The sequence below is a fragment of the Parasphingomonas zepuensis genome, assembly GCF_036663735.1.
Taxonomy (GTDB): Bacteria; Pseudomonadota; Alphaproteobacteria; order Sphingomonadales; family Sphingomonadaceae; genus Sphingomonas.
Map to the genome: position 1 here is coordinate 1 of NZ_JAXOJO010000004.1, position 115,343 is coordinate 115,343.

Consider the following 115,343-nt stretch of genomic DNA (forward strand, 5'->3'; position numbering starts at 1 on the left):
TAGCTAGACCCGTTCGTTTCGAGCGAAGTCGAGAAACATTGGTGGAGGGCTGCTTGGCGGTTTCTCGACTTCGCTCGAAACGAACGGAGAGGGAAGCCGATTCCACGCGATGTCATCTCTAAGCGACGGGGACCGCTTCACGCTCCAGCAATTCACGCACCTTTGCCGCCAGCGACAGATAGGTGAAAGGTTTTGCCAGCAAGTCGACACCAGGCTCAAGGCGGCCGTCGCGCATGATGGCGTCGCGCGGATAGCCAGATGTGAAGAGCACTTTCAGGTCGGGCAGGCTGGCGCGCGCCGCGCTCGCCAGTTCGCGGCCCGACATTGTCGGCATGACGACATCAGTCATGAGCAGATGGATCGACCGTTTCTGCTGCTCGAGCAATTGCAGCGCCACATTGCCGTTCGATGCCTCGATGACGCGGTAGCCGACCTCGCGCAGGATCTCGACGGTATAGGCGCGGACATCGTCATCGTCCTCGACCACCAGGATCGTTTCCGTATGGGAGCCGCGCACCAGTGCCCCGTCGGTCGCGACCGGATCGTCTGCGGCTTCGCCCGCCGAGCGTGGCAGATAGAGGCAGACCCTGGTGCCCTTTTCCGGGGCGGAATCGACATGGACATGACCGCCCGACTGCTTGGTGAAGCCGTACACCATCGACAGGCCAAGGCCGGTTCCCTTGCCGACCTCCTTGGTGGTGAAGAACGGATCGAACACCTGGGCGAGCGTTTCCGCAGTCATACCGCAACCGGTGTCGGTAATCGCGATCACGACATAATGGCCGGCACTGATTCCGGCAGGCACGTCCTGGTCTTCGGCACCGACGCGAATGTTGCTGGCGTCGATCGTCAGCGCGCCGCCGGCCGGCATCGCGTCGCGCGCATTGACCGCCAGATTGACGATCGCGTTCTCGAGCTGGTGCGGATCGACCTCGATGCGCCAGAGATCGCCCGGTGCGACGATCTGGATCGCGATCGCTTCCGTTATCGACCGGGTCAGCAGATCGGACATGCCGGCCAGCAGCCGCGCGACGTCGGTCGGTTTCGGATCGAGCGGCTGGCGGCGCGAAAAAGCGAGCAAGCGGGCAGTGAGCGCTGCCGCGCGCTCCGCGCCCTTCAATGCATTGTCGAGCGACCGCTTCGCGCGGGGATCGGCGCTTGAATCGAGGCGTCGCGAAACCGTGTCGATATTGCCGATGATGATCGTCAGCAGATTGTTGAAGTCATGCGCGATGCCGCCGGTGAGCTGACCGACGGCTTCCATCTTCTGGGCCTGGCGCAGGGCGTCCTCTGCCTGGAGGCGCTCCGTAATCTCTTCCTGGACGCGCGTCTCGAGCGTCTCGTTGAGCAGGCGCAGCCGGTCTTCCACCTGCCGCGCCTCGGTCACGTCGTAGATGACGCCGACGAAGCGGTAGCCGCTGCTCTCGCTGTCGCGCACGATCTCGCCCCGGCGCGCGATCCAGCGTTCGGTACCGTCATCGTTGCGCGCGATGCGGAACTCCCCGGCGAGAGGCTGGATAGCGGAGACGCCTTCATGGTCTCCCTCCGGAATAATCGGCGCGCCGCCGGCGCAGACGACGCTGTTGATCGTCCGGACGGGGAGGACGCTCGCCGGGTGCAGACCCAGCAGCTTGCAGAACTCGGTCGAGACGGAGGCCGTGGCGAAACCGTCGATATATTCGAAGGTACCGACGCCGCCGGCGCTCTGCACGACGCGCAGGCGCTCCTCGGTGCGCTTGCGCTCCGTGACGTCGACCAGCAGGCCGGTGAACCGTGCCGGCCGTTCGTCCGCGTCGAGATGACTCCGGCCGCGGCCATGCATCCACAGCACCGCACCGTCAGGGGCGATGACCCGGAATTCCTTGGAGAAGAGTTCGGCCCCGCCGAGAATGCCGGCAACCGCGATCTGCATGCGGGGGCGATCGTCGGGATGCATTGCCGAGAAGAAAGTCGCGGTCGGAAATCCTTCGGCCGCCGCCTCGCGGTCCAGGCCATAAAGTTCGGCAAAGCGCTCGTCGATGAACAGCCTGCCGCGACCGACATCCCAGTCCCAGGTGCCGCTCGCACCGGCAGCTGCCAGGGCCGCACGGAGCCGGTCGTCAGAGTTCGGATCGAACCCCTCAGCCATGGTCCCCGACCACCCGCGTGATGAATTCATCGAGCAGGATCTTGAGCGCTTCAAGTGACGGAAGATCCATCAGCATGGCGATATAGCCGCGAATGTCGCGTTTCCTGACGGCGAAATCGATATAGAGGAAAAGAACGAGGCCTTCGGCTTCGCCGCCTTCCCAGACTTCGAACAGGGACGCCCCGTCGCCGCGTACGACTTCCGGAATGGTCATGGTCAGCGACCGCTGCAGCATGTTCGCCATGGTCGCGAGGCAGCTGTTGAGGATGATGTTGCCGGTTTCGGCGAGGGCCTCATCCTCGATGTCGAGCACTTCCTGGACCGACAGTTCATCACGGGTGACGGCGCGAACAAGCTCTAGGCTGTTCTCTTCAGGAAAGATCAGCAGGGCCCGTCCGGAAAATGGCCCGGAGAAGCCCTGGCGGACAGCGACCAGAGGCGGGATCTCGCGTTCGCTGATTAGGCGCGCCGCGCGGCGCTGACTGACCACCTCGATTGCCGGGACGGACAGCGAGACATGATCGCCGATCATCTTCCTCAGGCTCGAGGCAGCGCGACTGACGCCGATATTGACGATCTCGGTGAGAGCATCGCCCTCGAGTTCGGTCAGGTTGACCGCCTCGATGGTCATGCCGGTTGCGACTTCACGCGCAAGGCTGCGCCGGAGACGAAGCCCTGCAGGCCATCGGTGGTTACGGGCTTGGCGACGAACGCGGCGCCGATCTGGCGGGCGCGCGCGATGATCTCGTCCTGGATGTTCGCGGTGATGATCGCGAGCGGCATCTCGGGCCGGAGCACCCGCAGCTCGGTCGCGAGCTCAAGCCCGTCCTTCTCCGTCATGTTGAAATCGATCAGCGCCACATCGACTGGCTGCGCCGCGACGATTTCGAGCGCCTGGGCGGCGCTGGACGCCTCGACACGGTGCCAATCCGGCTGAAGTTCGGTCAAGGCCTTGCCTGCCACGATCCTGGCAAGCTTGCTGTCATCGACGATCAGAACGGTAATGGGCATTGGCGACTCCGATGGTCGATCATGTCTTTGAGGTGCGCTCGTCATAGGGAGTCGCATAGGGGACGGATAGCATTGTCTTAATTCGTTCAGGTGGCCAGCAACGGCACCAGCCAGTCCTTCATAAACACATCCTTCGGGGGCCTGCGGACGGCCGGCCTGGCAGCCAGCAATATCTGTGCTACGGCCATATGGACCCGCACGCATTCATCGAGATCAACCGGCAGGCCCGGATGCGCCAGCATCAGATCGAGCAACGGGGCCGCATCCTCGATCAGGCAGGCGCCCTCGAGAAGGATCGCGCCATCGCCAAGCCGCACCGTCATGTGACGAGCTCGGCAAGGTCCAGGACGATCAGGACGCCGCCGTCCCCCAGCATCGTGGTGCCCGCAATCCCGGGGACGCCAGCGAGCAGGCCGGCACGTGGCCGGACCAGCCCGTCAATTCTTTCGCCGAAGCTATCGACCATCACACCGACGGGCTCGCCCGCGGCGTCGGTCACCAGCAGCTTCGCCGATCGCGCGGGGTTCTCCGCGCCGCCGAGCATGGTCGCAAGGCTGAGCACCGGCAGTGTACGATCGCGCAGCACACAGGCGCGGCCGGCGCCGATCGCCATGATCGAGTCAGCGGTGACGCTGACCGTCTCCGAAATGCGATCGAGCGCGACACCATAGCGGTCATCTCCGACCCGGACGACGAGCAGCCTGGTCATGATCGCGTTGAGCGGGAGGCGGAGGCGGACCGTCGTGCCGTCTCCGACCACGCTTGCGAGCTCGATCCGGCCGCCGAGCTGTTCCACGGCGATCCTGACCGCATCCATGCCGACGCCGCGACCCGACACGGCCGTGATCTCCGACGCAGTCGAAAAGCCGGGGGCGAAAATCAGCCGAAGCGCCTGGCTGTCCTCAAGCGCGTCCGCCGCAGTGCGATCGAGCAGGCCCTTCGAAACTGCCCTCTCGCGCAGCCGCGCCGCGTCGATACCCGCGCCGTCGTCCGTCAATTCGATGAGCACCTGGTCCCCATCGGGCCTGATCCTCAGCCGGATCGTGCCGGCCGGGGGCTTGCCGGCCCCCCGACGAATACGCTCGGGCTCGATGCCGTGGTCGACTGCGTTTCGGACCAGATGGAGCAGCGGCTCGAACATGGCATCGGCAATGCCCTTGTCCACTTCAGTCGCTTCACCCGACATCTCGAACACCACCGATTTGCCGAGCGTCGCGCCGACCTCGCGTACCATCCGCGGCAGGCGGCGCAGGCTTGGCCCCAGCGATACCGACCTGACCGCCATCACGCCGCGCCGCAGCGCCGCCACGGCCCGGTCCAGATCTGCGTGGGCCGCCCTGATGCTGGCGGCGATCTGCGGATCGACCTTGTCCGCGGCGAGCGCGACATGCGTGAAGGCGTTGGCGGCCACGACCAGTTCCCCCACGCCGCTCGCCAGTGTGTCGATCCGGGTGACGTCGATGCGAAGCGACTGCTGCGACGCCGCGGTCGTCTCGACCATGGCATCGGCCTGCCGGCCGGGCACCGCCAGCACCTCCGTTTCGTCCGGGACAAACCGGAAAGCGGCCTGGACCTCCGCGACGCCGGCCGAACTCAATCCTTCGATCGTGACCGCGCAGTGATAGGGCTCGATGTCGGCGAGCGCCGGCCATGGACTCACGGGCACGATGTCGAGGGCGACGAGATCGGGCAGGCCCGCGACAATCGCGAGCGGATCGTCGCCGCGAAAGAAGCATTCGGCGTCCGGCCGGTAGCGGAAGGCGACGAGATCGGTGCCGGGATCGACCGTTCCGGCATGCCGCTCAAGCAATGGGCCGAGCCAGGCCGGTGCCTCGCCTGGTGTCGGGAGGCCACCGTCGCCGGCGCGGAGCAGGTCGATCAGGCGTTCGGCGATAGCGCCAGCATCGGGGCCGATCGTGCCGGGCGCTTCCATGGCGTCAATCCAGCGATCGACTTGATCCAGTACGGCCGTCAGCGACGAACCGGCAGCCGGGTCCAGCGGCCGACCCTCGGCCCGGGCGGTGTCGAGCAGATCCTCGGCAACGTGGAGGACGCGGCCGGCGGGGGCCATGTCAAACAGGGCGACCGAGCCCTTGAGCGTGTGGAATGCGCGAAAGGCGCCGTCGAGCCGGGAACGGTCGTTCGGATTGGTGGCGAGCGCAGCGAGATCGTCCTCGGCCTGCGCGACGAGTTCGCGTCCTTCGATCAGGAACTGGGCCAGCATCTCGTCCATCAGGGACGACGATAGACGATTGCGTCGTTTAGGCGAGCCAGGGTGAACTTGTCGCTGATCCGCGCCATGGATTCGCTGTGGCCAAGGCACAGATACCCGCCAGGATTGAGCGCGTCATACATGTTCGCGGCAGCCACCAGGCGCGACTCATCGTCGAAATAGATCAGCAGATTGCGGCACAGTATGACGTCGAACCGGCCCTGGGCGGCGACGCTGGCTGGATCGACAAGGTTCGTGAAGGTGAACTTCACCGACTCGCGCAGATCGTCGATGATCTTGCGGCGGTGGCGGTGCTCGGGCTCGAAATAGCGCTCGATCACCGCCGGCGGCAGGCGCGCCAGCGACCGCGCGTTGAAAAGGCCCGCGCGCGCCGCGTCCAGCGCAGCCGTATCGATGTCGGAGCCGACGATCTCGATATTATAGGCGTCCACCATAGGCCAGTTCTCGAGCAGCCAGATCGCGATCGAATAGCCCTCTTCGCCCGTCGAGCAGGGCATCGACCAGATCCGAACCAGATCGCCCGGCCGCCGATCCCGCACGATATCGGGCAGGATGGTGTTGCCGAGGGCCGCCAACTGGTGGTCCTCGCGGTAGAAATAGGTTTCGTTGACGGTAAAGGCGTTGATGAGATGCTGGATCTCGCCCGCCTGCGCGGCGAAATCGAGATAGGCAGCGACGTCGCGCATGCCCGATTTGGCCATGCGGTCGGCGATACGGCGCTCGATATAATAGCGCTTATTCTCCCCGAACGTCATGCCCGTATGGCGATAGATCAGCGCCGTCACCCGGTTGAGTTGGTCACCGGTCAGGACAAGCGGGCCATCCGCCGTTTCAACGCGATTGCTCACCGCGGCTGAAGCGCAGCGATCAGGGCGTCGGGAATATCGTCGAGCGCAGCGATCCGACCGGCGCCGCCGAGGCGCACGAGCGAGCCCGGCATCCCCCAGACGACGGCCGATTCTTCGGATTCGGCGATCGTCCGGCCACCGGCGTCGTGCAATTTCTTCATTGTCGTCGCCCCATCCGAACCCATTCCGGTCATCAACACCCCGACGAGCTGTTCGGGCCCGAGCAAGGCGAGGGCGCTTTCGACCATGCGGTCGACGCTTGGATGCCAGTGGAACTCGGGGCTGCTCGGGGCAGCCATGGCCGACAGGCCGCCAGTGCGCCGAGTCAGGACAAGGTCGGCATCCCCGCGCCCGATATAGGCATGGCCCGGTTCGAGCAGGACCGGGCGGCTGACTTCGACGACGTGCAGCGCGCAAATGCCGTCGAGCCGGCGGGCGAGAGGGCCAGTGAAGGTGGCCGGCATATGCTGCGCGATGACAATCGGCCATGGGAAGTCAGCCGGAAGGGGCGTGAGCAGCGCCTCGAGCGCGGGTGGCCCGCCGGTCGATGTCCCGACCAGGACCACGCCCGGTTCTGCCGGCGCTTTGCGGATCTTGCGGGGACGCGGTGGCGCCGGCCGCTGACGCGATTGCGCAGCCGGCGCTGACGCGAGCGACGCGCCGTGACGAAGACGCACGCGTTCGGCCAGCCGGCTCGCTCGTGACAGGCGGGCCGTCGATGCGTCGCGGACCTTGCTCACGAGGATCGGCGCCAGTGCGTCGATGGCGAGCGACATCGCGCCGCCGGGTTTCGCGATGAAGTCTATGGCACCCAGTGCCAGCGCTTCGAGCGTTTCATTGGCGCCCTTCTCGGTCAGCGCCGACACCATGACGACCGGCGTCGGGCGCTCGACCATGATGCGGTCGAGACAGGCCAGCCCGTCCATCATGGGCATGGTCACATCGAGCGTGATGACGTCGGGGCGAAAGGCATTGAGCTGTGCGATCGCCTCCGCACCGTCGCGCGCGACGGCAACCTCAAAGTCTCCCGCCTCGGTGAAGACGGTCGTGAGCAACCGGCGCATGAGGGGAGAATCGTCGACGACGAGCAGCTTGATCACGGCGGTCAGGCGCGGGCCGTGGCCATCGCACCGAGCATGTCCCGCTCGGCCCGATCGAGCAGTTCCTGCGGCTCGACGATCAGGATCATGCGCCCGTCAGCTGCCAGGTTGGCGACCCGGTCGAACACGCGCGTGCCCTCCGTGCCGAGCTCGGGCGCGGCGCGCAGGGATGCGGTCGGGACGCTGAGGACTTCGGCCACGGCATCGACCGCGAAACCGGCCTTGATGTCGCCAAGCGACACCACGATCACCCGGCGGCGCTTGCCGGCCGTCGCGCTGGCCTGGAAGCGAAGGCCCTGGTCGATGACCGGGATGACGGCCCCGCGCAGGTTCATCACGCCCTGGACGAATTTCGGCGCGCGCGGGAGGCGGGCAAGCTTGTCGGGATAAGGCGTCACCTCATCCACGACGCCGATCGGCAGGCCGAAATCCTGTTCCCCGATCCTGAAGACGAGGAACTGCTCGCTGGCACCATCGATCGTCGCGGTCATGTCGTCCTCTTGTCCGGCAGTCGCCTGGAGATGGCGCGTGAGATCACCCCGCAGCAAATGCTCCGCCGCGAGCACCGAGACGAGCCGGCTGCCCCCTTCAAGACGCGCGATGGCCTGGATTTTCGCCTCGCCGGCGCCACGCGTGAGAATTGCAGGGACGGCATCTATGTCACTTTCCGGGACACGAAGCAGAGACCTGATGCTGTCGACGACGAAGCCGATCCGGCTCTTGCCGATCCGCGCCACCACGACGCGCGAGCGCTCATGGTGTCCGGAGGCGGCCAGGCCAAGCAGGTGCCGCAGCGAGAGCAACGGCAACAGGCGCGCGCGCCGGCTGATCGTGCCGACCACGACTTCGTCCGCCTCCGGGAAGATCATGATATCGTCGGGTAGGGCGATTACCTCGTCGATTTGCGCAAGCGGAAGCGCGAACTCCTGTCCGCCGACCGCAAAGGCAAGCAGGCCGATTTCATCGACGGCGGCGGCAGGGCGCGCAGTGGCGCTGACGGCCCCGAGGCGCATCCGCTTCGGTATGGTGCCGGCCGCGCCGAAGGAGGCCGCGACGATTTCCGCGAGATCGATCGCACGCGCATCCAGCGCCCGAAGACCAGCCTCCTCGCCGTGCATGACCGCCGATACTTCATCGACCATGACTCCGACGGGATCAGCCTGTTCAAGGACGATGACGCGGCCCGTCCCGGTTCCGGATTTGCCGAGAAGCGCGCCGAGCGAGACTACTGGGAGCACCGCACCGCGCAGGTTGCCGAGACCGAGCAATCCGGCCGGTGCGTGGGGGACGCGGGTGAGGCGCGGTGGCCTGATGACTTCGCGGACGAGCGTCGCCTCGATCGCGTAACGGTCGCCGGCAACGCTGAACGTCACCAGCTGCCCCGTGGCTGGGAGAGGCTGCGTGGCCATGGTCCTCAGGCCGTTGCGGCGGTGAGCGTGCCGGCCAGGGCAGCGATGTCCTCGATCGCGGCGGCGAGTTCCTCGGCCGCCTGGGCCTGCTGGCGTGCCGCGCTGCCTGCCTGTAGTGCCGCAGCAGACGCCTGTTCGGCCGCTGCGGCAACCTGCTCGGTGCCGCTCTGGACCTCTCGCGCGGAGCGGAAGATATCGTCGGCGCCCTTCAGGATCGCTTCGCTGGCGTCGCGTGCGCTTTCGAGGTCCTGCACGATCTGGCCGAACCGTTCGACCACGGCGCGGTTGCGCGCAATCTCCGCTTCGGCTGCACCAACGATCTGGTCGAGATCGCGGCGCACCCGGGCGATGCCGTCCTGTACGGTGCGGGTGACATCCTGCGCCCGCTCTGCATTGGCCGCCGAATCGTGTGCGAGCTTGCGGATGTCCGCCGAAACAGTCGCGAATCCCTGGCCGGCCTCACCCGCGCGGGTCGCCTCGACCGAGCCGCTGACGGCAAGCATGCTTGTCTGGACGGCGACCAGCGCGAGGACATTGGTGATCTTCTCGATGCGGCGCGCACTGTCAGCGAGCGTCGCAATCAGGCCCAGCACGTCGCGCGTCTCCGACAGCGCCCCTTCGACGCCGCCCGCGAGCCTGCCGATGATGTCGCGACCCTCTGTCACCGAAGCAGTGACCGCGCTGATCCGGTCGAGCGCGGCCTGGGACTCATCGCGTGCCGAGGTTGCCGAACGCTCGATCTGAGTCATCGCGCTGTTGGCTTCCTGCGTCGCGGCAGCCTGGATCTGCGCGCCCCGCCCGATCTGCTCGACGGCGACGAGGATCTGGCCGGCCGCGCCGGAGAGTTCCTGGACGGCGGACGACAATTCCTCGGCGGCGGCGGCGACCTGTTCGGCCGCTTCGCCGTTCCTGTCCGTGTCGATTCTGGCGGTCTGCTCCGACAGGGCCTCGGCGGTCTGCTGGCTCTGGTCCAGCGACGTGCTTTGCTGCTGGACGGCCTGTTGCGCTTCCGCCGCCGCTGCCGATTGTTCCTCGGCCGCGCTGGCGACCTGTTCCGCGCCACGCTGCGCTTCGCGAATGGCGCTATCCGCTTCGATCGAGGACAGCAGGATAGCCTGTGCGCTGTCCGCAACCTTGACCAGTTCTGCCCGGGCCTCGTCGAGGCGCACCACCACCTGCCGGCCGGCCTGCGCATCGGCCACTGCCTGCTCGGCGGCCACGCGGATGCGCGCGGCGATCACGGTGACTTCGCTCGACACACTGGCGGCCAGCGTCTGGATTTCGATGGCGCTGCCTTCGGATGCCTCGGCAAGCGCGCGCACTTCGTCAGCGACGACGGCAAACCCCCGGCCTCCTTCGCCGGCGCGTGCAGCTTCGATCGTGGCGTTGAGCGCGAGCAAGCTGGTCTGGTCGGAAATGTCTGCGACGGTAAGGCCGATATCGCCAATGCTCACCGCCGATAGCTCGAGGGATGCGATCACCTCTACCGAACCGGTCTGCCGTCTGGCGTTCAGTTCGATCGCTGCGACCGAGCCGTCGATCTGCGCATTGGTCTCGACGAATGCGCTCTGGACGAGTTCGGCCTGACGCCGGGAAGCCTCTGCGCGATCCCGGGCCGCGCTGAATCCTGCGGCGAGCGCGGTGATCAGTCCGGACGATTCCTGCGCGGCGCCGGCCGCTTCCTCGGCGCCGCTCGAAATCTGATCGATGGCGCGCTGCAGTTCGGCCGCTGCCGAAGCTGACTCCGCGAGGCCGCTCGCCAGTTCCTGGGTTGCTGCGTCGATCCGGTCGCTCACGCTCGTGCTGGCCTTGGCGGCGCGGCGCGGCTTCGGTGCGGGCCGCGCTGGTTCGACCACGGTTGGCGCGGCCGGGGTCTTCGGGCGCGAGCCAAGACTCGATTTCTTTACCAGGGCCATCTCGGGTCTCGACTGCAGGAAGGGATGGGCGGGCATAGGATAAGCGCGGGGCCAGCGCCAGCATACTGACATTGCAGTCGTTCATCGAACATCGGCGTCACGGTTGCGGCTGGTCTCAGGGGCCCGCGAGCGCGAGCGATCGTCTCGGGCGAGCCCTTCAATCCGTGGTCAGGACGGGGTGATCGAGCCTGACGGTGTCGAGCAGTCGTTCGATCGCCGCGACTTCATTTGGTTCTCCACTCGGCCGGACCGACCAGTTGAACGGCGCGTGCGTGGCGAGGTCGTGCAGATGGATCGGCCCGATAGCGATGCGCCAGCGGCGGGCGCTGCCGCCCATCTGGCGCGTCAGCCTGGCGATGAGCAGATCCTGGAGCTGATTGGCGGTCATGGCGCCCTTTCGTCGGCGCGGCCGCGTAACGCAAGATGCTCCTGCGCCGCGACAAAAATCATCACCACCGCGCCCGCCTCACGGTTGAACCTATTTCTAACAATCGTTACTATTGTCCCGAAAAGATAAAGGGAGAGAAGCGAATGACCGAGATCGAGGAACTCCGCGCCGCCAACGCGGCGCTTGCCGACAGGGTGGGCAAGCTCGAGGACATCACCGACATCCGGCGGCTGCAATTCTCCTACGGCTATTATATCGATTATTGCCATTATGAGGATGTGGTGAAGCTGTTCGCCGAGGACGGCGAGGTCGTCTTCCTCTCCGGGCTCTACAAGGGCCATAAGGGCATCCGTCGCGTTTATATCGACTGGATCCTGAACCTGTTCAATCAGGGCCGCGAGGGCGCGGATGACGGTTTCCTGTTCGATCACATCCAGATGCAGGACGTGATCACGGTTGCCGACGATCGCCGGACGGCCAAAGGCCGCTTCCGCGGCGTACTGCTCGGCGGCAGCCACGACATTCGCACCTACAAGCCCGAAGGCGTGCCCCAGCAGTTCATGGAATCGGGCATGTACGAAAATGATTATGTCCGCGAAGACGGCGTGTGGAAGATCAAGCGGCTCGATTACCGCCTGCAATGGCAGGCCGAATATGAGACCGGCTGGGCGCATACCGATGCGCATCTCCACCAGGCGCAGATACTGTTTCCCGAAGACCCGCTGGGCCCGGACGAATTGCTTGACGTCGTCCGCCCGACCTGGCCGTACCGGCAGGATTTCCCGGTCCACTGGGTGCATCCAGCCGTCGCCCGCCACATGATCAAGCCTAGGGAATAGGACGTCGGCGATGGAGAGCGATGATCTGCTGCCCGATGGGACGCCGTTCGGCCTGCGCGGCTATGGCTATGAGCGCGGCACCCATGCCCGTGTGGGGCTGGCGCCGCCCGCTGCGAGGATCGACCGGAACGCGCCGTACCGGCGGATCGCGACCGAAGAGGCCTGGACGATCCCGGAGCTGACCGAAGCGCATGTCCGCCTGATCGCGAGCGGCAAATATCCCGACGATCCGGGGCTGCGGATGGGCGGCATGTTCGCGAACATGCCCCAGATCCAGCATCTGCTGCAGGATATCGGCGAGCAGCGTATTGCCCATATGGATGCGTTCGGCATCGCCCGGCAACTCCTGCTACTTACCGCGCCCGGCGTGCAATGCCTTGAGCCCGAAGAGGGGAGCGCGCTCGCGCGGCTCGCCAATGACCGGCTGGCGGCGGCCTGCGCGCGATATCCCGATCGCTTCTCGGGCTGCCTCGCGTTCCAGCCGCAGGATGTGGATGGCGCGGTGGCCGAGATCGAGCGCGGCATGAAGGAGCTGAAGCTCGCCGGCGCCGTGCTCAACTCGCATTTTCGCGGCCATTATCTCGACGAGCCGCGCTACGAGCCGATCATCGCCGCGCTCGCGGCGAACGATGCGGCGCTCTACATCCACCCGACCGCGCCCTATTACGGCAAGCCCTATACGGATCGCGGCTTCCTCGGTGCGTTGGGCGGTTTTCCGCATGATGTGTGGATCCACACGATGGGACTGATCTTCTCGGGCGCGTTCGACCGATACCCCGACTTCCGCCTCGTGATCGGGCATCTCGGTGAATGCCTGCCGTTGCACCTCTATCGGTTCGACTGGATGCAGAACAATGCCGATGGCGTCCCCGGGCTGCGCGGCGGCCAGCCGGCGGTGAAGCTGAAGCACCCGGTATCCCATTATTTCCGCAAGAATATCTGGGTGACGACGAGCGGGGTCGGCTGGGAGCCGGCCATCAAATTCTGCATGGACGTGCTCGGCCCGGATCGAGTCCTCTACGCGATGGACTATCCCTATCAGCAGGCGCCCGACGAGGTGGCGGTCTATGATCGGCTCGATATCTCGGACGAGCACAAGATGATGCTGATGCAGACCAACGCCGAAAGGGTGTTCCGGCTGTAGCGCGGCGCTACTCGATAATTGCCTCTCTTGTCAGTGAACAACTGACGGCATAGAAAATGCCCAATCGAACAGCCGAAGGAGAGCGGCGATGGCGTTGGCGGATCGTGTGACGACTGTGGGGAAGTCGGGGCATGCGCGCCGGCTCGATGCTGCTCGGGCCATCGTGACGGCGCAATGAGCGATCTGAAACTGGGGCGGCGCGAGCTGATCGCCGCCGCTGCCTTCGGCGCCGCCGGCCTTCCCGCAGCGGCGCAGGCGACCCGGCGCGGGCGCCCCGCACCACCGGGATTCCTGTGGGGGACGGCGATCTCGGCCTATCAGAGCGAAGGCAACAACACGAACAGCGACGCGTGGCTGATGGAGAATTTGCAGCCAAGCATGTTCAAGGAACGATCGGGCGACGCCTGCGACAGTTATCATCGTTATGCCGAGGATTTCGCGATCGCCGCGAAGCTCGGGTTCAACTGCTATCGGCTCGGCATCGAATGGGCGCGGATCGAGCCGAGCGAGGGGCATTTCTCGAACGCCGAGCTCGACCATTATGCACGCATGCTCGAATCATGCCGGGCGCATGGCCTCAGGCCGATCGTCACCCTCAGCCATTTCACCACGCCCCTGTGGTTCGCGATGCGTGGCGGTTTCGAGGTGGCGGACGCGCCGCAGCTGTTCGAACGCTATTGCCGCAAGGTTGCCGAGCGGCTCGGGCCGCTGATGCACATGGTCACCACGTTCAACGAAGCCAATATCCGACTGCTCGTCGATCTGATGCCGCAGTATAGTTCGGCGGTGCAGAAGGTGAAATCCGCGATCGCGGCGGCGGCGCGGGCCACGGACGCGCCGCGCTTTTCGCGGCTGGCCTATGCCGATCCGGCGATCGTCACGCCGATCATGCAGGAGGCGCACCGGCGGGCCTATGACGCGATCAAGGCAGTGCGGCCGAGCCTTCCCGTCGGCATTACCCTGACCACACAGGACATCCAGTCGGCGAACCCGGCGCTGGTCGAGCATTATCTCGACAAGCTCTATGGTGAATGGGTCGGGGTGGCACGGAGCCATGCGGATTTCTTCGGCATCCAGACCTATACACGCTTCGTCTTCGACGATTCCGGCGTGGTGCCGCCGCCAGCCGGTGTCGAGCTGACGCTTGCCGGCTACGAATATTATCCCCAGGCGCTCGCCAACACCATTCGCTGGGCGCATCGCGCAGTCGGCAAGCCGCTCTATGTGACGGAGAGCGGCATCGCCACGAATGACGACAATCGCCGCATCGCCTTCATCGACGCGGCGCTCGATGGCGTCCGGCAGTGCCTCGACGAGGGCATTCCGGTGCACAGCTATCTCTACTGGTCGCTGCTCGACAATTTCGAATGGACGTCGGGATACGGCGTACCATTCGGCCTTGTCGAGGTGGACCGGGAAACCTTCGCACGCCGCCTTCGCCCGAGCGCAACGCATCTCGGATCGATCGCCCGCGCGAACCGGATCTAACGCCGCCACGGCGCCGGGCGCGTGAGAATGCCCGATACTCGACGCGGCGCGCATCGCCGCCTATCCTGAAGCATGCAGCCTGGACGAGCCGGGTTGGGATCGAAGCACCGGCGCGCTCGCGGCGGGGTTGATTTCGAGCGCTGACATCGAGAGAACGCGCCGCGACAAGGTCTTATGAGCGACATCGTGAGCCGATTTCACCGGGATATTCCCGAAACGACCATGAATCTGCCTGATCCGGGCTGTGTTGGAGTATTTGATGGGTAGACCCAAGGCTGGCGAACCGGAACTGGCACGGGACGTGATCATCGATGCCGCCATCGAGACTCTCAAGGCGGACGGTATCGCGGCACTCAGCCTGGCGCGGATCGCCGCATCGCTGAACGTCCAGACCCCGGCACTTTATTGGTATTTTCGCAGCAAGGCCGACGTCTATACGTATATGTCGGAGAAGATATTCAGAGACGTCCTGGATTCTCTAGATCCGGAGCTGGTCGGTCGCGATCTGTTATGGGCATTCGGTTGCGCGATGCGCCACAAACAAAGCTCGATCAGGGATGCCGCGAAGCTTATCTCGATGGCCGGGGTCAGCGATGAAGTCCGCACAATCCTCGTGCCTGGCTTGCTGGCGCGGGTTGCGGATCGGGATATCACAGCCAGCCAGGCGAGAAATTACCTTACCGCCATCCAATCGCTGAGTCTTGGGTGGGCGATCTTCGAATCGAACCCAGCGACCAGTGAGGTCATGCGCAGGAGCGGGGATGGCGATATCGCCTATCGCGACGCGCTGGCGCGCCTGGTCTTTGGAGTCGTCCTGAGTGAATCGCCGGCCTTATCCGGAACCGATCGTCAGGACCCATCGTCCTAGAAATACCCATGCGGGCGAGAACGTCGCCGCCCGGGAGAGACATGCCGCCGACTGTCGGTCGATCGGCGGCACGTCGTCCGGTCTAGAAGCTCAGGTCCAGCGAGACCCCTCCGGTACGCATTGCCGCAAAGGGAATGGTCTGCACGACGCCGGGATTGGCGAGGGCGATACGGCTGACGAAGCTCTTGTCGAACAGGTTCTTCACGTACCCGCGCACTGTCCAGCGGCGGTCCTCCGACCCGAAGCCGAGCGTGAGATCGACCAGGTCATACGCCTTTTCGCTCGTCACCGGGTTGGTCCCCACCGCGAACTGGGTCCGGCCGGTGTAATTATATCGTACCTGGCCGAAGGTGCGGAAGCGATCGCCGATGGAATGCTCGTACGCCGTTATCACATTGGCCTGCCACGCCGGCGCGCCGACGGTACGATCTCCGGATACATTCTGCTGCAACACCGTACTGCCGGTTGCAATGGGCGCGCATATGTTGGGCTGCGACGTCGGCACCGCTGACGAGGATTGGCCACTATAGCAGGGCGCGTTCTTGAAATCGCTATAATGGGTGTCGTTGTAGACGATATTGCCGTCCAGGCTGAACCCCGGCATCGCATGGGGCTTGAGTGCGAATTCGAGCTCGATGCCCTGGGCGGTCAGCTCGTTCGCGTTGATCGTCGTATAGGTCGCCGGAACGGTCGGCAGCAGCGCCGTCACCTGGAAGTTCGAATAGGGCGAGTGGAAGCCGGTGAGGTTGAGCGTCAGCTGCTTTTCGAAAAATTGCGATCGCACGCCGATTTCGTAGCTCCGTGCGACCTCGGCCTCGACTACGCCGCCGTTCAGGGCGAACTGGGCCGGCGTCAGCGTGAAGGTGTAATTGAACCCCGGCCCCTTATAGGCGCGGCTCGCGGTCGCGTAGAACATGATCTCCTCCACCGGCCGCAGCTGAGCGCCGAAGCGCCAGGAGAAATCACGGTAACGGACGGTGTTGGCGACGCTCAGCGGCCCATTCAGGATCGCGGGTTTCGGGAACTCGGTCGATGCGCCGCGATCATAGCGGCCGACCGATCGCTCGTTGGAAACCCGTCCGCCGGCCAGCAACCGCAAGGCGCCGATATCGTAACTGGCATCCGCAAAGCCCGCATAGTTGCGGGTGGTCTCGCGAATTATCTGGCCGAATGAGGTGAAGGGCGCGACGAAGCGCAGATTCTGACCCTGCTGGTCCGACAGGACTTTCAGGTGATAGTAAAACGCACCGATCGTGTACTGGAAGCGACCTGGCGAAGAATTGGCGAGCCGCACTTCCCCTGTCCATTGATCGAACGTCGTCTGGTAATGGGAAATACTGGGCTGAGCGATCGTGGTGCTATCCGTATAGTCGAAGTCGAACAGATTGCTGCTGTGCGTGTGACCATATCCACCGACCGCCGTCAGCGTGACGGGCCCCAGATCGGTGACGGACTTAGCGACGAGGCGTTGTTGCGTGATCACCCCGGATTCCGGAAAATCCTTGGCCGATCGCCGATTGTCCGGGCCGGCGATGACGCCGTTCCTGATATCGTTCGGCTGGATCGTGTCCGTCGGCAGATAGCTGCGGGTGGTGACGATCGATCCGTCATTCGTGTTGCGGCTCGCTTCAGCGCTCAGATCGATCCGCCATGCGTCGCTCAGGCGAATGGCCGCCTTGATCCGCCCGCCGCGATTGTTGAAGCCGCCGATCGCGCCGGACGGCTGGAGTGGCGCGTCGATATAGCCGTCGCGACGAAAGCTCCAGCCGGTGACCCTGAGGGCAACGCGATCGCTGACGAGCGGCACGTTGACCGTGCCCTCGATACGCCGCTCGTCATAGCTGCCGAGGAATCCGCGCCCCCTTACCGAGGTTTCGTCGAGTTGGGCTTCAGTGAAGGCGATGTCGATGACGCCGGCGGTCGCGTTCTTCCCGAAGATCGTCCCCTGGGGACCACGCAACAACTGGATCTGCTGCACATCGACCGTATCGGACAGCGATCCGATCAGGCGCGCCTGGGGAACGCCGTCAAGCACCACCCCGACCGATGCTTCCAGCGTGTCGTTGAAGGCGAAGGTGCCAACGCCGCGGATGGTGAACTGGGTGGATTGGGGCGAAGGCGACTGGATGTAATTCAAACTCGGCGTGACGGCTCCAAGATCGGCGACGGATTGCAGGTTCAGGCTTTTCAGGCGCTCCTGGGACACCGCGGTGACCGCGACGGGCGTGTCCTGCAGGCTCTGCGCGCGCTTGTTGGCCGTCACGATGATATCGGCCGCCGGGTTCTGAGCGGCATCGGAACCGGGCGTAGCGCCTGATTGTGCGGCGTCAGTATCGCTCCGCTGATTTGCCTGTGCCGAGCCGTATGCAGGATACATCGCCGCGACCAGCGCCGCCAGGCTGCTGCCGAACACCTTATGTCTCATCATTGCCCTCTCCATCTCGATTATCGTTATGACTTTACTCGCGGCGGCAGAGGCTCGAGTTCCGGCGGCAGGAGCTGATCGACACTGGTGCGGCGTGCAGAGTGACTTGCGACGCGACGTGAACGTCGACGCCCCGCGTGCGAGTCGCACTGGCTCCTGAAACGCGAATCCTTCGCATCCTCCTCCGTTAGGCGCCTCTTTGCGGGCGCTGCCCTCGAGCCTGGAGCTCGGGTGACATCCCCTCGCTACAAAAAAAGGGCTTGTGCGCCAACTTAAATTTAATGCAGTTAAGTATCAGCGTGCCGAACGGTGGTTTTGCGCCGCAGAAGAACCCCGCGTCGCGTCAGCGGCGGCGGACGACGCATGGCAACAGACGTGCGGCGCCGTCGGCGGGCAGGATCATAATCCCGGCAAAGACCGGTCTTTAGGAGAGAGAGAATGCTGGATTTGACCGGTCGTATCCTGACCACCCATGTCGGCAGCCTGGTGCGTCCGACGGCGCTGCTCGAAATGATCATCGATCGAGTCGCCGGTGCGGAGGTCGACGACGATGCGTTCAACGCTCTCGTCGCCCAAAGCGTCAAGGAGGTGGTCCGCAAGCAGGCCGAGGTCGGGATCGATATTCCAAGCGACGGCGAATTCTCGAAGTCCGACTTTCACAGCTATGTGGTCAAGCGCCTCGGCGGCATAGATATCCAGCCGTCGACCACGGGCGGTTTCCATTATCCGAAGCTGGCCGAGGAATTCCCGGGCTTCATGCGGCAGTACAACGACATGTACCGCACGATGTGGCTGCCGCCGGAGATATCGCGGGAGAAGGCGAACGCAGCGATGCAGGCGCAGGTCGGCGTCAGCGTGGTCACGCGGCCGATCACTTATGAAGGGCAGGACGAACTGAAGCGCGACCTCGACAATTTCGCGGTCGCGCTCGACGGCCACGACTTCGCGGACGCCTTCGTGCCCTCGGCAACACCATCGCGCGACGACGCCTTTTCCGGTGACGTCTACGCGTCGGGCCGAGACTATCTCTACGCGCTCGCGGACGCGATGCATGAGGAATACAAGGCGATCGTCGACGCCGGGTACATGGTCCAGCTCGACCTCGGGTTGCCGGCGCGCAACCAGGTGCTGCCGGGCAATCCCAACCCCACGACCGAGGATCTCCGCCGCGCCTCCGAGTTGCAGGTGGAGGCATATAACCACGCGCTGCGCGGCATCCCGCCCGAGCGGGTGCGCTATCACATGTGCTGGGGGAGCATGAACACGCCCCACACCACCGACATACCGTTGAAGGACGTCGTGGACCTCATCCTGAAGATCAACGCGAAATATTACGCGATCGAAGGCGCCAATCCGCGGCACGAGCATGAATGGATGGTGTGGAAGGACATCAAGCTGCCGGACGACAAGGTGCTGATCCCGGGCATGGTCAGCCACCAGACCAACGTGGTCGAGCATCCCGAACTCGTTTCCTGGCGGATCCAGAACTATGCCAGCGTCGTAGGGCGTGAACGCGTCATCGCGGGGACGGACTGCGGCTTTTCGCAAGGGTGGAACATGATGCGTGTCCACGAGGAAGTGCAATGGGCCAAGCTCAAGGCACTTTCCGAAGGCGCAGCGCTCGCTTCCAAGGCGCTGTGGTCGTGAAGGCGCCGATGGCGGGAGGAAGCCGATGACGGTCGAGGTTCTCCACGACAGCATGCGCCGGATCGCTCCCGAGGATCGGGAACCGGAACAGCTCGGCACGGGATTTGGCGGGCCGACCGGGCCCGCCGAGGGGCCCGTCTGGATCCGCGAAAAGGGCCATCTCCTGTTCAGCGACATTCACGGCAATCGCCGAATGCGCTGGGCGCCGGGGGAGGGCGTGTCGATCGACAAGGAAGGCACGGCGAACGGCAACGGCCAGACCCGCGACCCGCTCGGTCGCCTGGTCGTCTGTCATCATTTCAGCCGCTGCGTCGATCGCGAGGAAGCCGATGGCAGCGTCACCGTGATCGCCGATCGATATCGCGGCCTGAAGCTCAACCGCCCCAATGACGTCGTCGTCAAGTCCGATGGCAGCATCTACTTTACCGATCCTCCACCCAAGCTGCCCTTCACGCCACCCGCGCATACGCCGGAGCTCGATGTCGCGGGCGTCTATCGGGTCTCGCCCGATCTTCGGGAGATCAATCGCGTCACCGACCGCCTGATCAACCCGAACGGACTGTGCTTCTCGCCCGACGAGAAGATTCTCTATGTGAATGACAGCAACGCCCACCGCAAAATGATCCTGGCTTATGACGTCGAGGCGAACGGCATGCTAGATCTGGGGAGCGAGCGACTTTTCTGCGACATGAAGGACGATGCGCGAAGGGGCCATCCCGACGGGATGAAGACCGACATCGAAGGCAATCTTTACTGCACCGGCCCGGGCGGGATCTGGGTGCTCGACAAGGCCGGGGCGCATATCGGCACCATCCTGAGCGATGTCCTGCCGATCAACATGGCGTGGGGCGACGACGACTGGTGCACGCTCTATTTTACCGGTCTCACCACGCTCAACCGCATCAGATTGGGCATTCCGGGCGTGCCGGTGCCGCGCGGAGCCGTGTCGTGAGGCGCAGCGGCGGCGGAGCAACGCGGCGATGAGCGCTTCCGTGCCGGTCGGCCAGACCACCGAAAGCGCGTCGTCCGCGCGACCCACCGACCAGCCCGACAGTCCTTATGCCTGGTATGTGCTGTTCGTCCTGATCCTCGTCTATATCCTCAGTTCGATGGATCGGACGATCGTCTCCATCCTTGCCGAGGACATCAAGAAGAGCTTCGCGGTCTCGGACCAGCAACTCGGATTCCTGCACGGAACCGCCTTCTCGGTATTCTATGCCCTGTTCGGATATCCGATGGGGCGGCTGATCGATCGCTGGCATCGGACCCGGCTCCTGGCCATCTCCGTCGCCTGCTGGTCGGCGATGACCATGCTTTGCGGCATGTCGGCATCCCTCATGCAGATGACGTTTGCCCGGATCGGGGTGGGCATCGGGGAGGCAACCGCCAGTCCCGCCGGATTCTCGCTGGTGTCGGACTGGTTCACGAAAAAGAAGCGCGCCACCGCGCTGGGCATCTTCATCGGTGGCCTCAGCCTGGGCAGCGGGCTCGCCTTCCTGCTTGGCGGCATGATCGTGACGCAGTGGGAAACCGCCTTTCCCGTCGATCCTCCTTTGGGACTGCTCGGCTGGCAAGCAACCTTCATCGCCGTCGGCATGCCCGGGATTCTGCTGGCGATCCTGGTCGCCACGTTGCGGGAGCCACGGCGCGGCCTTTCCGACAATGTCGAGAAACGCGAAGAAACCAATATATGGCCGCGCTTCTTCAGCGATCTCGCCAGCGTGGTGCCGCCGCTTACCCTGTTGCAGGCGGCGCGGATCGGCACCGGACCGCTGATCGCCAATCTGGCCGGGGCGGCGCTGACGGCGGCCGTGGCATGGACCGCCATTTATCTTACCGGCGACACGATGCAGTGGACCATTCTCGGCATCGGCTATTATGCCGCCTTTTCCTCGGCCCAGTCGATGAAGCATCGCGACCCGCCGACGTTCGCCCTGACGTGGAAAACGCCCGCCTTCCTGCTCGCCATGATCGGGTTCGGCCTGGTTTCGGTGATCAGCATCATCATGGGCTTCTGGGTTGCGCCGCTCGCACTGCGCACGTTCGCGATCGACAAGGGCACCGTCGGCTCGATCCTCGGCCTCCTGACCTTGTGCAACGTGATGGGCATCATATGCGGCGGCAAGCTTGCCGATGTCGCGCTACGCTTCAGCCCATCCGGACGGATATGGATCGGGCTGGCTTCCGCGGTGGTCCCAGCGCCGTTCATCGTCATCATGTGCAATACGGCCGATCCATGGGTGTTCTTCCCCTGTTACGTGCCTGTAGCTTTCTTCGGCAGCGCCTGGCTTGCGGCCGGCGGAGCGACGATCCAGGAACTGGTTTTGCCGCGTATGCGGGGAACTGCGACGACGACCTATTTCTTCGCGAGCACGCTGGTCGGATCGGGCCTGGGACCGTATTTCGTGGGCAAGATGTCCGCCATCACGAACGATCTTGCGACCGGGATACTCTGCGGGCTTTTCGCCGCACCGGCGGCAGTGTTCGCGCTGTGGGCCTGCATGCGCCGGGTCGAGCAGGCGGAGAGCAGCAAATGGGAGCGGGCGCGCCGTGCGGGAGAAGAGTAGTTCGAGTGATGATGATCGTGCGGGCGGGCAGGTGAGGGAGGCGCGGCCCCGCATCGCCACGAGTATCAAAGGCGCGGTTCAGCGGCTACAGCCCTGCTTTCGCCGTAGACGTCGAACCACAAGAGCCGTTCAAATTGACCACATCCTCTTCCGCGGCCGGCAAGCCGATTATCGTACGAAAACGCGGTCGCCATCTTGCGATCGACATCCATTGCCATCTTGGCGTCGCCGCGGCCGACGCCTTTGTCCAGCAGCGCTATCCGGGTCCGCCGCCGGGCATCAATGATTTCACCAGCCCCAAGACGGCGGAAGTCAATCGCGCGCAGTTCGCGGCGATCGGATGCAGGCTGAATGGCATAGACGAACGTCTCGGCGATATGGATAGGCTCGGCATCGACGTTCAGGCGATGTCGCCCAGTCCCGGACAATATTTCTATTTCACCGATCCGGAGACCGGCCGATCGGCTGCGCGTATCGTCAATGACGGTATCGCCGAAGCGGTCGCGCAGCATCCGGACCGGCTGGTCGGCATGGGCACCGTGCCGTTGCAGGATCCCGAGATGGCGGTCGCCGAGATGCGGCGCTGCGTGCGCGAGCTCGACTTGCGCGGCATCGAAATCAGTTCGAACGTTAACGGGACGGACCTGCACGACCCATCGTTCCGGCCATTTTTCGCGGCGGCCGAGGAACTGGGCGTGCTGTTGTTCCTGCATCCGCTCGGCTTCACCGATGCCGGGCGCATGCGGGACTATTATTTCAACAACCTGATCGGCAACCCGCTGGAATCGACCCTGGCGGTCAGCCACCTGATCTTCGGTGGCGTGCTCGACCGTCACCCAGGGTTGCGGATCTGCGTGGCCCATGGCGGTGGGTTCCTGCCCGGCTATTGGGGCCGCATGGATCATGGCTGGCGCGCCCGCGCCGACTGCAGCGAGCATTGCCGCCACGAACCGTCGAGCTATCTGCGGCGCCTGTGGCTGGACACATTGGTGTTCGATCCCGAGCAACTCGAAAACCTGGTGAGGAGCCATGGGGCAGATCGGCTGTGCCTCGGCAGCGACTACCCATTCGATATGGCGGAGCCCGACCCGATCGATTTTCACGCAAGGTTGAGCGACGCCGAGCAGGAGCGGATCCTTGGCGCAAATGCGGCCCTGCTGCTTGGCATAAGCGCTGCACTCTGAAAGTTGAGATTCATCAATAGGATTGATGATATCCCATCATTAATATCGATTTTTCTTTATAATTGCGGCTTGCTAGATCGCCACCCGAAAAGAACATTTGGGAGGATCTATGCGTAAGCAGTATCTCTGCGGCGTCGCGGCAGCGACCCTGGTTTGGGCCACCGGCGCACAGGCGCAATCGCACGCGGCCGATGCCGAGCCGGCGCAGTCAACCGCTCCTGCCCCTGGGACGGACGAATCCGCGCAGGAGCAGGCCAATGAGGGGCTTCAGGACATCGTCGTGACGGCGCAGCGCCGCACGGAGTCGCTGCAGCGCGCCGCGATCGCCGCGAGCGCGGTGACGGGCGACACCCTCATCAACGCGGGCGTCACCGATCCGTCGCAGCTGACCAAGCTGATCCCGGCGCTGACCGTTCAGCCGGTCGGCATTTCCTCCAGCTTCTTCATTCGCGGCGTGGGCGCGACAGCCATCAATTCGTTCCAGGAAAATGCCGTGGCCTTCTCCGTCGGCGGCGTGTTCTACGCGCGGCCGACCGCGCCCGCGGGCACTTTCTTCGACCTGGACCGGATCGAGGTCCTCAAGGGCCCGCAGGGAACGCTCTACGGCCGTAATGCCACCGGCGGCGCCATCAACCTCATTCCCCGCCGGCCTAAGCTTGGCGAATATGGGGCCGATCTGGTCGCCGAATATGGAAATTACAACGCGTTCAAGGTGCAGGCCGGCGTCAATATCCCGATCGGCACCAACGCGGCGCTCCGCGTTGCCGGTCAGGTCGTCGACCGCAAAGGTTATCTGTCGGATGGGTATGACGACGAAAAGGTCCAGGCCGTCCGCGCGACTTTGCTCATCGAGCCGAGCGACCGCTTCTCCATGCTGTTCTCGGGCGACTATACCCATCAGGGCGGCAAAGGGATCGGTGCGGTTCTGGTCCCGACGCCAGTTACGCCGAACGCGCCGAATCCGAGCGAGCGCATCGGCGCGGCCGATCCGCGCATCACCTCTATCCTGCAGCAGCTGACCTATAATCAGTTCCGCTTCATTCCGCCCTTCTCCAGCCTGCCGGCGGATACGATCCGCAATATCGTCACCGTGCCGCGGCAGGATGGTTTCCAGGACAGCACATTCTGGGGCGCATCGGTCACCGCCAACGGCGACATGGGCTTCGCCGATCTCACGACGATCCTGGCGTATCGCAAGAGCGAGCCGGATATCCTGACCTATGCGCCGGGCTTTCCGGGGCGTTTCACCGAGACCAACGACCAAATGTCCGCTGAGGTGCGCCTCACATCGAAGAACCAGGGCCCGTTGAGCTATGTGCTGGGTGCCTTCTATTTCTACGAGCAGCAGGACGGCTACAACAATTACAATCAGGGGCTTTTGGCCAACACCGAATATCTTCCGCGCCTGAAGACGGAGAGCAAGGCAGCGTTCGGCCAGCTAACCTACGCGATCGCAGACAGCTTCCGGGTCGTGGCTGGGGGACGTTACACCCAGGAGGATAAGAAGCTCACCGGATCGACGCGCAACACAAGCTTCTTCGTGCCCAATCCCCCATTCGTGCCGATCAGCGGCGATTTGAGCTTCGGCAAGTTCACCTGGAAAGCCGGGATCGAATGGGATGTCGCGCCGCGCTCGCTCGTGTACGCCAACGTCTCGACTGGCTTCAAGGCAGGCGGCTTCTACCCTTCGGTGGGGCGCAACACCTATGATCCCGAGACGCTCACCGCCTATACGGTTGGCGCCAAGAACCGCTTCTTCAACAACACGGTTCAGCTGAACCTGGAGGCGTTCTACTGGGAGTATCGCGATCAGCAGATCAGCTATGTCGGGCCGATCGAAGCGACACCCGGCAACTTTGCCCAGGCCGGCGTGACCGTGAATGCCGGGCGTGCGCGGATGTATGGCGGCGAAGCGGAATTGTTGTTCCAGCCGACCCGGGAAGACACATTCGGCGCCACCGTCCAGTATCTGAACTCGAGATATCAGAGCCTGGTCTACAACGCGATCTCGACCAGCGGCGCGCCGCTGGTCACCTCCTGCGCGGTGAGCAACGATACGCGGACCGCCACCCCGCCGATCCGGCTGTTCGTGGTCGATTGTTCGGGCAAGCCGGGCGTCAATTCGCCCGAGTTCACGATCAATCTCAGCTACGAGCATCGCTTCACGCTGGGCGGCGGTTATAACCTGACGGCGGGTGCGCGCAGCCGGATCGAGACGTCGAGCTGGCTCAACCTCGATTATCTCGATTACCAGCGCCGCGACGGGTCGATGACGTCCGATCTGTATCTGACGCTGAACGCTCCCGATAACCGCTGGTCGCTCACTGGCTTCGTCAACAATGTCGAGGATAGCACGGTGTATGCGGGCGGCCTGACCCGGCCGATCGTCAACAGCACGCTCCTGACGTTGCGGCCGCCGCGCACCTATGGCGCCCGTGTCGGGTTCCACTTTTGACGGACAAGCCCAATGAGTTCCGTCGCGGCTGGCCAACGGTGCTGGCGGCGGCGGCGGGTGTCGGGCTCGGCATCGCAGGCTTGCTGACCTACACGGCCGGCATCTTTGCGAAGGACCTGAACGGCGCGATCGGGCTTAGCCGGACCGCGCTCGGCGGCGCGTTCTTCCTGTCGACCGTCACCCTCGCGCTCGCCCTGCCGCTGGTCGGCTGGATGGTGGACCGCTTCGGGCCGCGCTGGCCGGCGCTGTTCGGGTCGCTTTCCCTGTCCGCCGGTTTTTTCGCGCTCGGCACGATCGTATTGTCAGTGCCGGCCTATATGGCGGCGATGGCGGCGATCGGTTTCTTCGCCGCCTGCTCGACGCCGGTCGCCTATACGCGCGCGGTGAATGCGAGGTTCGAGCGTTCGCGCGGCCTCGCGCTCGGCTTCACGCAATTGGGCATCGGGGTCGCCGCGATGATCGTGCCGCCCGTGCTCGCCGGCGTCGTGGCGGCGAGCGGGTGGCAGACAGGCTATCTCGTGCTCTCGGCGATCGCGCTGGTCGGGATCGTGCCGGCGCTCTCCCTTCCCACCGGCCGAACTGCGGCGCCCAGCGCCGGGACGACGACTGCCGGCACGGAAATGCGTTCTCCGACCTTTATCCTGCTGCTGCTTTCGTTCGGTACCATGGCGCTCGCCTTTGCCGGACTGCTCCCGCATTTCGTTCCGATGCTGCGGGAGGCCGGGATGGACGCGCGGACCGCGGGCGCGCTCGCGGGGGTTATCGGGGCATCGGTGATCGTCAGCCGGGTCGTCGTCGGCTGGCTGGCCGATCGGGTAGATGCGCCCCGCATCGCCGCCGTGTGCTGCGCATTATGCGCGCTCGGCTGTGTCGCCCTTGCCTGGCAGGGGGCGGCTCTCGCGTGGCTCGGCGCCATCGCGCTAGGCACCGCAATGGGGTCGGAGGCGGATCTGATCGGGTTTCTCACCGCGCGCTATTTCGGCATGGCGAATTATGGGCGGCTCTATGCGGTGCAATATGCCAGCTTCATGCTGATGGCCGGCCTCAGCCCGTTATGGGTCGGCGCTCTGGCTGATCGGACTGGTGGCTACGGCGCGCCGCTGCTGGTGACGGCGGGCGGGCTGATGGTGGCGATCGTCCTGTTCCTGCGGCTGCCCCGCACTCAGTCCCGCCCGGCGTGAACTTCCGGCAGCGGCTGTCCGTCGACCAGCCGGGGCAGGGCCTCGGTCAGGACGAACAGAAGACGCGTGGTTCGATCGGCTGACGGGTTGCGCCATGCGTGGATCGTGCCGCGCTGGACGATGATGTCGCCCGGCCCCAACCGCGTTACGAGGCCGTCATCGAGCTCCAACTCCACCTCACCTGACAGCACCAGACCATAATCGAGGCTGTTCGAGCGGTGCATCGGCGAGACGCCGCCCGGGAGCATGTCGACGATCCGGAGCACCGAGCCGCCATGAAGCGTCAGGCCGGTGGGCCGGGTTCGCCCGTCGACATCGTCGTTGTTGTCGGCGGGCAGCACGTCGCTGGTCCATATCAGGGCGAACGCAGCGTCGCCGGATGGAATCCGTTCAGGGGTCAAGCTGTCGTCGCTGATCACGACCGCCCGACCAGTTGAATCATGTCCGGTGACCACGCGTCGAAACGACTGGCTCATATCAGGCCCTCCATTGCGGCGCCGACGAGCCGGTCGAGGTCGCCGTCATGCGCGAAGCCAAGCATCGACGAATCGGGTGTCCGAAGCGGCGGGTAAGCGCCGAAGTCACGTTCGATCAATGGATCCGGGGCGTAGTCCACCTGCGGCGCATGGCCGGTATGGCGGGCGATGGCAGCGACCAGCTCCGACATCCGCACCCGCAGCGCCGGGAGGGTGAGCGCGCCGTTGCAGGGCATGCCCGTCGCCGGAAGCAGCAGCGCGCGCGCCAGATTATCGGCTGCGCATTGCCCGGACATCAGCCACATGGTCGCCGCATCCGAAACCGGCAATCGTATCGGCCGCTGGGCGAGCCCCGCATGGAACACATCGCTGAGGAAAGCCGACTTCAGACCGAGACCCTGCCCCGGCCGGGCCACCAGGCCCGGCAAACGAAGGGCCAGCGGCTGCAGGGCGCCGCGCCGGCCCAGCGTCGCGAGCCACACCTCCATCATCGCCTTGTGCGCGCCGTACTGTAGGGTCGGCTGGACCGGCGTCTGGTCATCGACATCAGTCCAGCGGCCGACATCGCCGAACACGGCGATGCTGCTGGCGTAGATGAAGCGGTGCACGCCGTGCTGGATGGCGGCGGCCGCCAGAGACCGCGTCGCCTCGATGTTGACCTGCCACCCCTTGGCGGGATCGGTTTCGCAAGCACCGCCGGGCAGGCTTGCCAGGTGAATGACAGCGTGGCAGCTTTTTGCGAACAGCCGTTCGAGCAGGTCCGGATCGCACAGATCGCCGGTGATCGCAGAGTGGTCCGGGCCCGGCGTGATGTCGGTCGCGACGATATCATGGTCGCGCGACAGCAGCGCGACCACATGGCGGCCTAGAAAGCCGCCAGCGCCAGTGACGATCACCCGCACCGCGAATTCCTATCCCTGCACGACTCGCTGATCGAGCGCGCCGAACAACGGTTCCCCGTCCGCGCCGCGCGCCTCCATGCGGACGCGGTCGCCGAAGTGCAGGAAGCTGGTCCGCGGGGCGCCGTGCTCGATCGTCTCGATGCCGCGACGCTCCGCCACGCAGGTGGAACCGACGGCGCCGTGATCTTCGTTCGACACAGTACCGGATCCGATGATCGTTCCGGCAGGCAGCGACCGGCTGCGCGCGGCATGCGCAATCAGATCATGAAAACCGAACGCCATTTCGCGACCGTCCGGACGGCCGAACGCTTCGCCGTTCCATGTCACTTCGAGCGGCACGCACACACGCCCGTCCTGCCAGGCTGCGCCGAGAGTCTCCGGCGTAACCGCGATCGGGGCGACGCTGCACGCCGGCTTGGCCTGGATCCAGCCGAACCCGGTCTTCATCTCCATCGGCGCGAGCGTGCGCAGCGACCAATCGTTGATCTGAACCACCAGCCGGATATGCGCCAGCGCATCGGCGGCCGAGATGCCCATCGGCACTGCATCGGTGATGATGCCGAACTCGCCTTCGAAATCGATGCCGTCGGCTTCGGTGGGGAACGGCACATCCTCGTACGGGCCGAAGAACTGATGCGACATTCCCTGATACATTAGCGGCAGATCGGTCTCGATCGGCGGCATACGGAATGCGCGCTGCATCAGTGCACCGTGGCTCGGAAAAGCCGACCCGTCGAGCCACTGCCAGGCGCGCGGCAGCGGGGCGAGCAGGTGTTCGACGTCGAGCACCTCGCCGTTCCCGGCGGCAAGATCCCGGGAGGCCGCATCGATGGCGACGCGGTGCTCGTCCCATTGCTCGAGCAGTTGCTGGAGCGTTGAGGTCGGGCCCGGTACGAAGCGCGCGTGATCGGTTGAAACGATAACCAGCCGGCCGTCAGCGCTTCCATCGCGCATCGTAGCGAACATCATCTCGGGTCTCCTGGGGTCGGCGTTCAGTCGTCGAAAATGGCAACGGCGCGGGTCCAGCCGGCCGACGCGCCCTTGATCTTATGCGGGAAGCAACTGATCGTGAACCCGTTGGATGGGAGCGCCTCCAGATTGTGCAGCTTCTCGAGATGACAGTACCCCACGTCCCGCCCGGCCTTGTGGCCTTCCCAGATCAGGGAGGTATCGCCCGTTTCCGCCACCCGCCTGGCGGTGTAGCTGAACGGCGCGTCCCAGCTCCAGGCATCGGTTCCGGTTACGCGAACACCGAGCGAGGTGAGGTACATCGTCGCCTCATACCCCATGCCGCAACCGATATTCACGAAATCGGGATTGCCGAGCGCGGCGCCGGCACGGGTGTTCACCAGCACGATGTCCAGCGGCTGAAGATCGTGGCCGATGCGCTTGAGCTCGGCCTCGACGTCGGCGGCGGTCGCCACATATCCGTCGTCGAACCCCCGGAAATCCAGCTTCACGCCCGGGCGAAAGCACCAGTCGAGCGGCACTTCGTCGATCGTGATCGCGCGCGCGCCACCATCCATCGTCGGATGATAATGCCAGGGTGCATCGAGATGCGTCCCATTGTGCGTGGTCAGCGTAACCGTCTCGGCCGCGCCGAAACCCAGGCCGCCCGGCAATTGCTCGGCGGTTAGGCCGGGGAAGAAGGGGTGCATCTCGGCGACGGTCTCGAGATGCGTCTGATAGGTGATCTTCGGCCGCATGAACGGCGGATCGGTGATGGTCTCGTTGTCGAGCGTAATCGACAGGTCGACGAAGCGGCGGCTCATTGGGCCCTCCGGACGGGCGCGACGAGCGTCTGGTGAATCGCGATGGGGGTGACGATCGCAGACAAGACCGCTGCGAAAATGATCTTCATGGCAAGGCCTGCATATGGTTCGATGGCTTCGCTGCCGGAGAAAAACAGCCACGCGCCGCCGCCGGCGAGCGCCAAGGACGCCACAGCGAGAAGGAGCGATCGCAGCACTACGGGCGTGATCGCGGTGCCGCTGCCCCGCCTGACCAGAAGGCTCGGGATCAAGGTGCCCATCAACGCCACCATGAACGCCTGGGGCAGGAAATCGCGGCCGAAACTGGCGCCATCGATCGGCGTAGCCAGCCCGAAGACGGCGAAGAAGAAAGCGATGCTGATCGCGACGTTGATTACGGCGCTGACCAGTGTCTCGCGCAGCACGATTGCATTGCGGCTCATGCGGTATGCCCGCCGAGCTTCTCCGCAAACCAGTCAGCGATATAGTCCCGGCCATAGCTCATATTGTCGGCCCCGACATGCTCGACGCCGCCTTCACGAGCGGTGAAGATCTTCAGCTCGCGGTCGGAGCTGGCGGTCAGCTGATCATAGGCCTGGTGCGCATAATCGGGCGCGATCTGCCGGTCTTTCTCGCCATGCGTGACGAGGAACGGGACGCGAATACGCTGCATCACCCCGTCCAGCGTCATGCCGCGCGACTTTTCCAGGAAGTCGTCCATTCCATCGGCGCCGAACACCCAGTGCACGTGCCCCCAATAGTGGGGAACCGGGTTTTCGCCCTCGCGCTTCAGCCTTTTGTGCTGCACCTCGGCCCAATTGTGATTGGCGCCCCATACCGCGCCAGCGGCGAAGCGCGGTTCGAACGCCACCGCGCGTGGCGCGAAATATCCGCCGAGCGAGATGCCGGTCATGCCGAGCCGTGCGGGATCGACGAACGGCTGGACCTCGGCCCAGTCCACCCATTTCGACGCCCAACGTTCGGCTTCGTGCGTAACGGGAAGGTCGTGCAGCCGGATCGCCTCACCGGTGCCGGGCTGATCGACGCTCAGCGTGGAAATGCCGCGCTTGGCCAGCGCGGTCGGCAGCCAGGAGAAATATAGCAGCTCCTTGGTGCTATCCAGCCCGTTGCAGTAGATTACCAGCGGGGCAGGGCCGTCGACGCCCTCGGCGCGGGTAAGCAGCGCCGACAGTTCGGCGCCTTCATAGGGGATCGTCACCCGTTCGACATTGTCCTTCGCCATCCTTGTGCCGGTGGCAAAGGCATCGAGCGCCTTGGCATAGGTTTCGGTACGGCCGGGCGAGCCATGGGCCTGCATGCGTTCGGCAACGCCGAAATACAGGGCGGCGCGCTTCAGTTTGTCGCCGGCCGAGAACAGGCGTCCCCTGGCTTCGTCTTCGCCCGCCAGTTCGACGAGCTTGTCCGCCATCTTCGCCCATTCGCGCATGAATGCCGGCGTGCCGACATCGTCGCCATTGGCGGCCGCATCACGGATCGGCTGGCACATATCGACGATCTCGCCGATGCGTCCCCCGCTCTCGAGCGCGATCGCGACGCTGAGATTCCAGATATAGTTCGGGAAATATTCGAACAGCGCCATGGATCAGGCAACCGCCGGAACGAACAGGCCGGCATCGGCATGCGGATGCGGCATCGTCTGCGGGCCGCCCACGCCGATACCCCATTGATCCATGATCTTCGGACCGGGATCATGCACTTTCGCCTCGTGCGCGTCGAAATCGACTTCTTCGACCTCGGACGTGTACTCAACGGCGAAGCCACCGGGCGTCGTGAAATAGCTGAACGTGTTGTTGCCGGCCGTATGCCGGCCAGGGCCCCAGCGGATGTCCGTCCCATGCTGTTTGAGCCGGCTGATGCCGCGCATCATGTCATCGACCGAGAGCATGTCGTACGCAACGTGGTTGAGGCAGGGCGGCCCGGGCAGGACGGCCAGCCGGTGGTGGACCGAATTGCACCGCAGGAAGCACATGAACTCGCCCAGCCAGTCCGATACGCGGAAGCCCAGGACATCGACGAAGAACTGGACCATCGCCTTGTGATCGGGCGAATGCAGCACGATGTGGCTGATCTTCTGCGGCACGCCTTCCCAGCGCATCAGGTCGCGGGAGGGGCCGCGGGCGACATCGCTCGACACCTCGAACGGCAGACCGTCCGGCGAGAAGAAGCGAAAACCATAGCCACCGCCCGGTCCGTCAAGCTCTCGCGGCGCGAAGATGATGCGGCAGCCGGCGCCGGTGACCTTTTCGTGGAGGGCGTTCACGTCGTCGCGGTCAGCCGCCGCCAGCGCGATCACGTCGATCCGCTGCTGCTCGGCGGCGCGCAGGCGAACGACATGATGCTCGTCATGTCCTTCGCAGGCGAAATAGACCATGTCGTCATGGGTGCCCACTTCGCGCAGGCGCCATACGTCGCGATAGAATTCCCGCTCCGCCGCCAGATCGGAAACGCCGTATCCGACGTAGCGGATTTCGTTAACTCGAGCCATCATCGTCTCTCCAGGGCCGTCAGATCGGCCGCGCTACTATTTCGAACATGCCCGCGGTCGCGGCCGCCTGGTCGACGTGCCGTCCCTCGACCTGCGCCGCGCAAATCGCCGCGGAGGATTCCACGATGTACCGGCAACGATCGATGCGGCGTTCCCGGAAGGCGACGAGCGCCTCTTCCGGATCGCTGTTGCGCTCGAGCTCCTCGGCCAGCACCAGGCTATCCTCGATCGCCATCCCGGCCCCTTGCCCCAGATGCGGGGTCGAGGCGTGCACCGCGTCGCCGAGCAGCGTGATGCGGCCGCGATGCCAGGCACCTTCGAGAAACAGCGTTTCCAGCGGCTTGTAGACGACGCCGTCGTCATCGGTGATCTGATCGGCCAGCGCCTGGATCTGTGGGGCAGGGACGCCGCGCAACTTGCCGCGCATCACCGCTGCTATGCCTTCACGCGGATAGCGTGGATTTCCGGGCTCAGGGGTGGTCACGTACATGTACATCTGGGTCGGCGAGGTCGGCACCAGGCCGACGCCGGTCGGCCCTTCGAACACCGCGATGCTGCTGTCCTGATCGATGCGCGGGAAATTGTAGCGCCAGACGCCCTGGCCAGCGAAACGCGGCTGTGGCGCATCGGGGAAAAGCTGTGCCCGCGTTTCGGAATATAAACCGTCGGCCGCAACCACGACGTCGTACCGATCCTGCACCTCGTCGGAAAAAACGACGTTCACGCCGCTGCCGTCATCGTCCAGAGACGTGGCGGTGACCCCCAGCCTGACCGTTGCTCCCAGCGAACGGGTACGATCGCCCAGTACGCGGTGCAGTGCGGGACGGCCGATGCCGATGTTCGCGGGATAATCGTCGACCAGTTTGGGCGTCGGAACGCTCGCGACCTTCTGCCCGGTAGGGATATAGATATCGACCCGGTCGAAGGCGCAGCCGGCGTCGAGATAATCGTCGAGAATTCCCAGTTGCGCGACCGCGCGGATCACGTTCGCCTGCTGGATGATGCCGACGCCGTACACCGACCAGTCGGGATCGCGCTCGATCACATCGACGGCGAACCCGCGCTGGCGCAGCGCGATCGCCGCGGTGAGGCCGCCGATTCCGCCGCCAATCACGAGGACCCGTGTCAACTGCAGCACTCCGCGCGACTTCGAGGCATTCTCTCCACTCCATCTCTGTGTCCGGACGGTGTCTAGGGGAAAGGAAGTGGGCTCAGAAGTTTATTGTTCTGATCGTTTAGCATCACTTTTATTGATAGATGTGGCAGCCGTTCCAGCCACTTCCCGCAGCATGCCGATCAACCAGCGGATACCAGCGTCCCCACCCCGGGTAGGGTGGAACTGCACGAGCTCCTTCAGCAGCGGGAGCTCGAACGGCAGCGACTGGACATGGAGTGGCAAGGATCCGACGAAAGTCATTGCCAGTCGTTCCTGCAGCACGGCGATCCGGCTCGTGCCGACAAGCAAGCGAGGGGTCGAGGAAAAGGCCGTCGTCGTTACCTCGATGCGTCGGCGGCTCGAAAACGCTTCGAGATGACGTTCGGCGAACGACAGTTCACGATCCAGTCCGATCCGCACCGCGACATGCCCCAGTTCGAAAAAACGCTCCACGGTGAGCGGCGCGTGCATCGCCGGATTTCCGCTCCAGCCAACCACGACGTGGCGTTCCTCGAACAGCAATTCACTGGGCGAACCAGGCGACAGGAACGGTTCGGGACCGATCACCAGATCGATATCCCCACGATCGAGCCGTTCGTGGATTTCCGGACCCGTGGGAAACACATCGAGCTGCACCTGGGGCGCGACGGTTTCCAGTCGTGCAAGCAAAGGGGCCAGAAGAACGGTGATGATGTAATCCGAGGTGCCGATCCCGAAGCGGCGCTTGGAGGTGGCGGGATCGAAGCTGCTCGACGTGTTTATGAACAGCGAGGCATCGTGCATCAACTGCTTGGTGAGCGGGCGCAGTTCCTCGGCAAGCGGGGTCGGGATCATGCGGCGGCCGACGGAAATCAGCAGCTCGTCACCGAAGAAGCGCCTGAGCCGGGACAGGGCCGCGCTGAGCGCCGGTTGCGTGAGATTCATACGATCGGCGGCAGCCGAGACGCTTCGCTCGTCGAGCAGCACATCAAGCGCGATGATCAGGTTCAGGTCCAGTCCCTTGAAGCGCATCCACCGTCCTACCGTTCCGTAACGGGGCTATGGAGCACATCCGGGCGGCATGCGCACCTCCCGCCGTCGACGTCCTTGGCTACAGGGGTGGCGAGGCGCCTCATGTCCGCTCTGGCGGTACACCTCGAGACCGGCGAACGATCGTGACGTATTAGGCTGATCTCGTCATATTTTTTGCAGGCCGTGCTCCACGATCTTTCTGATCAGGTCGCGATGTCCCGGCAGGCGTTCGAGCAGCCGCTCAATATGCACTTTGTTTTCGCGCGTCGCCCGCTCGGCGGTCCTCCGGTCGTCAAACACCGCGTCCGGCTGAATCTCCGTCCTGAAACCCATCCCATACAGGACATATTGATAGCTGGCCGCCGGAAAGACTTCTTCGATGCGGTCGAATTCGTCGTGCAGCCAGGGGGGCTGATACCGCCAGAGCATCAGCAGTTCCTGCAGCCTTTCCGGGATGGTCTCGGGCAGCACGTTATCGCGCCAGAAAGCCGAATCCGTGCGCTTGGTCAGCACGTAATGCAGCTTCAGGAACTCGATGATCCGGCCCCAGCGATACGAGGTGGTGGCGTTGAACCGGGACGCGACAATGTCCATCACCTCGCGGCATACGGGCATCTGTTCGGCAATCAGCTTGGCCGAAAGCTCGACGAGTACGATCGCGGATGCCTCAAGCGGCTCGAGGAATCCCGCAGCGAGGCCGACCGCGACGCAATTGCGTTTCCAGAAGATTTCGCGGTGCCCCGACCGGATCGAAATCTTGCGCACGGAAAGGCCGTCCGCCGCCGGCCCAAGATAGGCGCGCAGCTCCCGTTCCGCCTGTTCGTCGCTGATGTGGCGGCTCGAAAATACATGGCCGGTGCCGCGACGCGTCGGCAGGCCGATATCCCAAATCCATCCGGCGGACTGAGCAGTCGAAATCGTATGCGACGCGATCGGGCTGGTTTCACTTTCATAAGGAACCTGCACGGCAAGCGCCGTGTCGCAAAAAAGCACATCGCTACAGTCCCGAAAGGGCACGCCGAGGGTTTCCCCGAGTAACAGCGATCTGAAGCCGGTGCAGTCGACGAACAGATCCCCTTCGATCTCGCCGGCCTGCGCCGTCACGATGCTCTCGATATCGCCGTTTTCTGCAAGCTTCACCGATTGTACGTCGGCGAGCACATGACGGACGCCGAGTTTTTCGCAACAATGGCGTTGAAGGAAGGGCGCGAACTTTCCTGCATCCAGATGATAGGCGTAGTTGGCCGAGCCATCATATTCCGGGGTAGTGATCGTCTTGGGCGCCAGGCCGTCGTCGCAGATCTTTCCTTGCGGGCAGACGGTGTCGCAAAAGCTCGATCCATCGTCCGCGGTCAGCCAGTGCGGGACGAGATTAAGCTGGACAAAGCCCTGCGGCAGCATGAGCGGGTGATAATAGGCGTCGTCGTCGGCGCCCGTAGTCCAGCGCGCAAACTTTGCACCCTGCTTGAAGGAAGCATCGCATTCGCGAAAGAAATCGGTTTCCGACACGCCGATCTTTTTCAGGGTGGAGCGCAGCGTGGGCCAGGTGCCCTCGCCAACGCCGATGATCGGTATGTTGGGGGATTCCACCAGGGTGACGGTAAAATTTTGCGGCATGCGACCGCGATGACGCGCCGCGATGATGCCGGCAGTAAGCCATCCGGCGGTGCCACCGCCGACGATCACCACATTACGGATACGGTGAACCATGGGGTCCTTCCCAAAAAAAGCCGGGGGCGCCGTTATAGCAGGCGCCCCCTGCAGGTCAGGCCCTAAAAGTGGAAACGCGCGCCAGCCACGAAGCGCCGCCCGTAGGAGAACGCATCGAGCAACTGATTATCGTATCGACCGTGCGTGCTGAAGGTGGAGTTATTCAAATTGGTGGCTTCCCCGAAGATCGTGATCTGTTTGGTGATGTCGTAGCTGGTGCTGACATCGATCTGCAGCTGCTCGTTCACGAAAGTCGGCTCCGATCCGAAGGCGCCGGTGTTCTGATTTTGGCCAAACTGACGCAGATATTTGTCGCGCCAGTTGAGCGCCCCGCGAATCTGGAAGCCGTTCTTGTCGTAGAAACCGACAAAATTCGCCGAGTTTGCCAGACCCGTCACGGCAAAGCCGCTCGTCGTTCGGCCCGATGGATCGTACGGCTTGTTCGTATCGACGAAGGTGGCGTTGGCATTGAAGCCGAAACCTGAATCGCCGAACACATGCTGGAGGGCTATTTCCACGCCTCGAACCGTCGCTTCAGGACCGTTTACTGACTGCGACACCGAGAACTGAGCCAAGGCGTTCGTCGTCGGATCGATGACCCCGTTGATCGATTGTCGATTAACGCCGTTGACGATGAAATTTGTCACGTGCTTCAGGAAGAAATCGACCGCGAAGTAAGAGTTCCGCTGATAATACCATTCAGCAGCGATATCGAAGTTTTCCGACAGATATGGCTTCAGATTGGGATTGCCGCCTGTTGCGGTCAACGCGCCGACGCGCTGACCGGAGCCGACATTCAACACCGGGGTGAGTGAGCCGAGAGCCGGCCGAGTCAACGTGCGCGAGGCGTCGAACCGCAGATGAAGCTTGGGCGTCAGCTCAAGCTTCATGTCGACGCTCGGCAGAAGGAAATTGTAGCTGCTCTTGGCAACGATCGACTGCGAGGGCCCATAAACCGTCGAAAGCAACGTAGGGTCGGCGGCGCTAGTCGTCAGGCTAACCGGATTCCGACCGATGGCGATAGATGTTATGCTAGTATTCTCGTCGCGAATACCTGCATTGAAGCGAAAAGGCATTCCCGCAATGTCTAGCTCGAAATTCGCGCGAATATATAGCGCCCAGCGCTTTTCCCGAATGGTCCGAACACTTGCGGGGTCAAGAGCAAGGTCGAGTGAGCCAGTGTAGGCGGTTCCACAACAGGGATAATTATAGCCTGGGATATTCTTTGTCTGCGGATTACCAAGGCCCTGAACATAGTCGTAGACCGCATATGGATCGTACAGCAGGATTCCCGGGGCCAGCGCGCCGGAATAGCCCGGGATGAAATCATTGGTATTCAGGGTTCCTTGGTAGACATTCGCCGGCAGGAGAACGCCGGTCGTGCGACCGGACGGGGTGCCATAACCTGCATAGGCCTGCCAGAAGTTGTTGGTGAAAGTGTTGCTGGAAGAAAGTTTATATTCGTCGTCCATGTATTGGCCGCCGAACTTGATGTCGAAGCCATCCTGTTTCCAGGTGCCGCCAAGACGGAACTGCTTGACGACGTCAGTATTTTTGTTCGCGGTGCGGACCATGACATGCGACCCCATCAGCGAAGTGTCGAGGAAGCGCGTGACGTTGCCGGACGGGCCAATGTCGTGGAAAACCGGTAAGAATTTGTCGCTCGGCCCGTTGATTGTGATCCCGGTGTTGGCGCCGAGCGTGCCGCCATATCCGATGTCCGCACCGTCGCTCGATTCACCGTTCGGGTTCAGCCAACTCTTTGCATAAGCCGCATCGGCGTCGAAGCTGAGATTCTCTGTTGCCTCCCATTGAAGGTTCACGCCAACCTGATTGGTTTGCAAGATGGAATGGGCGACACCGGCGTTCATGTCCATCGGCGTACCGGGCTGATTGAAATCCACCGTCGTGCCGTTCGAATCCAGTTTCACGTTGCGCAGGTCCGTCTGATTGAACCAGGCGGCATAGCCGTAGGTCGCCGTCTCGACGGTCTGGCGGCTGAAATTATCGTCGAGCGTCAGCAAAAGGCCGTCAGTGGGGCGCCACTGGATGGCAATTCGCGCATCGACTCGTTCGTCGCGGACCCGGCTTTGCTCGGCACCCGCCTGCTGCTCGAAAAAGCCGACGATTTCCCGCCGGTTAGTAGGCGTCTGCCACTCTTGCGAGGTTCGGTTCTCGGTCGGTGCGCACGTTGCCGCAGTGCTGCCCGCCAACTGGCACGGTGCGTAGAGCCCGCCCGGCCAGCCGGACACAAACACGCGGTTGGTATCGGTGTCCTGCCGATGGTAGACAACCGAGCCTAGAACACCCAACGTATCATTCGCGAACGTGTTGCTGACGAGCAGGCCGCCGGTCGGGGCAACACTACTCGAACGCGGCTGATAGGATCCCGAGGCGGTCGCCGCCATATGGAAGCCGGGCCGGTCAAACGGCTTGGGAAAAGAGACGTCGATGGTGGCACCGATCGCTGACGCGGAGACTGACACGTCAGGCGTCTTGTACACGCTCAGCCGGCCGACAAAGTCGGCGCCGACGGTCGAAAAATCGACGCTGCGCTGGCCGGTGGCGGTTGAGATTCGACGGCCGTCATAAAGGGTTTCGTTAAAGTCCCCGCCGAAACCGCGAACGGTGACCCCGGTGGGCTCCCCACGGAGTCCGTCGCGCTGAATCGAGACACCCGGCAGGCGCTGGAGCGAGGCAGCAACGTTCGAATCGGGGAATTTGCCGATATCCTCGGCCGAGATCGCATCGACCACGCCGGGCGCGTCCCGCTTGATATCCAGGTTGCGCTGAAGCGAGCCCCGGATGCCGGTGACGATGATGTCCTCTTCGTCCTTGCTCGGACCGCCCGGCACTGTCCCGCTGGGTGCGGTATCCTGCGCCAGGGCGGGGGAAATGGTGGCAAGCGCGATCGCGCCGGAAGCTGCCGTCAGCAGGAGATTCCTGGCGCTGACCCGGCGCCGCATCAGCAAATACTCAGTCATATATTGGCACCCCCTCTAGATTGTTCTCCGGCGCCAGCGAGGATCACCTCGATGAACGCCTTGGCGGCTGGACCGCGCTTACGGATCTAGGGACACGCCTGAACCCCTTCGCGGGGTGCGCAAACATCCTCCCTGATCCGAAAGTCTGTCGCTTCCGTCACGTTGCACGTTAACGCTCTACGTTAGCGCTATCAAGCTTATTTTGTCTGTGTAGTTAAATCCGGGTGCCGGCTATGTGGGGGATGCGCAGTAGGCTGGGTCGGCGTGGCTGTTCTCCACGCGGGACTTGTCGGAGAGCGAGCGTAAGGGCAGACCCCCGCTTGAGGGAGAGTGAAGTGGCGGTTCAACAGCTCGAGGTTCTAAACAACACGATGCACAAGGATCTGCGCATGCGCATCGATCCGGGCGTGCCACATCCGCATTTCGTGATGATCGTCCTCAGTGAATTTCCCACAGCATCAACTGTTTGTCCGATTTTCCTGGCGAAGGATGCTGCCACCGGGGCGTTCTATGCGGCGGCGCTGTTCGGTTTTCGACCGGGCGAGATTCTTGTCGAACTGATGGGAAGCGGGACGGCGGCATTCCAGCCGCTCGATCTTCAACGGCAGGGTTTCTACACTGCTGACGAAAATATCGCGGTGGATCCGGCGCATCCGCGTTTTGGCGCCGGGGCCGAAATCACCTTGTTCGAGGGTGATGGTACTCCGAGTAATGCACTTCGCAAGGTTCAGCGCACGATCGGCCAGCTTGCCGCCGGGGTTAAGGCGACGGAGAGCTTCATCCAGGAGCTTCTCAAGCTCGATCTGATCGAGCCGGTCGATATATCGCTTGAATTCGACGACGGGGAGCGCCTGTCGCTCGAGGGGCTGTATACGGTCAGCCGCGACAATATGAATGAGCTGGAAGATGACCAGATCGTCGCGCTTTTCCGTGGCGGATATCTGCAGGCGGCGCTGACGATGGCAAGTTCGCTCCAGCAGGTCAGTGTGCTTGCGCGCCGCCGGAACGACCGGCTGACGGCTACACCGTGACCGCGGCGGCGCGCGAGTCCATGGCTTATGTCGCTGAAGTCGATGTCGGCGTTCTGGGCGACGCGCGGCAGTTCCGCCGCGAGGTCATGGAACCCTGTCGTCCCGTCGTCCTGCGTGGTGCATATACGCACTGGCCGGTCGTGGAAGCGGCAGGCGCGTCGCCTGAAACGCTCCGAACCTATCTCGCCCGCTTTGCCAATGATCTGAAGGCACAGGCTTTTGTCGGCGATCCTGGAATCCGGGGCCGCTATGCCTATGATGACAGTCCTGAGGGTTTCAATTTCGAGCGTGTCGAGATGGGCATTCTCGAAGCACTGGACCACATATTGGCGAATGCAGCCGGACCAGGCTCGCCGACTGTCTATCTCGGTTCGCTGGAAACGGATCTGTTCCTGCCCGGATTTGCCGCGGATAATCGCACGACAGCCGTTCCACCCGGGGTCAGCCCCAGGATCTGGATCGGAAACGCGTCTAACGTGGCTTGCCATAACGACAATTTCGACAACATCGCATGCGTCGTTGCAGGCCGACGAGACTTCATCCTGTACCCGCCAGAGGCGGTGACCGACCTGTATATCGGCCCGATCGACCATACCATGTCAGGCCGCGCGACCAGCCTGGCGGCCGGAGCCATGCCTCGCGACAAGCGCTTTCCGCGACTCGGCGCCGCTGCGGAAAAGGCCTTGATGGCGAGGCTTCTGCCCGGCGACGCGCTCTATATCCCCAAGCTCTGGTGGCATCAGGTCGAAGCGACTGAATCGTTCAATGTTCTGGTCAACTATTGGTGGGATGGATTCCGTATCGGGCCGGACGCGCCTGATACCGCCATGATGCTGGCGATGATCGCGATCGCGGAACGCCCACCGGCCGAGCGCCTGGCATGGCGAGCGATTTTCGATCATTATGTCTTTCGTCCTCACGGCCACCCGCTTGCCCATCTTCCCGAAGCGCAACACGGCATCCTGGGATCGCTCCAGGATGGAAATTACGGTCGCATCAGGGCGTTTGTGATGCAGTTGCTGCGTGGCAGATGATCCGTGTGGTAGCGCTACCTCGCGAGGCGTGCGAACCGGTCGCGCGGGCAAATTTGGCGAGAGCACGGGCATGATCCGCCGCTCCCAAGGAATATCCCTCGCCTGAGCCGGGCGCGTCAAAGCTCGACGCCGGCCATCGACTATGGTGGCCTGTCAGCGATCTGATCCGGCATTGACTCGCGAACTAAATACACAGACAAATCCCGCGAATGGATAACGCTCGACCGTGGACGAGCGTGCCATTGCATCAGTGGGTGGGGGAGAGTTCGCTAATGAGACGTTGGTTGGCATTGGGCGTCGGCCTGCTGTCGCTCGCTGCCGCGGATCCGTTACTCGCCCAGGTGACGACGAACGCGCCGGCGCCCATGGCGGGCGCGCTTCCGGTCACTATCGAGCGGATCAAGGTCCATTCGGCGGCGATCGAGGGCAATCTCGAAGGCGAGTCAGCGGATCGCGATGTGATCGTGATCCTGCCGCCGGGTTATGCAAAGAGCCCGCGCCGGCGTTATCCGGTCGTCTACGCGCTGCATGGCTATTCGATCGGTGCCGACCAGTGGACCCGGGAAATCCATGTCCCGCAGACCATCGAGGGCGGCTTCGCGAGCGGCGCGAAGGAGATGATCTTCGTCTTCCCCGACAGCAAGACGATCCACAATGGATCGATGTATTCGAGTTCGGTGACGACGGGCGACTTCGAGAAGTTCATCGCTCGGGATCTCGTCTCCTATATCGATGCGCACTACCGGACGCTGGCACAGCGGGCGAGCCGCGGCCTCGCCGGTCACTCGATGGGCGGTTACGGCACCAGCCGCATCGGCATGAAATATCCGGACGTTTTTGGCGCCCTATACATGATGAGTCCGTGCTGCCTGTCGGCCCGTCAGGGCGGGCAATTGCCGGCCGAAGCAATGGCGGCGCTCGCAGCGATCAAGACCCCCGGAGATTCGGCGAAGCTACCGTTCGGATTGAGGGCGCAACTCGCCAGCGCAGCGGCGTGGTCGCCGAACCCGAAAAACCCGCCGCTCTATCTCGATCTGCCGGTAAAGGACGGCGTCCTGCAGCCGGAGGTGCTCGCAAGATGGGCGGCCAATGCGCCGCTCGCCTTTGTGGACCAGTATATCGCCAACCTTCGCCAATATCGTGGCATCTCGATCGACGTCGGGGACAAGGATGGCCTCAAGGGCGACGCGCAGAAGCTTCACGACGTGCTCGACAGCTACGGAATCACGAACGGCTTCGAGATCTACGCCGGGGACCATACCAACAACGTGGCCTTGCGCTTCCAGAGACAGGTCATCCCGTTCTTCAGCGCGAAATTGCTGTTCGCGAAGCAGAACTGAAGCCGCGAAGTCCGACAGGATCAGCGTTGGGCCAAAGGCAGTCATCAACGCTGATCCATATCTGTCGAACCATAGAGAATTGGCCCGCCCTCGATCCGTCGAGGAGACAGGGATGCAGGGAGAGAATTGATGGTGGAGCAACGACGTAATTCCGTTCTGATCAGCAGGCGAGCCGCGCTCGTTGGATCGGCGTCTGCCGGGTTCGCCCTCGCCGTACCCGGCGGGGCGGGCGCGTCGGACAGCGTGAAGACAGCCGCGCATACGGGGCCGGGCCGCTGCTCGACGCCGCGCTCGGCGATCGCCAGGACTCAATATGGCAGGGTGCGGGGTTACCTTGCCGGCGATGTCTTCACCTTCAAGGGAATTCCCTATGGGCAGGATACCGGTGGCGAGAACCGGTGGCTTCCAGCCAAGGCGCCCAAGCCCTGGGCCGACGACTATCCGGCGTTGATCTACGGCGCCAATTGTCCGCAGAGCCTCCATAATTTTCGCGCGATCGAGCAGACGTTCCTGCAGGACTGGGATGACGGCTTCATGGGCGAGGATATGCTCAAGCTGAATATCTGGACGCCGGCATTGAGCGGCAGCCGGGCGGTCATGGTGTATTTCCACGGCGGCGGATTCAGCTTTGGATCGTCATACGAATTGCCCTCGCATGAGGGCGCGCAGATGGCGCGCAACCACGACGTGGTGCAGGTTTCGGTCAATCATCGGCTGAACGCCCTTGGCTTCTTCGATTTGGCGGGAGTCGGCGGCGGCGCCTACGAGGATTCCGTCAATGTCGGGATGACCGATCTGGTCGCTGCGTTGCGCTGGGTACGGGAAAATATCGCCAATTTCGGCGGAGATCCGGACAAGGTGATGATTTACGGCCAGTCGGGCGGCGGATCCAAGGTGACGACCTTGCTCGGCATGCCGGCGGCGGCTGGCCTGATCAATCGTGCGGCCGTGCAGTCCGGAGGAGGCGGCAATATCCCGAGCGCCGAGCAGTCGCGCGACTTCTCTCGCCAGGTCATCAAGGAACTGGGAATCGCGCCGAAGGATATCGGCGCGTTGCAGAAGATGGACTGGGCGAAGCTGGTCGAGGCGGGCAATGCGGTCGCGGCAAGGATCAACGGACCGGCCAGGGGCCTTCCTGGGCCGGCCGCATCGCCGCCGCCGGTTCCTCGCGTCGGCTGGGGGCCGACGATGGACGGCCGCATCATCAATTTGCGGTCCTTCTTCGACGCAGCACCCGAGATTTCGAAGAATGTGCCGATGCTGATCGGCGCGGTCAGCGAGGAGGGCATGCGCTACAGCTCGAACCCCACCGAGGCCCAGTGGCGGCAGCAGCTTTCGGAGCAGATCGGCGCGCCGAAGGCGAATGCCCTGATCGATGCGATGAAAAAGGCCCATCCCGAAAAGGCAATCCGCACGCTTTCCTACGGCGTACAGGGCATCACGGGGCGCAACAACGTCCAGCGCATGGCGAAGCTTAAATATGATCAGCGTGCCGCCCCGGTCTATCAATATCACTTCCAGTGGCAGTCGCCGCAACTCGATGGGGTGGCGGGCGCCTGGCACACGGCAGAGCTCGCCTTTTGTTTCGACAATACGAAGCGATGTGAGCAGGGCACCGGAGACACGGCAGAGGCGCGCACGCTGGCGACCAAGATGGCCCGGGCCTGGGCGAATTTCGCGCGGACCGGCAATCCGAGCCAGCCGGGGCTCGCCTGGCAGGCGACGGATCCGGTGCGCTGCCAGACGATGGTGTTCGATAACCGCTGCCGGATGGAGGACGATCCGGAAGGGGCCGTGCGCCGTATCCTGTTGAGTTGAGGCCGGGCCTCGCCTGTGCCGGGAACAGGTCTGCCGGGCGGGCAAAATTTCACTTCCGCTGCCGCGGCGACGCATAATCTGACGGAGGGGACTATCATGAAACGCGCTTTTTCTATTGTCGCAACGCTGATCCTGGCGGGCGCGACCCCGCTCGCACAGGCCCAGGATTTCGATCCGATGGCGATGGCGGACACCAATACCGACGGTAAGGTCGATCTCGCCGAAGCCACCAGCTTCTCGGCGCAAGGCTGGACGTTCGTCGATCAGTCCGGAGCGGGCAAGGTCAAGACCTCGACCATCCCCGATTTCATGCAGCCTTCCTTTGCCACAGCGAAGGTGGATACCGAAGGTTTCGTCACCAAGGAAGCGTTTCTGGCCGCCGTGCCCGGCCGTTTCAAAGCGGCGGATGCAAACGCGGACGGCACGTTGAACGATGGCGAGATCCGGGCGTTTCTCGGGATGCAGTGACTGCGCAGGGGGACTCAGGTCCGGCCCAGGCCCTGCAGCGCTAGGCTCGCCGCCCGATCAACTCTCTCACTGCGCCGGCTTGAGAAAGCCGTTTGCATCGAGCCAGCTGACAAAGGCGCCGAACCAGCCGGGGCTGGTGGTCCCCTTCTTCCCCAGGCCAAAGCCGTGGCCGCCCTTTTCGTAGAGATGGAATTCGACGGGCCGTCCCGCCGTCTGCCACGCATCGATCAGGCCGAAGCCCTTATGCGAGAACAGGGGATCGTCCGCTGCAAGAACGGCGAACATCGGTGGCGCGTTCGCCGGCACCTTGACGGCTTCCATCGAGCCGTAAATCGGTGCGATGAAGGCCGGCCGGGCATCGGGCGCGGCGAGTGTCGTCACCATCGTCGTCATCGCCCCGGCTGAAAAACCGATCATGCCGACACGGGCGGGATCGACTTTCCATTCGGTTGCGCGCGAACGGATGAGGGCGAACGCCGCGCGTGCGTCGGCGATCGGATTGGCGAGACCGGCGACTGCGTCATCCGGCCGCATTCGCGAATCCGAACGACCCGCGCCGGCGAACATCGCGCTCACTGCCTGTTCGAAATCCGTCATGCCCGCTGGCGTCGGCTTCACCCGGTATTTGAGGACGAAGGCGGCAATGCCGCGCGCCGCCAGGGCACGAGCGACGGCCCAACCCTCGGCCTCCATCGAAAGCATCAGAAAACCGCCGCCGGGCGACACGATCACTGCCGCGCCGGTCGCCTTGGCGGGGTCCGGCAGGAAAGGGGTGAGTGTCGCCGTGCTCACGTTGCGCGTGAACGGGACACCATATTGGCGGAACCATGCCTCCGGTGCGGAGGAACCAGCCACGCCGCCGGTTCGCAGCGGGATCGCAGCGGGCTCGGCTGGCGCGCTGATAGGCGTCATGCCAGCGTCCTGCGCCGAAGCCGGCGCCGTTGTGACGGAAGCCGCTGCCAGGCAAGCCAGCCCGAGCATCAGCGCGCTGCGCCGGCGAATGGGGTGAGAGGGGGACGACGATCGGTGGTTATGGACCTTCATGGCATGTCATAGCCGGTGGTGGCCTGCAGCGTCGGCTTCGCACCCCAAAGGGCGTAGAATAGCACGTAAAGCTCGCACGCCGCCGTCAGCAGGAACGACATTTGCAGCCCATAGGCGTCGGCCAGCCAGCCCTGCACGATGACGAGCGCGCCTCCCGCGATCGCCATGATCAGCAGGCCGGATCCCTCTTCGGTCAGCGGACCGAGCCCTCGGATGCCGAGCGTGAAGATCGTCGGGAACATGATCGAATGGAACAGGCCGACCGAGATCAGCGCCCACATCGCGACGGGGCCGGTGGTGAAGGTGGCGATCAGCATCACGATCAGCGCGCCGACGCTGAACGCCGCCAGAACTGTCTCTGCGGCGATCCGCTGCATCAGGTAGCTGCCGAGGAAACGGCCGACCATCATCCCGCCCCAGAGCAGGAAGAGATAGTGCGAGGCCTGCTCGTGAGTGAGGTTGCCGATCTCCGGCGCCGAGACGAAGTTGATGAAGAGGTTTCCGACGCCGATCTCGGCGATCAGATAGATGAAGATCGCCGGTACGCCGAATACGAGGTTGCGATGCCGCCACAGTGAATGACCACGGCGTTCCTCCCGGGCGCGGCCACGGGTGGAAGCATTCATGTCCGGCAGGCGAAAACGCGCGATGACAACTGCGAGTGCGACCAGGACCGCCGCCACGATCAGATAGGGGAGTTGCACCGACTGTGCGTCGGCGAGCCGCTCGGCCGGTGTCAGCACCGCGCCCGCCGCAGCGGTACCCGATGTGCTCCGACCGAGGATGAGATAGCCGCCGAACAGCGGGGCGAGCGTCGTCCCCATCGAGTTGAAGGCCTGGACGAGGTTCAGGCGCGAGGAGGCGGTCTCGGGCGAGCCAATCACCGCGACATAGGGGTTGGCGGCGACCTGCAGCAGCGTGATACCGGAGGCGATGATGAACAGGGCCGCGAGCACGACCCCATAGGATGGGATCATCGAGGCCGGCACCATCATCACCGCGCCGACCGCCATGATGATCAAGCCAAGGACGATCGAGCGCTTGTAGCCGATCCGTTCTATCAGCATCGCCGAGGGTATGGAGGCGAAAAAATAAGCGATGAACCATACCGATTCGATCAGCGTCGTCTGGGTGTAGTTCAGGTCGAACACGCTGCGCAGATGGGGCAGGAGCGTGCCGTTGATGACCGTGATGAAGCCCCACATGAAGAACAATGTGGCGAGCAGACTCAACGTCGCGCGGTAGCCCGGAGCCTTTGTCCCGACGGCGTTGGCCGGCATGTTGAGTGTTGGGCCGGCCATATTCTATCCTCACCGCATCGCTTGTTTTTTGTATGAGTATATGCGAGCAAAGCCCGGGTCAACGCTGTCATGCGAGCAGCCGTGCCGAGGAGTATTCATGCACAGGATGGTGATCGGTCTTATGGCTACGGGCCTGTTTGTCAGCGCCACGCCGGCCAATGCGGCGTCCGTCGCGCGTGCCCCCGCGGGTGAAGTGAAGGGCGCGAAGGTCGAGACGATCACCCTGTCCAATGCGAAGGGCGTGACGGCACACATCCTCAGCTACGGCGCCACCCTGCAATCGCTGATCGGCCCCGATCGCAACGGCAAGCCAGCCGATGTACTGCTCGGTTACGACGATCTGGCGGGGTATGTCGAAAAGCCCAATTATTTCGGCGTGACGGTTGGTCGCTACGCGAACCGCATCGCGAAGGGCCGGTTCTCGCTCGACGGCAAGGAGTATCAACTCCCGCTGAACAACGCCCCCAATTCGCTACACGGCGGCGCCCGCGGATTCGACAAGGTCGTTTGGCGGGTCATCTCCGTCGAGAACGGGCCGGTGGCGCGTGTCACCTTCGGTTATACCAGCCCGGACGGCGACCAGGGTTATCCCGGCAGGCTCGAAGTGACGGTTACCTACGGACTCGACGAGGACGGCGCGCTGTCGATCGAATATAAGGCGGCTACCGACAAGCCGACGATCGTCAACATGACCAACCATGCGATCTTCGATCTCGGCGGGGAGGGATCGCCGCTTGGCGCGCTTGGCCACAAGCTGACGATTCCGGCGCGCGCCTATACGCCGGTGGATGCAGCGCTGATCCCGACAGGCGAACTCCGCCCGGTTCAGGGCAGTGTGTTCGATTTCCGGGCAGCGCGCGTGCTGGGTGCTGGTGCGCGCGACGGCCGCGACGATCAGATCGTGAAGGGGCGCGGCTATGATCATAATTTCGCGCTCGATGCCGGCCTGACGGCAGTGCCCAAGCTGGCGGCGCGGCTGGAGGACCCGGTATCGGGGCGGGTGCTGGAAGTGCTGACGACCGAGCCCGGAGTGCAGCTCTATACCGGCAACTTCCTTGACGGCACGCTCGTCGGCAAGCATCGTCATGTCTATCGCATGGGAGACGGCGTCGCGCTCGAGCCCCAGAAATTCCCGGACACGCCCAACCAGCCTGCCTTTGGCTCGGCGCGGGTCGATCCCGGCAAACCCTATCACCACCTGATGATCTACCGACTGTCGGTGGCACGTTGAACGGACCTTATTGCCAATGACCGATACCCCTGCCGGCCTGCGGTCGCGCGCCTGGTTCGATAATCCCGCGAACATCGACATGACCGCGCTCTACATCGAGCGGTACATGAATTTCGGCCTCTCGCAGGAGGAACTGCAATCGGGCAAGCCGATCATCGGGATCGCGCAGACCGGGTCCGATCTGTCGCCCTGCAACCGTCATCACCTCGTGCTGGCCGAGCGGCTGCGCGAAGGCATTCGTGAAGCGGGCGGGATCGCGCTGGAATTCCCGGTCCACCCGATCCAGGAAACCGGCAAGCGCCCAACCGCCGGGCTCGACCGCAATCTGGCCTATCTGGCGCTGGTCGAGGTGCTGTACGGCTATCCGCTCGACGGCGTGGTGCTGACGATCGGCTGCGACAAGACGACGCCGGCCTGCCTGATGGCGGCCGCGACGGTAAACATTCCGGCGATCGCCTTGTCCGTCGGCCCGATGCTCAATGGCTGGCACAAGGGCGAGCGCACCGGATCCGGCACGATCGTGTGGAAGGCACGCGAACTGCTCGCTGCGGGGGCGATCGACCATGCCGGTTTCGTCCGGCTCGTCGCGTCCTCCGCGCCGTCGACCGGTTATTGCAACACGATGGGCACGGCGACGACGATGAACAGCCTGGCCGAGGCGCTGGGCATGCAGTTGCCGGGTTCGGCCGCAATCCCCGCGCCATATCGTGACCGCCAGGAAATCGCCTATCTGAGCGGCAAGCGCATCGTCGAGATGGTCGCGGAAGACCTGAAGCCGTCCGACATCATGACGCGGGATGCCTTCCTGAACGCGATCGTGGTCAATTCGGCGATTGGCGGTTCGACCAATGCGCCGATCCACCTTTCCGCGATCGCCCGTCATCTCGGCGTCGACTTGCCGCTCGACGACTGGCAGACCCACGGCCATCATGTGCCGCTGATGGTCAACCTCCAGCCGGCCGGCGAATATCTCGGCGAGGATTTCTACCATGCCGGCGGCGTCCCCGCGGTGGTCGCCGAACTGATGAAGCAGGGGCTGATCCGCGAGGACGCGATCACCGCCAACGGGCGCAGCATCGGCGACAATTGCCGCACAGCGACGATCGAGGATTCGGATGTGATCCGTCCCTTCGCGACGCCCCTGCTGAAGGATGCCGGCTTCATCGTGCTGAAGGGCAATCTATTCGACGCCGCCATCATGAAGACCAGCGTCATCAGCCCGGAATTCCGCGAGCGCTATCTGTCGAATCCCGACGACCTCGAGGCATTCGAGGGGCCGGCGGTGGTGTTCGACGGGCCTGAGGAATATCATGCCCGGATCGACGATCCGGCGACCGGCATCACGCCCGAAACGCTGTTGTTCATGCGCGGGGCCGGGCCGATCGGTTACCCCGGCGCGGCCGAGGTCGTGAACATGCGGCCGCCTTCATACCTGATCCGCGAGGGCGTGCATGCCCTGCCGTGCATCGGCGACGGCCGGCAATCGGGTACGTCCGGATCGCCTTCGATCCTCAACGCCTCGCCCGAAGCCGCGGCGATGGGCGGCCTCGCGCTGATCCGTACCGGCGACAGGGTGCGGATCGATCTGCGCGCCGGAACGGCGAACGTGCTGATCGGGGACGACGAACTGGCGGAGCGGCGGCGGGTGCTGGTGGAGGCGGGGGGCTATGCCTATCCGGCCTCGCAGACCCCCTGGCAGGAAATCCAGCGCGCGCTCGTCGGGCAGCTCAATGAAGGCGCGATCCTGGAAGGGGCAGAGCGCTATCAGCGGATCGCGCAGACCATGGGGGTACCGCGGGACAACCACTAATGCCCGCGTCTGTCGGCTTCTAAGGTTCCATCGCCAATTCGGTATCCGCCAGCGCCCGGCTGATCAGATCCCCCATCGCGGCGCGGGCCGCGACGGGATTTGCATCCACGATTGCGTCGTAAAGCAGTTGGTGGTCGGGCAACGGATCCCTGGGCAGCTTCCGGTTACGCTGCTTGAAAATTGTCGTCCATCCGACTGCGGCGGAGATCGTACTCGACAGGCTCGTCAGCGGCTCGTTGCGGCTTGCCGCCAGGATAAGGTGATGAAAGGCCTGATCGGCCGCCCGACCCTTGGGCGTGGCGAGGCTGTGTTTGCCCATTTCCTCGAGCGCATGCCCCATCTGCGCCAGCTCTCGGCCCGAACGGCGCTCCGCGGCGAGCGCTGCGGCGGCCGGTTCGACGATCATGCGCAGTTCGAACAGACTGCGGATAAATGCCTCGCTCGGCGCGCCCTCGAACATCCAGGCAAGCACGTCGGGATCGAGCAGATTCCAGCGGCTGCGCGGGCTGACGCTGGTTCCGGCCTTGGGCCGGCTTTCCACTAGCCCCTTGGCCATCAGCATGCGCACCGCCTCGCGATAGGCGCTGCGCGAGATGCTGAGCGTTTCGGCAAAGGCGATCTCGCCGGGCAGCACGTCACCCGGCTGATAGACGCCGGTGACGATCTTGACGCCCAGATCGTGCGCGATCGATGCGTGTATGCGAAGCGCTCTAGGTGGCCTTTCCTGCGTCACTTTCCCTCCGGGCATCAATGCCGGCATCCACGCTAGAGCATTCGGACGCAAACATCACGTGCCGGATCGATGGCGATCGGGTTCCGCGCGGGAAGGCGGAACGGCGCGGCCTCGATCTCGAAGACATCGCCCGGCTCGGTGCGGATTCCTTCCGAAAAGGACAGGGTGGCGGTACCGAAGAAATGGACATGCACGTCGCCTGGCTGGCGGAACAGCGCATATTTGAAATGATGCTGCTCGAGATTGGCGATCGTGTGCGACATGTTCGCTTCCCCCGTGATGAACGGCCGTTCCCACAAGGTCTCGCCATCCCGCACGATCCGGCTGGTGCCGCGGATATCCTCAGGTAACTCGCCGAGCAGCAACTCCGGTCCGAGTGCCGCCGCGCGCAGCTTGGAGTGGGCGAGCCAGAGATAATTGCCGCGCTCCGTCACGTGATCGGAGAATTCATTGCCGATGGCGAAACCGAGCCGCACCGGGTTGCCCGCGCCATCGATCAGATAGATGCCGGCGATCTCCGGCTCTTCCCCGGCATCGAGCGCGAAGGCGGGCGAGCGGAGCGGGGCACCGGGCGCCGCCAGCATCGTGCCGTTACCCTTGTAGAACCATTCTGGCTGCGCGCCGGTTTCGCCGGCACCGGGCTTGCCGCCTTCGACACCCATCAGGAACATGCGCATCGAATCGGTCTGTTGCGCGGCTTCGGTCATTGAACGGTGCATCTGGTCGCGCCCTTCGGCCGAGCCGAGATGGGTCAGGCCAGTGCCTGTCATCAGCAGATGCGCCGGATCGGCGTGATCGATCGGCGGCAACAGCGTGACGGTAGCGAGATCGACCGCCCCGGCGTCGCCAGTTTTCCCGATCTGCTCGATCAGCGAGACGTTCGCGGCCAGGGCTGCTTCGGCGAGCGCGCGCACGGTCTCGATGCCTGCGAGGCGCTGCGGTGTTTCCTCGCCACGCAGCACGGCCACGCCGCGCGCATTTTCACTGTCGATGAACTGCACCAGTGACGTCCGCATCCCATTCTCCGTTATTTGCTTGTGCAATCATATACTCAGACAATAGGATAGCGCCAGCCGCCTTTGAGCGGATCCTGGAGGGGTATTATCGTGGCGACACTGACTCACATCAAATCCTTTGCGCGGATCGCGCTCCTTGGGGCAGCCGCGCTGGCGGCTAGCGCGGCGCCGGCACAGACCCGAGAGGCCAGCGTCACCGTCCATGCCGACAAGCCGGGACCCAAGGTCAATCGCCAGATCTTCGGCCAGTTTGCCGAGCATCTCGGCACCGGCATCTATGGCGGACTATGGGTGGGCAAGAACTCGCGCATCCCCAACACCGACGGATTCCGCAACGACGTGATCGCTGCGCTGCGCGCCATCAAGGTGCCGTTGATCCGCTGGCCGGGCGGTTGCTTCGCCGACGAATATCATTGGCGGGAAGGCGTGGGGAACAAGCGTCCGGTCAAGGTGAATACCCATTGGGGCGGCGTGACCGAGCCCAACACGGTCGGCACGCATGAGTTCATGAATTTCACCGAGGCCGTGGGGGCAGAGGCCTATGTCTCCGGCAATGTCGGCAGCGGCAGCGAGCAGGAAATGGCCGACTGGGTCGAGTACATGACCTCGCCGACCAGTTCGACCCTGGCCAATGAGCGGCGGGCCAATGGCCGCAAGGAGCCATGGAAACTGCCCTATTTCGGGCTCGGCAACGAATTGTGGGGCTGTGGCGGCAACATGCGGCCGGAATATGCCGCCGATGAGACGCGCCGTTATGCGACCTTCGTCAAATCGCCCGCGGGCACCCGGATCCTGAAGATCGCCAGCGGCGCCAGCGACGAAAACTACAACTGGACCGAAGTGATGATGCGCGACGCCGGCAAGCAGATCGACGGGCTTGGCGTGCATTATTACACCGTGCCGGACAATTGGCAGAAAAAGGGCTCCGCCATCGGGTTCGACGAAGCGAGCTGGGCGCGGACATTGTCCAAGACGCTGCTGATGGACGAGTACATCACCAAGCACAGCGCAATCATGGACAAATATGATCCCGCGCGGCGCGTGTGGCTGGCTGTCGACGAATGGGGAACCTGGTACGATTCGACGCCGGGCTCGAACCCCGGATTCCTGCAGCAACAAAACTCATTGCGCGATGCGCTCGTCGCGGCGGTCAACATCAACATCTTCACGCGCCACGCAGGCCGGGTGAAAATGGCCAATATCGCGCAGATGATCAACGTGCTCCAGGCGATGATCCTGACCGATGGCGACAAGATGGTGGTGACGCCGACCTATCAGGTGTTCGGCATGTACATGCCGTGGCAGGACGCAACCCAGTTGCCGATCGATCTTACCGGCCCGTGGTACAACAAGGACGCAGCGACGATGCCGGCGCTCAATGCCTCGGCCGTGCGTGGTACCGATGGCGCGGTGCATGTCGCGCTGGCCAATCTCGATCCGCTCAACCCGCTGACCGTTACGCTGAATGTCGATGGCGCGACAGGCTCCACCCTGTCCGGCAGCGTGCTCACCGCCGATCGGATGGACGCGCACAACAGCATCGGCGATCCGCTGACGGTCGCCCCGCGCGCCATGGCACCGGTGGCGGTGACCGGCGGCAAGGCCGTGCTGACCTTGCCGGCGAAATCGGTGACGGTCGTGGCGCTGCGGTGACATCGAGCGTGATCCCGATCGGCCTGATCGGATATGGCAAGATTGCCCGGGACCAGCACGTCCCGGCGATCCGAGGCGACGACCGGTTCCGGCTGGCGGGGGCGGTCGATCCGCATCCCGTCCCGGGCGATCTACCCTGTTATCCCGATCTCCCGGCGCTGATCGCGGCGCAGGCCGTGGCGGCCGTCGCGATCTGCACGCCGCCGGGTGCGCGCGTCGCGGCAGCCCGGGAAGCGGTCGCGGCCGGGCTGCACGTGCTGCTCGAAAAGCCACCCGGCGTCACCGTGAGCGAGGTCGAGGCACTGGCGGCGATGGCTGCGGACGCCGGTGTGACTCTGTTCACGGCCTGGCATTCGCAGGAAGCGGCCGGAATCGATGACGCACGTGCCTGGCTGGCGCATCGGCCGATCGGGTCGGTACGCGTATGCTGGAAGGAGGATATCCGCGTCTGGCATCCTGGGCAGGAGTGGATTCTCGACGCAGGCGGCTTCGGCGTGTTCGATCCGGGCATCAACGCGCTGTCGATCCTTACGGATATCCTTCCGCTGCCGCTCAAGGCGTTGGCGGCTGAGCTGTCGGTGCCGCGCGGGCGCGCCCAGCCGATCGCCGCGTCACTAATGTTGCAGGCCGGAGCGGTGCCCGTTTCCGCTGAGTTCGATTTCCTGCACGAGGGGGAGCAACGCTGGGATATCGAGATCGATACGGCGGACGGTGTGCTGAAGCTCGCCCTCGGCGGAGCGGCGCTGTCGATCGCGGGCAAAACGATCGCTGTCGGGGCAAATGCGGAATATCCGCGGCTCTATGCACGGTTTGCCGATTTGATCGCAGCGGGGACAAGCGACGTCGATCTGGCGCCGTTTTCCCTCGTCGCGGATCTCATCGGCATTGCCACGCGTCGAGAGACCGGAGCCTTCACCTTCGAGCGGTAACGATCAAAGCCTCAGGACGAGCCGTGTCGGACATCGGATAGGTTCATGTCTTTCACCTGTTTGGCGATCAGGTCGTGGAGTTGCAGCACCGCTGGCGCCAGTCGCTCCCGGCGACGCAGAACGTAGGAGACCGAGGGCAGCACCGGTAATTTCAGTCCGGTAATTTCGGGCAGCCCTGCGAACAGGTCGGTGCGGCAGGTAATGCCCACGCCGCTGAGCACGGTTGCGCGCAATACCGACAGGCTGGGTGTCTCGACCACCAGCTGATACGGCCTGCCTGCGGCCTCGAGCGCGGCGATTGCCTCGTCCCGGAAGCGGCATGGCCGTTCGAGCACCGCAAGCGGGATCGCGTCGCGTCCGGCCAGTTCCGCGTTGCCGAACCAGCGCATCGGTCCTTCGCGAATCGCGGCGGCGTCGCCGGCCGCGCCCATTCCCAGGATCACGTCCAGCCGATCGCTTTCGAGCAGGTCGAGCAATTGCGGCGTGCCACCGACCCGCACTTCGAGCCGCGCATCCGGATGCAGGGCGACGAATTGCGCGAGGACGCCCTGCAGGAGCGTTTCGGCAAAATCCTGAATGAAACCGATCCGCACCGGCCCCGACAAGGCATCGCCGGTCAGTGTTGCCACGATCCTGTCGTTGAGCGCCACGATCTCGCGTGCGTGGACCAATACGCCTTCGCCCTGCGAGGTGAGTACCAGCCGGCGTCCTTCGCGCAGGAACAGCGGGACCTGCAGCAATTCCTCGAGGCGCTTGATCTGGAGGCTGATCGCCGGCTGGCTGAGAAACACGCGTTCGGAGGCGCGCAGCATCGAGCCGCCATCTACTACGGCGATGAAACTGCGCAACACGTCGATCGGGAGATTGAGAGCCATGAGCGACCTATAACCAGGGCCAATCAGCCATGTTAGCAAAACTATATTGAATTGGTAGGAATTAAACTGTCCTTAGCGTCATACCCGCTGGCATCCCGCCGGCGCAGGAGGCGAGATGGCAATTACCGGGGTGTTGGAGGGGCGGGAGACGCTGCTCGCCAGACTCGGCAGCGCGCGATGGGTATCGCCGCTGGCGCTGCTGCTGTTGTGGGAAGCGTGCTCCCGCACCGGGCTGATCCCACCGCGGACGCTGGCCGCGCCTTCCGCGGTATTGGCGACGATGTGGGGCATGATCGCGTCGGGCGAACTCGGCCATAATGTGCTCGTGTCGCTCGGGCGCGCTGGCCTCGGCCTAGCGATCGGCGTGTTGGTGGGCGGCAGCCTCGCCATCGTCGCCGGCCTGTCGAAGCCCGGAGAAGTCGCGATTGATTCGCCGGTGCAGATGCTGCGCACCCTGCCGACGCTGGCGCTCACGCCGTTGTTCATCGTCTGGTTCGGAATCGGCGAAACGCCCAAGATCGTCCTGATCGCGGTTGCGACGACGTTTCCGGTCTATCTCAATCTCTATAACGGCATTCGCGGTGTGGACGCACGGCTGATCGAGGCGGCGCGCGCGTTCGGCCTTTCGCGCATGGCGATCATCCGCCACGTCGTTCTCCCGGGTGCGCTGCCCGCATTGCTGGTCGGCCTCCGCTACGCCCTGTCGATCTCGGTGCTGATCCTGGTTGTCGCCGAACAGATCAACGCGTCCTCCGGCCTGGGTTATCTCATCAACAATGCCCGGGATTTCATGCGGACCGACATCATCGTCGTTTGCCTGATGGTCTACGCCGCGCTTGGGCTCGGCGCTGACGCAGCAGTGCGGCTGATCGAGCGCCGCTCGCTGGCCTGGCGTCCGACGATCCTGGAGGCCTGATCATGAACGCACCCATTCCTTTCCCGGCGCGGCCGCAACCGCTTGTCTCGCTGCGCGGCTTCACGCGACGCTTCGGCGCTAACACCGTGATCAACGGGCTCGACCTGGAGATCGCCGATGGCGAGTTCGTCGCGCTGCTCGGCCGCAGCGGCTCGGGCAAGACGACCTTGCTGCGCACGCTCGCCGGGCTCGACGGCCCGAGCGGCGGCGAGGTTCGCGTGCCCGAGTCCCGCGCGGTCGTATTCCAGGACGCGCGGCTGATGCCGTGGAAGCCGGTGTGGGAGAATGTGATGCTGGGCCTCGGCGGCCGCGACGCCCGCAAACGCGCGGAGGTGGCACTGGCCGAAGTCGCCCTCGATCACCGCGCCGATGCCTGGCCGCTGACACTCTCCGGCGGCGAGGCGCAGCGTGCCGCGCTTGCCCGCGCGCTCGTGCGCGAGCCGAGCGTGTTGCTGCTCGACGAGCCGTTCGCCGCGCTCGACGCGCTCACCCGCATCCAGATGCACGAATTGGTGCTCGGCCTGTGGCGCCGGCACCGACCCGCGGTGCTGCTGATCACGCATGACATCGACGAAGCAATCGCGCTCGCCGATCGCGTGCTGGTGCTCGAGGGCGGCCGGATCGTCGCCGAGGAGCGGATCGCCGCCGCACGGCCCCGCAGCCCCGACGCGGACCTGCGCCGCCGCCTGCTCGCCTGCCTTGGTGTCGTCACGCCGGAGCCCGCGGCGCCCCACCAATGGGCCGAAGCCGCCGAATAATCAGGTCTTAAAAAAGGGAGTTTTTCGATGAGCCAGCACCCCGACGAGCTTGAAATCCTCGGCATGATCTCGACCAGCTATGCGTCGGAGACGCACGTCCCGAAGGGCGCGCCGATCGACCTGAGCTACACCGCTGCCTTCGCCCTCGCGCACGAACAGGCCGGCTTCGACCGCATCCTGATCGGCTATCACAGCGCCGCACCGGACGGTTTCCAGGTGGCGGCCTATGTCGCGCAGCACACCACGCGCCTGAAGATTCTGCTCGCGCATCGCCCCGGCGTGATTCAGCCGACGGTCGCCGCACGGCAGATCGCCACGCTCGACCATTTCAGCGGTGGCCGGCTCGCGGTGCACATCATCTCGGGCGGTTCGGACGCCGAGCAGCAGCGCGACGGCGACTTCCTGACCAAGGACGAGCGCTATGCGCGCACCGACGACTATCTGGACGTGGTCAAGAAGACCTGGACCTCGGCCGCGCCGTTCGACCATGACGGGCCCTATTACAAGGTTCGCGACAGCTTCGCCGCGATCAAGCCGGTGCAGCAGCCGCATGTGCCGATCTTCTTCGGCGGTGCCTCCGACGCGGCGGTGCGCGTGTCGGGACGCCATGCCGAGACCTATGCCTTCTTCGGCGAAACGCTGGAGCAGACGGCAGAAATCATCAGCCGAGTTCGTGCCAGCGCCGCCGAGCATGGCCGCCCCGCGCCGCGCTTCAGCGTCTCCTTCCGCCCGGTCCTGGGCCGTACCGAAGCCGAGGCATGGGACCGCGCCGAACGTATCCTATCCGAAGCGCAGGCGATCAAGGATGCGGGCGCCTCGATCTTCACGCGCTTCTCGACGCAATCAGAAGGCGCGCGCCGCCTGCTCGAAACCGCGTCGGGCGGGAAGGTGCGGGACAAACGGCTATGGACCGAGATCGCCAAGCTGACCGGCGCACCCGGCAACACCACATCGCTGGTCGGCACGCCCGATCAGGTGGTCGACGCGCTGCTCGATTATTACGATCTGGGCGTCCGGACATTCCTGTTCCGCGGCTTCGATCCGCTCGAGGATGCGATCGATTATGGCCGTCATCTGTTGCCGCGGCTGCGCGAGGCGGTGGCCGAGCGGTCCAGCCCGTTGCTGGTCGCAGCCGAATGAGCACGCGCCATACCGAGGCGGTCGGGCGGCTGGTGGCGGCGATCGAGACGATCCTCGCGGGGGCACAAGGCGCCGCGCGTGTCGCCGAACCGCTCGCTGCGCTCGTCGCGAGCGACGACTGGATCGATCCGGCCTTTGCCGCGCCCGATCCCGTGCGATACCGCCAGTACCTGCTCCACCGCGATCCCGCAGAGCGCTTCTCCGTGGTGAGCTTCGTATGGGGCCCGGGGCAGTCAACCCCGATCCACGATCATCGCGTCTGGGGCTTTGTCGGCGTGCTGCGCGGTGCCGAGATCGACCAGCGTTATGCGCGGGCCACCAATGGCGCGCTCGTGCCGTCCGGCGCTCCGACCCGGCTTGAGGCCGGTGCGGTCGCGGCGCTGTCGCCCGAGACGGGCGACATTCACCGCGTCAGCAACGCCCATGGCGATCGCGTATCGATCAGCATCCACGTCTATGGGGCCGATATCGGTCGCGTCGAGCGTGCGACCTATGACGAAGCCGGAACGGCAAAGCCCTTCATCTCCGGTTATGCCGAACCCGCCCTGGTATCCGCATGACGCCCCAGGATATTCGACATGCGTGGCTTGTCCGCGACGAGATCGCGCTGTTCGACCTGCGCGACGAACATGCATTCGCTGGGGGGCATCCGCTGTTCGCCGCGCAACTGCCGCCGCATCGGATCGCGATCGAAATCGCCCGCCGGGTACCGCGGCTTGCCACGCCGATCGTCGTCTATGACGATGGCGAAGGCCTGGTCGATGCCGCGATCGAGCAGGTGAGGGGGCTCGGCTATTCCAATGTGTCCGCGCTGGACGGCGGCCTCGCGTCCTGGCGGGCGGCGGGCTACGAGCTGTTCGAGGACGTCAATTCCTACAGCAAGGCATTCGGCGAGCTTGTCGAAGCGCGACGCCATACCCCCTCGCTTTCCGCGCCGGACCTGCAGGCGCTGATCGACGAGAAAGCGGACATCGCCATCCTCGATGCGCGTCGTTTCGAGGAATATGCGACCATGAGTATCCCCACCGGCACCAGCGTGCCGGGCGGCGAACTGGTGCTGCGGGCACGCAGCGCGGCGCCCGATCCCGACACGCTGATCGTCGTCAACTGCGCCGGCCGGACCCGCAGCATCATCGGCGCCCAGTCGCTGATCAACGCAGGCCTGCCCAACCGCGTCGTCGCCTTGCGCAACGGGACGATCGGTTGGACGCTCGCCGGCCAGACGCTCGACAGGGGGCAGGCGCGCCGCATCGTAGACGTCGCGCCCGAGCAAGGCGAAGAGGCGCGCGGCAAGGCACGCGACGTCGCGTACCGCGCGGGCGTGCGCCATATCGACGCGACATCGCTCGCGTCCCTGGCGGCCGAAACCGAACGCACGCTCTACCGCTTCGACGTGCGCACGCCGGAGGAGCACGCCGCCGGCCACCCCGCCGGCTTCGTGGAGGCACCCGGGGGCCAGCTCGTGCAGGAAACCGATCATTTCTCGCCCGTCCGCGGCGCCCGCATCGTGCTCGCCGACGATATCGGTCCGCGCGCCGACATGACCGCATCGTGGCTCGCGCAGCTGGGTTGGGACGTGTTCGTGCTCGACGGCGGTTTCGACGGTCAGCTCGAAACGGGGGCGACCGCCTTGCCGCCCCGTGGCCCCGAGGGCCGCTACAAACGCCCCTATGAGGGCACCGACAACCCCGCCGCGGCGATGCAGGCTTATCTCGACTGGGAATATGGCCTGGTCGACCAACTTGCGCGCGACGGCACCCACGGCTTCGTCGTGATCTGAAAGGACCAAGATGTCGATTTCCCTTTATTTCGCCCCAAACAGCTCGGCCTTCGCCCCGCTCGTCGCGCTGGAGGAAGCCGGAGCCGACTTCCAGCCGGTGCTCGTCCGGCTGGCCGCTGGCGAGCAGCACACGCCCGCCTATCGCGCCATCAACCCGCGCGGCCGCGTGCCGACATTGGTCGTCGATGGCACGCCGATTTACGAGGTGATCGCGATCCTCGGCTGGATCGCCGATCGCTATCCGGACGCCGGCCTGCTGCCGACCGAACCGACCGAGCGGGCGCGGGCCTTTGCGCTGATGAGCTGGATCGCCAGCACGGTGCATATCGCCCTGGCCCAGGTGCGCCGTCCAGAACGCTATACCGACGATCCCGCAATACGCCTCGCGCTCGAAGCGCCCGGCCGCACCGCGTTTGCCGCCGCGCTCGCTGAATTCGAGGCCCGCTCGGCCGCCACCGCATCACCATTCCTGATCGGCGACCGCTTCGGCGCGGTCGATGCCTATGCCCTGGTCGTTCGCCGCTGGGCTGACGGGCTGGGAATCGATCGCGCCACCTTCCCCAGTTTTGCCGATCGCACCGATGCGCTGTTCGCCCGAGCTTCGGTGCGACGCGCGCTCGATCACGAAACGCTTGTCCCCGCCGCCGCCGCGGCATGAACATTCGAGGTATCCCATGCGAATGAGCAGCGCGGTTCCCCGCACCTAGCAGACCACCACTCCCGACCAAGACCACATGATCCCGCGGCAACCGTCGCGGGAAACAGAGAAGTGCGGCCGATCGTCGGCTGCCCTTTCCAAAAATTCTGAACAGGGATCATCAATGTACGCTCGACCCTCACGCACTGCCGCGTCCACGCTGATACTGTTGCTCGCCGCGACAGCGCTGACCCCGGCTTATGCGGCCGACACTCCCGCCACGCCCGATCCTTCGGCGACGCCACCGGAAACTGACGCTCCCGGCGAGGACATCCTCGTCACGGCGCGCTACAAGAACGAGACGCTGCAGGACGTTCCGATCGCGATCACTGCGCTGTCCGCGGCGCAGATCGACGGCGTCGGCGGCCAGACCAGCCTGAAGAACCTGGCCTATTTCACGCCGAGCGTCACGATCCAGGGCTTTAGCGGCCGAAACCAGACGATCACGATCCGCGGGCTCGGCACCAATTCGGGCGGCACCAATGACGGGCTCGATCAGGGCGTGGGCCTCTATATCGACGGCGTTTACCGTCCGCGCACCGGCACCGTGATCAACGACCAGATCGATATCGAGAGCGTCCAGGTGCTCCGCGGACCCCAGGGCACTTTGTTCGGCAAGAACACCGTGGCGGGCGCGATCGATGTGCGCACGAAGCTGCCCAGCTTCACCCCGGAGGTGTTGGCTGACCTCACTTAAGGCAATTATAACTATATGCGCGCGCAGGCGTCTGTATCGGGCGGCCTCACCGACAATCTCGCGATCCGCCTCAGCGGCCTCGTCGCCGCGCGCGACGGGACGATCTACAACACCACGCAAAAGAAGGACTGGGACAATTACGAGAATGTCTCGGTCAAGGCCGATCTGCTGTGGAAGCCCAGCGACACGCTGACGTTCCGCCTGACCGGCGACTATGCGCGGCAGACCGGCAATATGGGCTTCTACCTATCGGGCCAGGTGCTGCCGACGACGCTTGGCAATGGGGCGCCTTCCAAGGGTTTCTACGCGCACGCCGCGGATGTCGGCTACACGCCGATCGCGGTCGATCCCTATCAGCGCCGTACCGATATCAACGGCTCGCAGGCGATCGAGATGCCCAGCGGGGGCGTCACCGCGCGCATCGACGCCTCGCTCGGCGGGCACACGCTGACCTCGATTACCGCGGGGCGCTTCTGGAAATGGATTCCCAACTGGGACGGCGATCAGTTCGGCGCGGACGTGCTCGGCCAGGCCACTGTCGCCACCAACCAGAAACAGTTCAGCCAGGAACTGCGCCTCACCTCTCCGAGCGGGGGCACGATCGAATATACCGCAGGGCTGTATTATTTCTGGCAGAAGGCCGATCTCAAACAGGAATTGTCGTTCAACAAGGACGCCGCCAAATGGTATTTTGGCCCGTCCGCGCCCGATGCTCTGCTGAATGGGCTCGATACGTTCAGCTACCTCGACCCCTCGACCAACAGCTATGCTGCTTATGGCCAGGCAACCTGGCACGTCACGCCCAGCACCAGCCTGACCGGTGGCCTGCGCTATACCTATGAGAAGAAGGCGGGCAGCTACAACGCGGTCCAGGTCGGCATCGTCGCGCCCATTGAAAGCCTGCCCGTCGCCTATCAGGCGACTGCCGCCGCGATCCGCGCCTCTTATGCTCCCTCGGGCGGCGCCTATGAGGCCAGCCGGTCGAAGGGCACGGTTTCGTGGCTGCTCAGCGTCAACCAGGAGATCGGTGACGATATCCACGCCTATGCGAACTATTCGCGCGGCTACAAGTCGGCGGGCATCAACCTCGTCCGGAGGAACGCCGGCATCAACATCTTCGTCGAGCCGGAGAAAGTCGATGCCTATGAAATCGGGCTGAAGACGCAGCTGTTCGATCGGAAGCTGCAGTTCAACACCGCCTTATTCTGGACGATCGACCAGAATTACCAGGCCAATCTCTACGACGTGTCCAACCGCATCGGCTATCTCGGCAACGCCGGCAAGGTGCGCAGCCGCGGTGTCGAGGTGGATCTGCGCGCCAACGTCGCCACCGGCCTGAACCTTAGCGCCTCGGGCACCTACACTGACGCCACATATGTGCGCTACACCAACGCGATCTGCCCGTTCTTGCTGTCCTACCAGACGTCGTGCGACATCTCGGGCCAGCGGCTGTCGGGCACGTCCAAATGGGCGGGCTCGGCCCAGGCGCGCTACGAAGCGCCGCTGAGCAACGGGCTGGTCGGCTACACCGCCGCGGACGTCAGCTATCGCTCGACCTTCTTCTCCGCGGTCAACGACGATCCGTTCACGAAGATCAAGGGTTATGCCCTGGTCGGTGCGCAGCTGGGCCTGCGCGCCTCGGACGGGTCCTGGGATATCGCGGTCTGGGCGCGCAACCTGCTCGACAAGGGTTATCTGACCACCTCCACGGTCAACGCGACCTGGGGGATCACGCAGGTCGGCGTCGGCGAGCCGCGCACCTACGGCATCACGCTCAAGACCCGCTTCTGATGCGTATTCCCAAGGATATTGTCATGCCACTGAACACGCCATTGTCGCGTCGCAGCGCCTTAGCAATCGGTGCCGCCGGGCTTCTCTCGGCCTGCGTAAAGGGATCATCCAGTACACTCGTGATCGGCGATCAGCGCGGCGGAATCCAGGCTTTGCTGGAGGCATCCGGGCAGCTCAAGGACGTGCCGTACAAGATCGAATGGGCTCAATTCCCCAATGCCGCGCCGTTGATCGAGGCGCTGGGGGCCGGCGCGATCGACACGGGTGCCGGGGGTGATGCGCCGTTCATCTTCAGCCTCCAGGCGAACGCCGGGGTGAAGGCGATCGCTGCGTTCCGGATCAAGGGCGACGCGACCACGGTGATGGTGCCCGGCACGTCGTCGATCCGCGGGTTCGAGGACTTGCTCGGCAAGCGCGTCGCGACGCCGCGTGGCTCGATCGGCCATTATCTGCTGCTGGCCGGGCTGAAGCGGCTCGGCAAACCGCTCACCGCGATCGACATCAAGTTCCTCAGCCCGAGCGACGGTCGCGCGGCCCTGACCAGCGGTGCGGTCGATGCCTGGGCAATCTGGGACCCGTACGCCGCTATCGGAGAATTGAGCGACGGAATGCGGATCGTGCCGATCGACCGATCGCTAACGCCGGGGCTGGGTTTCATCTTCGGCACCGAAGCGTCGTTGCGCGACAAGCGGCCGTTGCTCATCGATCTGACCATGCGCTTCGCCGCCGCGCGGACCTGGGGCCAAACCCACCGCGACGACTATGCGAAGATGCTGACTCAGCAGACCGGCATGCCGATTGCGGCGACGCGGCGGTACCTCAACCGCAGCATCAATGTGCCGGTGCCGATCGATGCCGGGCTGATCGCCGAGGAACAGGGCATCGCCGACCTGTTCCACGCCGCCGGCCTGCTCGCCAGGCCGGTGCAGGTCGCGCCGCATTTCGAAAAACTCTGATCCTCAACGCAAGGAAAGATTGCCATGGCCAAGCGGCAGATCAAACTCGGACTGGTGACCACCGGCGTCGGCGGCCCCGGCCAGACCAACCGGTGGCTCGACCCGGAAATCCCGGTCGACGCCAGCGTCAATATCGACTGGTATATCGACATCGTCCGACAGGCCGAGGCCGCGAAGTTCGATCTCGTCTTCATCGTCGACAGCCAGTTCATCACCGCGGATTCGCCGCCCCATTATCTCAACCGGCTGGAGCCGCTGACCCTGCTTTCGGCGCTGGCGGTGGCGACCAGCCATATCGGCCTCGTCGGCACGCTTACCACATCGTACAACGATCCCTTCAACCTCGCGCGCCGTCTTGCCTCGCTCGACCTGATCAGCAAGGGCCGCGCCGGCTGGAACGTCGTGACGAGCGGCGACGCCGGCACCGCGGGCAATTACGGGCGCGAGGAGCATTATGATTATGCCACCCGCTATGGCCGTGCGTTCGAATATCTCGATGTCGTCCGCGGGCTGTGGCGCTCCTATGAGGACGATGCGCTGGTGCGCGATCGGACGACCGGCGTGTTCCTCGACAAGACCAAGCTGCACGCGCTCAACCACAAGGGCGAATATTTCTCGGTTGTCGGCCCGCTCAACATCCAGCGCTCGCCGCAGGGCGAGCCGGTAATCTTCCAGGCCGGCGATTCAGATCAGGGCCGCACGCTTGGCGCGACCGTGGCGGATGCGATCTTCACGCACGCCCGGACGATCGAGCAGGGCCAGGCATTCTACGCCGACCTGAAGCAGCGTGCGGAAGCGCTTGGCCGTGATCCCGACCAGATCGTGATCCTGCCGGGCTTTTCGATCACCGTCGGCGACACCGACGAGGAGGCCCGTGAGATCGAGCGCCAGCACCGCCGCATCGACCAGAGTTTCGAGCAGGCGCTGGCGGAATTCGGCCGCGCCTTCGGCTGGCATGACTTCCGCCAATATGATCTCGACGCCCCGTTCCCGGTCGAGACGCTCGAACATGCGAAGAGCAGCTTCTTCACTCAGGCGAAGCACATCACCGAACTTGCGCGGGACCGTGGCCTCACATTGCGTAAAACGATCGAGTTTCAGCGGGACCAGTTCACCAGCCCGTTCGTCGGATCGGCCGAGACGGTGGCCAATGAGATCGAGCGCTGGTTCGAGGGTCGTGCGTTCGACGGCATTAACGTCCATGCCGGCCACCCAAGCCAGTTCCGCCGCTTTACCGAAGAGGTCGTGCCATTGCTGCAGGCGCGGGGGCTATCCCGCACTGACTATGAACACACCACGCTGCGCGGCAATCTGGGCCTGTCGGTTCCAACCAACCGCCGCACGGCTTCAGCGGATGCGGCGCCGGAGACGCGAAAATTGGCGGAGGTCGTGTCCTGAGGGGGCATGTCGGGCGACGGTACGTCTTCCAGCCGCCCGGATTCGATAACCAGCCCGAAGGACTGGCTTAGGGCTCATACGCCCGGGTGCCGCCAGGCGTATGAGCCCGGTCCTGGCGGCAACCCGAACCTTCAGTAGTTCACCCGAAAACCCGCCTTGAACGTCTGCCCATAGGGCGAGAAGATGATGCTGTTGCCGGTTCCGTGCGATCCCGGGTTGAGCGGTGGCGCGGTGTTGGTCAGGTTGTCGACGCCTAGAAACGCGGTGAAGGCACGATCGGGGCCATAGTCGACCTTGTACTGGGCGAGCAGATCGAGATAGCCGCGTGCAGGCACGGCGTTGGTGTTCGAGCTGTTGACGAGCGTGATATCATACCCATCCTGCTCGGCGCCGACGAATGCGGCGTTGTAGAAGCCCTTGTTGATGTAGCGGCCATGCGCGTTCAGGGTGAAATTGCCCTTGGTCCAGCTCACCAGTCCATCAAGCACGAGATCGGGCAGACCCGCCGGCGTACCGCCGCGCAGACCGGTCTGGCCGGCGCGTTCGGTCGGGCCAATTGCATCGACGGTGATGAAGTCCTTCACATAGGTCGTCAGCAGGCGGAAGTTGAGATCACCGAGCGAGCCGAGCGGCTGACGATATTCGATCTCTGCATCGATGCCGCGGTTGATGATCTGATTGACGTTCTGCAGCACGTCGGTGACTTGCGTGATGCTGCCGTCCGGGCCGCGCTCGATCAGGTTGCAGCTGGCCTGCAGGCCCTGGAAGCAGCGGGTCGCGATATTCTGCTGGCCGAGCGTGGCGATCGCATCGTTTACCTTGATCTCGTAATAATCGACCGAGGCGCGGAACCGACCGAGAAAGCCGCCGGACGGCTTGAGCACGATGCCGGCCGTGAAGGTGTCGGCGCGCTCCGGTCGCAGCGCCGCGTTCGAACCGCTGAAGATGCGCGGATTGGTCTGCGCCCCGCCGCGCGACGGATCGGTCACGATGCCGCTGATCACGGTGGTCGGACCGAACAGCTCGCTCACGTTCGGCGCCCGGATATCGCGCGACTTGGTGGCACGAAAGCGGATCGCCGGGATCGGTTCGTAGACTCCGCCATATTTATAGGTCGTGACGCTCAGGCTGGACGAAGCCACCAGATCGCTCGACCGGCTGTAGCGAGTGCGGCGCACGGCGCCGTTGAAGCTGAGCTCGTTCGCGAATGATTGATCCCGGAACACCGGGATTTCCCCTTCGACATAACCTTCCACCACCTCGATCTTGCCCGATACGCGCGATCCGTTGGCGGAGAAGAAGGCGAGCGACCGCGACAGTGCGTCCGCATCACCAGCGACCTTGTCCGACCGATATTCGCCACCGACCGCGACCGCGACCGCGCCGGCCGGCAGATCGAACAGTTTCCCGCGCACATTGGCGGCCGCCACGTGCTGAGTGGTGATGTTGGTCTGGAAGCCATTGGCGGTCACATAGGTGCGGGCCGCCTGGCTGGACTGCTGCCCGAACGGATTGAAGGCGACGCATGCGGGATCGTTGTTGTTGGGATCGGCATCGGCATTGACGCGGCAGACGGGTTGGCCCGCGCCGTTCGAAACGGCATCGAGCGCGCGCAGCATCCGCGCGCTGATCGTGTGGTTGGTGATGTCGTTGCGGAATTCGTTGCGGCCGAACTGGTAATAGGCGTCCCAGTCGAACCGCGGCGAGATCGTGCCCTTCACGGAGGCGACGACGCGATAGAGATCGTTGTTCGTCCGGATGCTCGGCCGCCCGAGTTCGGTGAAGCCCTTGCCGATCTGGAACGAGGTGAGATTGCCCTGGCTGAGCAATGTCGGGATATCGAGCGTGGGATCGGCCGACCGCGGAATGAACGGATTGTCGTTGCGGATGGTGATCGCGGTGTTGCGATAGACCGTCGCGCTATAGTCGGAGCGAAGATGGCCGTAATTGCCCATCAGCGAGAAGATCAGATCGGGCGATGCCTCCCAATCGACGTTGGCGGTGACCGCATAACGTTCCAGAGGTGCGCCGAAGTACAGGTCCTTGAAATAGGCATTCTGTCCCTCGCCCTCGCCGCCGACCATGTAGAGGTTGTTGACCAGCGAGCCATATTGGAAGCGGCGCGGTGTGCCGTCCGCGCCGAACGTGATGCCGTCGATCGGCCGCAATACTGGAGTCGCGCGGCCGGCATAGGCGGAACTGGGGGGCACGGTGACGCCGTTGAAGGGGACGGTCGACGGACGGATATCGCCGAGGATGTTGTTCGCTGGCAATTGAAGGTATCCGGGATTGCGCCCGAAATTGAGCACTTCGGTACGGCAGAACGGGCGTGCCTGGCAGTCACCGACGCCGTCGCTATGTTCATATTCGCCACCGATGACGAGGTGCACCGAGCTGCCCAGCTGTACGCCCGCCGCAAGGCCCAGCGTGGTGGTGCTGTTGTCGCCATATTTTGTGATACCGGTCTGCGCCGACGCCCGGATCCCGTTCAGCTTGTGATTGAGGATCAGGTTGGCGACGCCGGCGACCGCATCCGAACCATATTGCGCCGATGCGCCGCCCGTCACGACCTCTGCGCGCTCGAGCAGGATCGACGGGATCATGTTGGTATCGACCGTCGCCTGAGTGGTCGAGGGCACGAAGCGCTTGCCGTCGACGAGCGTGAGCGTGCGGACCGCGCCGAGCCCGCGCAGATCGAGGATGCGCCCGCCGACATAGCCTGCGCTGGGATTGAGCTCGCCCGACGCCGGGCTGTTCGAGGCGCGAAATGCGGGCACTTCGTTCAAGGCATCGGCGACGTTGGCGATACCACGCTGATCGAGCCGCGCCGTACCGATCACCGATACGGGGGAGGGCGAGGAGAAGCCACCGCCCAGGCGAGACCCGGTGACGACAATGTCACGCTCGATGCTGGTGGCGTCCGCCTCGGTTTCCTGAACGGGCATTGCCGGCGTTGCGGCGGGTGTGGTCGAAGCAGGGGCCGGCGTGGTTTGTGCCGCGGTCGTGGAAGTCACGCCGAGGGCCGTCATCATGGCGATGGCGCTGGCACTGCAGCGTGCAAAATTGCGGTGGAAGGTCATGGCGTAGATCCTCTCCTGAAACAGCGCGCTTCGTCGCTTGGGAAGGAAGCTACCAAATAGATTGGTACTTTGCTACGTAAATTAGATCGCGGAGATTAATTTTATTTAAATGCACAAATACAATGATGTAGACGCTTTTTCAAAGCTGAACGGCGCGGCATTGACAGCGCGATATGAAAGATACAAAGCTACCTAATAAATCCGGCGCGGCATCGACGCCGCCGGAGGGAACGATAGCGAGGCGCATGTCCGACCAACCAGAAAATCCGGAGGTCCGCAGCGTAGAACGCAGCGAAGATCGCATCCTGACGTCGGATCTTTTCGAGAAACGCGAGCGTATCCTGCCACCGCGCAACGGGACGGGCACGCATCACGAATCGGCGCGGGACGTGCCGATCTATCATCAGTGCGACGTGCTGGTGGTGGGCGGGGGGCCGTCCGGCTCGGCGGCCGCCTATGCTGCGGCAAAGACCGGCGCGGATGTCGTCCTGCTGGAGCGGTACAACCATCTGGGCGGCCTTTCGACCGGGGGACTTGTCATCTGGATCGACCGGATGACGGATTGGGACGGGCGCCCCGTAATTCGCGGATTCGCCGAAGATCTGTTGTCGCGAATGCCGCCCGAGAGTGTGGCCGGGCCGGGTCCGAACCAATGGGGATCGCGCGATCCGGCGCTGGCCGCCTATTGGCAGCAGCGCACGGCGGCCTTTCACGGCATCGTCGCATGGTCGCCGACGATCGACCCCGAGAGGCTTAAGCTGGTATCCCAGGAGATGCTGATCGAGGCCGGGGTGCGACTGGTGTTCCACGGCTGGGCCGCGCTACCGATCGTCGAGGATGGCTGCGTCAAGGGTGCCTATTTCGAAAGCAAGGGCGGTCGCCAGGCGATGCTTGCCAAGGTGTTGGTCGATGCGACCGGCGACGGCGACATGTTCGCGCGCGCCGGCGCCGAGTTCGACAATGATATCGAGCCCGCCGACACGCATCATGCGATGAATACCGCCTTCATGCTGGGCGGTGTCGATATGCTGAAGTGGCTGGAATTTCGCGCCGCCGATTCGGAGCGGTACGCCGCCTTCGTGCAACGCGGACGCAGCGAGCTGGGCTTTTTTCAGGCTCCCTATGTGTCGTGGCGCGACGATATCGCCTTGTTCCTGGGGCCGCGCCAGACCGGCCTGTCGGCGCTCGACGTCGACGAGATGACCGAGATCGAGATTCGGTCGCACCGCTTCATGGCGAGCCATTGCGACTTCTTCCGCGCCAACGCGCCTGGCTTTGCAGATGCCTATATGCTGCAGAGTGCGCCGCAACTGGGCGTGCGGCACACACGACGGCTGGTCGGGCTCGACCGGATCGAACGGGCAGGGTGGTCGAGCGGTGTGGCGCATGCCGAGGAGGTGGGCGTCAGTCCCTCGGTGTCGCCGAAATTCCCGGTTATCTCGGTTCCTTATGGCGCGCTGGTGCCGCGTCGCCTGGACGGGTTGCTAGCCTGCGGGCGTCACATATCGTGCGATGCTAACTCGCATGGATTCCTGCGCGAGATTCCGCAATGCTGGCTTACCGGCCAGGCTGCCGGCGCCGCGGCGGGGCTTGCGGCGCTGGCGGGCATCCAGCCGCGCGCGCTCGATGTCGCACAGTTGCGATCGACGCTGCGCGGGCAGGGGGTGTTCCTCCAGGACGGCGATGCGCCCAATCCGGCCGATCCGGCGGCCAGCCCCGTCGGGGTGACCGCTGGCTGAGATAGTCGATCAATATCCGGACCCGGAATACCGGGCCGCTCACAGGAGAGCTCAATGCCCGAACTTCGCAGCCTCGCCGCCAATTCTCCCTCGCGCCGCGCCCACTGGCACGCGCTGGGCCTGAGCGAGGCGGATATGGCCAAGCCGAAGATCGCCGTGGTCAATTCATCGTCCGAACTGGCCATTTGCTATGCCCATCTCGATGGCGTGGCGAAGGTGGTGAAGGAGGCGATCCGCGCCGCGGGCGGCGTCCCGTTCGAAGTGCGGACCGCCGCGCCGTCGGACTTCATCACCGGCGCCGCGAAACAGGGCAGCTACATCCTCGCTGCGCGCGACATCGTCACGCACGACATCGAAGTGCAGGTTGAGGCGGCGCTGCTCGACGGCATGGTCTGTCTCACATCGTGCGACAAGACGCCTCCGGGCCATTTGATGGCGGCGGCGCGGCTGAACATCCCGACGATTCTCGTCATCGGCGGCTACCAGGCATCGGGCATGATCGACGGCCAGCATGTCGATCTGGAGGATCTCTGGTCGGGCACCATCGCCGAGCGGGTCGGCAAGGCGCCGAAATTTCCGATCGAGCAAATGGTGCCGCAGGCGGTGCGTGGGCCGGGCGTCTGCGCCGGCATGGCGACCGCAAACACGATGCACTGCGTGGTCGAGGCGCTGGGCATGTGCATTCCCGGATCCGCGCCGGTCCGCGCCAACAGCGAAAAGATGTTTGCCAAGGCGCGCGAGGCCGGCGCGCGCATCGTCGCGATGGTGAACGAGGGACTGCTGCCGCGAACGATCCTGACCGAAGCCGCCTTTCGCAACGCAGCCGCGGTGACGCTGGCGGTGTCGGGATCGATCAATGCGATCAAGCATCTGCAGGCGATCGCGGTCGAGGCCGGCAGCGATGCCGATCTGTTCGCGATCTGGGACGAGGTCGGCCGCAAGGTACCGGTGTTGAGCGCGGTGCGGCCCAACGGCCCGGTCCGCATCGAGCAGTTCGAGGATGCGGGTGGCGCCGCGGCGACGATGAAGCGGCTTGCGCCGATCCTCGATCTCGACGTGCAGACCTGCATGAACATGTCGCTGGGCGCAGTGCTCGAGGCCGAGCCGGTCGGCGACAGCGACATCATCCGCCCGCTCGACAACCCGATTTCCGAGGGGCCCTCGATCGCGATCCTGAAAGGCAGCCTGGCGCCGGAAAGCGCGGTGGTGAAGCTCGGCGTACGCGATCCGAAGCGGCCGGACTATTTCGAGGGACCGGCACGCGTGTTCGAAGACACGCCGAGCGCGATGGCGGCGATTGCGGCGCAGGATATCGCCAAGGGCGACGTCGTCATCCTGCGCGGGCAGGGGCCGAAGGGCGGGCCGGCGATGGGCGGGGGCGCGAGCCTGGTGCTGTTCGCGATCGACGCCGCCGGGCTCGCGCGCGACATCGCCTTCATCACCGACTGCCAATTGTCCGGCCTGTGCCTCAAGGGACTGACCGTCGCGGAGGTCTCGCCCGAGGCGGCGGTCGGGGGGCCGCTTGCGCGGGTGCGCGATGGAGACCGCATCGTGATCGACATACCGGAACGCCGCATCGACCTCGACGTGAGGGCGGAAGAGCTTGCCGCACGCCCATGGGTGGAGGGCGTTTATGCCAATGAGGCGACCGGCTATCTCGCCGTCTATCGTCGTGACGTGCAGCCCATGGCGAAGGGCGCGGTCCTGATTCCGACCGATTGAGACGGTGGCGAGGAGAGAGTTGATGGCCGAAACACCACGGATCCTCGACGTCGCCCGTCTGATCGACGGCCGCCGTCTCGGGCCGTTCAACTACAAGCTGATCGCGCTGTCGTGGCTGATCACCGTGTTCGATGGCTTCGACATGATGATGATCAGCTACACGGCGCCGTGGATGCGCGACGAACTGAGCCTCGACCAGATCCAGCTCGGCCATATCTTCTCGATCGGCATCACCGGGATGATGATCGGCGGTTTCGCCTTCGCCTATATCGCCGACCGGATCGGCCGGCGGCGCACGATCGTCGCCGCCGCATTTGCGTTCGGGATACTGACGACCGCCACGGCGTTTGCCCGGACTTACGAGGCGTTGCTGGTCTTGCGGTTCCTGGACGGCTTCGCGATCGGCGGCATGCTGCCGATCGCCTGGGCGCTGAACATCGAATATGTCCCGTCGAAGATGCGCTCCACCGTCGTTACCATCATCATGATGGGCTACAGCCTGGGCAGCTCGATCGCCGGCCCGGTCACGGTGTGGCTGGCGCCGCATTTCGGATGGGAAGGCGTGTTCGCCTTCGGTGGCATCGGCACGTTGCTGTGCGCCATCCTGCTGATGCGTGGCCTGCCTGAATCGGTGCGCTTCCTGACGAGCAGGCAGATGCGGCCGGACCTGATCGCGCGGACGCTCAACGAGCTCGATCCCACGATCGGCGCAACGGCGCAGGACCGGTTCGTCCTCGATGACGAGCGCGTCGACACCGGCAATTTCCGCGTGTCGAAATTGTTCGAGGGGCATCTGGCATGGCTCACGCCCCTGTTATGGGCCGGCTATATCGCCAGCACGCTTGCCGTCTATTTCAAGGCCAATTGGGGGCCGCTGGTCTATGAGGACCTGGCGTTCAGCCGCGATACGGCGGCCTATATATCCTCGCTGTCGGGAGTGATGGGCGCGGTCCTCGGCCTGATCCTGATGCGGTTCACCGATCGTTTCGGCCCGTTCGCGGTCGCGGTCTATCCCTTGGTCGCGGCACCGTTGCTGCTCGCGGTCGGCCTGTTGCCGATGACGCCGAATAGCTTCCTGATCCTGTCGGCGCTGTCGACCACCTTCATCGGCGGCGCGCATTTCGGCATCCTGTCGATCGCCAGCGTGTTCTATCCCAGCGCGATCCGCGCCAATGGCGGCGGATGGGCGACGTCGGTGGCGAAGCTGGGCGGCATCGGCGGTCCGGTGATCGGCGCCTATGTCCTGTCGAGCGGCCTGCCGATCGTGCGGAGCTTTGCGATCCTGGCGATCTGCCCCGCCGTGCTCGCCGTGTCGGCGATCACCATCGGCGTGGTCGTGAAACGCACCCGGCCCAGGCCGATCCTGCCCGCCGATCCTGTCCTTGCATCCTGATTTTCATGAGGAACCTCCGATGACACTCCGTAGCCTCGCCGCCAATACACCGGTCCGCCGTGCCCATTGGCGCGCGCTTGGCCTCACCGCGGCCGATATGGAAAAGCCGAAGATCGCGGTGGTCAATTCCTCCTCCGAACTGGCGGTGTGCTTCGCGCACCTGGATGGCGTGGCGAAGGTGGTGAAAGAGGCGATTCGCGCCGCCGGCGGTATTCCGTTCGAAGTGCGAACGACCGCCCCATCCGATTTCATCACCGGCGCGGCCAAGAAAGGAAGTTACATTCTGGCGGCCCGCGATCTGGTGACCAACGACATCGAGGCTCAGGTCGAGGCGGCGATGCTCGACGGCATGGTTTGCCTCACCTCGTGCGACAAGACGCCGCCGGGTCATCTGATGGCGGCGATGCGGCTGAACATCCCCACGTTGCTGGTGATCGGTGGCTATCAGGCGTCGGGCATGATCGACGGCGAGCATATCGACATCGAGGATCTTTTCTCGGGCGGCGTCGGCGCGGCACTGGGCAAGCCGGGCAAGCATTCGATGGAGGCGATGGCCGAACAGGCGATCCTGGGCCCGGGCGTGTGCGCCGGGATGGCGACGGCGAACACGATGCATTGCGTGGTCGAAGCCCTGGGCATGTGCATGCCGGGATCCGCGCCCGTGCGCGCCAACAGCGAAAAGATGTTCGACAAGGCGCGCGAGGCGGGCGCCCGGATCGTCCGCATGGTCGAGGAAGGGCTGACACCGCGCGCGATCATGACCGAAGGCGCGTTTCGCAACGCCGCGGCGATGGTGCTGGCAGTGTCCGGATCGATCAACGCGATCAAGCATCTCCAGGCGACGGCGGTCGAAGGGCGCACCGATTTCGACCTGTTCCGGATCTGGGAGGAGATGGGGCGCGTGGTCCCGATCCTGAGCGCCGTCCGTCCCAACGGCGCGGTGCGGATCGAACAGTTCGAGGATGCGGGCGGGGCGCAGGCCGTGCTCAAACAGCTCGAAGGCCTGATCGACACCGGGGTTGTCACCGCAACCGGCAAGACGCTGCGCGAGGATCTGGCGGACGTGACGATCGGCAATGCCGAGATCATCCGACCGGTGGACTCACCCGTCTCGGCCGGTCCAGCGATCGCGATCCTGCGCGGAAGCCTGGCCACGGAGAGCGCGGTGGTGAAGCTGGGCATTCGCGACGGATCGCGGCCGGAGGAATTCACCGGACGTGCCCGCGTGTTCGACAACACGCCCGATGCGATGGCGGCGATCAAGGCGGGCGATATCGTTGCCGGCGATGTGCTGGTGCTTCACGGGCAGGGCCTGAAGGGCGGTCCCGCGATGGGTGGCGGCGCCAGCCATGTCCTGTTCGCCATCGACGCGGCCGGCCTTGCGAAGGAGGTCGCCTTCGTCACGGACGGCCAGCTTTCGGGCCTGTGCCTGAAGGGACTGACCATCGCCGAGGTGGCGCCGGAGGGCGCGGTGGGCGGCGCGATCGGCCGCGTCAGGGACGGCGACCGCATCGTCATCGACATCGCGAAGCGCCAGCTGGACCTGGACGTGTCGAGCGACGAACTCGCGCGGCGGGGCGGCGGCACCAATGCCTATGCCGTGCCGGCGGATGGCTATCTCGGCATCTATCGCCGCGATGTCCAGTCGATGGCGACGGGTGCGGTCCTGACGGACCTGGACGCCTGATTGCAGCGCAATTTGTCACTCGCGGGACGTAGGACTAAGGTACGGATGATGGTGAGCGTGACAAGATACGAACGACAATGAGCGAGACCGGCCGCGGCGTGCCGCGCTCTCAACAGAAGCGTGGCCCGAAGCCGTTTGTGGCGCGCCGCGCAGCTGCTGCGCGCGGGGGCGGCAAGCACGGCGATTCGGTCGAAAATGCAGATCGACACCTGCTGAACTATCATACGCATGTCTCGTCATCGCGCGAAGATGACGAGTATTTCCGCACGACGCGCTCGATCGTCACCGCGGCGCGGCGCTGGCGCAAGCTCGCCAACGAGCGGGTGAAGGTGACGGGCCAGACCATGGCGCGGTGGGAAACCCTATACCTCGTCGCCTTCACCGCCGACGAGCTGACTCAGAGCGAGCTGGCGCACCACATCTCGGTCGAAGGGCCGACGATGGTGCGGATGCTCGATGCGCTGGCGCGCGACGGGCTGATCGAGCGCCATCAGCGCGAGAGCGACCGGCGCGTCACGACCAATCGCATCACGCGCAAGGGCACGCAGGTGATCGCCGATCTGATGGAAATCACCAACCAGCTGCGCCGCGAAGTCCTGGCTGACATCGATCCCGACAAGCTCGCAACCGCGCTTGAAGTGATGTCGGATATCCTGCGCAAACTGGACGAGATTCGCTAGATCGCCCGTATGATGGGGCGCTGAGGAGTAGCGGAAACTCCAACAGCGACTCGGGCCTTGGCCCTGCTATTCGGCCGATATTTTTCCGCCCCTGTTATGTTGGATTTTTATGGTAAAATCCTCTTTCGTTTTCAACGGCTTGTAGGTCGTTTACCCTGTTATCCACTAACAGGGAAGAAATACGCGGAACGGGGCGACGCTTCGCCATGACAGCGCTGGACCACCGGGCAGCATTTTCCGGTCGTGTGAAAGAGCGGGGCAGGGCCGGCACAGCACCCGTCCGCGCGTACGATCCCATGTTTCAGGCGATGGTTGAATCGATGCGGGCCCGCCGCGAAATCCCGGTCGATCGGGACGGGATCCGCCAGTCGCCAGGCGGCAGGTCGTGGAAAAGCACCAGCGCCTTGGTCAGCTGCTCCGGCGCTTCCATCGCCACATGGTGCCCGACGCCCGATCCTTGCGGCGCGTATCGCGCCGCGACGGACCGCGCCGGAAATCAGGGCTTGTAATAAATCGGACGATCGCACGCGGCACAACACAGATCACGCGTGGGAAGAGGCAACGGCGCGGAATCGTGGGAAGTATCGAGACAACATCTGCATCCGCCGGCTTGCGAGAACTGCGCCAGCTCATTCAGCATTTCGGCGGTCCACGGCGCCGTGCAAAACGGGCAGGTAGGGCCAGTTGTTTCGATATCCAATGCAAGCATTATCAGACTTCTGCCTTTCGTGAGACGATATAGGTTTCGTTGTTGAACCACAGCCCGCCATGGTTGCGCAGGACGCTTCGGGTCGCGTCCATATATTTGTCGCCATTCATCGCGGTTGAGAGCCGGGAATCCTCGATCTGGGCGACGTAGCTGGCTGCATTCCAGGCAGCGATCAGGGTCGATGATCCGATATCCGATTCCGGGTCGATCTCGGTCGACAGAGTCCGGATACTGTACCGGAACAACGCCTCTTCATCGGTGAGATCGTGCACATGATAGTTGCGCGCTGCGCTGCCGAGCGCGTCCCGCACGGAACGCATCAGGTCATCACGCTTGTCGACGAACGGGTCTTCCTCGGGCCAGATTGCCCTGATCAATTCCATGCCGGGATCCCCGCCATAGGAATGGACCCCCATCAGCCGGCCATTGGGGCGGAGCGCGCGGACGAGCGGCGCGACGATCCGCTCGGCCTTGAATCTCAGCGCGGCGCGCGCGCTATAGGGCTGCGATAGGAGCACGAAATCGAAATCGGCGCGGGCCTGGCCTCTGCGCGGAATCACCGCATCGAGCGCGAAGCGGTTGTCGCGACGGTAAATGACCAGAACGGCAGGGGTGTCGGGGAGCGGGTGGCCGGTCCTTTTGCTGACCTTTACCTGCCAGTTGCGTTCCAGAAACGGGTGAAGCGCAGCAATCGATTCTTCAAAATCGCCCGCGGTCGTGCCTTCGAGCGCGACCTCGCGCCACACCAGGCGGTCGGCTGCGATCGGCGACTCCGGATTGAGCCAGGGCGCCTCGGAATAAGCGAGGTTCGTCACCACCAGAACCGTCGCCGGATGTTCCTGGAACCTGTCCGGCATTCGCTCCAGCATCAAGCGAACATTCTCGATGCTTATTTCCTTCGCGACGACATAGAAGGGAAGCCAGGGATAACGCCGGTGCGCGCCCCGCAGCAGGCGGGCAAGGGCGGTGCCGTCGCCGGCGCCGCCGTCGAACAGGCGAATGGCGGGGGGCTCCGGCTGCGAAAAGGCGAGCTGCTGGAGAGCGCGGTTGGCGATCTCCTGCTTTTCCGACGAGGTGTTGACGAACATCAGATATTTCTGACGATTGTCGTAGAAGCGAAAGGCTCGCTCGGCCTGGACAGCCTTGCCGCTCAATATGGCCGAGCGGAGGTGAGTCGCCGATGGCCCGCCCTGTTTCGCGATGAACTCGTGGACCCGCTCGACCGTCTGGACGGTGACCCGACCGCCCTGCTGCAGGCGATTGACGAACTTGCCGTCGTTAACCGCGTGGCGCCCGAAAGTGGTCTGCGCGATCTTCAGACGCCGGCATGCGTCGTCGATCTGCGCCAGAAGGGTTTCCGCGTCCGTCATGGCCGTTACCAGCGCATCGCTGGCACGCCCCATTCCGACGAGATGGCGGGCAGATTGAGCAAGCGCCGCGCGGTGCCCCCGAACAGCATGCGCTTGTCTTCGATGCCGATGCGCTCGCTGCGCAGCAGATAATTCAGGCTATCCGCATAGGACAGGCCGCGCTGGCGCGGGCGCTCTCCGCGGGGCAGGTTGGCGGTCCGCATCCGGGTATAGTCGCTGCCCCACATCACCCGCTCGAAGCCGAAGGCCGCGAACAATTGTTCGAGCCTGGGCCAGATGTCCTCAAAGGGAAACGGCAGGTTGGACAAGAGCGGCCCGCCGCAGAGCTTTACCGCGACGTTGGGGTAGCGCGCGAGTTCGAGCAGATCGGGAAACGTCCGCCAGGACATGGTTTCCGGGGGCGATACCGGGTGCTGAGCGACGCCGATATGGTCGATGATGAGGGTCAGATCCGGATGGCGTTCGGCGATACCGGCCATTCGGGCACAACCGCCATGAGTCGAATTGAAGATCGGCAGCCCGACCTCTGCCGCCGTCGCATAGAGGGAATCAAACGCACCGGCGTCGAACTCGGGCCGCATCTCGGCAGTCAGGAAATTGCCGATCAGCGCGCGTCCGGCGACCATCGCCGGATTCGCCGCGATCCGCCTGACGCCGGGTGCGAAATCCGGCACGATCGGGAAGAAGGTGTGCACCCCGGGAAAGCGATGGGGGTAAAGCTGATGCGCGAGCTCGATGAACGCGTCGTCGGTAACGGCGAGCGCGATATCGACACCGATCGCGTCCAGCGCTTCACGCGCCAGCTCGACCTGGAAGCGGCTGAGCATCGGCATGTCGTCCTCGGGCAATCTGGTGCCGGGGAAAGGTTCGTGGATCTGGGCGTCGATGATCTCGATTGACTCGATGGGGGGCATCGAAAGACTCCGGCAATGGCTGGGGAGGGAGTGCATCAGTGCACGAATTCGCGCGAGGCACGCTCGAAGCTGCGGGCGTAGGGCTTGAGACCCTGCCAGGTCAGCAGGATCGTTGCCGGCCCGAGGATGGCCGAACAGAGCGAGATCGAATATTTCAGCTGCTGTGGGTCATCGAAGACAAAATCGGTCAGCAGGGCGACGATGAGCGGGCCCAGCGCGAAGGCGATGACATTGGTGCAGAACTGGCTGACCGAACTCACCTGAGCGCGCATGGGGTTCGGCGTGATCAGCTGGAAGGCGGCGATCGCGGGGCCGGATCCCATCGCCCCGATGAAGATGGCGATCGAATGCAGGGTCAGGACAAGCCATGCATTCTGCATCAGCGGTGCGGCGGTGAAGCAGGGCACCGCAATGAGCAGGCCATAAAACACGATGCGCAGATTGGCGTCGGCTTTCCCCTGCCTCATCCACCGTTCCGACAATTTGCCGCCGAGAATGAGCGCGATCGGCGAGATCACCATGGCGATTCCGCCGGAGATCAGGCCGACATCGGCCAGCGCCCAGCCGAACTGGCGATGGTAGAGCGTCGGCATCCATTGCGAGATGCCCATGATCATCAGGAGCTTCATGGCGAGGCCCCCGATGACGGCAAGATAGGCGCGCCAGTCATCCATCATGAACTTGGCTACGTCTCTGACCGGTACGCTCGTGCGAGCCTGGCCGGCCACGAGGCCGCGCCGCACCGGCTCGTGCGTGGTCAGGACGACAAGCGCCCAGATCAGGCCGGGCGCGCCGACGATCATGAACGCCCATTGCCACGGCCGCATCACGCCGCCGAACGGAAGCGAGACCGCCGGGAGGTGCTCGACCAGGCCCAGCACTGCTCCGCCCATGAACAGCGCGAGGCCAGTGCCGGCCGTCGCGCCGATCGCCAGCACGCCGGTGGCGAAGGCGACTTTTTCGCGCGGGTAGGAATCCGTGATGATGGACCAGGTCGCCGGCCCATAGCCGGACTCGCCCACGCCGATGCCCAGGCGGGCCAGGAACAGCTGCGTATAATTCTGCGCGAGCCCGCAGGCCATGGTCGCCGCGCTCCAGAAGGCAATGCAGATCGCGACGAGATTCCGCCGGTTCCGCGTGTCGGCGATGCGCGCGATCGGCAGGCCGGCAATGGCGTAGGTGAGCGAGAAGGCAGCGCCGAGCAGAAGGGCCGCCTGGGTATCGGATATGCCGAAATCCTGCTTCACCGGCTCGATCATCAGTGCCAGCACCTGACGATCGACGACCGTGAACAGCACGACGATCGTGAGGACAAACAGCGAATAGTTCGCCCGACCGGCGCTGGGCCAGGGTTCGCCGATAGTGCCCGCGCCGGGCCCCGCCGCTATATCCTGCGACACGCCGCCGGTATCTGCCTTGATGGTCAACAACGATCCTTCCTGATGCCGGATGAACACTTCGCCGTTCGCGACGATGACGCGTCGGAGCGCCGTCTCATGCCTTGGACCGGGAACTCCCTGTCCAACGATGTTCGTATTGCGCTCCGGCCACGGTCATCGCGGTGCATTCGTGATGATCATCTCCATGAGGGGAGATGTGCCATGGCCCCGTTGCCGGTGCTTAACCTGACCGGAAGTTGCAGATGCCCAGCCCGGTATCCTGACGGCCGCATGTCATACGCCCGACAGAGGCAGGGCAATTTTCCGATCCAGACAAGCCCATGCCAAAAGCGGGAGGCAGATGTCGTCCGTCGCTGCGTCACAGAAAGCCAGGCTCATGATCACGGAAATTGCCCATCTCACCATTGACCCGGCGAACGCCGCCGCTTTCGAAGCGGCCGTTTCCAAAGCATCGGCGATATTGCGGCTCGCAACCGGGTGTCATGGCATGGAACTGGAACGGGTGATCGAGGACCCCGCCCGATACCGCCTGCGCGTACGCTGGGATAGCGTCGATCACCATATGGTGATGTTCCGGGAATCGGAGGGCTTCAGGCAATGGCGCGCGCTCGCCGGCCCGTATTTCGTCGAGACGCCGGTCGTCGAACATACCGAGCTCGTTGGCCACTTCTTCTAGATCGGTATGACTTTAGCTAGACCCGTTCGTTTCGAGCGAAGTCGAGAAACATTGGTGGAGGGCTGCTTGGCGGTTTCTCGACTTCGCTCGAAACGAACGGAGAGGGAAGCCGATTCCACGCGATGTCATCCCGCTCTAGCGTCCGCATTTTGCGGCTGACCATGCCGTGCCGAGCAGGTTCATTTTCCGGCCGGATCAAGAGACGGCCACGTAATGGTGGCAGAGAGAAACCCTGCAGCCGCGGTCCGATACCGCGAAGGCGATAATGTTTCGGGAGTATTGCATGTCGAACAAGTCGGTTCGTTTCGAACTCGTGCCCGGTTGGGAGAAATGTCCGGCCGGCGATGAATTCAGCCACGAGGACGTCGCCGGCGTCGCCTGCGATTCACAGGATCGCGTCTATCTTCACACCCGCAAGGGCGAACGAGTCATGGTCTATGATTCGGACGGCAATTTCCTCAGCAAATGGGGCGATGGGGTGTTCAATCGCGCCCATGGCATCACCATCCATGACGATCTGGTCTATTGCACGGACGATCAGGACAGCGTGATCCGGGTCTTCGATCTCGACGGCAATTTCAAATGGATGCTCGGTGAACCGAAGCAGGTCACCGACACCGGATACGGCTCGATCAAGGGCCGGAAGGCGGAAATCCATCACAATGAATTCGTCGAGCGGTCGGCGGGCCCGTTCAACTGCTGTTGCAACGTCTGCATCGCCGGAAACGGCGACATGTTCGTCGCCGACGGGTACGGCAATGCGCGGATTCATCACTTCTCGCCCGACGGCAAGCTGATCAACAGTTGGGGCGATGTCGGAACGGGGCCGGGCGAGTTCCACCTTCCGCACGGCATTGCGCTCGACAACCAGGAGAATGTCATCGTCTGCGACCGGGAGAATGACCGGCTGCAGTTCTTCGACCGCTCAGGCAGGTTCCTCACCATGTGGACCGACGTGCTCCGGCCGACCGATATCGCCGTCGACAAGGATGGTCTCATCTATGTCTCCGAGCTGTGGCGGCCGCTGGAGAAGGGGCAGGGCTCCTTCACTCACGGCTTTGCCGAGCACGACCTGCCGGGGCGTGTTTCGGTATTCAGCCCGGAGGGCGACGTCGTGGCGCGCTGGGGCGCGGACAGCCAGAACCGCTCGGCGCCGGGCAATTTCATCGCACCGCACGCGCTGGCGATCGATTCGACGGGCAGCCTCTATGTAGCCGAAGTCTCGGTTTCCTTCGGCGCCGGCTTCAAGCGTATCGCCTATGAGGAATGTATCGATCACCAGATCCAGAAATTCCGGCGCGTCAGCTGATCCGATGGCCGCGCCGCTGATCGCCAACCTCGTCTGCGGCAGCCCGCACCGCAACCATGATTTCGATTTCGCGCGTATCCGCCTTGCCCAGGCGGTTTACGACGCGGGCCACATCCGCGCCGATTGCTTCCAGGACTATGAGAATTGCGCCGCCATATCGGGCGGCGACCTGCTGGTCAGTTATACGTCGCAGGTGCCGGTGTCGGGCTCGGCCTCCGCCGCGATCCTCGAATATCTGGAACGAGGGGGGCGGTGGTTCGCCTTGCATGCGAGCAATTCGGTCCTGGACAATCAGGTGATGCCGCAGATCCTGGGCACGCGGTTTATCACGCATCCGCCCTATCGGTGTTTTCCCGTGGAAATCACCCGGCCCGGTGATCCCCTGCTGGAAGGGATCGCCCCGTTCGAGATCGATGACGAACTCTACTGCATCGAAACCATGCGCGACGATATCGAGGTGCTGCTCCACACCCGCTGGGGCGGGGAGGCCTTTGGCGGCCGTCAGATGGAAGAGCGGGACTGGCCGCTGATGTACCGCCGGCGGGTCGGCGCGGGCGGCGTGCTGTATCTCGCGCTGGGCCATGCCAACCGGCCCTATGACAAGCCGTTTCCGGATCGTCCCGACCAGCCCGATCATCGCGGCCCATGGGATCTTCCGGTCTATCGGGAACTGATCCGGCGCGGTATCGACTGGGCGGCAGGACGGCGCCCGCTCTGATCATGGGAATTTGAAAATGGTTCGATGGCAGCGCGTTACATTGGTCCCGCTAGATGCCGAGGGGGATGCAGCCGAAGCGCGGCAGATCATCCTCGATCTTACCGTCGACGACGAGACGAACATCAGCACCGGCCCCTATCCCGCCTTTGGCCGCGTCGGCGACTTTCACCGGCCCGGCACGCTCTATCCCTTTACGCTGATGGGCGACGGCCGCATGGATTTCGGCGCCCATGCAAGCGACGCGCAGCGGCAGGCAAAACTCCATATCCGGGCAGCGCGGCTCGTTCAGGACGAGACGATTGCCTGTGACGATGCCGGTGTCGCCACGCAGTACCGCATCAACACGATCGCGGCCCTGATCCCCTAGCCGACCCGGCAGCGCTGCAGCACATCCTCGTCGAATATCAGGCCCAGGCCGGGCCCGTTCGGCATGATCAGATCGCCGTCTTCCACTTTCATCGGTTCGGTGAACAGCGGCTGGCCCCACGGTACCAGCCCGACGATCAGCCCGTTGGGCAGCGCGGCAATCGCGTGGCTCAGCACTTCCGGCGCGAGATGGTTCACCACCGGCAGGCCATAGGCCTCCGCCATGTGCGCGACCTTCAGGAAACCGGTCAGGCCAAGATCCTGATCGATCATGACATAGTCGCTGCAACCCCGTTCCATCAGCCAGCGGAATTCATGGAGTTGCTGGAACACTTCCCCGGCACAGACGCGCTGCTTCACGCTTTTCGTCACCTGCGCCATGCCAGCATAGTCACGGTACGGCACAGGATCCTCGATCCAGTAAAGGTCGAGCGCCTCCGTCTCTCGCGCGAAATGCATCGCATCCTTCATCGACCATTGGAAATTGCCGTCCACGATGATGCGGATATCCGGCCCGACACAGGACCGCACGAAGCGGACATGGTCGATCGCGGTCTGCAACGGTGCGAAGCCGACGGGGCATTTCACCGCGCGAAAGCCCCGGCCGACCAGGTCTTCGAGATGCGCGGCGATTACCTCCGGCGCGGGGCCGGGCATCAGGCGCCAATTGGCCGAGATCGGCACGCGGTCACGATAGCCGCCCATGAGCTTCCACAATGGCTGATCTGCGGCTTTTCCCTTTATGTCCCACAAGGCGACGTCGATCGCGCTCGCGGCCCGCAATTCCAGACCGCTGATCGGCGCCCCCAATACCGGCTTGAACAGACGTGCGTAGACTGCCTCCGTATCCGCCGGCTGGCCGATGAGGCTCTCGACCAGGGCCTCGATCAGCAGCACCAGAGGCTTCATGGTTCGCGGGTTCACCCGGCTGACATAGCTGATGCCCTCGAGATCGGTGTCGGTGCGCAGTCGCAGGACGACGTGCGTCCCCGCCATCACGCCTTCGAAATTGACGGATACGGCGCTTACCGCGCAGCCGATGATTTTCATGGGACGTCCTCATGCTGCGCGGTGTTTCTGCCCGGTCTCGCCGACGGGTCACGCTTGCCGCAGCATGCTGTAGGGCTTTGCGCATCGTATCAAGCATGGTCGTGGCCGTGCGGCGAATGCGCAACGCAAACTTCCGACGCAGTTAAGATGGCCCGCCGCGCCTTCCATAAGGTCGAACGCCTGAGACACAGAAGATGGCCAGAGGAGGGGTTATGAAAAGTTTTACCGGGAGACGCGGCGCTGCTGCCGCCTCGTTACTTATTCTTGCGAGCGCGAGCGCTCATGCGCAGCAACAGCCGCCGGCCGATCAACCCGATCAGGAGAGTGCGGCAGGCGGCATCGAGGACATTGTCGTGACGGCGACGCGCCAGCCGACCAATGTTCAGGACACGGCGCTCGCGATCACCGCAGTGACATCGGAAACGCTCGCCGTGCGCGGCATTCAGTCAGCGGCCGAGCTTTCGCAGATCGTGCCCAATGCGACCTTCGCGCGCGCCCAGGGCGCGTTCGGCCCCGGCGTCACCACCTATATTCGCGGCATTGGTTCACGCGACACCAGCCTGGCCGGTGAGTCCGCCGTCGCCTTCTATATCGACGACGTTTATTATCCGCTGTTGCTGGGCGCCAATTTCGATCTGCTCGATCTCGATCATGTGGAAGTGCTGCGCGGGCCGCAGGGCACGTTGTTCGGCCGCAACGCCCTTGCCGGCGCAGTCAATCTGGTCAGCAAGCAACCGAGCCTAACGGAAGCGTCCGGTTATCTGGAGGCAACGGTCGGCGCCTATAACCGGCGCGATTTCCGCGCAGGCCTCAACGTCCCGCTGATCGAGGACAAGGTCGGCCTGTCGCTGGCGCTTCTTTCGAAACGGCGCGACGGCTTCGTCAAACGGCTCGATTTTCGTTGCCAGATGGAAGCGAACGGCACGCCCGCACTGGCCGGCCGGGTCCCCTATAGCGACCAGCTGCTGGCGCGCTTCCCAAACAACCAGCCGACGGATTGCAAGGTCGGCAGCCTGGGTGGAGAGGATGTCCGCGCAATCCGCGGCGCGCTGAAGATCCAGCCCAGCGAGGGCATCAGCCTCGTCATCAGCTCGGACTATATCAGGGATCAATCGGAGAATGTCGCCGACACGCTGATCGCCGTCAACGCGACGCGTGCCGCAACGCGCGCGTCATGGGTGGGCCAGCCCAACCTGCTTGGCGTGGCCTATGACAATCGCTTCCTGACGGGTGATCGTTATTCGACCTATGCCAGCTACTGCGACCCGATCGGCGCCGGCACGATCATCAGCGGCAGCACATTCTATAACGGCAATCCGAACCATGGCGGCGTTTGCTACAGCCCGCGCATCGATGTCGTGAACTGGGGCGTGTCGGGCAAGCTGTCCGTCGACCTCGGCTCCGACATCGAATTCAACGGTATCCTGGGCTATCGCGATTTCAAGGATACCCATGCGTTCGACACTGACGGTTCGCCGTTAGTGCAGGAGCATACGATCGCGACCATCACGGAAAGCTATTACAATCTGGAAGCACGGCTGTCCGGCCGGCATGGCTGGCTCGACTGGGTTGCCGGCGCATTCCTGTTTCATGGCGATGGCCGCAATCGCGCCGTTACTTATTCGCCCTGGAACGGCTACCTGAAATACCAGAACACGACTTACGATCCGACCAGCAAGGCAGTGTTCGCCAATGCGACCATTCGCCCGTTGGACAAGCTGGAAGTGGTAGTGGGCGCCCGCTACTCCAACGACAAGAAGGTCGTTCGTTATTCAAATCTGGATGATCGCGATCCGACCAACCCGAATTTTTCCCAGAACCTGACCTTCAATGTGACGCCTGAGGAAAGCCGCTTCGACTGGAAGGCGGGCCTCAATTACCACCCGACGACGGATACGATGGTCTATGTTTCGGCATCGACCGGGTCACAGGCGCCTGGCTTCAACGGCCGGCCGTTGCAGCCGACGCAAACCGTTCAATATCCGGGGGATCGCACCCGCGCCTATGAAATCGGGCTGAAGACGGACCTGCTGGACAGGCGGCTGCGCGTGAACGCCGTTGCCTTCTACACCGACTATAATACGCGCATCACCTCCGTCAGCGGCCAGGAGGCTCAGCTGGCGGCCGGCGGTGGGGCCGTCGCGGGCACTCAGGTGGTCATTCCCGATACGGCGAACGGCCAGGGCGTCACCAGTTGTCGTACGCAGACAACCGCTGAAGCCGCAGCAGGGCCAGGTGTGCAGTGCATCGGGCGGACCTTCTTCATCAACACGCCGGGCAAGGCGAAGGGGTTCGAGCTTGAACTGGAGGCGCGGCCGATCGACGGACTGTCGATCAATGGCTCGGTTGGTTACACGCGCTTCACCTCGCCCGATCTGCGGGCGCCGGGACGCATCACCGATCGCCTCACCGCAGTCGGGATCGGCATTCCGGAATGGACCGTCAGCGGCGGCATCCAGTACAAGGTACCCGCCTCGGCACTCGATGGATCCATCACCCCGCGCCTGGACTGGTTCTATACCGGCAGCGTCCCGTTCGACGCCGTCGACCCGAGCTTCTTCCAAAGTCCATATTCAGTGTTCAACGGTCGGCTGACCTATCAGAACGACAAATATGATCTTTCGGTCGCGCTCGGCGCCACCAACCTGTTCAACAAGTTCTATTACAAGAACTTCTTCATCTACAACAATATCGCTTTCGCCAGCACTGCGGGTCAGCCGAGCGCGCCGCGAGAATGGTATCTCAAAGTCACGAAACAATTCTGAATCCGGCGCGGCGGCTCCTTCAGAGTTGCCGCGTCCTTCCAAGGAGATAGATCGATCATGCGGCGTTCAACGGACCATATTCTGAGCAGCCACGGCGGCAACCTTCCCCGGCCGGCCGATCTGGACGCCCTGCTGAGTGATGCGGACAATAATCGGCCTGCCATCGACAAGCGCCTGCCCGTCGCGGTGCAGTGGGTGGTCGACAAGCAGATCGAATGCGGCGTCGATATCGTCAACGACGGCGAATATGTGAAAGCCGCGAATATGGGCCATTATGTGGGCTATATTCAGGCGCGGATCACCGGCTTCGGTACGCGCGAGCGGCCCGAAGACGTGGAGCCGAAGCGCGCCTTCGTCGCCGAGCGCGACCGTCGCGACTTTCCCGGATTTTACGAATCCGGGCTCTGGTTTGCGGGTTCCGGCGGCCCGGTCCGCCCCGGCTTCTCGACGCCGGGTTTCGTTCCTAAACGGCCGACCAAGGAATCGATCTGCGACGGCGCGGTCACCTATATAGGGCAGGATGCCATCCAGAAGGATATCGCCGCGCTGAAGCAGGCGCTGGTCGGACGCGACGGCACCGATGGCTTCATCGCCGCGCTCGGCCCGCTCAGTCTCGGCGCGGGGACGCGAAATCTCCATTATCGCGATGAGCGCGATTACATGATGGCGGTCGCCGCCACCATGCGTGAAGAATATAAGGCCATCACGGATGCCGGGCTGATCGTCCAGGTCGACGAGCCGGAATTCGCCACCGCCTGGATGTTCCATCCGGACTGGAGCGTGGAAGAGTATCGCGACTATCTGCGGTTCTGCGTCGAGGTCATCAATCATGCGCTCGAAGGGCTGCCGGAGGAACAGGTCCGCTTCCATATGTGCTGGGGCAGCGGGCATCGCCCGCATGTCCATGACATCGGGTTCGAACATATCGCCGACCTGTTGTTCAAGGTAAATGCCCAGACCTACTCCTTCGAGGCGAGCAACCCCCGTCATGCCCATGAATATCGCATCTTCGAGGAGTTGAAGCTGCCGGACGGCAAGATCATCGCGCCGGGGGTGGTCGGCCACTATACCGATCTCGTCGAACATCCCGAACTCGTCGCGGAGCGGCTGGTGAATTACGCGAAGCTGGTCGGCATGGAAAACCTCCATGCCGGAACGGATTGCGGCATCGGCTCGCGCGTCGGGCATGAGGAGATCGTCTGGGCGAAGCTCTCCGCCATGGCGGAAGGGTGCCGCATCGCGACCAAGCGCCTGAAGGGCAAATGATGCCGATCCGGCTCATCATCCGAAGGACTTTGTCTGCATGACCGCTGGCAATGATCTGCCCGTTTTCATCGTCACCGGCGGCAGTCGCGGCATCGGCGCCGCGATTGCCGCCGAGGCGGCCGCCGCCGGCTATCAAGTATTGCTGACCTATGCCGGCAGGGCCGATCTGGCCGAGGCGGTCGTCGATGACATTCACGCGCGAGGAGGGCAGGCGACGGCGATCCAGGCGGACACCGCCAGGGCCGAGGACATCAGGCGTCTGTTCGCCGTTGCCGACGATCTCGGCCGCCTTGCCGTGCTCGTCTATAATGGCGGGATCGTCGGGCCGTCATCCGGGCTGCTCGACGCGACGGACGAAACGCTCGCCAGCGTCATCGACGTCAACCTGACCGGAGCGCTGATCTGCTCGCGCGAGGCGATCCGGCGCATGGCGACCACGCTGGGCGGGCAGGGCGGCTCGATCGTGCTCATTTCCTCCCGCGCGGCGCTCTACGGCGCACCGGGCGAGCATGTCTGGTACGCTGCCTCCAAGGGCGGGATCGACAGCCTTACCATGGGGCTCGCGCGGGAAGTCGGGGCCATGGGCATTCGCGTGAACGCCGTTTCCCCGGGGCCCATCGCCACGGACATTCACGTTCCCGGCAAGCTCGAGCGGATCGCCGCAGGGCTGCCGATGCAGCGTGTGGGCCAGCCATCCGAAGTATCCGCAGCGGTGATGTTCCTGGTGTCGGACGCGGCATCCTATGTCGCTGGCGCCAACATAACGGTGGCGGGTGCCCGCTAAAGCCGCCCCGCTGCCCGGTGGGGCGAACCATTTATGGCAAGCTGGCTGTGGCACTTTCGGTGCCATGGCCAGCGCGCTTTTCCGACAGGCGATACGGCGGCCGATCGTGCTCTTATAATTGCATCCAGGGATGGTCTTTCTGGCCCGCGATTTCCGGGCCATGCTTTTCCCGGGTGTACAGCCGGATACGGCGGCCGTCGGGATCCTCCAGGACGAGCATGAAGGCGAGCGCCGTCACGATCTCGCCGGAATGGGCGACGCCCAGTGTATCGAGATGCCTGACCCACGCCCCGAGGGTTTCGCGGTCGGCTATGTTGAGCGTGATCGGGTCGAAACGCCGCGCTGCCTGTGCATGCTCTTCGCTCAGGCGAAGATCGAGCTTGGTGCCGAACCCGGGGACATCGCAGATATACGCATAGATCCGCCCGTCCGCATCGCGGTGGTCGGCCGCAGGCATGCGCTGTGCACCGAACACGGCCTCATAGAAGGCAAGGGACCGTTCCGGATTTGCCACCGCGAATTTCAGATGGTGGATGCCTTCGATAGCCGGCGGCTGCGGCGCCGTTTCGGACTCAGCCACACTCAACCGCCATCACGTCTCGTTTCGCTGCCGGTGCCACGTGCGATGTCGCCTTATGCTGCTGCCGATATTCGCTGGGCGATGTCCCGAAACGATGCCTGAAGGTGCGCGTGAAATGCGGAGCGCTGTTGAAACCCCAGCTGAAGGCAATGTCCGTGATCGACCGGCCATGCCACCGCTCGTCACCCAGCTGACGGGCACATTCTTCCAGTCGCCGGCGCAATATATAGGCGGACGGCGCTTCATCACTGATCGCGAAGATCATGCGGAGATAGCGATCGGACAATTTCAAGCGCTCGGCAATGACCGAAGGGCTGAGCGAGGGATCGCGCAGATTTTCTTCGATAAACAACCGGACCTTCCAGAAACGCCCCGCCATAAGAGACGAGGCGGACGATTCATCCATCGTTTCCGCATAGCAGGTGGCCAAGACATCCAGTAAATGACGAGCGGCACGTTCCTGATATTGCAGATTGCAATCGCTGCTCATCTTGTGCGCGAGATCGACCGCCATCGCCATCGCGGTGGATGTCAGGCCGACATTGCCCGGAATCAGTTGTCCGTAAAAATTGTCGGGCGTCGGGAACAGGTCGCGGATCGTGCTCGAATTCACGCGTACCATGATGACTTGAGTGGTCTGTTCGAAATGAACTGCGTAAGCGGCGCTATGATCGTAAAGGGCCATGTCTCCGGGAGTCAGTACAATCTGATGACCATAATGCGAGAGCGTGGCCTGGCCCGACAATAGCAGCATGAAGGTCGATTGCCGCTCGGCCGGGTTGATCCTCCCATCGGGGCGCGACAGGGTAGCTGATCCGCATCGCATCTGAATCAACAGCAGCGGGCCGAGTTCCCTGGCTTCCAGCATGGAATTGGGAATGCGGCTATGCACGGCGACCTGTACCCTACCGCCCTTCCAACTGACGGGCTGGGCAAGATTGCTCTCCTGAGACGAGACGCGCTGCATTGCCCTCTCCTTTCGCCCCTTCTTGGGGTCATATTTCCTATATGATATCCGGCGCGCGCTGGAGTCAAGCACGCCGCTCGGGTTGCCATGCTCGATTGCATATCGAGCAACTGGGAATTCATCCTTCGCACTTGCGCGGCGCGATGCTGCGCTGCACAAGGATCGCGCCTTTCAGGCATCCTCTCCTAAAACTTTCAAGGCCGGCTCTTCGGAGCTGGCCCTTTTTTTGTTCGACGTCTGGCGTATGGCTGCGACGCCGTGGTCGCGCCGGGCATAATAGTCTTTGGGAGCGGAGCCGCCGGTCAAACTGGCACCAGCATGGCGATGGGCATCCCCGTTTCGCGAGAGCAGGTGGGGATCATTGGGCGCAAAGCGGACCTTTCCGTCACTTCGGTCCTCCCGGGTCAGCGCAATTCCGGATAGCCGGCGATCGCGGCGTCGGTCTCGAGCGCCCGCAGCGGCGTGAAACGATCGGCACCGCCGGGCACGATATCAGCGAGGAACAGCGCGGCCCGGACGTCCGCGAGGCCCGGATCGGCAGCGACATCGGCGAGCGCCATGCGGAGCGCCGCTACCGTCTCGATGCTGGTTGTGCGCGCCGTCACGAAGGGGGGTGTCGCGGAGGCGACCGTCGTGCCGATCGTCTGTAGGGAGGCGGTCAGTTCAGGCTCGGCGCGATTGATCGCGGCGAAGGTTACCGCATCGATCGCGGCGATGTCCGCCTCTCCCATGACGATCGCGCTGAGGCTTTGCCGGTGGGCGCCGGTCTCCCGCACGTCGCCGAAAAAGCTGCCGCCGCCGGCGAGCGGGGCGACCTTTGCTCGAAACAGGTTCATGCCGGTGTTTGAGCCGCGATCGTTGATCGCGGCACGGCGACCGCGATAGGCCTCGAGCGTGTCCGCATCACCCTTACGGGTGACGAGGAAACTGCGGTGCAGGGCATCACCGCAGCCCGGCGCATCATAGACCGGAAGCGCCAGCACGCGCAGGGCAAGCGATGAATCGGTGACGAGCGGAAATCCGCAAATCTGACCGAACAGCAGGTCGGGATCATGCCAGCCGTCCTGTACCGAACGCCCGCGCTCTAGCCGGTTCGGTACGCCGGCGACGCGGCGGTCGCGCAGGATGCGCGCGATCGCGCTCCAAAGGCGGTCATTTGCCTCGCGCTGGCTTGCATGATCATACATGCCGAGCGAGGCGACGCTGGTTCTCAAGCTTTTTTGCCTTGGTGTTGAGGGTGCAGCACGGCGTCGTGAGCAGCGAAGAGAAAACGGCGAATGATCTCGCCATAGCCGCCGTAAAGGATGGCACCGTGCCCGATCAGGCGCGCCCGATGCGTGCGATGATAGGACGGTAGCCGATACCAGGGGAGACCCGGCCGTTCATGATGCGCGGCGTGGAGGTTGTTGTTGAGGAACAGCAGGGCGAGCAGGCCACCCCGGTCGACGGTCGCCGCGCGACCGCTGGTCGCTACGTCCGCGCGGTGCTCGGCATAGGAACGCAGGTTGGTGAGCGCCATGCCGGGATAGACGAAGAGCAGGACGTAGCGGGTGAGGCCGAGCCCGACATGATCGAGCCACAGGAGCAGCAGCCCGACTGCGACCAGATGCGGCAGCCAGTCGCGCAGTACCTGCAGCGGCACTGATCGGAAGCGCCTGCTCTCCTGCACGGCGAATCTGGCGATCGCGATTGGTGGACCGAACACCAAATGGCCCGGCAAGGTCGATTGAAGTCGGGCGGCCAGCCAGGCGAGGCCGCCGCGTCGGTCGACATAACGAGATTCCGGATCCGCGTGCGGATCGGTGATCGCCGGGCTGGCATGATGAGCGAGATGGCTGCTGCGATAGAGCCGGTACGGGAGCCACAACGACAGGGGCACGAAACCGATGGCTCCGTCGAGCGCGCGGATGCCGGTCGGGTGACCATGAATCGTCTCGTGCTGCAAGGATCCGTGCCACGCGACGAGCCAGCCGCCGATGAGGACAAGAAGGGGCATCGGGAGCGACGCGTGCCATGTCGTCGCGGCGATCCAGCCGGCATAGATCGCCACGGCCACGGCCAGGGTCGGCCAGTCTATGCTGCGTCCGGGGCGGGTTTCCATATGGGAGCGACGGAGAATCATGCAGGCAGCGCAACCTCGATATATGCTGGATCAATCTCTACTGAATTGATGGGATATACAACGCGCTCACATGTTGGGCAGGGTGAAGTTTAGCTTTTTCAGGATGGTCGACATGCTCGCCGGCATTCTCGACCAGCCTGCTGGGACCGGGTAACCGCCCTCGAGCTGCTACCCGCCGCTTGATGAAGTCAGCACCTGGGGGGCGTCAGCTGCACGTCCGGCCGCTCCGGGTGCGGTAAAGAACCGGTTTTCCGGCCGTGCCAGCCCGAGATGGTCCCGCAATGTCGTGCCCTCATATTCAGTCCGGAACAGGCCGCGCCGTTGCAGCTCGGGCACGACTTGGTCGACGAAATCATCGAGGCCGCCCGGTAGCCAGGGGAACATCACGTTGAACCCGTCGGAACCTTCCTCGACCAGCCATTGCTCCATCTCGTCCGCGATCGACGCCGGCGTTCCCACGAAGGCGAGGCCCGAATAGCTGCCGGCCTTTTGGGCGAGCTGGCGGATCGTGAGCTTTTCGTCCCGCGCTAGGCGAAGAATGCGTTCCCGCGCGCTCTTGCTGGCATTGGTCTCGGGAATCTCGGGCAACGGGCCATCCGGATCATAGCCTGACACGTCATGGCCGAGCATGCCGTTGAGCGAGCTGATCCCGCTGTCGTAATGAACCAGGCTGTCGAGATGGGCGCGCTGGGCGCGTGCTGCCTCGATCGTCTCGCCGACCACGACAAAGGCCGCCGGCAGGATCTTGAGCTGGTCCGGCTGACGTCCGACCCGGCGCATCCGCGCCTTGATGTCGGCGTAGAAGAGTTTGCCCGATTCCAGGGTCGCCTCGGCGGCGAAGATCACCTCGGCGGTCTCGGCGGCAAGCTGCCGGCCCGGCTCGGACGCCCCGGCCTGGACGATCACCGGCCAGCCCTGGACCGGGCGGGCGATGTTCAGCGGGCCGCGCACCGACAGGCTCGGGCCCTTATGGTCGAGCACATGGAGTTTGGCGGGATCGAAATAGAGCCCGGCCGCAACGTCGCGGGCAAAGGCATCGTCAGCGAAACTATCCCACAGGCCGGTCACGACCTCATAGAATTCGCGTGCCCGGACGTAGCGGGCGTCATGATCCATCTGGCTGTCATAGCCGAAATTGAGCGCCGCGTCGGGGTTGGCCGTGGTCACGATGTTCCAGCCGGCCCGGCCCTCGCTGATATGGTCGAGCGAGGCGAAGCGGCGGGCGATATGGTAAGGTTCGTCGAACGTCGTCGATGCGGTTGCGACCAGGCCGATCCGGCTTGTCGATTCAGCCAGCGCCGAAAGCAGCGTGAAGGGCTCGAACGACGTGACCGTGTGGCTGCGCTTCAACGCATCGACCGGCATGTTGAGGACGGCCAGATGATCGGCCATGAAGAAGGCGTCGAACTTCGCGGCTTCGAGCCGCTGGGCGAAATGCTTCAGGTGGCGGTAGTTGAAGTTGGCGTCGGGATAGGCGCCCGGATAGCGCCATGCCCCGGTATGAATGCTGACCGGTCGCATGAAGGCGCCGAGATGGAGCTGGCGATGCTGGCTCATGATGTCACCCTGGGTTTGTCGTTCATGCCGATGCTCGGCCGAGAAAAGGGCCGCGCCCTCGAAGGGCGCGGCCAGGTACGAGCCGGGAGAGGAGAGATCTCCAGGGAACCCGCGATGAGCGCCAAAGGGGAAGACGCGTCAGGGGGAACTGGATTAATCTCTATCAATTCAGTGGGAATTGAAATCAATATTAGCTATGGCCGCGACAGGCTAAACTTGCCTGCGGCCATTAACGCGGTCTCGATGCATCCACGCGATCTCCATGCGTCGCCACGCATCTGACACCGCGGCTAAAGGGCTTCGGCGCCCCGGGGATCGACCATGACGCGCAATACGCGCAGCTGAAGTGCCTCCAGCGCTTCCTGACGCTCGGCGATGGCGGTGTCGGCGAGCGGCGCGCCCCGAAATTCTTCGAGCGCCGCCCCGCGCAAGTCGGCGACTTCGCGTTCGAGGCGGTCGATGCGCTCGTTCGACACCGACAGTTCGACCAGCAGCGTCAGCGCGATCGCCAATACCCGTTCGGTTTCGACATTATCGAGACTGGTCGGGCGGTCGCCCCGGCCAGCGGCGATCACCGCGTGGATCGCGTCCGTGGCGCTCGTCATGCCGCGGCCACCGGCTTGCGGCCGCTGATAACATACCAGCGGTTGAGGTTGCTCACGGCGGAGACGTTATGTTCGGCGACGTCCGCGGCGGCGAAACCGGCGGCGAGCATGTCCGCCTCGAGATCGGACTCGGTATAGGTCTGCCAGAAGATCTCGCCGTTGAAGCGTGTGTCCCAGTTCTTCTCGACGCGGTGGACGTCGCTTGGCGCGAAGCGGGTGTCGACGTCCTGGAAGATCACCAGCCCGCCCGGCCGGACCACGCGCAACGCTTCGGCCATGGCGCGGCGGCGTTTGTCGGCGCCGATTTCATGCAGCATGTTATGCGAGACGACGAGATCGAAATGATCGTCGGGATATTTCAGGTCGGCGGCGTCCATCTGGCTGAAATGCACTGCGACATCGAGCGCTTCGGCGCGTGCATGCGCGTAGCGGAGCATGCCAGCGCCAATGTCGATCGCATGCACCTCGGCATTGGGAAAGCGATCGGCATAGGCGGCGGAAGCTGCGCCGGCCGAGCAGCCGAGATCGAGGATGCGCTTCGGTTCGAACCCGGCGAATGTCTCTTCGAGCAGGCGGAAGATGACGCCTGCCTTGCTGTCGCTCTTGCCGGCGCCCTGGCCGAAGGAGAAGACGTTGCCGCCGGTTTCGTAGAACGCGCCGGCGACGACATCGTCGGGCCCGTCGTCGCGGGCATAGCCGCCGGGCTGGAGGTGGACGTCAGTGCCGGCCAGTTCGGGCGAGGGATCATAGGACGGGTCGAGCGTCAGGCTGCCCTTGCGATCGGGGGAAGCGGCGAGCTCTCGCGCGGCGGCCTGCATCCGGGCGCGATCGCGGAAGATCGGTTCGCCGACCGAGACCCAGATCATCTCCTGGGCCGCGCGGTTGGCGGCGCTCCACAGGCGGTAACCGGGGGATTCGAACAAGGCGGCCGAGATGTCGTCGGGCGATTGCGGCTGGCGCTGGTGACGCGCGGCGAAGGCAGGCGCGCCCTCGTCATGGAAGCGACGGACATTTTCGGAACGGACGCGGGCGTTGAGCAGCTTGCGCAGCGAGACCACGGCGCGTTGGCGGCTCAGTTCCTCGTCGGTGGCGCGCGGCAGGATGGGGTGTTGCACGTCGCGGACGTTCATGGCCTTGGTCATCACGCTGCCTCCTCGATGAATTCGATCAGTTCGCCCGCCGGCCCGCGCACCGTGCAGGCGAGCCGTCCGTCATAGCCCGGCCCGTCGCGCCGCACCGGCGGCATGATCGCCAGCGGCGCGACGCGCTCCATCGCTACCGTCGCGATGCTGGCCATGGCGCAGCCCGGCGGAAGCATGCCCGGCGCGCTGGGGCGTGGGCCGGCGATCAGGCCGGGGCCGGGGGGATATTCGTCGAATTCGAACAGATAGCCATGATCGCGCAGGCCTGCCGTGGTCATCCGCGTCACCGTGTCGGCGGATAGGCCCTGGGCGGTCTGGACCAACGCAATCCGGCTGTCGCGAAGGGGGCGGCGCTTGAGATCGAACAGGTCGCAATACCAGTTGCGCAGCGCGTCGAAGTCAGGCCCGGCGACGACCAGGATGAAGGGGCGATCGATCAGCGAGCGCGGTTGCGGAAGGATCGAGGTGGCGCGGTCGCCGCTTTCCATGGTGAAATAGAGGCATTCGCCCGATGGGCCGACGGCCTGCATCGCGACGATCGACGGCATGAACTGCAGCGGCCGGGGCTCGCCGATGATGGTGAAGGCGGAGGCCTTGAGGCGATCATGGACTTCGTAGACGTCGTCGACGATGATCTCGAAAGCGGCCCAGCCATAGGTGGTGAGGGCGCGGTATCCGTACACGGGAGCGACTTCTACGAGGCGGAGATAGTCGTCGGATGCGCCGGCGGTGCTGAGGGTGTGACACCGTTGTCCGGCCATGGCGGGGGTGCCCCAGCTGGCGGCGAGATCGGGGGCGATCGTGCCGCTGTCGCGGACGATATAGCCGAGCGCGGCATAGTCGGCGACGCAGCTGTCCAGATCGGGGGTGGCGACCGTGGCGAAGCGGAACCGCGTTAGCAGCGGATCGCCGTTCGAGGTCCAGTCCGTCATGTCCGAATGCTCTTCATGAGCATCAGATTATCACCAATTACACTTATTTCTATATCAAATGAGCGTTTCGTGGCAAAAGCACAAAGATGCTTGCGAAGCCCGCAGATTTCCGACCTTTTCGCCGCCCGTCATGGCCGCGCGGAGTGCAGATCGAGCTTGATCTGGTAGAGATCGGGACGGAATTGGGCGAGCACATACTGGACCGGGCGGTGCGCGGTATCGAACACGGTGCGGTTCACGCGCAGGATCGGCGAGCCGATATCCACTTCGAGCAGATTGGCCAGTGTCCCGTCCGCCAGCGACGCCGAGATCGTCTGAGTCGCCGCGCCGATCTGCACGCCGGCCTGTTCGAGCAGCGACAGCATCGGCGTGGTCTTGAGCGCGGCGCGGTCCATTGCGCCGGCCAGATCGCCGGGGACATAGCTGACGAGATGGCTGATCGGCTGGTTCTCGAGCCAACGGACCCGATCTACGCGCAGCACCTGCGTATCGACCGGCAGGCCGAGTGCATCGCTGATCGGCGGACGCGCCGCGATCATGTCGAGTTCGAGGATGCGGACCTGAGTCTTGCGGCCGTAAGTGATGAGCGATTCGAGCGCCTGTTCGAGGCTGCCCTCGATCGGCTTGGCGGGCGACTGATAGGTCACGTGCGTGCCGACGCGGCGTTTGCGCTCGACGAGGTGCGTGTCGGCAAGCTCGGCAAGCGCCCGGCGCGCGGTGATGCGCGAGACGCCGAAGTTTTCGGACAATTCCTCCTCGGTCGGCATGCGCGATCCGAACGCACGGCTGCCGTTGATGATCTCCTCGCGAAGCTGGAGGAAAATCTGATGATAGAGCGGGATCGCCTGCAGGCGGTCCACCTGGTCTTCGTTGCGCTTGCTCAAGGCCGATCGTCTCCCCGTTGCACCTGCGCTTGTCACTTAACCACCAGCCCACCAAGAGGGAAAAGACTTCATGATCGCTAAATTTTGCCTGAGCGCCGCCGAACTGGACCGGATGCTGGCCGCCGCGAGCGCGAAAGCCGCGGAACTGGGGCTGGCCGCCTCGATCGCGATCGTCGACGAAGGCGGCTACCCCTTTCGCCTGCATCGTGGCGACGGCGCCGGACTGATGACGCCGGCGGTCGCGCAGGCCAAGGCCCGCACGGCGGCGCTGCTGCGCGCGCCGAGCGGGGTGCTGACCGCGCGGCTCAAGGATCAGCCGGAATTGCTGCGGCTGACCGAATATCTGCCGATGCCCGGCGGCCTGCCGGTGCGGTACGAAAACAGCGTGGTCGGGGCGGTCGGAGTCTCAGGCGGCTCGCCGGACCAGGATGAGGCAATCGCCCAGGCCGCCCTCGACGCATTGGGCTGAACTGGCGGGGAGGGGCGGGGAGATCAGTGCATCTCCTCGCCGCCCGAGACGTTCATCGCCTCACCGGTGATGTAGCGCGCCTGGCCCGAGCAGAGGAACGCACAGGCATTGGCCGTATCCTCGGCCGTGCCGACGCGTCCGAGCGGGATCCGCCCGCGCATCGCCTCGAGATATTCCTCGATCGTCTGGCCGCGCATCTTCGCCATATACTCGTTCTGCCACGATCCAAGCCCGGTGGTGACGTGGTTGGGGCAGACCATGTTCACGTTGATCTGGGCCGAGCCCATCTCGATCGCGACCGAGCGGGTCAGGCCGACCAGCCCGTGCTTCGAGGCGATGTAGGAGGAGGTCAGCGCCGAGCCTGATTTCGAGCCGCGGCTGCCGATCGAGACGATCTTGCCCCGGCCCCAATCGGCCACTTCGTCCTGCTTGAGCATCTGGCGGATCGCGTGCTTCATCGCGAAGAAGGCGCCGCGCAGGTTCACGTCGAGCACGGTATCCCATTGCTCTTGGGTCTGCTCGATGAACGGGCCGAACAGATATCCGACGCCGGCATTGTTGACGAGGATGTCGAGCCGGCCGAATTCGGCGACGGCGCGCGCGACCAGCCGCTCGACCTCAGCTTCCACGCGCATGTCAGCGGTATGGGTGACGATATCCGGGTGGATCGTGCGCAGCTCGGCAGCGATTTCCTCAAGCTCGGACGCCTGGGCGACGCCGTGTTCGGGCGCCATCGCGCCCTTGGTCGTGCCGAGATCGTGCAGCACCAGGCGCACGCCGTCCTCGGCCAGCTTGCGGGCGATCGCCGCACCGAGGCCGCCGTGGCGGCCGGCGCCGGTGACGATGGCCACCTTGCCTGCGAGATCGGGATACATCGGCAAACTCCTCAGAATGACATGGCGGCGTGATAGCCTTCGGATGTCGCGGCGAGCACCGTGCGGGGCGCATAGGCATCGCCGATCGTGCGCACCTCGAGGCCCGCCGCGCGCAACGGGGCTTCTAGCGCGAGATCGGGAATGCGGGCGGTGGCATAGGTGAACAGCGCGACATCCGTCAGCACGGTTTCCCGCCCGGAAAAAACATCGACATAGGCAAGTTCGCCTTCCTCGAAACGCGAGGTCGCGAGCGGGCGGACCGAAGTGACGAACTCAATGCGCTTGCGGCCCAGCCGCGCATAGACGCCCTGGCGCGTGACCATCGCTTCGTCGGCAGCGAGGCGTTCGCGGTCCGTGAGGATCACGACGCGTTCGAAGCGATCGTTGAGCAGTTCGGCCGCCGCATAGACGAACGCCGTACCATCGGAATCGTGAATCACGGCCGTTCCCGCCTGCCGTCCCGGCCGCTGGGCGAGATCGGCCATCGCCTCGCGCAGATCGGGGAAGAAACCTTCGCCGCGATATTCAGCCGGCAGATAGTCAGGCCAGCCGGGCGTCGCGCCAGTGGCCAGCACGACGTGATCGGGGGCGAGGTCGATGATGTCGGCGGCCGTGGCCGGCGTGTTCCAGCGGAAGACGGCGCCGGCGCGTTCGGCAGCGAGGCGCTGGTAATCATAGATGCTGCTGAGGTTCTCGCCGCCGGGGAGCAAGGCATGGAGCCGCGTCTTGCCGCCAGCCTCATCGGAGGCGGCAAAGACGGTGACGTCGTGGCCGCGCGCGGCGGCGACCCAGGCGGCCTCCATACCGGCGATCCCGGCACCGACGATGACGATCTTCCGGCGGACCGGTGCAGGTTCCGGTGTCCAGTCCGCTTCGTCGGGCGCGCCGACGCGCGGATTATTGTCGCAGTGCAGGCCGCGCCCGACATTGATCATGTGCCAGCAGGTGTTGCACGAAACGCAATAACGGATCTGCGCCTCGCGCCCGGCTTCTGCCTTGATGCCCCAGGCGGGATCGGTGACCAGCGGACGGCCGAGCATGACGAGATCGGCCAGACCGTCCCGCACGATGCGTTCGCCTTCGTTCGGATCAGTTATCAGGCCGAGCGCGCCGAGCGGCATGCCGGGCGCGGCGCGACCGAGCGCCGCGATGCGATCGACATAGGGTGTGCGCGGCCCGTGCAGATCGGGGAGATGTTCGTAGAGCGTGTCGCCGTGCGCGCCCCAGCAATAAGTGAGATAATCGACCTGCCCGGTGGCGTGGACCAGGGTGGTGATCTCGGCCGCGGTCGCGAGATCGATGCCGTCCGGCATGCCATCCTCGGCGGGCAGCTTCGTGCCGATGATGAAGTCGCTGCCGCAGGCCGAGCGCAGCGCCGCGATCAAGTCGAGCAGCAAGGTCGCGCGGCCGGCGAGATCGCCGCCATAGCGATCCTCCCGCACGTTCGAGCGCGCGGCGAGGAACTGGTGGAAGAGATGGCCGTGACCCGCCGAAATCTCGACCCCGGCAAAGCCGGCCTGCTGAAGGGCCCGTGCGGACTGGACGAATTCGGCGATCATCCGCTCGATCTGACCGGTCGAAAGCGCATGCGGCACGGTGCCGCTGAGATCGTCGGGCAGGGCCGAGGGGCCGAACGCATTGGGATTGCGAAAGCCAGAACGGAAGCCGCGCCCGTTATCCTGGATCTGGCCGAGCATCAGGCTGCCATGTTCGCCCACCGCATCGGCCCAGCGCGTCAGTTCGCCGGCATTGATGCCGAAAAGGATCGCCGGGCGAGTGGGCAGATTCTGCCAGGAGAGCATCGCCATCGGCTCGCTGACGAGCATCGAGGCGCCGCCCCGGGCGCGATTGGCGTAATAGTCGATCAGACGCGGCGTGACCCGGCCGGCTGCCGCATAATGAGTCGACATGGATGCGTGGACGATGCGGTTGCGCAGAGTCCGCGTGCCGATCTTCACCGGCGAAAAGAGATGGGGGTAGGCGGTCACGGCTGGCGGTGCGTTCATCCCGGCGCGTGCATCCGCATCACGCGCTGGAAATAGGCGTTGCGCCATTCAGTCCGCTCGGCCTCGACGGCCGCGTCGGCGCGGTAGGCTTCGATATCGGCGCGCGACACCAGGCCCTTGTCGTCGAGCAGCCGCTCGATCGTGTCGGTGCGCTCGCGCAGCACCGCGACCTCGGTCATCAGCTCGAAGAAGAACGTCATCATCTGATCGATCGACGGATCGTCGAAGAAGTTAGGGCGCTGGCCCTTGCTGCTGCGCGGCAGCGAGACATCTTCTGGGCGACGGGCTTCGGACATCGGATCAATCCTGCGGGTAAGGAAGTGCGAAGGGCGGGACGCAATCTCTGCGCCCCGCCCCCCGGTATTTGCAATCAGAAGTCGAAGCGCGCGCGCACCGTCCACCGGCCCGGCTCGTTAAGGTACGGGAAGATCAGGAAGGACGCCACGTACCGCTTGTTGAAGCAGTTGGTGCAATCTGCCGACAGGCTCCAGCCCTGTTCCCGGTTCCGGAGCGTGAGGCCGCCGTTGAACAGGCTGTGCGCCTCCTGATAGCCGCGCGCGTCATTCTGCGCGGAGGGATAGCTGCCGTCGGTATAGGCCCAGGTAACCGACGGGATCAGCTGGAAGCTGCCCCCGAGATCGGCGGTATAGTTCGCCCCCAAGGTGGAGTTGAACGGCGCGACACGCGAGGGGAGGGCGATATTGCCCGCCGTCGTGACGATACCCTGGTTGCAGTTGGTCGTCGTGGCGATACCCGCCTTGCAGTTCGCGGCCTGGGTCAGCACCGAAGGATCGACATTGACGAAGCGGGCATGCTGCAGGCCGGCGGTCCAGAAGATGTTGAACCCACGAACCGGGACGATCGTCAGTTCCGCTTCCAGACCGTAGTTGCGCAGATCGGCGAAGTTGCGCGTGACATAGATGATCTGGCCCGGAACCAGCGGGTTCTCGCGACCGGCCGGCAACTGGTTGTCATAGTCGTTGAAGTAGAAGCCGGTCAGGTTCAGGCGAACCTTGCGGTCGAAGAATTCCGACCGCAGGCCGCCTTCGTACGACCAGATCGTCTCCCGCTTGAAGGCGAACATGCCCGCGGCGTTATAAGCGCGCGATACCCAGCCGCCCGATTTGAAGCCCTTGGTTGCCGAGGCATAGACCGAGATGTCCGGCGTGATCTTGTAATCAAGCGCGAAACGCGGGGTCCACACCTTGGCAGTCTGCTTCACCGGATTGCCCGCCGCGATGATGTCGGCGGTGGTGAAGGGCTGGTTCAGCCCGACCGGAGTCAGCGGCGTGGCGTTGGGCTGGAAGTGGATATCCTTGAATTCCGCCGTGTAGCGGATGCCGGCAGTGAAGGTCAGATCTGGGGTGATCTTGTAATCGCCCTGCACATAGCCCGCGATGGCATCGGTGTTGTTGTACATCGTGCGATCGGCCGAAAGCGTCCCGACGCCCGCAGCGGTGATCGCGATGTTGGCGAAGCTCGTCTTGTTGTCCTCGCGGATATAATAGACGCCGGCGGTGTAGTTCAGCTTGCCGTCAAATGCCTCGCCATTGGCCTTGATTTCCTGGCTGAACTGCCCGTGCCAGCTGTCGTTCGCGAGCACCGAAGTCGAACCCATCACCGGCGTGACGATATCGCCCGGATACGTATAGACCGTGCTTGCGCTGGCCAGGCTCATCGCGCTGTCAGTGAGATATTCGTTATAGATGTGGCGATAGCCAGTGATGAGGTTGATCGTCAGGCTGTCGCCTGCGTCGATCTGCACGTTAGAGGTCGCCGACCAGGAGGTGGCGGTGTTGCCGAGCTTGTTGTCGGCGAGTCCTGGCGACAGATAGTTGCGGCCGCCAAACACCTGCGAAACGGTCGAATCCTCGCGCAGCCGGGTGTAACTTACGCGGTCCTTGGTCGCGGGATCGTAGAAGTTCGGGAAGTTGGCATAGCTCTGGGAATTATAGTCGCCAGTGATATCCCAGCTGGTGTTGCCGGCGCCGAGCAGGCGGAGCGCACCGCGGAAGCCGTAGCTGTGTTCCGAATTCAGCTTTTCCCCGGTAACGCGGTTTTTCACATAGCCGGCGTCGTCGATATAATAAGCCTGGAACTTGCTGAGCAGCTTATCCTTGATGATCGGAATGTCGACCGAGCCGCGCGCCTGCACGCGATCATATTTGCCGTAGCTGACTTCACCGAAGCCGCCGAAATCGGCGCCGGGCTTCTTCATGATGACGTTGATCGCGCCGCCGGTGGTGTTGCGGCCGAACAGCGTGCCCTGGGGGCCGCGCAGCACTTCGATCCGCTCGACATCGAACAGCGAGAAATTGTTGGCGCTCTGCCGCGACATATAGACGTCGTCGACATAGGTGCCGACGGGCAGATCGAAGGTCGAGATCGTCTCGTTGTTGTTCAGGCCGCGCATCGAATAGCTGTTGGCGGTGCCGACCGACGTGTTGTTATGGCCGATCAGGTTCGGGACATAGGCAAGCAGATCGATGGTGCGCGTGATCTGGCGCGTCTGAAGTTCCTGCGCGGTGAACGCGGAAATCGCGATCGGCACGTCCTGCAGCTTCTGTTCGCGGCGCTGCGCGGTGACCACGATCTCTCCAACGCCGTCGGATTCGTCAGCGGCCTCAGCGGCGGCGACGGGCGTTTCAGTCTGGGCGTGAGCCTGAGTAGCGACGGCCATCGCGTAGAGACTGAGGCCGAAGGCGGTGCTGTAGCGTAGCTTCTTGGTCATCGTCGAACCCTTTTCCAAATGCCGCCGACCGGCGTTTTCCGCCGTGCCGACCACGCGCCCGAACGCCGGACAATATGATCCCGTCTCCGCCAACCGGGGGTCAGCGGCACACCTGCAAACTTCATTTCTTATTTGTTATAGAGCTATGACATATCCGGAGCGCTGTCACGTGAATTTTGCGTTAACCCGATGGATCGTCCGGAGTGTGTCGTGATTGCAACAATCAGCCGTTATAGGCCGGGCGCGCCACCGCCCGATCGAGCCAGCCGGCGACGTTACCATATGAATCCAGGGACACTTTCGACGGCCTGGCTAACGCCGCGATGGCGGCGAGATTGATGTCGGCGACGGAGAATGCCTGGCCCAGCAGCCAGGGCCGCCCGGCGAGCACGGTATCGAGCAATCCGAGCGGCGCCTGCAGATCCCGTTCGGCCTGATCGGCAGCGCCCGAGTCGCGGTCGGTCTCAGGCTTTATGACGCGTTCGAACAGGCAGACGGTCAGGTTGCGCTCGAGCTCGTTCAATCCCCAGAAGCTCCACTGCCAGACCAAAGCTTCCTGCTCGACACTCTCTGGATAGAGGCGGCCGGTGCCGTATTTCTTGGCGAGGTAGAGGCTCTCGGCGAAGGATTCGAACAGGGTGAAACCATCATCGACCAGCGCCGGCACCTTGCCGTTGGGATTGATCGCGAGATAGGCGGGCTGCTTCGTCTCGCCCGGGGCCGGTTCGATATTCTGCACGTCGAGCCCGAGCTCGCGCGCGACCCACAAGGGGCGGCGGGCGCGGGATCCGGGGCGACCGTAGATGGTGATCGTCATTCGGTTGTTCAGCCTTTGCGTTGCAGGAAATCGAGGATCGGTGCGGCCCATTCGGCGGGGCGTTCGAACACCATGCCGGCGCCGCCCGGCAGCTCGGCATAAGCCCAGCCGGGGCGACGCTCGACGAGTTGCCGTCCCATCGGGAACAACCGGTCAGTGCGGCTGGCGATGACGAGCGTCGGGCAGGCGATCGCATCGAGATCGGCCTCGAGATCATAGGCCGGCGCGGCGCGGTGGCCGTCCTCCTTCCACGGGCCGTTCGCGAAATAAGCGACGATGCCGACATGCACCGTCTCGTCGCTCCACGCCGGATCGGCGATACGGCGCACGGTGGCCCAGCGATCGGTGAAGTGACTGCCGTCCGCCTTGATCTCCTGCGCATCGTGCAGGCCGGAGGCGCGCTCGGCGCGCTGTTCCGCGGTGTAATAGGGCATGTTGTCCGTGACGAGTGCGGCAATCCTGTCGGGCCGGGTCGCGGCAACCCGCGCGGCGACGAGGCAACCGCCATGATGGCCGGCGATCACGACATGGTCGAGCCCGAGCGAGTCGATCACCGCAGCCGCCGCTTCGGCATAACCCTCGATGCTCGCCTCAGTGCGCGGCGGATCGGACATGCCGTGGCCGGGCATGTCGGGAACGATGACCTGATAGCCGGCCGCGGCCAGCACCGGCATCGCCTTGCGATACTGGATCGAACCCCAGGGCGCCTGGTGAATGAGCATGATCGGCGCGCCGGCGCCGAGCGTCCGGCAATGGACCTGCCCGTCCGGGCCATCGACATAGAAGCGGCGCTCGCCGGGGATGAGATTTACGGATGGCAGCATCACTTAGCTCCCGAAAGGCGCTGGCCGAGCAGGCGGCCGAAGGTGAGTGCGGGGGTGACCATCATGCCGCCGCACGCCGCCTTGCCCATCGTCTGGCCCGAGCCGAGCAGTTCGCCGGCGGCGTAGAGATTGCCGACCGGCGTGCCATCCTGGCGGATGACCTGCAGATCGTCATCGACGGCAAGGCCGATCGCACCGGTGATCGCGCCGCCCTGCATGCGGAGCGCGTAGAATGGACCCTGAGCGATGGGGGCAGGGGCGGGGGCCCGGCCGAGGAAATCATTGCCGGTCTGCACCCCGTAGTTGAAACCGGCGACGGTGGCGGAAAGACCATCCGCGTCGATCCCGGCAGCCTCGGCCAGCCCAGCGATGCTGTCGGCCGAGGCGAAGGAGGAGCCGTTCTCGGCGAATTTCGCGGCGAGATCCTCCCGGGTCCAGCCGACGACGATCGGCGGCGCGCTATCCAGAATATGCTGGTCGAATATGATCCAGTAGCGCCGGTCCGGCTGGTAGCTCAGCGCCATTTCGCGGGCGTCCACGCTGCGTATATCCTCGCGGATGAAGCGCTGGCCGGCGGAATTGACGTATATTTCCCAGGGCTCGCGGCGTTCCGGGAAATGTTCGACCGTGCCGATCGCGCGCGCCGGAAAGGTCGGGCTGTTGTAGAGCGTACCGAAATTGTTGAACACCTTGTCGTGCCCGCGCAGATAGCCGCCGACCGACTGGCCAAGCTTCAATCCAGCGCCGCGCGAAAAGGGATAGGGCGCAGCATTGTATAGCGGATAGCCGTTGAGTTCAGCGAACAGCACCGGATCGGCCGTGTAGCCGCCCGAAGCGAGGACGACATTGGCGGCATCGAAATCGTGGATCTGGCCATCGGCGTCGCGCGCCGTGACGCCGGTAACGCGGCCGTCTGCGTCCGTGCGCAGCGCCGTGACTTCATGGCCGAGCTTCAGCGTCACCGCGCCGCTTTCGGCGAGCCCCTCGACGATCGGCACCAGCACGTTCTTCACGCTGATGCCGCCCTCCGGCCCCCAATAATAGCGTTTCTCCCGATAGGGCTCATGGCCGAATCCGGTGACCGGGTGATCGGGCAGGGGCTCGAAGCCGCGGCTCATCAGCCAGTCGAACGTATCGGCGGCATTGTCGATCGCGAGCCGGGCAAGGCCGGAATCGATCGTGCCGCGGCTGATGCGGATCACGTCCTCGAAATGCGCGTCGGGCGTGTCGGCGATGCCGTTCGCTGCCTGAAGCTGCGTGCCTGCCGCGCTCATCTGGCCGGTCGCGACCCAGAGCGTGCCCCCGAGCTTTTCAGCGGCGTCGACCAGCAGGACCCGTGCGCCGTTTTCGGCAGCGAAGATGGTTGTCGGCAATCCCGCGGATCCGCCGCCCACCACAATCAGGTCCCACATGAAGCCTCTTTCCCATCTGTTCTGAATAATAGAACGTTGTTCTATAATCATGCTATGCCGTGCAATGAGGCATGGTCAAGCGCCAATTCGCGGGCTGCCCGAAACAAAGTTACGCGCCTGATCCTACCCGGGGGTCGCCGGCATTGACTCTCCCGGCGCGCACCTTCAGTCTTCATTATAGAACGTCGTTCTATATAGTGATACAAGGAGATCTTGGTGGTGATACGCAGCCTGATCCTGCTCGGTGCGCTTTCGAGCACAAGCGCGCTCGCCGCCACCGAACCTGCGGCACCCCCGCCGACCGCGCGAGCCGCCGCCTGCGTGCCGCCGTCGATGCAGGATGCGACCTGGGACGGGCTCGGCGTGCTGAAGGGCGGCAAGGGCTATGCGCCGACGCCGATGGGGCAGGTGCATTACCGGTTGATGGGGCCGACGAGCGGCCCGGTCGTGCTGCTGATCCACCAGACGCCGTGGTCGCTGGTCGAGTTCGCCGACATCCAGCCGTGCCTCGCGGCGCGGGGCATCCGGTCGCTCGCGATCGACACGCCGGGCTACGGCATGTCCGATGCACCGGACGGCATGCCGACGATCCAGCAATATGCCGACAATGTCGCTCCGGTGCTGGATTATCTGAAGATCCGCAAGGTGACGGTCGCCGGCCATCATACGGGTGCGTCGATCGCCGCTGCCTTCGCCGCGCGGTTCCCACAAAGGGTGACCGGCGTGGTGCTCCACGGTGCGCCCAACTACAACGACGCCGAGCGCGCGCAGCGCAAGGCGTTGCCGCATCCCGACCTGCAGCTCAAACCCGACGGCAGCCATCTCAGTGCCTATTACGTAAAGCTGTTCAAGGCGCAGGGTGCCTATCCCCGCAACCTGGCGACGATCAACTGGTCGACCCTGAGCATCTTCCTCGCAGGCGCCTCCGACGTGGCGCATGCCGCAGTCTATGACAACGACATGGCGGGCGACCTGAACAGGATTACGGTGCCGCTGCTGGTGCTGTCGGACGGCGCCGACGCGCTGAACGCGATCGACCAGCGCACCGGGGCGATGAAGCCCAATTTCCGGTACGAGAAATTCTCGGACGGATCGGCCCATATGCTGATCGTCGAGCCGGCCCGATGGTCCGACATCGTGGCCGGGTTCGTTAAGGGCCTGAAGTAACGCGATCGTCAGGTCGGATCCGGACCGCGCCCTGATCCGGCTGAGGAGACCGGGGGATCAGGCGACCAGACGGGGCTGCCCGGCGATCTGCGGGGCCGAGGCACCGAGCGCGCGCGAAGCCTCGGCAGCGGCGGCGCGGACCTGAGTCACCAGGGTCGCGCTATTCTCTTCGCTCAGGCGCGACAGCGGCAGGGCCAGGCCCATCGCGGCGATGATCTGGTTGTCCGGACCCCAGACCGGCGCGGCGATGCCGCCCACCGCGGTTTCCCATTCGCCGCGGTTCATCGCGATCCCGGCCTCGCGCACGGCATCGACCGCCGCGGTCAGCGCATCGGGATCGACGATCGTGCGTGGCGTATAGGCGCGCAACGGCCGCTCGAGCGTTTCGCGCAGCGCCGTCGGATGAAAGGCGAGGAAGACCTTGCCGGTCGCCGAGCAATGAGTCGGCGCGCGTTCGCCGATCTCCGAAAAGGCGCGGACCGAATGCACGCCTTCCGACTTGTCGATATAGATCACGTCGGCGCCATCCGAGATGGCGAGATGGACGGTTTCCAGCGTCGCGCGGGCGAGCTGATCCATGATGGGGCGGATCGAGCGGCGCAGATCCAGCCGCTCGATCACCTTTGCACCCTGTTGCCAGATCTTCAGCGTCGCGGCGTAGCGGCTGTTGGTCGACGTCGCATAGCCGAGCGCAATGAAGGTCTGCAGATAGCGATGCACGTTGCTCTTGGTCAGCCCGACCTGGCGCGCCAGTTCGGACACGCCCATCGGTTCGGGCGCGGCGACCAGCGCTTCGAGCACTTGCATGCCCTTGACGATCGTCTTGTCCAATTCCGTCTCCGCTTTTCTATCTGGCCCGGCAGGGGCGTTGTTCAGTTAATAGGTTCAATTATGCGCATGGGCGGGGGAATCCGCCAGAGCCAACTCAAGCTCCGTCACCGCGGCACGGTAATATTTCAGCCCGGCGATGCAGAGCAGGATCGATGGAATGCCAAGCACCAGCACATAGCAGCTGAGCACGACACCGATCATCTTCGGATCGCCGGTCATATCCGTAGCAAAGCCGATGATCGGCGGGCCGAGCAGCGGCCCGATCATCGAGATGAAGGTGTTGAAGATCGCCATCGATTGCGTGCGAACTTCACCGGGCGTGATCTGCGCCATTGACGACGGGCCGCCGGCAGTCGCCACCGACTTGCCGATAAAGGCGACGAACATGAATATCACGGCGATCGGTGCGCTCGGCATGATCGGATAGAGCGCACTGCACGGCACGCAGATCAGCAGGCCGAGGATCAGCACGCGCATCGAGCCATCGACCCGGCCGACCGCGAAATGCCGCTGCGCCCAGACCGCGACGGCGGTGCCGATCGGGCCGGCGGTGAAATAGAACATGCCGGTGACGAAGCCGGTCTCGGCGATGCCCCAGCCCCACAGGCGCGAAAAGAGCGGCACGTTCCACAGGGTCAGCGCGCTCAGCGCGAAATTGCAGGTCGAGCCGACGATCAGCGCGCCGAAGCCGCGCCAGCGCAGGCCCATATATTTGAAAGCGGCACTGGCGGGGGGACGCTCGGCCGTGGTTTCCTGTCGAACCGGCTCCCTGATCGTCATCATCAGGCCGGCGAAGATGAAGCCCGGAATGCCGACCAGCACGAAGGTCGCCTGCCACGGCGCGAGCCGGCCGAAGATCGGCCAGTCGACATGGCCGAGCGTCTGCAGGTGACTGACGATCAGGCCGCCGAGCAGGAAGGCCAGACCGGCGCCGAGATAGGGCCCGGCCATATAGACGCTGATCGCGCGGGGCCGCTCCCGCCGGTTGAAATAATCGCTGATGATCGAAACCGAGCAAGGGCTGACCACTGCCTCGCCGAGGCCGAGACCGAGGCGCATCAGGAACAGCGGCAGGAAGGTCGCGACCAGGCCGCTGCCCACCGTCATCGAGCACCAGATGATGATGCCGGCGAGCAGGAGATATTTGCGGTTCGAGCGATCGGCATACCAGCCGAGCGGAATCGCGACGAGCACGTGGAACGTGGAGAAGGCCGGGCCGAGCAGCAGCCCGACCTCGAAATCGCTGAGCTTCATCGACGCTTTCAGCGGCTCGATGAGCAGGCTGAGGATGAACCGGTCGAAATAGGAAAGGATGAAGACGCCGAGCAGCAATATCACGACATACCAGCGATAGGCCGGGCCGTTCTTCTCAAGTGTCACGCGCGGCGCCCCCTTGTTGTGGTGTGCGAGGAGTGAAGATCAGCCGGGCTTGCGGCTGCCGAAGACGTACCAGCCGCCCTTGCCGTGCCGCGGCCGGCCGGGCTCGTCCCAGGCGAAGGCAGTGCCACGATCGGGATAGGCGGCGATGTCCGGCAGGATGTGCGCGAAGCTCGCCTGCGGATCGAAGCCGCCGCCGGCCATCAGCGCGATGGGATCCTGGTTGCGCCAGGCGGTATAGGCCGGCTCGTTGTTGTTGCGGGTATCCCAGTTCCAGAAATAATTCTCCCACGCATCGACCAGATCGTGCGCGGGCAGTTCCTGGTGGATCATCAGCCCGCCGGGCTTCAGCAGGCGGTGGCATTCCGCCATCACCTTCTTCGACGCCCAAACCGGGATTTCGTGGAAGAAGAAGCTGGAGACGATCAGATCGAAATGCCCGTCGGGGAAATCGGTCTGCTCGGCATTCTGCTGGCTGAAATGGACCGGCAGCCCGTCATGCTCGGCCGCGGCATGGCCGTAGCGCAGCAGGGGCGCGCCGACATCGATGCCGTGCGCCTCGACGCCGGGAAAGGCCTGGACATAGGGCATCAGGTTCTTGCCCGAGGTGGTGCCGAGATCGAGCATCCGCGTGGGCGTGAAATCGGGAAATTCGGTCTTGATCCAGCGGCTGATGACGCGGGCGACGCCGCCCCAGCTGCGGTGGCTCTGCTGCGCGGTGAAGACGCGCGCGCCGAGGCTGACGACGGCGCCCTGCGCGACATCGTCCTCGGTCCATTCGCTGTGGAAGCAGCCCGGCGTCAGGTGCACGTCGAGATTGGTGACATAGGCGGGCACTTCGAACCCGGGGGTGAGGCGCAGAGATCCGCCGGCCGGGTTGCGCTCGGCCGCGTCGCGGGCGACGGCGATCAGCTCGGGCAGGGCGCGCTCGACTTCCGGCTGGACCGACTGGAAGCACATCTCCTGCGCATTGTAGCGCAGCGTGCTGTAGAAGCGGTACGATGGCTCGTTGCGCATCGCGCGGTCGATGTCGCGCCAGTCCGCCGGGGCGGGGGCTTTGGGGGCGACGCGCTCGCGGTAATCGCTTTCGAGCGCAGTCGCGAAATCCTGGATCGCGTGGCGGCGCAGCGTGCTGCAGAATCGCTGACGGGCGATCTCGTCATGAGTCGGCTGAGTCACCGTTTCGATGTTGGCGACGGCGGAATTGGAAACCAGCGTATCGGTCATCTCGACCCTCCATTCCAACATTTAGAACACTGTTCTGAATGCACGCTAACATGCTCTTTCAGCCGTAGCAATGCACCCCCGGCGATTATCCCATGCTTATTTGCGCCGGCGCAGAAACCGCTTGCGCCCGTCTCATTCCTATTAGAAGTAATACAAATCATTCACGGGTCAACGGGGTCGGCAACGGGCATGGAAACGGGCGTGATCGTTGTCGGGGCAGGGCCGGTCGGGCTCACCGCCGCTTATCTGCTCGGGCAGCACGGCATCCCCTGCACGCTGATCGCCGAGGAGCCCGTGCTGGCGACCGACCTGCGCGCCTCGACCTTCCATCCGCCGACGCTCGACATGCTCGATACGCTCGGGCTGGCCGCGCCTTTGGTGGCGCAGGGCCTACGCAGCCCGACCTGGCAGATTCGCCTGCACCAGACGGGCGAGCGCGCCGAATTCGACCTCTCGGTGCTTGCCGGGGACACGCGCCACCCGTTCCGCCTGCAATGCGAGCAGTCGCGGCTGTGCGCGCTGCTGCTCGAGCGGCTCGGGACGGAGGGCAAGGTGCGGTTGCTGCTCGGCCAGCGGGTCGAGCGCGTGGCGCAGGATGCGGACGGGGTGACGGTGACGGCGCGTCCGCTGGGCGGCGGCGATCCCGTCGAACTCACTGCGCGCTATGTGATCGGCGCCGACGGATCGCGCAGCGTGGTGCGGCAGGCGGCCGGCATCGGCTTCGAGGGCAAGACCTATCCCGAGACGACGATCCTCGCGACGACGACCTTTCCGTTCCAGGATCATCTGCCGGGCCTGTCCAACGTCAATTATGTGTGGAAGGCGGGCGGCACCTTCTCGCTGCTGAGGCTCAGGCAATTGTGGCGCTGCAGCCTCTATCCCGATCATGACGAGAGCATCGAGGACGGGCTGACGCCGGCCAGCATCGCGCGCAAGCTGCAGGAGATCGCGCCGAGCGACACGCCGCACGACGTGATCGAGACGCGCGCCTACCGCGTGCACATGCGCATCGCCGACGATTACCGCGCCGGCCGCATCCTGCTCGCCGGGGACGCAGCGCACGTCAATTCGCCGGCGGGAGGCATGGGGATGAATGGCGGCGTGCACGACGCGTTCGAGCTGGCCGAGACGCTGCGGCAGGTGTGGGGCGGGGCGGACGACGCGCTGCTCGACCGCTATACCCGCCGCCGTCGCCCGATTGCCGAGCAGGAGGTTCTGGCGCAGGCCGACCGCAACCGTGCGCGGATGCAGGAGCGCGACGGCGACAAGCGCCGCGAGATGCTGACTGCGCTGCAGGCCGTCGCGGCCGATCCGGAGCAGGCGCGCGCGCATCTGCTGCGCAGCTCGATGATCGCGGGGCTGCGGCGCGCGGCCGAGATCGCATGACCGCGGGCGGTTATGACTATGGCCGCGCGGGTCGCATCGGCATCGGGACGCCGCAGGCCAATCCGACGGTCGAGACCGAATTCGCCATCCTGCTGCCGCCGGCGGTGAGCCTGACCGTCACGCGGCTGACCAGCGCAGCGAACGCGCCGGCCGATCGGCTGCGCGCCTATCTGCTCGACTTGGCCGAGGATCTCGCCGCGTTCGACACGTTCCGACCGGACGTGTTCGGTTTTGCCTGTACGGCATCGTCCTATCTGATCGCGCTGGACGACGCCCGCGCGACGATCGCCGCGTGCGAGGACCGTTTCGGCTATCCGATCATCACCGCGGCCGAGGCGATCCACCGCGCGCTGCAGCGGATCGGCGCGCGGCGTATCGCCATGGTCTCGCCCTATCCGGCGGCGCTGGCCGAGGCGGCAACGCGCTACTGGTCCGGGTTGGGCTATGAACTCGTCGCGGTCGCCGCGGCGGGGGATCTCGCGCCGGATGCCGATACGCGCGGCATCTATGCGCTCGGCAGCGATGCCGCGGCCGCGGCACTGGCGCGGATCGACCTGGGCGCGGTGGACGCCGTGCTGCTGAGCGGCACCGGAATGCCCTCGCTGCCGCTGATCGCCGGCGCGACCGCGACCGTGCCGATCCTGTCTTCCAACTTCTGCCTCGCCGCGGCGCTCTGCGCGGCGGTGGGGGCAACCGACCTGCTCGACCCTGCCGCGTCCCGTGCCTGGCATGCCCGCTGCGCGGCGGCGATCGACCCGAAAGGACAATGAGATGAGCATGATAACCGCATGGATCGACGGCGAGACCGTCAGCACCGGCGAAGCGCCGATCCCGGTGATCGATCCGGCTACCGACGCGCTGATCGTCGAATTGCCCGAGGCCGATAACGCGACCATCGACCGTGCCGTGGCCGCGGCGCGGCGCAGTTTCGACCAGGGCGTTTGGCGGACCATGCCGGTCGACAAAAGACAGGCAGTGCTGCGCAGCTGCGCCGACCTGATCGATGCGGCGACGGCCGAGCTGGGCGATCTCGAATGCGCCAATACCGGCCTGCCGCTGGCGCAGATCAAGGGCCGATCGATCCCGCGCGCCGCGGACAATTTCCGCTTCTTCGCCGATTATATCGGGCAAAGCTCGGGCGAGCTGTTCGAACAGAACCCGGATTATCTGACATTCGTCCGGCGCGAGCCGATCGGCGTTGCGGCGCTGATCAGCCCTTGGAACTCGCCATTGGCGCTGGGATCGATGAAGATCGCGTCGTGCATCGCCTTCGGCAATTCCTGCGTGCTGAAGCCCTCCGAACAGGCACCGCTCGGGATCAGCCGGTTGGTCGAGATACTCGGCGCGGCGGGCATCCCCGAGGGCGTCGTCAACCTCGTCAACGGCCGCGGCGCGACCACGGGCGACCGGCTGATCCGCAACCCGGACGTCGATGTCGTGACCTTCACCGGCGGCACGCCGACCGGCCGCGTGATCATGCGCACGGCCGGCGAACTGCTCAAGCCGGCGACGGTAGAACTGGGCGGCAAATCGGCCAATATCGTGTTCGACGATGCCGATTTCGACCAGGCGGTGGACGGGGCGTTGCTCGGCATCTTCACCAATAACGGCCAGCAATGCCTGGCCGGATCGCGCATCCTGGTGCAGCGCGGTATCGCCGATCGGTTCATCGAGGCCCTGGTCGAACGGGCGAAGCGCATTCGCGTGGGCGATCCGCGCGATCCGGCGACGGAGATCGGGCCGCTCGTCTCGGCGCGGCACATGGCGCATGTGCTCGGCTTCGCGCCGCAGCCGGGCGAGACGGGCGTTTCGCTGCTCACCGGCGGGAAGCGCGCGCCGGCGTTCGAGCGCGGCTGCTATGTCGAGCCGACCCTCGTGCGGGCCGATTCCAATGAATCGCGCGTCTGCCAGGAGGAGATTTTCGGCCCGTTCGGTGCCATCCTCGTGTTCGATACGGACGAGGAGGCCTACACGCTCGCCAATGCCAGCCGCTTCGGCCTGGTCTCCTATGTCTGGTCGCAGAGCCTGATGCGCATCATGGAAGCGCAGGAGCGCATCCAG

Annotated in this window: 99 protein-coding genes (1 of these 99 running past the window's edge); 47 read left to right on the forward strand and 52 right to left on the reverse strand. The window is 64.3% G+C overall.

Annotation, left to right across the window (positions count from 1 at the left end):
• Nucleotides 1-118 precede the first annotated feature (118 nt).
• The 10 genes from U1769_RS15180 to U1769_RS15225 form a co-directional block, all read right to left on the reverse strand.
• The gene (locus U1769_RS15180) at nt 119-2,128 is read right to left on the reverse strand and encodes a hybrid sensor histidine kinase/response regulator (RefSeq protein WP_332717639.1); all 2,010 of its coding nucleotides are present in this window, start codon (nt 2,126-2,128) and stop codon (nt 119-121) included.
• Nucleotides 2,121-2,759: a chemotaxis protein CheX gene (locus U1769_RS15185; protein WP_332717641.1), complete on the reverse strand. Its 639-nt coding sequence runs from the start codon at nt 2,757-2,759 to the stop codon at nt 2,121-2,123. The genes U1769_RS15180 and U1769_RS15185 overlap by 8 nt, the downstream gene beginning before the upstream one ends.
• A complete protein-coding gene (locus U1769_RS15190; protein WP_332717643.1) occupies nt 2,756-3,139 on the reverse strand; it encodes a response regulator transcription factor in 384 nt (127 codons plus the stop codon). The genes U1769_RS15185 and U1769_RS15190 overlap by 4 nt, the downstream gene beginning before the upstream one ends.
• An 86-nt stretch (nt 3,140-3,225) precedes the next feature.
• Nucleotides 3,226-3,462 carry a hypothetical protein gene (locus U1769_RS15195; protein WP_332717645.1) on the reverse strand — a complete coding sequence of 79 codons (237 nt, stop codon included), beginning with the start codon at nt 3,460-3,462 and terminating at the stop codon, nt 3,226-3,228.
• Nucleotides 3,459-5,372 (reverse strand): chemotaxis protein CheA, encoded by a 1,914-nt coding sequence (locus U1769_RS15200; RefSeq protein WP_332717647.1) that lies wholly within the window; start codon nt 5,370-5,372, stop codon nt 3,459-3,461. Before U1769_RS15200 ends, U1769_RS15195 begins: the two co-directional genes overlap by 4 nt.
• Complete coding sequence (locus U1769_RS15205) at nt 5,372-6,220, reverse strand: CheR family methyltransferase (protein WP_332717649.1); 849 nt, start codon at nt 6,218-6,220, stop codon at nt 5,372-5,374. The genes U1769_RS15200 and U1769_RS15205 overlap by 1 nt, the downstream gene beginning before the upstream one ends.
• Nucleotides 6,217-7,320: a chemotaxis-specific protein-glutamate methyltransferase CheB gene (gene cheB / locus U1769_RS15210; protein WP_332717651.1), complete on the reverse strand. Its 1,104-nt coding sequence runs from the start codon at nt 7,318-7,320 to the stop codon at nt 6,217-6,219. Before cheB ends, U1769_RS15205 begins: the two co-directional genes overlap by 4 nt.
• A gap of 5 nt (nt 7,321-7,325) precedes the next feature.
• A complete protein-coding gene (locus U1769_RS15215; RefSeq protein WP_332717653.1) occupies nt 7,326-8,729 on the reverse strand; it encodes a chemotaxis protein CheW in 1,404 nt (467 codons plus the stop codon).
• 5 nt (nt 8,730-8,734) lie between these two features.
• On the reverse strand, nt 8,735-10,645 hold the full coding sequence (locus U1769_RS15220; RefSeq protein ID WP_332717655.1) for a methyl-accepting chemotaxis protein: 1,911 nt from the start codon (nt 10,643-10,645) through the stop codon (nt 8,735-8,737).
• Nucleotides 10,646-10,802: 157 nt separating this feature from the next.
• Nucleotides 10,803-11,033, reverse strand: a complete 231-nt coding sequence (locus U1769_RS15225; protein ID WP_332717657.1) for a hypothetical protein — start codon at nt 11,031-11,033, stop codon at nt 10,803-10,805.
• Nucleotides 11,034-11,176: 143 nt separating this feature from the next.
• Here U1769_RS15225 and U1769_RS15230 point away from each other — a divergent pair, with 143 nt between their 5' ends.
• The 4 genes from U1769_RS15230 (at nt 11,177) to U1769_RS15245 (ending at nt 15,372) form a co-directional block, all read left to right on the forward strand.
• Nucleotides 11,177-11,872: a nuclear transport factor 2 family protein gene (locus U1769_RS15230; RefSeq protein WP_332717659.1), complete on the forward strand. Its 696-nt coding sequence runs from the start codon at nt 11,177-11,179 to the stop codon at nt 11,870-11,872.
• A gap of 10 nt (nt 11,873-11,882) precedes the next feature.
• A complete protein-coding gene (locus tag U1769_RS15235) occupies nt 11,883-13,016 on the forward strand; it encodes an amidohydrolase family protein (protein WP_332717661.1) in 1,134 nt (377 codons plus the stop codon).
• Between the two features lie 174 nt (nt 13,017-13,190).
• Complete coding sequence (locus U1769_RS15240) at nt 13,191-14,504, forward strand: glycoside hydrolase family 1 protein (RefSeq protein ID WP_332717663.1); 1,314 nt, start codon at nt 13,191-13,193, stop codon at nt 14,502-14,504.
• Nucleotides 14,505-14,763: 259 nt separating this feature from the next.
• Entirely contained in the window at nt 14,764-15,372 is a 609-nt protein-coding gene (locus tag U1769_RS15245; RefSeq protein WP_332717665.1) for a TetR/AcrR family transcriptional regulator, read from the forward strand.
• 82 nt (nt 15,373-15,454) lie between these two features.
• Here the strand turns inward: U1769_RS15245 and U1769_RS15250 are convergent, their stop codons facing one another.
• Nucleotides 15,455-17,800 (reverse strand): TonB-dependent receptor, encoded by a 2,346-nt coding sequence (locus U1769_RS15250; RefSeq protein ID WP_332717667.1) that lies wholly within the window; start codon nt 17,798-17,800, stop codon nt 15,455-15,457.
• A 435-nt stretch (nt 17,801-18,235) separates the two neighbouring features.
• Between U1769_RS15250 and U1769_RS15255 the strand changes: the two genes are divergently transcribed.
• The 6 genes from U1769_RS15255 to U1769_RS15280 all read left to right on the forward strand — a co-directional run bounded on the left by U1769_RS15255 (nt 18,236) and on the right by U1769_RS15280 (nt 26,831).
• Nucleotides 18,236-19,444: a cobalamin-independent methionine synthase II family protein gene (locus U1769_RS15255; RefSeq protein ID WP_332717669.1), complete on the forward strand. Its 1,209-nt coding sequence runs from the start codon at nt 18,236-18,238 to the stop codon at nt 19,442-19,444.
• A 25-nt stretch (nt 19,445-19,469) separates the two neighbouring features.
• A complete protein-coding gene (locus U1769_RS15260; protein ID WP_332717671.1) occupies nt 19,470-20,396 on the forward strand; it encodes an SMP-30/gluconolactonase/LRE family protein in 927 nt (308 codons plus the stop codon).
• A gap of 28 nt (nt 20,397-20,424) precedes the next feature.
• Entirely contained in the window at nt 20,425-22,011 is a 1,587-nt protein-coding gene (locus U1769_RS15265; RefSeq protein WP_332717673.1) for a spinster family MFS transporter, read from the forward strand.
• Nucleotides 22,012-22,145: 134 nt separating this feature from the next.
• Nucleotides 22,146-23,195, forward strand: coding sequence for an amidohydrolase family protein (locus U1769_RS15270; RefSeq protein WP_332717675.1), 1,050 nt, complete (start codon nt 22,146-22,148; stop codon nt 23,193-23,195).
• Between the two features lie 109 nt (nt 23,196-23,304).
• Nucleotides 23,305-25,650, forward strand: a complete 2,346-nt coding sequence (locus U1769_RS15275) for a TonB-dependent receptor (RefSeq protein WP_332717677.1) — start codon at nt 23,305-23,307, stop codon at nt 25,648-25,650.
• The gene (locus U1769_RS15280) at nt 25,647-26,831 is read left to right on the forward strand and encodes an MFS transporter (RefSeq protein WP_332717679.1); all 1,185 of its coding nucleotides are present in this window, start codon (nt 25,647-25,649) and stop codon (nt 26,829-26,831) included. The genes U1769_RS15275 and U1769_RS15280 overlap by 4 nt, the downstream gene beginning before the upstream one ends.
• On the opposite strand, the gene U1769_RS15285 is transcribed toward U1769_RS15280, so the two are convergent.
• The 11 genes from U1769_RS15285 to U1769_RS15335 form a co-directional block, all read right to left on the reverse strand.
• Nucleotides 26,813-27,307 carry a cupin domain-containing protein gene (locus tag U1769_RS15285; protein ID WP_332717681.1) on the reverse strand — a complete coding sequence of 165 codons (495 nt, stop codon included), beginning with the start codon at nt 27,305-27,307 and terminating at the stop codon, nt 26,813-26,815. The two genes, U1769_RS15280 and U1769_RS15285, sit on opposite strands and share 19 nt — an antisense overlap.
• Nucleotides 27,304-28,209, reverse strand: coding sequence for an NAD-dependent epimerase/dehydratase family protein (locus U1769_RS15290; RefSeq protein WP_332717682.1), 906 nt, complete (start codon nt 28,207-28,209; stop codon nt 27,304-27,306). The genes U1769_RS15285 and U1769_RS15290 overlap by 4 nt, the downstream gene beginning before the upstream one ends.
• Before the next feature lie 9 nt (nt 28,210-28,218).
• A complete protein-coding gene (locus U1769_RS15295) occupies nt 28,219-29,178 on the reverse strand; it encodes a fumarylacetoacetate hydrolase family protein (RefSeq protein WP_332717684.1) in 960 nt (319 codons plus the stop codon).
• A gap of 23 nt (nt 29,179-29,201) precedes the next feature.
• Nucleotides 29,202-29,981: a cyclase family protein gene (locus tag U1769_RS15300; RefSeq protein WP_332717686.1), complete on the reverse strand. Its 780-nt coding sequence runs from the start codon at nt 29,979-29,981 to the stop codon at nt 29,202-29,204.
• On the reverse strand, nt 29,978-30,385 hold the full coding sequence (locus U1769_RS15305) for a hypothetical protein (RefSeq protein WP_332717688.1): 408 nt from the start codon (nt 30,383-30,385) through the stop codon (nt 29,978-29,980). Before U1769_RS15305 ends, U1769_RS15300 begins: the two co-directional genes overlap by 4 nt.
• A 14-nt stretch (nt 30,386-30,399) precedes the next feature.
• Complete coding sequence (locus U1769_RS15310; protein ID WP_332717690.1) at nt 30,400-31,560, reverse strand: alpha/beta hydrolase family protein; 1,161 nt, start codon at nt 31,558-31,560, stop codon at nt 30,400-30,402.
• A 3-nt stretch (nt 31,561-31,563) separates the two neighbouring features.
• A complete protein-coding gene (locus tag U1769_RS15315; protein ID WP_332718715.1) occupies nt 31,564-32,466 on the reverse strand; it encodes a VOC family protein in 903 nt (300 codons plus the stop codon).
• Nucleotides 32,467-32,485: 19 nt separating this feature from the next.
• Nucleotides 32,486-33,601: an FAD-dependent oxidoreductase gene (locus tag U1769_RS15320; protein ID WP_332718717.1), complete on the reverse strand. Its 1,116-nt coding sequence runs from the start codon at nt 33,599-33,601 to the stop codon at nt 32,486-32,488.
• Between the two features lie 84 nt (nt 33,602-33,685).
• Nucleotides 33,686-34,633, reverse strand: coding sequence for a LysR family transcriptional regulator (locus U1769_RS15325; protein WP_332717692.1), 948 nt, complete (start codon nt 34,631-34,633; stop codon nt 33,686-33,688).
• Nucleotides 34,634-34,798: 165 nt separating this feature from the next.
• Nucleotides 34,799-36,343: a tryptophan halogenase family protein gene (locus tag U1769_RS15330; RefSeq protein WP_332717695.1), complete on the reverse strand. Its 1,545-nt coding sequence runs from the start codon at nt 36,341-36,343 to the stop codon at nt 34,799-34,801.
• A gap of 62 nt (nt 36,344-36,405) precedes the next feature.
• Nucleotides 36,406-39,327 carry a TonB-dependent receptor gene (locus U1769_RS15335; protein WP_332717697.1) on the reverse strand — a complete coding sequence of 974 codons (2,922 nt, stop codon included), beginning with the start codon at nt 39,325-39,327 and terminating at the stop codon, nt 36,406-36,408.
• A gap of 335 nt (nt 39,328-39,662) precedes the next feature.
• Here U1769_RS15335 and U1769_RS15340 point away from each other — a divergent pair, with 335 nt between their 5' ends.
• From U1769_RS15340 to U1769_RS15360, 5 genes are all read left to right on the forward strand, one after another.
• The gene (locus U1769_RS15340; protein WP_332717699.1) at nt 39,663-40,358 is read left to right on the forward strand and encodes a SapC family protein; all 696 of its coding nucleotides are present in this window, start codon (nt 39,663-39,665) and stop codon (nt 40,356-40,358) included.
• The gene (locus U1769_RS15345; RefSeq protein ID WP_332717701.1) at nt 40,355-41,392 is read left to right on the forward strand and encodes a cupin-like domain-containing protein; all 1,038 of its coding nucleotides are present in this window, start codon (nt 40,355-40,357) and stop codon (nt 41,390-41,392) included. The genes U1769_RS15340 and U1769_RS15345 overlap by 4 nt, the downstream gene beginning before the upstream one ends.
• A 272-nt stretch (nt 41,393-41,664) precedes the next feature.
• Complete coding sequence (locus U1769_RS15350) at nt 41,665-42,732, forward strand: alpha/beta hydrolase (RefSeq protein ID WP_332717703.1); 1,068 nt, start codon at nt 41,665-41,667, stop codon at nt 42,730-42,732.
• A 129-nt stretch (nt 42,733-42,861) separates the two neighbouring features.
• A complete protein-coding gene (locus U1769_RS15355; protein ID WP_332717705.1) occupies nt 42,862-44,550 on the forward strand; it encodes a carboxylesterase/lipase family protein in 1,689 nt (562 codons plus the stop codon).
• 96 nt (nt 44,551-44,646) lie between these two features.
• Nucleotides 44,647-45,018, forward strand: a complete 372-nt coding sequence (locus tag U1769_RS15360; protein WP_332717707.1) for a CREC-EF hand family protein — start codon at nt 44,647-44,649, stop codon at nt 45,016-45,018.
• Nucleotides 45,019-45,084: 66 nt separating this feature from the next.
• Here U1769_RS15360 and U1769_RS15365 read toward each other — a convergent pair whose 3' ends face one another.
• A complete protein-coding gene (locus U1769_RS15365; RefSeq protein ID WP_443030365.1) occupies nt 45,085-45,930 on the reverse strand; it encodes an alpha/beta hydrolase in 846 nt (281 codons plus the stop codon).
• 128 nt (nt 45,931-46,058) lie between these two features.
• Nucleotides 46,059-47,363 (reverse strand): sugar MFS transporter, encoded by a 1,305-nt coding sequence (locus U1769_RS15370; protein WP_332717711.1) that lies wholly within the window; start codon nt 47,361-47,363, stop codon nt 46,059-46,061.
• A 97-nt stretch (nt 47,364-47,460) separates the two neighbouring features.
• Here U1769_RS15370 and U1769_RS15375 point away from each other — a divergent pair, with 97 nt between their 5' ends.
• Nucleotides 47,461-48,594, forward strand: a complete 1,134-nt coding sequence (locus U1769_RS15375; RefSeq protein WP_332717713.1) for an aldose epimerase family protein — start codon at nt 47,461-47,463, stop codon at nt 48,592-48,594.
• A gap of 16 nt (nt 48,595-48,610) precedes the next feature.
• On the forward strand, nt 48,611-50,404 hold the full coding sequence (locus tag U1769_RS15380; RefSeq protein WP_332717715.1) for an IlvD/Edd family dehydratase: 1,794 nt from the start codon (nt 48,611-48,613) through the stop codon (nt 50,402-50,404).
• Nucleotides 50,405-50,423: 19 nt separating this feature from the next.
• Here the strand turns inward: U1769_RS15380 and U1769_RS15385 are convergent, their stop codons facing one another.
• Nucleotides 50,424-51,164, reverse strand: coding sequence for a FadR/GntR family transcriptional regulator (locus U1769_RS15385; protein ID WP_443030366.1), 741 nt, complete (start codon nt 51,162-51,164; stop codon nt 50,424-50,426).
• Nucleotides 51,165-51,169: 5 nt separating this feature from the next.
• Nucleotides 51,170-52,153, reverse strand: coding sequence for an AraD1 family protein (gene araD1 / locus U1769_RS15390; RefSeq protein WP_332717719.1), 984 nt, complete (start codon nt 52,151-52,153; stop codon nt 51,170-51,172).
• Nucleotides 52,154-52,243: 90 nt separating this feature from the next.
• Between araD1 and U1769_RS15395 the strand changes: the two genes are divergently transcribed.
• A complete protein-coding gene (locus U1769_RS15395; protein ID WP_443030367.1) occupies nt 52,244-53,806 on the forward strand; it encodes an alpha-N-arabinofuranosidase in 1,563 nt (520 codons plus the stop codon).
• Complete coding sequence (locus tag U1769_RS15400; protein WP_332717721.1) at nt 53,803-54,735, forward strand: Gfo/Idh/MocA family oxidoreductase; 933 nt, start codon at nt 53,803-53,805, stop codon at nt 54,733-54,735. The genes U1769_RS15395 and U1769_RS15400 overlap by 4 nt, the downstream gene beginning before the upstream one ends.
• A gap of 11 nt (nt 54,736-54,746) precedes the next feature.
• Here the strand turns inward: U1769_RS15400 and U1769_RS15405 are convergent, their stop codons facing one another.
• Nucleotides 54,747-55,610 carry a LysR substrate-binding domain-containing protein gene (locus U1769_RS15405; RefSeq protein ID WP_332717723.1) on the reverse strand — a complete coding sequence of 288 codons (864 nt, stop codon included), beginning with the start codon at nt 55,608-55,610 and terminating at the stop codon, nt 54,747-54,749.
• A gap of 115 nt (nt 55,611-55,725) precedes the next feature.
• Between U1769_RS15405 and U1769_RS15410 the strand changes: the two genes are divergently transcribed.
• The 10 genes from U1769_RS15410 (at nt 55,726) to U1769_RS15455 (ending at nt 65,743) form a co-directional block, all read left to right on the forward strand.
• A complete protein-coding gene (locus tag U1769_RS15410; RefSeq protein ID WP_332717725.1) occupies nt 55,726-56,526 on the forward strand; it encodes an ABC transporter permease in 801 nt (266 codons plus the stop codon).
• Between the two features lie 2 nt (nt 56,527-56,528).
• Nucleotides 56,529-57,284 carry an ABC transporter ATP-binding protein gene (locus U1769_RS15415; RefSeq protein WP_332717727.1) on the forward strand — a complete coding sequence of 252 codons (756 nt, stop codon included), beginning with the start codon at nt 56,529-56,531 and terminating at the stop codon, nt 57,282-57,284.
• A gap of 27 nt (nt 57,285-57,311) precedes the next feature.
• Nucleotides 57,312-58,424: an LLM class flavin-dependent oxidoreductase gene (locus tag U1769_RS15420; RefSeq protein ID WP_332717729.1), complete on the forward strand. Its 1,113-nt coding sequence runs from the start codon at nt 57,312-57,314 to the stop codon at nt 58,422-58,424.
• Nucleotides 58,421-58,984: a cysteine dioxygenase family protein gene (locus U1769_RS15425; protein WP_332717731.1), complete on the forward strand. Its 564-nt coding sequence runs from the start codon at nt 58,421-58,423 to the stop codon at nt 58,982-58,984. The genes U1769_RS15420 and U1769_RS15425 overlap by 4 nt, the downstream gene beginning before the upstream one ends.
• Entirely contained in the window at nt 58,981-60,204 is a 1,224-nt protein-coding gene (locus U1769_RS15430; RefSeq protein ID WP_332717733.1) for a rhodanese-like domain-containing protein, read from the forward strand. Before U1769_RS15425 ends, U1769_RS15430 begins: the two co-directional genes overlap by 4 nt.
• A 10-nt stretch (nt 60,205-60,214) precedes the next feature.
• The gene (locus tag U1769_RS15435; protein WP_332717735.1) at nt 60,215-60,862 is read left to right on the forward strand and encodes a glutathione S-transferase family protein; all 648 of its coding nucleotides are present in this window, start codon (nt 60,215-60,217) and stop codon (nt 60,860-60,862) included.
• Between the two features lie 163 nt (nt 60,863-61,025).
• Nucleotides 61,026-61,598 (forward strand): TonB-dependent receptor plug domain-containing protein, encoded by a 573-nt coding sequence (locus tag U1769_RS15440; RefSeq protein ID WP_332717737.1) that lies wholly within the window; start codon nt 61,026-61,028, stop codon nt 61,596-61,598.
• 15 nt (nt 61,599-61,613) lie between these two features.
• Entirely contained in the window at nt 61,614-63,389 is a 1,776-nt protein-coding gene (locus U1769_RS15445) for a TonB-dependent receptor (protein WP_332717739.1), read from the forward strand.
• 23 nt (nt 63,390-63,412) lie between these two features.
• Nucleotides 63,413-64,345, forward strand: coding sequence for an ABC transporter substrate-binding protein (locus U1769_RS15450; protein WP_332717741.1), 933 nt, complete (start codon nt 63,413-63,415; stop codon nt 64,343-64,345).
• 24 nt (nt 64,346-64,369) lie between these two features.
• Nucleotides 64,370-65,743 carry an LLM class flavin-dependent oxidoreductase gene (locus U1769_RS15455; RefSeq protein WP_332717743.1) on the forward strand — a complete coding sequence of 458 codons (1,374 nt, stop codon included), beginning with the start codon at nt 64,370-64,372 and terminating at the stop codon, nt 65,741-65,743.
• Nucleotides 65,744-65,874: 131 nt separating this feature from the next.
• Here U1769_RS15455 and U1769_RS15460 read toward each other — a convergent pair whose 3' ends face one another.
• Nucleotides 65,875-68,775, reverse strand: coding sequence for a TonB-dependent receptor domain-containing protein (locus tag U1769_RS15460; RefSeq protein WP_332717745.1), 2,901 nt, complete (start codon nt 68,773-68,775; stop codon nt 65,875-65,877).
• Between the two features lie 293 nt (nt 68,776-69,068).
• Here U1769_RS15460 and U1769_RS15465 point away from each other — a divergent pair, with 293 nt between their 5' ends.
• The 5 genes from U1769_RS15465 (at nt 69,069) to U1769_RS15485 (ending at nt 76,044) form a co-directional block, all read left to right on the forward strand.
• Nucleotides 69,069-70,562, forward strand: a complete 1,494-nt coding sequence (locus tag U1769_RS15465) for an FAD-dependent oxidoreductase (RefSeq protein ID WP_332717747.1) — start codon at nt 69,069-69,071, stop codon at nt 70,560-70,562.
• Between the two features lie 54 nt (nt 70,563-70,616).
• Entirely contained in the window at nt 70,617-72,284 is a 1,668-nt protein-coding gene (locus U1769_RS15470) for a dihydroxy-acid dehydratase domain-containing protein (protein ID WP_332717749.1), read from the forward strand.
• A 22-nt stretch (nt 72,285-72,306) separates the two neighbouring features.
• The gene (locus U1769_RS15475; protein ID WP_332717752.1) at nt 72,307-73,677 is read left to right on the forward strand and encodes an MFS transporter; all 1,371 of its coding nucleotides are present in this window, start codon (nt 72,307-72,309) and stop codon (nt 73,675-73,677) included.
• 19 nt (nt 73,678-73,696) lie between these two features.
• Nucleotides 73,697-75,364: a dihydroxy-acid dehydratase domain-containing protein gene (locus U1769_RS15480; protein WP_332717754.1), complete on the forward strand. Its 1,668-nt coding sequence runs from the start codon at nt 73,697-73,699 to the stop codon at nt 75,362-75,364.
• Between the two features lie 77 nt (nt 75,365-75,441).
• Nucleotides 75,442-76,044 carry a MarR family winged helix-turn-helix transcriptional regulator gene (locus U1769_RS15485; RefSeq protein ID WP_332717756.1) on the forward strand — a complete coding sequence of 201 codons (603 nt, stop codon included), beginning with the start codon at nt 75,442-75,444 and terminating at the stop codon, nt 76,042-76,044.
• Between the two features lie 301 nt (nt 76,045-76,345).
• Here U1769_RS15485 and U1769_RS15490 read toward each other — a convergent pair whose 3' ends face one another.
• The 4 genes from U1769_RS15490 to U1769_RS15505 all read right to left on the reverse strand — a co-directional run bounded on the left by U1769_RS15490 (nt 76,346) and on the right by U1769_RS15505 (nt 80,464).
• Complete coding sequence (locus tag U1769_RS15490) at nt 76,346-76,480, reverse strand: hypothetical protein (protein WP_332717758.1); 135 nt, start codon at nt 76,478-76,480, stop codon at nt 76,346-76,348.
• Nucleotides 76,481-76,755: 275 nt separating this feature from the next.
• Nucleotides 76,756-78,156 carry a hypothetical protein gene (locus U1769_RS15495; RefSeq protein ID WP_332717760.1) on the reverse strand — a complete coding sequence of 467 codons (1,401 nt, stop codon included), beginning with the start codon at nt 78,154-78,156 and terminating at the stop codon, nt 76,756-76,758.
• Nucleotides 78,129-79,037: an amidohydrolase family protein gene (locus U1769_RS15500; protein ID WP_332717763.1), complete on the reverse strand. Its 909-nt coding sequence runs from the start codon at nt 79,035-79,037 to the stop codon at nt 78,129-78,131. Before U1769_RS15500 ends, U1769_RS15495 begins: the two co-directional genes overlap by 28 nt.
• A 35-nt stretch (nt 79,038-79,072) precedes the next feature.
• A complete protein-coding gene (locus tag U1769_RS15505) occupies nt 79,073-80,464 on the reverse strand; it encodes a spinster family MFS transporter (protein ID WP_332717765.1) in 1,392 nt (463 codons plus the stop codon).
• 313 nt (nt 80,465-80,777) lie between these two features.
• On the opposite strand from U1769_RS15505, the gene U1769_RS15510 reads away from it, so the two are divergent.
• From U1769_RS15510 to U1769_RS15525, 4 genes are all read left to right on the forward strand, one after another.
• Entirely contained in the window at nt 80,778-81,113 is a 336-nt protein-coding gene (locus U1769_RS15510; protein ID WP_332717767.1) for an antibiotic biosynthesis monooxygenase family protein, read from the forward strand.
• Nucleotides 81,114-81,396: 283 nt separating this feature from the next.
• Nucleotides 81,397-82,422, forward strand: a complete 1,026-nt coding sequence (locus U1769_RS15515) for a 6-bladed beta-propeller (protein ID WP_332717769.1) — start codon at nt 81,397-81,399, stop codon at nt 82,420-82,422.
• A 4-nt stretch (nt 82,423-82,426) separates the two neighbouring features.
• On the forward strand, nt 82,427-83,140 hold the full coding sequence (locus tag U1769_RS15520; RefSeq protein ID WP_332717771.1) for a ThuA domain-containing protein: 714 nt from the start codon (nt 82,427-82,429) through the stop codon (nt 83,138-83,140).
• 16 nt (nt 83,141-83,156) lie between these two features.
• Nucleotides 83,157-83,507, forward strand: coding sequence for a hypothetical protein (locus U1769_RS15525; RefSeq protein ID WP_332717773.1), 351 nt, complete (start codon nt 83,157-83,159; stop codon nt 83,505-83,507).
• Here the strand turns inward: U1769_RS15525 and U1769_RS15530 are convergent.
• Nucleotides 83,504-84,556, reverse strand: a complete 1,053-nt coding sequence (locus U1769_RS15530) for a mandelate racemase/muconate lactonizing enzyme family protein (protein ID WP_332717775.1) — start codon at nt 84,554-84,556, stop codon at nt 83,504-83,506. The genes U1769_RS15525 and U1769_RS15530 overlap by 4 nt on opposite strands.
• A gap of 212 nt (nt 84,557-84,768) precedes the next feature.
• Here U1769_RS15530 and U1769_RS15535 point away from each other — a divergent pair, with 212 nt between their 5' ends.
• Genes U1769_RS15535 through U1769_RS15545 form a run of 3 tightly spaced genes read left to right on the forward strand, consistent with a single transcriptional unit; the run spans nt 84,769 to nt 89,371 of the window.
• Entirely contained in the window at nt 84,769-87,321 is a 2,553-nt protein-coding gene (locus U1769_RS15535) for a TonB-dependent receptor (protein ID WP_332717777.1), read from the forward strand.
• Between the two features lie 57 nt (nt 87,322-87,378).
• Nucleotides 87,379-88,587: a cobalamin-independent methionine synthase II family protein gene (locus U1769_RS15540; RefSeq protein ID WP_332717779.1), complete on the forward strand. Its 1,209-nt coding sequence runs from the start codon at nt 87,379-87,381 to the stop codon at nt 88,585-88,587.
• 37 nt (nt 88,588-88,624) lie between these two features.
• Complete coding sequence (locus U1769_RS15545; RefSeq protein WP_332717781.1) at nt 88,625-89,371, forward strand: SDR family oxidoreductase; 747 nt, start codon at nt 88,625-88,627, stop codon at nt 89,369-89,371.
• Nucleotides 89,372-89,483: 112 nt separating this feature from the next.
• Here the strand turns inward: U1769_RS15545 and U1769_RS15550 are convergent, their stop codons facing one another.
• From U1769_RS15550 to U1769_RS15570, 5 genes are all read right to left on the reverse strand, one after another.
• Nucleotides 89,484-89,951, reverse strand: a complete 468-nt coding sequence (locus tag U1769_RS15550) for a VOC family protein (protein WP_332717783.1) — start codon at nt 89,949-89,951, stop codon at nt 89,484-89,486.
• Complete coding sequence (locus U1769_RS15555) at nt 89,944-90,918, reverse strand: helix-turn-helix domain-containing protein (protein WP_332717785.1); 975 nt, start codon at nt 90,916-90,918, stop codon at nt 89,944-89,946. Before U1769_RS15555 ends, U1769_RS15550 begins: the two co-directional genes overlap by 8 nt.
• 404 nt (nt 90,919-91,322) lie before the next feature.
• Nucleotides 91,323-92,132 carry a phosphate/phosphite/phosphonate ABC transporter substrate-binding protein gene (locus tag U1769_RS15560; RefSeq protein ID WP_332717787.1) on the reverse strand — a complete coding sequence of 270 codons (810 nt, stop codon included), beginning with the start codon at nt 92,130-92,132 and terminating at the stop codon, nt 91,323-91,325.
• Nucleotides 92,129-93,019, reverse strand: coding sequence for a fatty acid desaturase (locus tag U1769_RS15565; protein WP_332717789.1), 891 nt, complete (start codon nt 93,017-93,019; stop codon nt 92,129-92,131). The genes U1769_RS15560 and U1769_RS15565 overlap by 4 nt, the downstream gene beginning before the upstream one ends.
• Before the next feature lie 189 nt (nt 93,020-93,208).
• A complete protein-coding gene (locus U1769_RS15570) occupies nt 93,209-94,597 on the reverse strand; it encodes an LLM class flavin-dependent oxidoreductase (protein WP_332717791.1) in 1,389 nt (462 codons plus the stop codon).
• On the opposite strand from U1769_RS15570, the gene U1769_RS15575 reads away from it, so the two are divergent.
• Complete coding sequence (locus U1769_RS15575; protein ID WP_332717793.1) at nt 94,574-94,879, forward strand: hypothetical protein; 306 nt, start codon at nt 94,574-94,576, stop codon at nt 94,877-94,879. The genes U1769_RS15570 and U1769_RS15575 overlap by 24 nt on opposite strands.
• 8 nt (nt 94,880-94,887) lie before the next feature.
• Here the strand turns inward: U1769_RS15575 and U1769_RS15580 are convergent, their stop codons facing one another.
• From U1769_RS15580 to U1769_RS15595, 4 genes are all read right to left on the reverse strand, one after another.
• Nucleotides 94,888-95,202 (reverse strand): hypothetical protein, encoded by a 315-nt coding sequence (locus U1769_RS15580; protein WP_332717795.1) that lies wholly within the window; start codon nt 95,200-95,202, stop codon nt 94,888-94,890.
• A complete protein-coding gene (locus U1769_RS15585; RefSeq protein ID WP_332717797.1) occupies nt 95,199-96,344 on the reverse strand; it encodes a class I SAM-dependent methyltransferase in 1,146 nt (381 codons plus the stop codon). Before U1769_RS15585 ends, U1769_RS15580 begins: the two co-directional genes overlap by 4 nt.
• A complete protein-coding gene (locus tag U1769_RS15590) occupies nt 96,344-97,276 on the reverse strand; it encodes a VOC family protein (protein WP_332717799.1) in 933 nt (310 codons plus the stop codon). The genes U1769_RS15585 and U1769_RS15590 overlap by 1 nt, the downstream gene beginning before the upstream one ends.
• Before the next feature lie 128 nt (nt 97,277-97,404).
• A complete protein-coding gene (locus tag U1769_RS15595) occupies nt 97,405-98,160 on the reverse strand; it encodes a GntR family transcriptional regulator (protein WP_332717801.1) in 756 nt (251 codons plus the stop codon).
• 70 nt (nt 98,161-98,230) lie between these two features.
• On the opposite strand from U1769_RS15595, the gene U1769_RS15600 reads away from it, so the two are divergent.
• Nucleotides 98,231-98,629, forward strand: a complete 399-nt coding sequence (locus U1769_RS15600; RefSeq protein ID WP_332717803.1) for a GlcG/HbpS family heme-binding protein — start codon at nt 98,231-98,233, stop codon at nt 98,627-98,629.
• A 23-nt stretch (nt 98,630-98,652) separates the two neighbouring features.
• Here U1769_RS15600 and U1769_RS15605 read toward each other — a convergent pair whose 3' ends face one another.
• The 7 genes from U1769_RS15605 to U1769_RS15635 all read right to left on the reverse strand — a co-directional run bounded on the left by U1769_RS15605 (nt 98,653) and on the right by U1769_RS15635 (nt 107,294).
• The gene (locus tag U1769_RS15605) at nt 98,653-99,504 is read right to left on the reverse strand and encodes an SDR family NAD(P)-dependent oxidoreductase (protein ID WP_332717805.1); all 852 of its coding nucleotides are present in this window, start codon (nt 99,502-99,504) and stop codon (nt 98,653-98,655) included.
• An 11-nt stretch (nt 99,505-99,515) separates the two neighbouring features.
• Entirely contained in the window at nt 99,516-101,492 is a 1,977-nt protein-coding gene (locus U1769_RS15610) for an oxidoreductase (RefSeq protein WP_332717807.1), read from the reverse strand.
• A gap of 14 nt (nt 101,493-101,506) precedes the next feature.
• Entirely contained in the window at nt 101,507-101,806 is a 300-nt protein-coding gene (locus tag U1769_RS15615) for a hypothetical protein (protein ID WP_332717809.1), read from the reverse strand.
• Between the two features lie 74 nt (nt 101,807-101,880).
• Complete coding sequence (locus U1769_RS15620) at nt 101,881-104,241, reverse strand: TonB-dependent receptor (protein ID WP_332717811.1); 2,361 nt, start codon at nt 104,239-104,241, stop codon at nt 101,881-101,883.
• Nucleotides 104,242-104,464: 223 nt separating this feature from the next.
• Nucleotides 104,465-105,058: a glutathione S-transferase family protein gene (locus tag U1769_RS15625; RefSeq protein ID WP_332717813.1), complete on the reverse strand. Its 594-nt coding sequence runs from the start codon at nt 105,056-105,058 to the stop codon at nt 104,465-104,467.
• Nucleotides 105,059-105,066: 8 nt separating this feature from the next.
• Nucleotides 105,067-105,882, reverse strand: a complete 816-nt coding sequence (locus U1769_RS15630; RefSeq protein ID WP_332717815.1) for an alpha/beta fold hydrolase — start codon at nt 105,880-105,882, stop codon at nt 105,067-105,069.
• Nucleotides 105,882-107,294 carry an FAD-dependent oxidoreductase gene (locus tag U1769_RS15635; protein ID WP_332717817.1) on the reverse strand — a complete coding sequence of 471 codons (1,413 nt, stop codon included), beginning with the start codon at nt 107,292-107,294 and terminating at the stop codon, nt 105,882-105,884. The genes U1769_RS15630 and U1769_RS15635 overlap by 1 nt, the downstream gene beginning before the upstream one ends.
• 216 nt (nt 107,295-107,510) lie before the next feature.
• Between U1769_RS15635 and U1769_RS15640 the strand changes: the two genes are divergently transcribed.
• Nucleotides 107,511-108,461, forward strand: a complete 951-nt coding sequence (locus U1769_RS15640) for an alpha/beta fold hydrolase (protein ID WP_332717819.1) — start codon at nt 107,511-107,513, stop codon at nt 108,459-108,461.
• 57 nt (nt 108,462-108,518) lie between these two features.
• On the opposite strand, the gene U1769_RS15645 is transcribed toward U1769_RS15640, so the two are convergent.
• Genes U1769_RS15645 through U1769_RS15655 form a run of 3 tightly spaced genes read right to left on the reverse strand, consistent with a single transcriptional unit; the run spans nt 108,519 to nt 111,896 of the window.
• Entirely contained in the window at nt 108,519-109,292 is a 774-nt protein-coding gene (locus U1769_RS15645) for an IclR family transcriptional regulator (protein ID WP_332717821.1), read from the reverse strand.
• A gap of 54 nt (nt 109,293-109,346) precedes the next feature.
• Nucleotides 109,347-110,672, reverse strand: coding sequence for an MFS transporter (locus U1769_RS15650; protein WP_332717823.1), 1,326 nt, complete (start codon nt 110,670-110,672; stop codon nt 109,347-109,349).
• A gap of 39 nt (nt 110,673-110,711) precedes the next feature.
• Nucleotides 110,712-111,896 (reverse strand): class I SAM-dependent methyltransferase, encoded by a 1,185-nt coding sequence (locus tag U1769_RS15655; protein WP_332717825.1) that lies wholly within the window; start codon nt 111,894-111,896, stop codon nt 110,712-110,714.
• Nucleotides 111,897-112,097: 201 nt separating this feature from the next.
• On the opposite strand from U1769_RS15655, the gene U1769_RS15660 reads away from it, so the two are divergent.
• The 3 genes in view from U1769_RS15660 to U1769_RS15670 are tightly spaced (at most 1 nt apart) and all read left to right on the forward strand, a layout consistent with a single transcriptional unit that may run on beyond the window.
• The gene (locus tag U1769_RS15660) at nt 112,098-113,282 is read left to right on the forward strand and encodes an FAD-dependent oxidoreductase (protein ID WP_332717827.1); all 1,185 of its coding nucleotides are present in this window, start codon (nt 112,098-112,100) and stop codon (nt 113,280-113,282) included.
• The gene (locus tag U1769_RS15665) at nt 113,279-114,052 is read left to right on the forward strand and encodes a maleate cis-trans isomerase family protein (protein ID WP_332717829.1); all 774 of its coding nucleotides are present in this window, start codon (nt 113,279-113,281) and stop codon (nt 114,050-114,052) included. The genes U1769_RS15660 and U1769_RS15665 overlap by 4 nt, the downstream gene beginning before the upstream one ends.
• Nucleotide 114,053: 1 nt before the next feature.
• Nucleotides 114,054-115,343, forward strand: the 5' portion of a protein-coding gene (locus tag U1769_RS15670) for an aldehyde dehydrogenase (protein ID WP_332717831.1). The gene runs 177 nt beyond the window's last position; 1,290 of the gene's 1,467 nt are visible here — the first part of the coding sequence; it begins with the start codon at nt 114,054-114,056; the stop codon falls past the right edge of the window.

Excerpts from the sequence above, each read along its gene's own strand:
- U1769_RS15180 (WP_332717639.1), bottom strand. The coding sequence starts at position 2,128 with ATGGCTGAGGGGTTCGATCCGAACTCTGACGACCGGCTCCGTGCGGCC.
- U1769_RS15185 (WP_332717641.1), bottom strand. The coding sequence starts at position 2,759 with ATGACCATCGAGGCGGTCAACCTGACCGAACTCGAGGGCGATGCTCTC.
- U1769_RS15190 (WP_332717643.1), bottom strand. The coding sequence starts at position 3,139 with ATGCCCATTACCGTTCTGATCGTCGATGACAGCAAGCTTGCCAGGATC.
- U1769_RS15195 (WP_332717645.1), bottom strand. The coding sequence starts at position 3,462 with ATGACGGTGCGGCTTGGCGATGGCGCGATCCTTCTCGAGGGCGCCTGC.
- U1769_RS15200 (WP_332717647.1), bottom strand. The coding sequence starts at position 5,372 with ATGGACGAGATGCTGGCCCAGTTCCTGATCGAAGGACGCGAACTCGTC.
- U1769_RS15215 (WP_332717653.1), bottom strand. The coding sequence starts at position 8,729 with ATGGCCACGCAGCCTCTCCCAGCCACGGGGCAGCTGGTGACGTTCAGC.
- U1769_RS15220 (WP_332717655.1), bottom strand. The coding sequence starts at position 10,645 with ATGGCCCTGGTAAAGAAATCGAGTCTTGGCTCGCGCCCGAAGACCCCG.
- U1769_RS15225 (WP_332717657.1), bottom strand. The coding sequence starts at position 11,033 with ATGACCGCCAATCAGCTCCAGGATCTGCTCATCGCCAGGCTGACGCGC.
- U1769_RS15230 (WP_332717659.1), top strand. The coding sequence starts at position 11,177 with ATGACCGAGATCGAGGAACTCCGCGCCGCCAACGCGGCGCTTGCCGAC.
- U1769_RS15235 (WP_332717661.1), top strand. The coding sequence starts at position 11,883 with ATGGAGAGCGATGATCTGCTGCCCGATGGGACGCCGTTCGGCCTGCGC.
- U1769_RS15240 (WP_332717663.1), top strand. The coding sequence starts at position 13,191 with ATGAGCGATCTGAAACTGGGGCGGCGCGAGCTGATCGCCGCCGCTGCC.
- U1769_RS15245 (WP_332717665.1), top strand. The coding sequence starts at position 14,764 with ATGGGTAGACCCAAGGCTGGCGAACCGGAACTGGCACGGGACGTGATC.
- U1769_RS15250 (WP_332717667.1), bottom strand. The coding sequence starts at position 17,800 with ATGATGAGACATAAGGTGTTCGGCAGCAGCCTGGCGGCGCTGGTCGCG.
- U1769_RS15255 (WP_332717669.1), top strand. The coding sequence starts at position 18,236 with ATGCTGGATTTGACCGGTCGTATCCTGACCACCCATGTCGGCAGCCTG.
- U1769_RS15260 (WP_332717671.1), top strand. The coding sequence starts at position 19,470 with ATGACGGTCGAGGTTCTCCACGACAGCATGCGCCGGATCGCTCCCGAG.
- U1769_RS15265 (WP_332717673.1), top strand. The coding sequence starts at position 20,425 with ATGAGCGCTTCCGTGCCGGTCGGCCAGACCACCGAAAGCGCGTCGTCC.
- U1769_RS15275 (WP_332717677.1), top strand. The coding sequence starts at position 23,305 with ATGCGTAAGCAGTATCTCTGCGGCGTCGCGGCAGCGACCCTGGTTTGG.
- U1769_RS15285 (WP_332717681.1), bottom strand. The coding sequence starts at position 27,307 with ATGAGCCAGTCGTTTCGACGCGTGGTCACCGGACATGATTCAACTGGT.
- U1769_RS15295 (WP_332717684.1), bottom strand. The coding sequence starts at position 29,178 with ATGATGTTCGCTACGATGCGCGATGGAAGCGCTGACGGCCGGCTGGTT.
- U1769_RS15300 (WP_332717686.1), bottom strand. The coding sequence starts at position 29,981 with ATGAGCCGCCGCTTCGTCGACCTGTCGATTACGCTCGACAACGAGACC.
- U1769_RS15310 (WP_332717690.1), bottom strand. The coding sequence starts at position 31,560 with ATGGCGCTGTTCGAATATTTCCCGAACTATATCTGGAATCTCAGCGTC.
- U1769_RS15315 (WP_332718715.1), bottom strand. The coding sequence starts at position 32,466 with ATGGCTCGAGTTAACGAAATCCGCTACGTCGGATACGGCGTTTCCGAT.
- U1769_RS15325 (WP_332717692.1), bottom strand. The coding sequence starts at position 34,633 with ATGCGCTTCAAGGGACTGGACCTGAACCTGATCATCGCGCTTGATGTG.
- U1769_RS15330 (WP_332717695.1), bottom strand. The coding sequence starts at position 36,343 with ATGGTTCACCGTATCCGTAATGTGGTGATCGTCGGCGGTGGCACCGCC.
- U1769_RS15335 (WP_332717697.1), bottom strand. The coding sequence starts at position 39,327 with ATGACTGAGTATTTGCTGATGCGGCGCCGGGTCAGCGCCAGGAATCTC.
- U1769_RS15350 (WP_332717703.1), top strand. The coding sequence starts at position 41,665 with ATGAGACGTTGGTTGGCATTGGGCGTCGGCCTGCTGTCGCTCGCTGCC.
- U1769_RS15355 (WP_332717705.1), top strand. The coding sequence starts at position 42,862 with ATGGTGGAGCAACGACGTAATTCCGTTCTGATCAGCAGGCGAGCCGCG.
- U1769_RS15360 (WP_332717707.1), top strand. The coding sequence starts at position 44,647 with ATGAAACGCGCTTTTTCTATTGTCGCAACGCTGATCCTGGCGGGCGCG.
- U1769_RS15365 (WP_443030365.1), bottom strand. The coding sequence starts at position 45,930 with ATGACGCCTATCAGCGCGCCAGCCGAGCCCGCTGCGATCCCGCTGCGA.
- U1769_RS15370 (WP_332717711.1), bottom strand. The coding sequence starts at position 47,363 with ATGGCCGGCCCAACACTCAACATGCCGGCCAACGCCGTCGGGACAAAG.
- U1769_RS15375 (WP_332717713.1), top strand. The coding sequence starts at position 47,461 with ATGCACAGGATGGTGATCGGTCTTATGGCTACGGGCCTGTTTGTCAGC.
- U1769_RS15380 (WP_332717715.1), top strand. The coding sequence starts at position 48,611 with ATGACCGATACCCCTGCCGGCCTGCGGTCGCGCGCCTGGTTCGATAAT.
- U1769_RS15385 (WP_443030366.1), bottom strand. The coding sequence starts at position 51,164 with ATGCCGGCATTGATGCCCGGAGGGAAAGTGACGCAGGAAAGGCCACCT.
- araD1 (WP_332717719.1), bottom strand. The coding sequence starts at position 52,153 with ATGCGGACGTCACTGGTGCAGTTCATCGACAGTGAAAATGCGCGCGGC.
- U1769_RS15405 (WP_332717723.1), bottom strand. The coding sequence starts at position 55,610 with ATGGCTCTCAATCTCCCGATCGACGTGTTGCGCAGTTTCATCGCCGTA.
- U1769_RS15410 (WP_332717725.1), top strand. The coding sequence starts at position 55,726 with ATGGCAATTACCGGGGTGTTGGAGGGGCGGGAGACGCTGCTCGCCAGA.
- U1769_RS15415 (WP_332717727.1), top strand. The coding sequence starts at position 56,529 with ATGAACGCACCCATTCCTTTCCCGGCGCGGCCGCAACCGCTTGTCTCG.
- U1769_RS15420 (WP_332717729.1), top strand. The coding sequence starts at position 57,312 with ATGAGCCAGCACCCCGACGAGCTTGAAATCCTCGGCATGATCTCGACC.
- U1769_RS15425 (WP_332717731.1), top strand. The coding sequence starts at position 58,421 with ATGAGCACGCGCCATACCGAGGCGGTCGGGCGGCTGGTGGCGGCGATC.
- U1769_RS15430 (WP_332717733.1), top strand. The coding sequence starts at position 58,981 with ATGACGCCCCAGGATATTCGACATGCGTGGCTTGTCCGCGACGAGATC.
- U1769_RS15435 (WP_332717735.1), top strand. The coding sequence starts at position 60,215 with ATGTCGATTTCCCTTTATTTCGCCCCAAACAGCTCGGCCTTCGCCCCG.
- U1769_RS15440 (WP_332717737.1), top strand. The coding sequence starts at position 61,026 with ATGTACGCTCGACCCTCACGCACTGCCGCGTCCACGCTGATACTGTTG.
- U1769_RS15445 (WP_332717739.1), top strand. The coding sequence starts at position 61,614 with ATGCGCGCGCAGGCGTCTGTATCGGGCGGCCTCACCGACAATCTCGCG.
- U1769_RS15450 (WP_332717741.1), top strand. The coding sequence starts at position 63,413 with ATGCCACTGAACACGCCATTGTCGCGTCGCAGCGCCTTAGCAATCGGT.
- U1769_RS15455 (WP_332717743.1), top strand. The coding sequence starts at position 64,370 with ATGGCCAAGCGGCAGATCAAACTCGGACTGGTGACCACCGGCGTCGGC.
- U1769_RS15460 (WP_332717745.1), bottom strand. The coding sequence starts at position 68,775 with ATGATGACGGCCCTCGGCGTGACTTCCACGACCGCGGCACAAACCACG.
- U1769_RS15465 (WP_332717747.1), top strand. The coding sequence starts at position 69,069 with ATGTCCGACCAACCAGAAAATCCGGAGGTCCGCAGCGTAGAACGCAGC.
- U1769_RS15470 (WP_332717749.1), top strand. The coding sequence starts at position 70,617 with ATGCCCGAACTTCGCAGCCTCGCCGCCAATTCTCCCTCGCGCCGCGCC.
- U1769_RS15475 (WP_332717752.1), top strand. The coding sequence starts at position 72,307 with ATGGCCGAAACACCACGGATCCTCGACGTCGCCCGTCTGATCGACGGC.
- U1769_RS15480 (WP_332717754.1), top strand. The coding sequence starts at position 73,697 with ATGACACTCCGTAGCCTCGCCGCCAATACACCGGTCCGCCGTGCCCAT.
- U1769_RS15485 (WP_332717756.1), top strand. The coding sequence starts at position 75,442 with ATGAGCGAGACCGGCCGCGGCGTGCCGCGCTCTCAACAGAAGCGTGGC.
- U1769_RS15495 (WP_332717760.1), bottom strand. The coding sequence starts at position 78,156 with ATGGGGCGTGCCAGCGATGCGCTGGTAACGGCCATGACGGACGCGGAA.
- U1769_RS15500 (WP_332717763.1), bottom strand. The coding sequence starts at position 79,037 with ATGCCCCCCATCGAGTCAATCGAGATCATCGACGCCCAGATCCACGAA.
- U1769_RS15510 (WP_332717767.1), top strand. The coding sequence starts at position 80,778 with ATGTCGTCCGTCGCTGCGTCACAGAAAGCCAGGCTCATGATCACGGAA.
- U1769_RS15515 (WP_332717769.1), top strand. The coding sequence starts at position 81,397 with ATGTCGAACAAGTCGGTTCGTTTCGAACTCGTGCCCGGTTGGGAGAAA.
- U1769_RS15520 (WP_332717771.1), top strand. The coding sequence starts at position 82,427 with ATGGCCGCGCCGCTGATCGCCAACCTCGTCTGCGGCAGCCCGCACCGC.
- U1769_RS15525 (WP_332717773.1), top strand. The coding sequence starts at position 83,157 with ATGGTTCGATGGCAGCGCGTTACATTGGTCCCGCTAGATGCCGAGGGG.
- U1769_RS15530 (WP_332717775.1), bottom strand. The coding sequence starts at position 84,556 with ATGAAAATCATCGGCTGCGCGGTAAGCGCCGTATCCGTCAATTTCGAA.
- U1769_RS15535 (WP_332717777.1), top strand. The coding sequence starts at position 84,769 with ATGAAAAGTTTTACCGGGAGACGCGGCGCTGCTGCCGCCTCGTTACTT.
- U1769_RS15540 (WP_332717779.1), top strand. The coding sequence starts at position 87,379 with ATGCGGCGTTCAACGGACCATATTCTGAGCAGCCACGGCGGCAACCTT.
- U1769_RS15545 (WP_332717781.1), top strand. The coding sequence starts at position 88,625 with ATGACCGCTGGCAATGATCTGCCCGTTTTCATCGTCACCGGCGGCAGT.
- U1769_RS15555 (WP_332717785.1), bottom strand. The coding sequence starts at position 90,918 with ATGCAGCGCGTCTCGTCTCAGGAGAGCAATCTTGCCCAGCCCGTCAGT.
- U1769_RS15565 (WP_332717789.1), bottom strand. The coding sequence starts at position 93,019 with ATGGAAACCCGCCCCGGACGCAGCATAGACTGGCCGACCCTGGCCGTG.
- U1769_RS15575 (WP_332717793.1), top strand. The coding sequence starts at position 94,574 with ATGGAGCTGGCGATGCTGGCTCATGATGTCACCCTGGGTTTGTCGTTC.
- U1769_RS15570 (WP_332717791.1), bottom strand. The coding sequence starts at position 94,597 with ATGAGCCAGCATCGCCAGCTCCATCTCGGCGCCTTCATGCGACCGGTC.
- U1769_RS15580 (WP_332717795.1), bottom strand. The coding sequence starts at position 95,202 with ATGACGAGCGCCACGGACGCGATCCACGCGGTGATCGCCGCTGGCCGG.
- U1769_RS15585 (WP_332717797.1), bottom strand. The coding sequence starts at position 96,344 with ATGACCAAGGCCATGAACGTCCGCGACGTGCAACACCCCATCCTGCCG.
- U1769_RS15590 (WP_332717799.1), bottom strand. The coding sequence starts at position 97,276 with ATGACGGACTGGACCTCGAACGGCGATCCGCTGCTAACGCGGTTCCGC.
- U1769_RS15600 (WP_332717803.1), top strand. The coding sequence starts at position 98,231 with ATGATCGCTAAATTTTGCCTGAGCGCCGCCGAACTGGACCGGATGCTG.
- U1769_RS15605 (WP_332717805.1), bottom strand. The coding sequence starts at position 99,504 with ATGTATCCCGATCTCGCAGGCAAGGTGGCCATCGTCACCGGCGCCGGC.
- U1769_RS15615 (WP_332717809.1), bottom strand. The coding sequence starts at position 101,806 with ATGTCCGAAGCCCGTCGCCCAGAAGATGTCTCGCTGCCGCGCAGCAGC.
- U1769_RS15620 (WP_332717811.1), bottom strand. The coding sequence starts at position 104,241 with ATGACCAAGAAGCTACGCTACAGCACCGCCTTCGGCCTCAGTCTCTAC.
- U1769_RS15625 (WP_332717813.1), bottom strand. The coding sequence starts at position 105,058 with ATGACGATCACCATCTACGGTCGCCCCGGATCCCGCGCCCGCCGCCCC.
- U1769_RS15630 (WP_332717815.1), bottom strand. The coding sequence starts at position 105,882 with ATGCTGCCATCCGTAAATCTCATCCCCGGCGAGCGCCGCTTCTATGTC.
- U1769_RS15635 (WP_332717817.1), bottom strand. The coding sequence starts at position 107,294 with ATGTGGGACCTGATTGTGGTGGGCGGCGGATCCGCGGGATTGCCGACA.
- U1769_RS15655 (WP_332717825.1), bottom strand. The coding sequence starts at position 111,896 with ATGACCGATACGCTGGTTTCCAATTCCGCCGTCGCCAACATCGAAACG.
- U1769_RS15665 (WP_332717829.1), top strand. The coding sequence starts at position 113,279 with ATGACCGCGGGCGGTTATGACTATGGCCGCGCGGGTCGCATCGGCATC.